At 62.9% G+C, this 112,529-nt stretch carries 110 protein-coding genes, 1 tRNA gene, 1 other RNA gene and 1 pseudogene (2 of these 113 cut by a window edge); 71 read left to right on the top strand and 42 right to left on the bottom strand.

What is annotated here, in order from left to right:
* The 4 genes from NA29_RS04450 to NA29_RS04465 form a co-directional block, all read left to right on the top strand.
* Positions 1-1,535, top strand: partial view of an acyl-CoA dehydrogenase C-terminal domain-containing protein gene (locus NA29_RS04450; protein WP_039396116.1) — the 3' portion only. Its footprint begins 253 nt before the window's first position; the window shows 1,535 of its 1,788 coding nt (coding positions 254-1,788); the start codon falls outside the window, past its left edge; its stop codon occupies positions 1,533-1,535.
* A gap of 77 nt (positions 1,536-1,612) precedes the next feature.
* Positions 1,613-3,997: a 3-hydroxyacyl-CoA dehydrogenase/enoyl-CoA hydratase family protein gene (locus NA29_RS04455; protein ID WP_052253190.1), complete on the top strand. Its 2,385-nt coding sequence runs from the start codon at positions 1,613-1,615 to the stop codon at positions 3,995-3,997.
* Positions 3,998-4,014: 17 nt separating this feature from the next.
* Positions 4,015-5,214, top strand: coding sequence for an acetyl-CoA C-acyltransferase (locus tag NA29_RS04460; protein ID WP_039396122.1), 1,200 nt, complete (start codon positions 4,015-4,017; stop codon positions 5,212-5,214).
* Between the two features lie 142 nt (positions 5,215-5,356).
* Positions 5,357-6,124, top strand: a complete 768-nt coding sequence (locus NA29_RS04465; protein WP_039396125.1) for an enoyl-CoA hydratase — start codon at positions 5,357-5,359, stop codon at positions 6,122-6,124.
* A gap of 141 nt (positions 6,125-6,265) precedes the next feature.
* Here the strand turns inward: NA29_RS04465 and NA29_RS04470 are convergent, their stop codons facing one another.
* Positions 6,266-6,685, bottom strand: coding sequence for an acyl-CoA thioesterase (locus tag NA29_RS04470; protein WP_039396128.1), 420 nt, complete (start codon positions 6,683-6,685; stop codon positions 6,266-6,268).
* 140 nt (positions 6,686-6,825) lie between these two features.
* Between NA29_RS04470 and NA29_RS04475 the strand changes: the two genes are divergently transcribed.
* The 7 genes from NA29_RS04475 to NA29_RS04505 all read left to right on the top strand — a co-directional run bounded on the left by NA29_RS04475 (position 6,826) and on the right by NA29_RS04505 (position 14,731).
* Entirely contained in the window at positions 6,826-8,739 is a 1,914-nt protein-coding gene (locus tag NA29_RS04475; RefSeq protein WP_039396131.1) for an ABCB family ABC transporter ATP-binding protein/permease, read from the top strand.
* A gap of 116 nt (positions 8,740-8,855) precedes the next feature.
* Positions 8,856-9,812, top strand: a complete 957-nt coding sequence (locus NA29_RS04480; RefSeq protein WP_039396134.1) for a LysR family transcriptional regulator — start codon at positions 8,856-8,858, stop codon at positions 9,810-9,812.
* Between the two features lie 311 nt (positions 9,813-10,123).
* Positions 10,124-11,410, top strand: coding sequence for a Glu/Leu/Phe/Val family dehydrogenase (locus NA29_RS04485; protein WP_039396137.1), 1,287 nt, complete (start codon positions 10,124-10,126; stop codon positions 11,408-11,410).
* A 165-nt stretch (positions 11,411-11,575) separates the two neighbouring features.
* Positions 11,576-12,484, top strand: coding sequence for a glutamate/aspartate ABC transporter substrate-binding protein (locus tag NA29_RS04490; protein WP_039396140.1), 909 nt, complete (start codon positions 11,576-11,578; stop codon positions 12,482-12,484).
* 104 nt (positions 12,485-12,588) lie between these two features.
* On the top strand, positions 12,589-13,329 hold the full coding sequence (locus tag NA29_RS04495) for an amino acid ABC transporter permease (RefSeq protein WP_039396143.1): 741 nt from the start codon (positions 12,589-12,591) through the stop codon (positions 13,327-13,329).
* Positions 13,329-14,009: a glutamate/aspartate ABC transporter permease GltK gene (gltK, locus tag NA29_RS04500; protein WP_039396146.1), complete on the top strand. Its 681-nt coding sequence runs from the start codon at positions 13,329-13,331 to the stop codon at positions 14,007-14,009. The genes NA29_RS04495 and gltK overlap by 1 nt, the downstream gene beginning before the upstream one ends.
* Positions 14,006-14,731 (top strand): amino acid ABC transporter ATP-binding protein, encoded by a 726-nt coding sequence (locus NA29_RS04505; protein ID WP_039396149.1) that lies wholly within the window; start codon positions 14,006-14,008, stop codon positions 14,729-14,731. The genes gltK and NA29_RS04505 overlap by 4 nt, the downstream gene beginning before the upstream one ends.
* A 106-nt stretch (positions 14,732-14,837) precedes the next feature.
* On the opposite strand, the gene NA29_RS04510 is transcribed toward NA29_RS04505, so the two are convergent.
* On the bottom strand, positions 14,838-15,668 hold the full coding sequence (locus NA29_RS04510; protein ID WP_039396153.1) for a class II glutamine amidotransferase: 831 nt from the start codon (positions 15,666-15,668) through the stop codon (positions 14,838-14,840).
* Positions 15,669-15,872: 204 nt separating this feature from the next.
* Between NA29_RS04510 and pyrC the strand changes: the two genes are divergently transcribed.
* The 3 genes from pyrC (at position 15,873) to rnpB (ending at position 18,290) form a co-directional block, all read left to right on the top strand.
* Positions 15,873-16,910 (top strand): dihydroorotase, encoded by a 1,038-nt coding sequence (gene pyrC / locus NA29_RS04515; protein WP_039396156.1) that lies wholly within the window; start codon positions 15,873-15,875, stop codon positions 16,908-16,910.
* Positions 16,911-17,028: 118 nt separating this feature from the next.
* On the top strand, positions 17,029-17,865 hold the full coding sequence (locus tag NA29_RS04520; protein WP_224786952.1) for a DUF3025 domain-containing protein: 837 nt from the start codon (positions 17,029-17,031) through the stop codon (positions 17,863-17,865).
* A gap of 15 nt (positions 17,866-17,880) precedes the next feature.
* Positions 17,881-18,290: RNase P RNA component class A (gene rnpB, locus NA29_RS04525), an RNA gene on the top strand.
* 92 nt (positions 18,291-18,382) lie between these two features.
* Here rnpB and NA29_RS04530 read toward each other — a convergent pair.
* Positions 18,383-18,805, bottom strand: a complete 423-nt coding sequence (locus tag NA29_RS04530) for an OsmC family protein (RefSeq protein ID WP_039396159.1) — start codon at positions 18,803-18,805, stop codon at positions 18,383-18,385.
* 638 nt (positions 18,806-19,443) lie between these two features.
* Between NA29_RS04530 and rplM the strand changes: the two genes are divergently transcribed.
* From rplM to erpA, 4 genes are all read left to right on the top strand, one after another.
* Positions 19,444-19,872 (top strand): 50S ribosomal protein L13, encoded by a 429-nt coding sequence (gene rplM, locus NA29_RS04535; protein WP_010805091.1) that lies wholly within the window; start codon positions 19,444-19,446, stop codon positions 19,870-19,872.
* A gap of 9 nt (positions 19,873-19,881) precedes the next feature.
* Positions 19,882-20,277, top strand: a complete 396-nt coding sequence (gene rpsI, locus NA29_RS04540; protein ID WP_039396162.1) for a 30S ribosomal protein S9 — start codon at positions 19,882-19,884, stop codon at positions 20,275-20,277.
* Between the two features lie 162 nt (positions 20,278-20,439).
* A complete protein-coding gene (gene argC / locus NA29_RS04545; protein ID WP_039396165.1) occupies positions 20,440-21,483 on the top strand; it encodes an N-acetyl-gamma-glutamyl-phosphate reductase in 1,044 nt (347 codons plus the stop codon).
* Positions 21,484-21,580: 97 nt separating this feature from the next.
* Positions 21,581-21,946, top strand: a complete 366-nt coding sequence (gene erpA / locus NA29_RS04550) for an iron-sulfur cluster insertion protein ErpA (RefSeq protein ID WP_039396169.1) — start codon at positions 21,581-21,583, stop codon at positions 21,944-21,946.
* 110 nt (positions 21,947-22,056) lie between these two features.
* Here erpA and NA29_RS04555 read toward each other — a convergent pair whose 3' ends face one another.
* Together NA29_RS04555 and NA29_RS04560 are read right to left on the bottom strand one after the other, a co-directional pair.
* Positions 22,057-23,229, bottom strand: a complete 1,173-nt coding sequence (locus NA29_RS04555) for an anhydro-N-acetylmuramic acid kinase (RefSeq protein ID WP_072633198.1) — start codon at positions 23,227-23,229, stop codon at positions 22,057-22,059.
* Positions 23,230-23,333: 104 nt separating this feature from the next.
* Positions 23,334-24,707, bottom strand: coding sequence for a M23 family metallopeptidase (locus NA29_RS04560; protein ID WP_039396172.1), 1,374 nt, complete (start codon positions 24,705-24,707; stop codon positions 23,334-23,336).
* Between the two features lie 202 nt (positions 24,708-24,909).
* On the opposite strand from NA29_RS04560, the gene tyrS reads away from it, so the two are divergent.
* From tyrS to NA29_RS04580, 4 genes are all read left to right on the top strand, one after another.
* Complete coding sequence (gene tyrS, locus NA29_RS04565) at positions 24,910-26,154, top strand: tyrosine--tRNA ligase (RefSeq protein ID WP_039396175.1); 1,245 nt, start codon at positions 24,910-24,912, stop codon at positions 26,152-26,154.
* A 31-nt stretch (positions 26,155-26,185) separates the two neighbouring features.
* Positions 26,186-26,665, top strand: coding sequence for a D-aminoacyl-tRNA deacylase (gene dtd / locus NA29_RS04570; RefSeq protein ID WP_039396179.1), 480 nt, complete (start codon positions 26,186-26,188; stop codon positions 26,663-26,665).
* A gap of 162 nt (positions 26,666-26,827) precedes the next feature.
* Positions 26,828-27,454 carry a YbhB/YbcL family Raf kinase inhibitor-like protein gene (locus NA29_RS04575; protein WP_039396182.1) on the top strand — a complete coding sequence of 209 codons (627 nt, stop codon included), beginning with the start codon at positions 26,828-26,830 and terminating at the stop codon, positions 27,452-27,454.
* 78 nt (positions 27,455-27,532) lie between these two features.
* A complete protein-coding gene (locus NA29_RS04580) occupies positions 27,533-28,240 on the top strand; it encodes a histidine phosphatase family protein (protein ID WP_039396185.1) in 708 nt (235 codons plus the stop codon).
* 12 nt (positions 28,241-28,252) lie between these two features.
* Here NA29_RS04580 and NA29_RS04585 read toward each other — a convergent pair whose 3' ends face one another.
* The 3 genes from NA29_RS04585 to ruvC all read right to left on the bottom strand — a co-directional run bounded on the left by NA29_RS04585 (position 28,253) and on the right by ruvC (position 30,988).
* Positions 28,253-29,239, bottom strand: a complete 987-nt coding sequence (locus tag NA29_RS04585; RefSeq protein ID WP_052252521.1) for an oxygenase MpaB family protein — start codon at positions 29,237-29,239, stop codon at positions 28,253-28,255.
* Positions 29,240-29,319: 80 nt separating this feature from the next.
* Entirely contained in the window at positions 29,320-30,390 is a 1,071-nt protein-coding gene (ruvB, locus tag NA29_RS04590; protein WP_039396188.1) for a Holliday junction branch migration DNA helicase RuvB, read from the bottom strand.
* A gap of 55 nt (positions 30,391-30,445) precedes the next feature.
* Positions 30,446-30,988, bottom strand: coding sequence for a crossover junction endodeoxyribonuclease RuvC (gene ruvC, locus NA29_RS04595; RefSeq protein WP_039396192.1), 543 nt, complete (start codon positions 30,986-30,988; stop codon positions 30,446-30,448).
* A gap of 210 nt (positions 30,989-31,198) precedes the next feature.
* Between ruvC and NA29_RS04600 the strand changes: the two genes are divergently transcribed.
* The 3 genes and pseudogenes from NA29_RS04600 to NA29_RS04610 all read left to right on the top strand — a co-directional run bounded on the left by NA29_RS04600 (position 31,199) and on the right by NA29_RS04610 (position 33,367).
* Positions 31,199-31,615 (top strand): CopD family protein, encoded by a 417-nt coding sequence (locus NA29_RS04600; RefSeq protein ID WP_039402354.1) that lies wholly within the window; start codon positions 31,199-31,201, stop codon positions 31,613-31,615.
* 101 nt (positions 31,616-31,716) lie between these two features.
* A pseudogene (locus tag NA29_RS04605) lies at positions 31,717-32,334 on the top strand (2-hydroxychromene-2-carboxylate isomerase).
* A gap of 67 nt (positions 32,335-32,401) precedes the next feature.
* Positions 32,402-33,367, top strand: a complete 966-nt coding sequence (locus NA29_RS04610) for a 2-hydroxyacid dehydrogenase (RefSeq protein WP_039396195.1) — start codon at positions 32,402-32,404, stop codon at positions 33,365-33,367.
* Between the two features lie 119 nt (positions 33,368-33,486).
* Here NA29_RS04610 and NA29_RS04615 read toward each other — a convergent pair whose 3' ends face one another.
* A complete protein-coding gene (locus NA29_RS04615) occupies positions 33,487-34,332 on the bottom strand; it encodes a MurR/RpiR family transcriptional regulator (protein WP_039402356.1) in 846 nt (281 codons plus the stop codon).
* A gap of 317 nt (positions 34,333-34,649) precedes the next feature.
* Between NA29_RS04615 and edd the strand changes: the two genes are divergently transcribed.
* From edd to NA29_RS04640, 5 genes are all read left to right on the top strand, one after another.
* Entirely contained in the window at positions 34,650-36,482 is a 1,833-nt protein-coding gene (edd, locus tag NA29_RS04620; protein WP_039402358.1) for a phosphogluconate dehydratase, read from the top strand.
* Between the two features lie 34 nt (positions 36,483-36,516).
* Positions 36,517-37,143, top strand: coding sequence for a bifunctional 4-hydroxy-2-oxoglutarate aldolase/2-dehydro-3-deoxy-phosphogluconate aldolase (gene eda / locus NA29_RS04625; protein ID WP_039396198.1), 627 nt, complete (start codon positions 36,517-36,519; stop codon positions 37,141-37,143).
* A 158-nt stretch (positions 37,144-37,301) separates the two neighbouring features.
* The gene (locus tag NA29_RS04630; RefSeq protein ID WP_039396202.1) at positions 37,302-38,657 is read left to right on the top strand and encodes a GntP family permease; all 1,356 of its coding nucleotides are present in this window, start codon (positions 37,302-37,304) and stop codon (positions 38,655-38,657) included.
* Positions 38,658-38,774: 117 nt separating this feature from the next.
* Entirely contained in the window at positions 38,775-39,308 is a 534-nt protein-coding gene (locus NA29_RS04635; protein ID WP_039396206.1) for a gluconokinase, read from the top strand.
* A 49-nt stretch (positions 39,309-39,357) separates the two neighbouring features.
* Complete coding sequence (locus NA29_RS04640; RefSeq protein ID WP_039396209.1) at positions 39,358-40,677, top strand: THUMP domain-containing class I SAM-dependent RNA methyltransferase; 1,320 nt, start codon at positions 39,358-39,360, stop codon at positions 40,675-40,677.
* 77 nt (positions 40,678-40,754) lie between these two features.
* Here NA29_RS04640 and NA29_RS04645 read toward each other — a convergent pair whose 3' ends face one another.
* The 5 genes from NA29_RS04645 to NA29_RS04665 all read right to left on the bottom strand — a co-directional run bounded on the left by NA29_RS04645 (position 40,755) and on the right by NA29_RS04665 (position 45,843).
* The gene (locus tag NA29_RS04645; RefSeq protein WP_150777675.1) at positions 40,755-41,918 is read right to left on the bottom strand and encodes a hypothetical protein; all 1,164 of its coding nucleotides are present in this window, start codon (positions 41,916-41,918) and stop codon (positions 40,755-40,757) included.
* 119 nt (positions 41,919-42,037) lie between these two features.
* Positions 42,038-42,808 carry a 5'-methylthioadenosine/adenosylhomocysteine nucleosidase gene (locus NA29_RS04650; RefSeq protein WP_039396215.1) on the bottom strand — a complete coding sequence of 257 codons (771 nt, stop codon included), beginning with the start codon at positions 42,806-42,808 and terminating at the stop codon, positions 42,038-42,040.
* A 122-nt stretch (positions 42,809-42,930) separates the two neighbouring features.
* Positions 42,931-44,373, bottom strand: a complete 1,443-nt coding sequence (locus NA29_RS04655) for an NAD(P)(+) transhydrogenase (Re/Si-specific) subunit beta (RefSeq protein ID WP_039396218.1) — start codon at positions 44,371-44,373, stop codon at positions 42,931-42,933.
* Positions 44,370-44,693, bottom strand: coding sequence for an NAD(P) transhydrogenase subunit alpha part 2 (locus tag NA29_RS04660; protein ID WP_039396221.1), 324 nt, complete (start codon positions 44,691-44,693; stop codon positions 44,370-44,372). The genes NA29_RS04655 and NA29_RS04660 overlap by 4 nt, the downstream gene beginning before the upstream one ends.
* Positions 44,694-44,712: 19 nt before the next feature.
* Complete coding sequence (locus NA29_RS04665) at positions 44,713-45,843, bottom strand: Re/Si-specific NAD(P)(+) transhydrogenase subunit alpha (RefSeq protein ID WP_039396225.1); 1,131 nt, start codon at positions 45,841-45,843, stop codon at positions 44,713-44,715.
* A 407-nt stretch (positions 45,844-46,250) separates the two neighbouring features.
* Here NA29_RS04665 and NA29_RS04670 point away from each other — a divergent pair, with 407 nt between their 5' ends.
* From NA29_RS04670 to NA29_RS04720, 11 genes are all read left to right on the top strand, one after another.
* Positions 46,251-46,727: an NUDIX hydrolase gene (locus NA29_RS04670; RefSeq protein ID WP_039396228.1), complete on the top strand. Its 477-nt coding sequence runs from the start codon at positions 46,251-46,253 to the stop codon at positions 46,725-46,727.
* The gene (gene mnmA / locus NA29_RS04675; protein WP_039396230.1) at positions 46,724-47,890 is read left to right on the top strand and encodes a tRNA 2-thiouridine(34) synthase MnmA; all 1,167 of its coding nucleotides are present in this window, start codon (positions 46,724-46,726) and stop codon (positions 47,888-47,890) included. The genes NA29_RS04670 and mnmA overlap by 4 nt, the downstream gene beginning before the upstream one ends.
* An 83-nt stretch (positions 47,891-47,973) precedes the next feature.
* On the top strand, positions 47,974-49,575 hold the full coding sequence (locus NA29_RS04680) for an FMN-binding glutamate synthase family protein (protein ID WP_039396233.1): 1,602 nt from the start codon (positions 47,974-47,976) through the stop codon (positions 49,573-49,575).
* Between the two features lie 229 nt (positions 49,576-49,804).
* Complete coding sequence (locus NA29_RS04685; protein WP_052252522.1) at positions 49,805-50,605, top strand: helix-turn-helix transcriptional regulator; 801 nt, start codon at positions 49,805-49,807, stop codon at positions 50,603-50,605.
* Complete coding sequence (gene sctF / locus NA29_RS25990) at positions 50,602-50,820, top strand: type III secretion system needle filament subunit SctF (protein ID WP_039396236.1); 219 nt, start codon at positions 50,602-50,604, stop codon at positions 50,818-50,820. The genes NA29_RS04685 and sctF overlap by 4 nt, the downstream gene beginning before the upstream one ends.
* The gene (locus NA29_RS04695; RefSeq protein WP_052252523.1) at positions 50,817-51,191 is read left to right on the top strand and encodes a DUF1039 domain-containing protein; all 375 of its coding nucleotides are present in this window, start codon (positions 50,817-50,819) and stop codon (positions 51,189-51,191) included. Before sctF ends, NA29_RS04695 begins: the two co-directional genes overlap by 4 nt.
* Positions 51,192-51,259: 68 nt before the next feature.
* Positions 51,260-51,571: a type III secretion system inner rod subunit SctI gene (gene sctI / locus NA29_RS04700; protein WP_157744757.1), complete on the top strand. Its 312-nt coding sequence runs from the start codon at positions 51,260-51,262 to the stop codon at positions 51,569-51,571.
* Between the two features lie 17 nt (positions 51,572-51,588).
* Positions 51,589-52,383: a type III secretion system inner membrane ring lipoprotein SctJ gene (sctJ, locus tag NA29_RS04705; protein WP_231965135.1), complete on the top strand. Its 795-nt coding sequence runs from the start codon at positions 51,589-51,591 to the stop codon at positions 52,381-52,383.
* Positions 52,341-53,054 carry a type III secretion system domain-containing protein gene (locus NA29_RS04710; RefSeq protein WP_052252525.1) on the top strand — a complete coding sequence of 238 codons (714 nt, stop codon included), beginning with the start codon at positions 52,341-52,343 and terminating at the stop codon, positions 53,052-53,054. The genes sctJ and NA29_RS04710 overlap by 43 nt, the downstream gene beginning before the upstream one ends.
* Complete coding sequence (locus tag NA29_RS25995; protein WP_039396242.1) at positions 53,030-53,719, top strand: hypothetical protein; 690 nt, start codon at positions 53,030-53,032, stop codon at positions 53,717-53,719. Before NA29_RS04710 ends, NA29_RS25995 begins: the two co-directional genes overlap by 25 nt.
* Positions 53,712-54,848: a TyeA family type III secretion system gatekeeper subunit gene (locus NA29_RS04720; RefSeq protein ID WP_039396245.1), complete on the top strand. Its 1,137-nt coding sequence runs from the start codon at positions 53,712-53,714 to the stop codon at positions 54,846-54,848. The genes NA29_RS25995 and NA29_RS04720 overlap by 8 nt, the downstream gene beginning before the upstream one ends.
* Positions 54,849-54,944: 96 nt before the next feature.
* Here NA29_RS04720 and NA29_RS04725 read toward each other — a convergent pair whose 3' ends face one another.
* From NA29_RS04725 to NA29_RS04745, 5 genes are all read right to left on the bottom strand, one after another.
* Complete coding sequence (locus tag NA29_RS04725) at positions 54,945-55,358, bottom strand: InvB/SpaK family type III secretion system chaperone (RefSeq protein ID WP_157744758.1); 414 nt, start codon at positions 55,356-55,358, stop codon at positions 54,945-54,947.
* A 249-nt stretch (positions 55,359-55,607) separates the two neighbouring features.
* A complete protein-coding gene (locus NA29_RS04730) occupies positions 55,608-55,889 on the bottom strand; it encodes an EscE/YscE/SsaE family type III secretion system needle protein co-chaperone (protein WP_039396250.1) in 282 nt (93 codons plus the stop codon).
* Positions 55,864-57,192 carry a type III secretion system inner membrane ring subunit SctD gene (gene sctD, locus NA29_RS04735; protein WP_072633199.1) on the bottom strand — a complete coding sequence of 443 codons (1,329 nt, stop codon included), beginning with the start codon at positions 57,190-57,192 and terminating at the stop codon, positions 55,864-55,866. Before sctD ends, NA29_RS04730 begins: the two co-directional genes overlap by 26 nt.
* 2 nt (positions 57,193-57,194) lie before the next feature.
* Positions 57,195-58,871: an EscC/YscC/HrcC family type III secretion system outer membrane ring protein gene (locus NA29_RS04740; protein ID WP_084103451.1), complete on the bottom strand. Its 1,677-nt coding sequence runs from the start codon at positions 58,869-58,871 to the stop codon at positions 57,195-57,197.
* A gap of 2 nt (positions 58,872-58,873) precedes the next feature.
* Positions 58,874-59,353, bottom strand: a complete 480-nt coding sequence (locus NA29_RS04745) for a hypothetical protein (protein WP_039396257.1) — start codon at positions 59,351-59,353, stop codon at positions 58,874-58,876.
* Between the two features lie 237 nt (positions 59,354-59,590).
* Here NA29_RS04745 and NA29_RS04750 point away from each other — a divergent pair, with 237 nt between their 5' ends.
* From NA29_RS04750 to NA29_RS26475, 12 genes are all read left to right on the top strand, one after another.
* Positions 59,591-60,250, top strand: a complete 660-nt coding sequence (locus NA29_RS04750) for a two component system response regulator (protein WP_039396260.1) — start codon at positions 59,591-59,593, stop codon at positions 60,248-60,250.
* 250 nt (positions 60,251-60,500) lie between these two features.
* On the top strand, positions 60,501-60,890 hold the full coding sequence (locus NA29_RS04755) for a hypothetical protein (RefSeq protein WP_150777678.1): 390 nt from the start codon (positions 60,501-60,503) through the stop codon (positions 60,888-60,890).
* On the top strand, positions 60,887-62,965 hold the full coding sequence (sctV, locus tag NA29_RS04760) for a type III secretion system export apparatus subunit SctV (RefSeq protein ID WP_039396263.1): 2,079 nt from the start codon (positions 60,887-60,889) through the stop codon (positions 62,963-62,965). Before NA29_RS04755 ends, sctV begins: the two co-directional genes overlap by 4 nt.
* Before the next feature lies 1 nt (position 62,966).
* Entirely contained in the window at positions 62,967-64,322 is a 1,356-nt protein-coding gene (locus NA29_RS04765; RefSeq protein WP_039396266.1) for a FliI/YscN family ATPase, read from the top strand.
* Positions 64,298-64,708 carry a hypothetical protein gene (locus NA29_RS04770; RefSeq protein ID WP_039396269.1) on the top strand — a complete coding sequence of 137 codons (411 nt, stop codon included), beginning with the start codon at positions 64,298-64,300 and terminating at the stop codon, positions 64,706-64,708. Before NA29_RS04765 ends, NA29_RS04770 begins: the two co-directional genes overlap by 25 nt.
* A 56-nt stretch (positions 64,709-64,764) precedes the next feature.
* Entirely contained in the window at positions 64,765-65,229 is a 465-nt protein-coding gene (locus NA29_RS04775) for a hypothetical protein (RefSeq protein WP_150777679.1), read from the top strand.
* A 117-nt stretch (positions 65,230-65,346) separates the two neighbouring features.
* Complete coding sequence (locus NA29_RS04780) at positions 65,347-66,300, top strand: type III secretion system protein SepQ (RefSeq protein ID WP_072633200.1); 954 nt, start codon at positions 65,347-65,349, stop codon at positions 66,298-66,300.
* A 248-nt stretch (positions 66,301-66,548) separates the two neighbouring features.
* The gene (gene sctR / locus NA29_RS04785; RefSeq protein ID WP_039396277.1) at positions 66,549-67,199 is read left to right on the top strand and encodes a type III secretion system export apparatus subunit SctR; all 651 of its coding nucleotides are present in this window, start codon (positions 66,549-66,551) and stop codon (positions 67,197-67,199) included.
* Between the two features lie 19 nt (positions 67,200-67,218).
* Entirely contained in the window at positions 67,219-67,485 is a 267-nt protein-coding gene (sctS, locus tag NA29_RS04790; protein WP_039396281.1) for a type III secretion system export apparatus subunit SctS, read from the top strand.
* 5 nt (positions 67,486-67,490) lie between these two features.
* The gene (sctT, locus tag NA29_RS04795) at positions 67,491-68,363 is read left to right on the top strand and encodes a type III secretion system export apparatus subunit SctT (protein WP_224786953.1); all 873 of its coding nucleotides are present in this window, start codon (positions 67,491-67,493) and stop codon (positions 68,361-68,363) included.
* Positions 68,364-68,370: 7 nt separating this feature from the next.
* The gene (locus NA29_RS04800; RefSeq protein ID WP_052252528.1) at positions 68,371-69,486 is read left to right on the top strand and encodes an EscU/YscU/HrcU family type III secretion system export apparatus switch protein; all 1,116 of its coding nucleotides are present in this window, start codon (positions 68,371-68,373) and stop codon (positions 69,484-69,486) included.
* Positions 69,483-70,763 (top strand): lytic transglycosylase domain-containing protein, encoded by a 1,281-nt coding sequence (locus NA29_RS26475; RefSeq protein WP_306592192.1) that lies wholly within the window; start codon positions 69,483-69,485, stop codon positions 70,761-70,763. Before NA29_RS04800 ends, NA29_RS26475 begins: the two co-directional genes overlap by 4 nt.
* A gap of 103 nt (positions 70,764-70,866) precedes the next feature.
* Here NA29_RS26475 and NA29_RS04810 read toward each other — a convergent pair whose 3' ends face one another.
* On the bottom strand, positions 70,867-71,493 hold the full coding sequence (locus tag NA29_RS04810) for a glutathione S-transferase family protein (RefSeq protein WP_039396284.1): 627 nt from the start codon (positions 71,491-71,493) through the stop codon (positions 70,867-70,869).
* Positions 71,494-71,633: 140 nt separating this feature from the next.
* Between NA29_RS04810 and purB the strand changes: the two genes are divergently transcribed.
* Together purB and NA29_RS04820 are read left to right on the top strand one after the other, a co-directional pair.
* Entirely contained in the window at positions 71,634-73,007 is a 1,374-nt protein-coding gene (gene purB / locus NA29_RS04815) for an adenylosuccinate lyase (protein ID WP_039396286.1), read from the top strand.
* A gap of 194 nt (positions 73,008-73,201) precedes the next feature.
* A complete protein-coding gene (locus tag NA29_RS04820; RefSeq protein WP_039396288.1) occupies positions 73,202-73,654 on the top strand; it encodes a c-type cytochrome in 453 nt (150 codons plus the stop codon).
* Between the two features lie 112 nt (positions 73,655-73,766).
* Here NA29_RS04820 and NA29_RS04825 read toward each other — a convergent pair whose 3' ends face one another.
* The gene (locus tag NA29_RS04825; RefSeq protein ID WP_039396291.1) at positions 73,767-74,462 is read right to left on the bottom strand and encodes a cytochrome b/b6 domain-containing protein; all 696 of its coding nucleotides are present in this window, start codon (positions 74,460-74,462) and stop codon (positions 73,767-73,769) included.
* A gap of 182 nt (positions 74,463-74,644) precedes the next feature.
* Here NA29_RS04825 and NA29_RS04830 point away from each other — a divergent pair, with 182 nt between their 5' ends.
* Entirely contained in the window at positions 74,645-76,780 is a 2,136-nt protein-coding gene (locus NA29_RS04830) for an LTA synthase family protein (protein ID WP_039396294.1), read from the top strand.
* Positions 76,781-76,847: 67 nt separating this feature from the next.
* Here the strand turns inward: NA29_RS04830 and secF are convergent, their stop codons facing one another.
* From secF to queA, 5 genes are all read right to left on the bottom strand, one after another.
* The gene (gene secF, locus NA29_RS04835; RefSeq protein ID WP_039396297.1) at positions 76,848-77,825 is read right to left on the bottom strand and encodes a protein translocase subunit SecF; all 978 of its coding nucleotides are present in this window, start codon (positions 77,823-77,825) and stop codon (positions 76,848-76,850) included.
* A gap of 24 nt (positions 77,826-77,849) precedes the next feature.
* Positions 77,850-79,742 carry a protein translocase subunit SecD gene (gene secD, locus NA29_RS04840; protein ID WP_039396300.1) on the bottom strand — a complete coding sequence of 631 codons (1,893 nt, stop codon included), beginning with the start codon at positions 79,740-79,742 and terminating at the stop codon, positions 77,850-77,852.
* Positions 79,743-79,877: 135 nt separating this feature from the next.
* Positions 79,878-80,144, bottom strand: coding sequence for a preprotein translocase subunit YajC (gene yajC / locus NA29_RS04845; protein ID WP_231965171.1), 267 nt, complete (start codon positions 80,142-80,144; stop codon positions 79,878-79,880).
* 234 nt (positions 80,145-80,378) lie between these two features.
* Complete coding sequence (tgt, locus tag NA29_RS04850) at positions 80,379-81,509, bottom strand: tRNA guanosine(34) transglycosylase Tgt (protein ID WP_039396307.1); 1,131 nt, start codon at positions 81,507-81,509, stop codon at positions 80,379-80,381.
* Positions 81,510-81,647: 138 nt separating this feature from the next.
* A complete protein-coding gene (queA, locus tag NA29_RS04855) occupies positions 81,648-82,730 on the bottom strand; it encodes a tRNA preQ1(34) S-adenosylmethionine ribosyltransferase-isomerase QueA (RefSeq protein ID WP_039396311.1) in 1,083 nt (360 codons plus the stop codon).
* Between the two features lie 76 nt (positions 82,731-82,806).
* Here queA and recG point away from each other — a divergent pair, with 76 nt between their 5' ends.
* From recG to NA29_RS04870, 3 genes are all read left to right on the top strand, one after another.
* Positions 82,807-85,134 carry an ATP-dependent DNA helicase RecG gene (recG, locus tag NA29_RS04860; RefSeq protein WP_039396314.1) on the top strand — a complete coding sequence of 776 codons (2,328 nt, stop codon included), beginning with the start codon at positions 82,807-82,809 and terminating at the stop codon, positions 85,132-85,134.
* Between the two features lie 158 nt (positions 85,135-85,292).
* On the top strand, positions 85,293-86,237 hold the full coding sequence (locus NA29_RS04865; protein WP_039396318.1) for a LysR substrate-binding domain-containing protein: 945 nt from the start codon (positions 85,293-85,295) through the stop codon (positions 86,235-86,237).
* A gap of 397 nt (positions 86,238-86,634) precedes the next feature.
* Positions 86,635-88,083 (top strand): catalase, encoded by a 1,449-nt coding sequence (locus tag NA29_RS04870; RefSeq protein WP_039396322.1) that lies wholly within the window; start codon positions 86,635-86,637, stop codon positions 88,081-88,083.
* Between the two features lie 101 nt (positions 88,084-88,184).
* Here NA29_RS04870 and NA29_RS04875 read toward each other — a convergent pair whose 3' ends face one another.
* Positions 88,185-88,772 carry a thiamine phosphate synthase gene (locus NA29_RS04875; protein WP_224786954.1) on the bottom strand — a complete coding sequence of 196 codons (588 nt, stop codon included), beginning with the start codon at positions 88,770-88,772 and terminating at the stop codon, positions 88,185-88,187.
* Between the two features lie 279 nt (positions 88,773-89,051).
* Between NA29_RS04875 and NA29_RS04880 the strand changes: the two genes are divergently transcribed.
* The 3 genes from NA29_RS04880 (at position 89,052) to NA29_RS04890 (ending at position 91,041) form a co-directional block, all read left to right on the top strand.
* The gene (locus NA29_RS04880; RefSeq protein ID WP_039396325.1) at positions 89,052-89,549 is read left to right on the top strand and encodes a Dps family protein; all 498 of its coding nucleotides are present in this window, start codon (positions 89,052-89,054) and stop codon (positions 89,547-89,549) included.
* Positions 89,550-89,711: 162 nt separating this feature from the next.
* Positions 89,712-90,536: a YdcF family protein gene (locus NA29_RS04885; protein WP_039396328.1), complete on the top strand. Its 825-nt coding sequence runs from the start codon at positions 89,712-89,714 to the stop codon at positions 90,534-90,536.
* A 97-nt stretch (positions 90,537-90,633) separates the two neighbouring features.
* Positions 90,634-91,041, top strand: a complete 408-nt coding sequence (locus tag NA29_RS04890) for a GlcG/HbpS family heme-binding protein (RefSeq protein ID WP_039396331.1) — start codon at positions 90,634-90,636, stop codon at positions 91,039-91,041.
* 464 nt (positions 91,042-91,505) lie between these two features.
* On the opposite strand, the gene hemP is transcribed toward NA29_RS04890, so the two are convergent.
* The 13 genes from hemP to NA29_RS04955 form a co-directional block, all read right to left on the bottom strand.
* Positions 91,506-91,751, bottom strand: coding sequence for a hemin uptake protein HemP (gene hemP, locus NA29_RS04895; RefSeq protein WP_371328956.1), 246 nt, complete (start codon positions 91,749-91,751; stop codon positions 91,506-91,508).
* 196 nt (positions 91,752-91,947) lie between these two features.
* Positions 91,948-92,418 carry an SRPBCC family protein gene (locus tag NA29_RS04900; protein ID WP_174555897.1) on the bottom strand — a complete coding sequence of 157 codons (471 nt, stop codon included), beginning with the start codon at positions 92,416-92,418 and terminating at the stop codon, positions 91,948-91,950.
* Between the two features lie 66 nt (positions 92,419-92,484).
* Positions 92,485-92,895: an OsmC family protein gene (locus NA29_RS04905; RefSeq protein ID WP_039396342.1), complete on the bottom strand. Its 411-nt coding sequence runs from the start codon at positions 92,893-92,895 to the stop codon at positions 92,485-92,487.
* Between the two features lie 263 nt (positions 92,896-93,158).
* On the bottom strand, positions 93,159-94,055 hold the full coding sequence (locus tag NA29_RS04910; protein ID WP_039396345.1) for a pirin family protein: 897 nt from the start codon (positions 94,053-94,055) through the stop codon (positions 93,159-93,161).
* 274 nt (positions 94,056-94,329) lie between these two features.
* On the bottom strand, positions 94,330-94,752 hold the full coding sequence (locus NA29_RS04915) for an ExbD/TolR family protein (RefSeq protein WP_039396348.1): 423 nt from the start codon (positions 94,750-94,752) through the stop codon (positions 94,330-94,332).
* A gap of 27 nt (positions 94,753-94,779) precedes the next feature.
* Positions 94,780-95,517, bottom strand: a complete 738-nt coding sequence (locus NA29_RS04920) for a MotA/TolQ/ExbB proton channel family protein (protein ID WP_039396352.1) — start codon at positions 95,515-95,517, stop codon at positions 94,780-94,782.
* A gap of 60 nt (positions 95,518-95,577) precedes the next feature.
* Positions 95,578-96,297 carry an energy transducer TonB gene (locus tag NA29_RS04925; protein WP_052252530.1) on the bottom strand — a complete coding sequence of 240 codons (720 nt, stop codon included), beginning with the start codon at positions 96,295-96,297 and terminating at the stop codon, positions 95,578-95,580.
* A gap of 358 nt (positions 96,298-96,655) precedes the next feature.
* Positions 96,656-96,919 carry a (2Fe-2S)-binding protein gene (locus tag NA29_RS04930; protein ID WP_039396355.1) on the bottom strand — a complete coding sequence of 88 codons (264 nt, stop codon included), beginning with the start codon at positions 96,917-96,919 and terminating at the stop codon, positions 96,656-96,658.
* 137 nt (positions 96,920-97,056) lie between these two features.
* The gene (murI, locus tag NA29_RS04935; RefSeq protein ID WP_039396357.1) at positions 97,057-97,995 is read right to left on the bottom strand and encodes a glutamate racemase; all 939 of its coding nucleotides are present in this window, start codon (positions 97,993-97,995) and stop codon (positions 97,057-97,059) included.
* A gap of 133 nt (positions 97,996-98,128) precedes the next feature.
* Positions 98,129-98,608, bottom strand: coding sequence for a bacterioferritin (bfr, locus tag NA29_RS04940; RefSeq protein ID WP_039396360.1), 480 nt, complete (start codon positions 98,606-98,608; stop codon positions 98,129-98,131).
* A gap of 231 nt (positions 98,609-98,839) precedes the next feature.
* Entirely contained in the window at positions 98,840-100,363 is a 1,524-nt protein-coding gene (locus tag NA29_RS04945) for a fumarate hydratase (RefSeq protein WP_039396362.1), read from the bottom strand.
* 63 nt (positions 100,364-100,426) lie between these two features.
* Positions 100,427-100,996 (bottom strand): TIGR00645 family protein, encoded by a 570-nt coding sequence (locus NA29_RS04950; protein WP_039396366.1) that lies wholly within the window; start codon positions 100,994-100,996, stop codon positions 100,427-100,429.
* A 156-nt stretch (positions 100,997-101,152) separates the two neighbouring features.
* Complete coding sequence (locus NA29_RS04955) at positions 101,153-102,040, bottom strand: DMT family transporter (protein WP_039402384.1); 888 nt, start codon at positions 102,038-102,040, stop codon at positions 101,153-101,155.
* Positions 102,041-102,404: 364 nt separating this feature from the next.
* On the opposite strand from NA29_RS04955, the gene acs reads away from it, so the two are divergent.
* The 4 genes from acs to NA29_RS04975 all read left to right on the top strand — a co-directional run bounded on the left by acs (position 102,405) and on the right by NA29_RS04975 (position 107,160).
* Positions 102,405-104,387, top strand: coding sequence for an acetate--CoA ligase (gene acs, locus NA29_RS04960; RefSeq protein ID WP_039396368.1), 1,983 nt, complete (start codon positions 102,405-102,407; stop codon positions 104,385-104,387).
* Positions 104,388-104,415: 28 nt separating this feature from the next.
* A complete protein-coding gene (locus tag NA29_RS04965) occupies positions 104,416-104,967 on the top strand; it encodes a DUF4212 domain-containing protein (protein WP_052252531.1) in 552 nt (183 codons plus the stop codon).
* The gene (locus NA29_RS04970; protein WP_039396371.1) at positions 104,964-106,982 is read left to right on the top strand and encodes a sodium:solute symporter family protein; all 2,019 of its coding nucleotides are present in this window, start codon (positions 104,964-104,966) and stop codon (positions 106,980-106,982) included. The genes NA29_RS04965 and NA29_RS04970 overlap by 4 nt, the downstream gene beginning before the upstream one ends.
* An 87-nt stretch (positions 106,983-107,069) precedes the next feature.
* Positions 107,070-107,160 (top strand) — tRNA-Ser (locus NA29_RS04975).
* Positions 107,161-107,601: 441 nt separating this feature from the next.
* On the opposite strand, the gene NA29_RS04985 is transcribed toward NA29_RS04975, so the two are convergent.
* On the bottom strand, positions 107,602-108,132 hold the full coding sequence (locus NA29_RS04985; RefSeq protein WP_052252532.1) for a fasciclin domain-containing protein: 531 nt from the start codon (positions 108,130-108,132) through the stop codon (positions 107,602-107,604).
* A 100-nt stretch (positions 108,133-108,232) separates the two neighbouring features.
* Positions 108,233-109,126, bottom strand: coding sequence for an alpha/beta hydrolase (locus tag NA29_RS04990; RefSeq protein ID WP_039396375.1), 894 nt, complete (start codon positions 109,124-109,126; stop codon positions 108,233-108,235).
* 382 nt (positions 109,127-109,508) lie between these two features.
* Between NA29_RS04990 and NA29_RS04995 the strand changes: the two genes are divergently transcribed.
* The 5 genes from NA29_RS04995 to NA29_RS05015 all read left to right on the top strand — a co-directional run.
* Positions 109,509-110,060 (top strand): chalcone isomerase family protein, encoded by a 552-nt coding sequence (locus NA29_RS04995; protein ID WP_084103455.1) that lies wholly within the window; start codon positions 109,509-109,511, stop codon positions 110,058-110,060.
* A 33-nt stretch (positions 110,061-110,093) separates the two neighbouring features.
* Positions 110,094-110,693 (top strand): DUF2878 domain-containing protein, encoded by a 600-nt coding sequence (locus tag NA29_RS05000; protein WP_072633203.1) that lies wholly within the window; start codon positions 110,094-110,096, stop codon positions 110,691-110,693.
* Positions 110,694-110,783: 90 nt separating this feature from the next.
* Positions 110,784-111,323 carry a DUF3455 domain-containing protein gene (locus NA29_RS05005; RefSeq protein WP_039396378.1) on the top strand — a complete coding sequence of 180 codons (540 nt, stop codon included), beginning with the start codon at positions 110,784-110,786 and terminating at the stop codon, positions 111,321-111,323.
* 53 nt (positions 111,324-111,376) lie between these two features.
* Positions 111,377-111,979, top strand: a complete 603-nt coding sequence (locus NA29_RS05010) for a sigma-70 family RNA polymerase sigma factor (RefSeq protein ID WP_052252533.1) — start codon at positions 111,377-111,379, stop codon at positions 111,977-111,979.
* Positions 111,976-112,529 carry the 5' portion of an anti-sigma factor gene (locus tag NA29_RS05015; RefSeq protein ID WP_052252534.1) on the top strand. The gene runs 142 nt beyond the window's last position, so only the first 554 of its 696 coding nucleotides appear in the window; it begins with the start codon at positions 111,976-111,978; its stop codon lies off the right edge, out of view. Before NA29_RS05010 ends, NA29_RS05015 begins: the two co-directional genes overlap by 4 nt.

The following is a 112,529-nucleotide window of genomic DNA, read 5'->3' on the forward strand; positions in this document are numbered from 1 at the left end:
AGCAATATGTCGAAGCCGGCTGGCCGTCACTCGCGTGCGATCCGGAATTCGGCGGTCAGGGACTGCCGCAGGTCGTGAACAACGCCCTGTACGAAATGCTCAACTCGGCCAACCAGGCGTGGACGATGTATCCCGGCCTGTCCCACGGCGCATACGAGTGTCTGCACGCCCACGGCACCCCCGAACAACAAGCGACCTATCTGCCGAAGATCGTGTCGGGCGAATGGACGGGTACGATGTGCCTGACCGAGCCGCACTGCGGCACCGACCTGGGCATGCTGCGCACGAAGGCCGAGCCGAACGGCGACGGTTCGTACGCCATCTCCGGCACCAAGATCTTTATCTCGGCGGGCGAGCACGACATGGCCGCCAACATCGTTCACCTCGTGCTGGCACGTCTGCCGGATGCGCCTCCGGGAACGAAGGGCATCTCGCTGTTCGTCGTGCCGAAGTTCATCCCCGATGCGAACGGCGCACCGGGTGAACGCAACGGCATCAAGTGCGGCTCCATCGAACACAAGATGGGCATTCACGGCAACGCCACGTGCGTGATGAACCTCGACGGCGCGAAGGGCTGGCTCGTCGGCGAACCGAACAAGGGCCTGAACGCCATGTTCGTGATGATGAACGCGGCGCGTCAGGGCGTTGGCATGCAGGGCATGGGTCTGACCGAAGTCGCGTATCAGAACTCGCTGGTGTACGCCAAGGAACGCATTCAGATGCGTTCGCTCACCGGCCCGAAGGCACCGGACAAGCCCGCCGATCCGATCATCGTGCACCCGGACGTGCGTCGCATGCTGCTCACGCAGAAGGCCTACGTGGAAGGCGGTCGCGCTTTCTCGTACTGGACCGCGCTGCACATCGACAAGGAACTGTCGCATGGCGACGAAGCCGAGCGTAAGGAAGCGGCCGACCTCGTCGCGCTGCTCACGCCGATCATCAAGGCGTTCCTGACGGACAACGCTTTCGAGTGCACGAACCACGCCATGCAGATTTACGGTGGCCACGGGTTCATCTCCGAGTGGGGCATGGAGCAATACGTGCGCGATGCGCGTATCAACATGATTTACGAAGGCACCAACTCGATTCAGGCGCTTGACCTGCTTGGCCGCAAGGTGCTTGGCGACATGGGTGCGAAGCTCAAGAAGTTCGGCAAGCTCGTGTCTGACTTCGTGGAAGCCGAAGGCACCAAGGAAGAGATGCAGGAGTTCATCAATCCGCTCGCGGATATCGGTGACAAGGTCCAGAAGCTGACGATGGAAATCGGCATGAAGGCGATGGCCAATCCGGATGAAGTCGGTGCGGCGTCCGTGCCGTACCAGCGCGTGGTCGGCCATCTGGTCTTCGCGTACTTCTGGGCGCGCATGGCGCGTATTGCACTGGACAAGCAAGGCAGCGGCGACAAGTTCTACGAATCGAAGCTCGCCACGGCGCGCTTCTACTTCGCCAAGTTGCTGCCGGAGACCGCGTCGCAAATTCGCATGGCCCGTGCCGGCGCGAAGACGCTGATGGAAATCGACGTCGACCTGTTCTGAGAGCGGAGGAGATCACCGTGAGCCAAACCAACAAAACCCTGGTCGTACGCAAGGTCGCCGTGCTCGGCGCCGGCGTGATGGGTGCGCAGATTGCCGCGCACCTCGTCAACGCGAAAGTGCCCGTCGTACTGTTCGATCTGCCGGCCAAGGAAGGCCCGAAGAATGGCGTCGTCACGCGCGCCATCGAGAGCCTGAAGAAGCTGAGCCCCGCGCCGTTCGCCGATAAGGCCGACGCGCAATACATCGAAGCCGCGAACTACGAGGACGATCTCGAAAAGCTCGCTGGCTGCGACGTGGTGATCGAAGCGATCGCCGAGCGTATGGACTGGAAGCACGACCTTTACAAGAAGGTCTCGCCGCATCTGGCCAAGCACGCGATTTTCGCGTCGAACACGTCGGGCCTGTCGATCACCGAACTCTCGGAAGGCTTCGACGCCGATCTGAAGGCGCGCTTCTGCGGCGTGCACTTCTTCAACCCGCCGCGTTACATGCATCTGGTCGAATTGATCCCGACCGCAACGACCGCGCCGGAAATCCTCGATCAGCTCGAAACGTTCCTCACGTCCACGCTTGGTAAGGGCGTCGTACGAGCGAAGGACACGCCGAACTTCATCGCAAACCGCGTCGGTGTCTTCTCGATTCTGGCGGTGTTCGCCGAAGCGCAGAAGTTCGGCATCCCGTTCGATGTCGTCGACGACCTGACGGGCAGCAAGCTCGGTCGCGCCAAGTCGGCCACCTTCCGTACCGCTGACGTCGTCGGTCTGGACACGATGGCGCACGTCATCAAGACGATGCAGGACGGTCTGAAGGACGACCCGTTTGCCCCGACGTACGCCACGCCGCCCGTGCTCAAAGCACTGGTGGAGAAGGGCGCGCTGGGTCAGAAGACGGGGGCGGGCTTCTACAAGAAGGAAGGCAAGGTCATCAAGGTGCTCGACCCGCAAACGGGTGAGTACGTCGAGTCGGGCAAGAAGGCCGACGAAATGGTCGCGCGCATTTTGAAGAAGGCACCGGCGGAGCGTCTGCGCCTGCTGCGCGAATCGACTAACCCGCAAGCGCAGTTCCTGTGGGCCGTGTTCCGCGACGTCTTCCATTACATCGGCGTGTATCTGGAGCAGATCGCCGACAACGCGCGTGAAGTCGACTTCGCGATTCGCTGGGGCTTTGGCTGGACCACGGGGCCGTTCGAAGACTGGCAGGCGGCGGGCTGGAAGGACATCGCCCAGTGGGTGCAGGAAGATATCGATGCGGGCAAGGCCCTGTCGAACGCCCCGCTGCCCAAGTGGGTGACGAGCGGTAAGGTGGCCGAAGCCGGTGGCGTTCACACCGCACAAGGCTCGTACAACCCGGCCAAGGACGCCTTCGTGCCGCGCAGCACGCTGCCGGTATATCAGCGTCAGGTGTTCCCGGCCTCGCTCGTGGGCGAAGCCAGCGCCGATCCGCGTAAGTTCGGCAAGACCATCGAAGAGACCGATGCCGTGCGTCTGTGGGTCGACGAGACCCCGGGCCAGGACGACGTGCTGATCGTCTCGTTCAAGACGAAGATGAACACGATCGGGCCGGACGTCATCGACGGTCTGACCCGTGCTATCGATCTGGCCGAGCAGCAGTATCGCGGCGTGGTCGTGTGGCAGCCGACGTCGCTCAAGCTCGGCGCGCCGGGCGGTCCGTTCTCGGCAGGCGCCGATCTGGAAGCCGCCATGCCCGCCTTCATGATGGGCGGCGCCAAGGGTATCGAGCCGTTCATCAAGAAGTTCCAGGACGGCATGATGCGCGTGAAGTATGCGCAGGTGCCGGTCGTCTCGGCCGTGTCCGGCATCGCGCTGGGCGGTGGCTGCGAACTGCTGCTGCATAGCGCCAAGCGCGTGGCGGCGCTCGAGAGCTACATCGGTCTCGTGGAAGTCGGCGTCGGCCTCGTGCCGGGCGGCGGCGGCCTGAAGGAAGCGGCGATCCGTGCGGCCGAAGCGGCCACCGCCGCCGGTAGCGTCCAGTATCTGCAATTCGTGACGAAGTCGTTCACCAACGCCGCGATGGCGAAGGTCTCGGCCTCTGCGATCGACGCCCGCGACATGGGCTATCTCAAGCCGTCGGACACCATCGTCTACAACGTGCACGAACTGCTGTCGGTCGCTCGCAACGAAGCGCGCGCGCTGTCGGTTGCCGGTTACCGTCCGCCGCTCAAGCCGGCAGGCATTCCGGTGGCAGGCCGTTCGGGCGTGTCGACGATCAAGGCGTCGCTCGTGAACATGCGCGATGGCAACTTCATCTCGGCACACGACTTCCTGATTGCCTCGCGCATTGCAGAAGCCGTGTGCGGGGGCGACGTCGAAGCGGGCAGCCTCGTGAACGAAGAATGGCTGCTGGCGCTTGAGCGTCGCGCATTCATCGAACTGCTGGGCACGTCGAAGACCCAGGAACGCATCATGGGCATGCTGCAGACCGGCAAGCCGGTGCGCAACTAAGCCGACCGGAGACTGACATGAGCAAACAACTGCAAGACGCCTATATCGTTGCCGCCACGCGTGCGCCGATCGGCAAGGCACCCAAGGGCAGCTACAAGAACACGCGTCCGGACGATCTGCTCGCGACCATCCTCAAAAGCACGCTGTCTCAGGTGCCGGATCTCGATCCGAAGGTCATCGAGGACGCGATCATCGGCTGCGCGATTCCCGAAGCTCAGCAGGGCCTGAACGTGGCGCGTATCGGTGCGCTGCTCTCGGGACTGCCGAACACGGTCGGCGGCGTTACCGTCAACCGTTTCTGCGCCTCGGGCCTGACCGCGCTGGCGATGGCCGCCGACCGCATTCGTGTGGGTGAAGCCGACGCCATGATCGCCGGCGGCATCGAAAGCATGAGCATGGTGCCGATGATGGGCAACACGCCGTCGCTCTCGCCGTCGATCTTCGAGCGCGACGAGAACGTGGGCATCGCCTACGGCATGGGTTTGACCGCCGAGAAGGTCGCGCAGCAGTGGGGCGTGACCCGCGAAGCGCAGGATGCCTTCGCGCTGGCTTCGCACCAGAAGGCGATCAAGGCACAACAGGCAGGCGAGTTCGCGAACGAGATCACGCCGATCGAGATCGTCGAGCGTTTCCCGAATCTGGCAACCGGCGAAGTGTCGGTGAAGACGCGCACGCTCTCGCTCGACGAAGGTCCGCGTCCAGACACGTCCATCGAAGGGCTGGGCAAACTGCGTCCCGTGTTCGCGAACAAGGGCTCGGTGACGGCCGGTAACAGCTCGCAGACGTCGGATGGCGCCGGTGCGTTGCTCGTCGTAAGCGAAAAGATCCTCAAGCAGTTCAACCTCACGCCGCTCGCGCGTTTCGTGTCGTTCGCCGTGCGCGGCGTGCCGCCCGAGATCATGGGTATCGGGCCGAAGGAAGCGATTCCGGCGGCGCTGCGTGCTGCAGGGCTGAGCCAGCAGGACATGGACTGGATCGAACTGAACGAAGCGTTCGCTGCGCAGGCGCTCGCCGTCATCAAGGATTTGGACCTCGACACCAGCAAGGTCAACCCGATGGGTGGTGCGATTGCGCTGGGTCACCCGCTGGGCGCGACCGGCGCGATCCGCGCCGCGACCGTGGTGCACGCGCTGCGCCGTCACAACCTGAAGTACGGCATGGTGACGATGTGCGTGGGCACGGGCATGGGTGCGGCGGGCATCATCGAGCGCATGTAAGGCAGACGCCGCTCGTGCATGGGCGGCGCGCCAGACACTACGATTGAAGACGGCTCAGGACGCCGGGGTGCGGTTTCGCGATTGCGTGGCTGCCCCCGGCGTCGTCATCTGTCGCTTTTGAGACACCGAGGAGACATACACGATGGAAGACGTATTGGTGCAGCGTCAGGGCGCGGTGCAGGTGCTCACGCTCAACCGCGTTCAGAAGAAAAATGCGATCACCGCCGACATGTATCAGGCGCTCGCGGACGGTATCAACGAAGCCGAAGACGACGCGTCGCTGCGCGTGATCCTGATTCAGGGCCAGCCCGAAGCCTTCTCGGCGGGCAACGACCTCGAAGACTTTCTGAAGAATCCGCCGAAGGACGAGAGCGCGCCCGTATTTCAGTTCCTGCGTGCGATCAGTCAGGCGACCAAGCCGATCGTAGCCGCCGTGGCAGGCAATGCCGTCGGCGTGGGTACGACGATGCTGCTGCACTGCGACGTGGTCTACGCGGCCGATTCGGCCCGTTTTGCGCTGCCGTTCTCGCAACTGGCGCTGTGCCCGGAAGCCGCGTCGAGCTGGCTGCTGCCACGTGTGTCGGGCTATCACCGCGCCGCTGAAAAGCTGCTCTTCGGTGAGCCGTTCGACGTGAACGAAGCGGTCGCGATGGGGTTCGTCAACCGGATCGTGCCTGCCGCCGAGCTGGCAGAGTTCGCGGCAAAGCGTGCTGCGCAACTGGCTGCCATGCCTGCGGGGTCGCTGCGCGTGACAAAACAACTGATGAAGGCCGACGGCGCAAGCGATGTACAGGCACGCATTGGCGAGGAGGGCGTCGAGTTCGCCAAGCGTTTGCTGTCGCCCGAGGCCCGTGAAGCGTTCACGGCTTTCTTCGAGAAGCGCAAGCCGGATTTCACGAAGATTTCGTGATTTCTGCCGCTTTCGGACCCTCTGTCCGTTCGTGGAAAAGACAAACGCCGCACGCCCCGATTCGCGAGGCGTGCGGCGTTTTTTCGTCTGACACCTGTCGGACGGTCGCGCAGGGCGACCGTCACCCAGCGTCGACTGACGTCAACTGACGGCCTCGAGCTTCGGCAGCGGGCGCGGACGGCGGTCTTCGTCTGTCGCGACATACGTCACCATGGCCTCGGTCACTTTGACGATCTCGTGCGACAGGCGCATGCGCTGGGCGTAAGCCTCGACGTAGACGGTAATCGACGTGTTGCCCGTCTTGACGATAGTGGCGTAGAAGCTGAGCAAGTCGCCGACGAAGACCGGCTCCTTGAACAGAAACGAATTGACGGCGATGGTCGCCACACGGCCGTTGGCGCGTTGCGCGGCGGGAATCGAGCCGGCGATGTCGACCTGCGACATGATCCAGCCGCCGAAGACGTCGCCATGGGCGTTGGCGTCGGCGGGCATCGGCATCACGCGCAACGCCAGTTCTTTTTCTTCGGGCAGGGCCGTGAGGGCAGGGGTCGGGGTACTCATGAGGTTCCTTGCTAGAGCGGGAAAGCCGGCCGGCGTCGATTTGGCGGGGTTCAGCGCACGTCGCCGGGTTCTGCGAAAATACGTCATCGACGATTCTAGCGGAAAGCCCTCTCCCGAGCCGGACGCCGCCCCACCCCATCATGAGACGTTTTACTCCGGCCGAGCCCGCGCCGGCGGCCTCCGGCAAGCCCAATGCCGCCAAACCGGCGCGCGGCGACTGGCAGGTCATCAAATCCCTGATTCCCTATCTGATGGAGTTTCGCGGGCGCGTCGCGCTCGCGCTGTCGTGCCTGATCCTCGCGAAGGTCGCCAACCTCGGCGTGCCGGTCATCATGAAGCACATCGTCGACGCCCTTGGCCCGGTGGCGTCGCTCTCGGCCACAGCCCGTGCCACGAACGATCCGAGCCTGATCGTCGTGGGCGGCCTTGGCATCCTGGTGATCGCCTACGGTGTGGTGCGCCTGTCGACGTCGCTCTTTACCGAACTGCGCGAAATCCTGTTCTCGAAGGTGACGGAAAGCGCCGTGCGTCAGATCGCGCTCAAGGTGTTCCGGCATCTGCACGCGCTGTCTCTGCGGTTCCATCTGGAGCGGCAGACGGGCGGCATGAGCCGCGACATCGAGCGGGGGACCCGAGGCATCCAGTCGATGATCTCGTACTCGCTCTACAGCATTCTGCCCACGCTCATCGAAGTCGCGCTGGTACTCGGCTTCTTCGTCGTGCGCTACGAAGCGTTCTACGCCATCGTCACGCTCGTGGCGCTCGTGTTCTACATCACCTTCACGGTGAAGGTGACTGAGTGGCGCACACACTTTCGTCGCACGATGAACGAACTCGACTCGAAGGCCAACGCCCGTGCCATCGACTCGCTCATCAACTACGAGACGGTGAAGTACTTCGGCAACGAAGCCTTCGAGACGCAGCGCTACGACGAGAACCTCAAGCGTTATCGGGCGGCCGCCATCCGTTCGCAAAACTCACTGTCGGTGCTCAATTTCGGCCAGCAGGTGATCATCGCCAGCGGCCTGATTCTGATTCTGTGGCACGCGACGCAGGGTGTCATGAGCGGACGCATGACGCTCGGCGATCTCGTGCTCGTCAACACGTTCATGTTGCAGCTCTACATTCCGCTGAATTTCCTCGGCGTGATCTATCGTGAGCTCAAGCAGGCGATGACCGACATGGACCGCATGTTCACGCTGCTCGACGTGAATCGCGAAGTGGCCGATCCGCCGGGCGCGCAACCGCTGGTGTGCAATGGCGGCACCGTGCGATTCGAACACGTGAACTTCGGCTACGAGCCGGCACGTCAGATTCTGCACGACGTCGATTTCACCATTGCGGCGGGCACGACCACCGCTGTCGTCGGCCACAGCGGCTCGGGCAAATCGACGCTCTCGCGTCTGCTGTTCCGCTTCTACGACGTAGGCTTCCCGGGACTCGACGGCGGACGCATTTCCATCGACGGACAGGACATTCGTAACGTTACTCAGGATTCGCTGCGCGCAGCCATCGGCATCGTGCCGCAGGATACGGTGCTGTTCAATGACACGATTTACTACAACATCGCGTACGGGAATCCGTCCGCGTCGCGCGAACAGGTGATTGCCGCCGCGCGCGCCGCACACATTCACGACTTCATCGAAAGTCTGCCAGCCGGTTATGAGTCGATGGTCGGCGAGCGCGGGCTGAAGCTCTCCGGCGGTGAAAAGCAGCGCGTGGCAATTGCGCGGACCATCCTCAAGAATCCGCATATTCTGATTTTCGATGAGGCGACGTCGGCGCTCGATTCGCGCTCGGAGCAGGCGATTCAGACGGAGTTGCGCAACATCGCACGCGAGCGCACGACGCTCGTCATCGCGCACCGCCTCTCGACGGTGGTGCACGCGGCGCAGATCATCGTGCTCGACAAGGGTCGCATCGTGGAGCGCGGCACGCACGATCAGTTGCTGCACGCTGAAGGCCTCTACGCACAGATGTGGGCGTTGCAGCAGCAGCGTCGCGGCGGGGAGGGGGATGCCGAGGCATCGCACTTCGCCACGGTGGTGTCCTGAGCGCGAATGAGCGTGAGAATGCGCAATTCTGCGGGGGGATGACGGCTACGGGTCTGTCATCCCGGCAGGCGATTGAGTAGACTGGCGCACTGACATCGCCTGCGCGGGAGCACCGCATGGAAATCAAGTGGCTCGAGGACTTTGTGTCCCTCGCCAAGACGAACAGTTTCAGCCGGTCGGCGGAATTGCGTCACGTGACGCAGCCCGCGTTCTCGCGGCGTATCCAGTCGCTCGAAGCGTGGCTGGGCAGCGAACTCATCGACCGTTCGAGCTATCCAACGCGCCTCACCCCTGCGGGCGAGGTCTTCTACGAGCAGGCGCTGACGTTGCTCGCGCAGGCTCAGGAAGCGCGTGCGTTGCTGCGCGAACAACGCTCCGCCGACCATTCGGTGATCGACTTCGCCGTCCCCCACACGCTCTCCATGACGTTCTTCCCGCGCTGGCTCAAGCAGCTTGAGAAGCGTCAGGGCTTGCTGCGCAGCCGCCTGCGTGCGCTCAATGTGCACGATGCGGCCATGTCGCTCACCGACGGCGGCTGCGATCTTCTGATGTGCTACTACCACCCGAGCCAGCCGCTGCAGCTCGACTCGGCGCGCTACGAGATGATCGTGCTTGGCAGCGAGCGCTTCAGTCCATACAGCGCCCCGGCCGCGCAAAAGCGCGCGCGTTTCAAGCTGCCCGGAACCCCTGAAGCGCCAGTGCCGTATCTGGCTTATACGTCCAACGCCTACCTTGGCCGGATGGCCGATCTGCTGGTGGGGGACGTGTCTGGCCGTCTGCATCTGGACAAGGTCTACGAGACGGATATGGCGGAAGCGCTCAAAGCGATGGTGCTCGCCGGACACGGCGTGGCGTTCCTGCCCGAGAGCGCGGTGGTCGATTCGGTAGCGCGCGGCGAACTGATCGACCTCGCACCGCCAGGCAAAGCCTCGACGCCCTGGCATCTGGACATGGAAATCCGTCTGTATCGCGACCGGCTCGCCCATACGGACGCGAGCAACCGCCGCGAGCGCGCCAAGCGCGACGTCGTCGAAGCCTTCTGGCAGGCCGTTCGGGATCAGGTCAAAGGCTAAGTTTCACGCCTCCCGGACGGCTGCGGGACCTCGTCGGATAGGCATCCTCAATAGACCGGATATGGAGTAGGGTTACGCCGCGAGAAGGGCTATTCGCGTCCGGTAAGGACGTCTCCTTTGACGCGTGATCACGGCGATTTGCCTGACGTACCTACAAAATGAGGGGGCTGCTCAAATCTATGCAGGAAATGCATAGATGCATGTTTATTCGGCATTGGATTGTTAATCGAGGTTCTTTGTAAAGTGCCAGCCATTCGTGTCGCTGGCGCGGTGTGTGCCGGCGGTGCAGATTGAAGCCGGAGAATCCAACGATGTCTCAAACGTCACATGCCTTGCCCTCTTACCTCGACGCCGAACACCTCGGTCCGTGGGGTAACTACCTCCAACAAGTCGACCGCGTTACCCCCTACCTCGGTTCGCTCTCGCGCTGGGTCGAAACCCTCAAGCGCCCGAAGCGTATTCTCGTGGTCGACTGCCCGATCGAACTCGACAACGGCACCATCGCCCACTTCGAGGGCTATCGCGTTCAGCACAACACCTCGCGCGGCCCCGGTAAGGGCGGCGTGCGTTTCCACCAGGACGTGACGCTGTCCGAAGTCATGGCTCTGTCGGCCTGGATGTCGGTCAAGAACGCGGCGGTGAACGTGCCTTACGGCGGCGCCAAGGGCGGTATCCGCGTCGACCCGCGCAAGCTTTCGCGCGGCGAGCTGGAGCGTCTCACGCGTCGCTACACCAGCGAAATCAACATCATCATCGGACCGACGAAGGACATTCCGGCACCGGACGTCAACACCAATGAGCAGATCATGGCGTGGATGATGGACACCTACTCGATGAACGAGGGTTCCACCGCCACGGGCGTCGTGACCGGCAAGCCGATTTCGCTCGGTGGCTCGCTGGGCCGCCGCGAAGCGACCGGCCGTGGCGTGTTCGTGGTGAGCTGCGAAGCGGCCCGCCGTCTGGGTATGGACGTGCGCGGTGCGCGCGTGATCGTGCAGGGCTTCGGCAACGTGGGCGGTATCGCTGCGCGTCTGTTCCATGAAGCTGGTGCGCATGTCATCGGCGTGCAAGATCACACCGGCACGATCTACAAGTCGGACGGCCTCGATGTGCCGAACCTGCTCAAGCACGTGGCAGAGACGGGCGGCGTGGGCGGTTTCCCGGCAGCGGAAACGATGAAGGATGAAGAGTTCTGGTCGCTCGACTGCGAATTCCTGATCCCGGCCGCGCTGGAAAACCAGATCACCGAGAAAAATGCCGACCAGATCCGCGCCAAGGTCGTGGTGGAAGGCGCCAATGGCCCGACCACGACGGCTGCGGACGACATTCTGCGTAGCAAGAACATCCTCGTCGTGCCGGACGTGGTCGCTAACGCCGGTGGTGTGACGGTGTCGTACTTCGAATGGGTGCAGGATTTCTCGAGCTTCTTCTGGACCGAGGAAGAGATCAACCAGCGTCTGGAGCGCATCATGCGCGAGGCATTCGACGGTGTGTGGCACGTGGCGCAGGAGCATCAGGTTTCGCTGCGTACAGCCGCATTCATCGTCGCGTGTAGCCGTATTCTGCAAGCGCGTGAAATGCGTGGTCTGTACCCCTGATCGATAGGGTATAGTCCGGCTAAGTAGTAGTACGCATTCGTGCGTAAAAAGGAACGTTCGGGGCGAGTTACGTCAAAAAATGACGCTCGTTCCGAACAATCGAGAATAAAAAAATCGGTAATTGCAGTGCTAAAATGCACTGGTTTTTGCCAAGGAGACCAAGGAATGACCCTCTCGAAAATTGCGTTGGCGATGTGCTGTGTTGGCCTGATGGCAGGTGCTGCTCAGGCTCAGGAAGCCGGTACCCTTAAGAAGATCAAGGACACGGGCATCATTTCGCTGGGAAACCGCGAATCGTCTATCCCGTTCTCGTTCTATGACAACAACCACAATGTTGTCGGTTACGCCAACGACGTCGCTCAGGCGATCGTTGCTGAAGTCAAGAAAGACCTGAAGCTCGCGAAGCTGGACGTCAAGCAGACGCCGATCACGTCGCAGAACCGCATTCCGCTGGTTCAGAACGGCACGATCGACATCGAGTGCGGTTCGACCACGAACAACGCCGACCGTCAGAAGCAGGCTGCCTTCTCGAACACGTTCTTCATCATCGGTACGCGTCTGCTGACGAAGACCTCGTCGGGCGTGAAGGATTTCGCTGACCTGAAGGGCAAGAACGTCGTCACGACGGCTGGCACGACGTCTGAGCGTCTGCTGCGCGAGATGAACCAGAAAGACAACATGGGCATGAACATCATCAGCGCGAAGGATCACGGCGAAGCTGCCATCACGCTGCATCAGGGTCGTGCCGTGGCGTTCATGATGGACGACGCACTGCTCGCAGGCGAACGTGCCAAGTTCAAGGATGCCAAGGACTACAGCATTGTCGGCAAGGCTGCTTCGTACGAAGCCTACGGCTGCATGATGCGCAAGGACGATCCGGCGTTCAAGAAGGTGGTGGACAAGGCTGTTGCCGACTACCAAAAGTCGGGTCAGGCACAGAAGGACTACGCCAAGTGGTTCCAACAGCCGATCCCGGCACTGGGTGGTGTGAACATGGACTTCGCACCCTCGGCTGAAATGGCTGCCCTGTGGAAGAATCCGAACGACAACGCAGACGTCAACTCTGCAAAGTAAGCCACAGGCTCACTGATTCGCCAGGCTTAAGCCGGTAATTCCGAAGCGGAAGGAGTCAATCCTTCCGCTTCTTTTTAAGCAAGACAAGTAGAAGAGGGGAGATCATGGCTTTCGGTCTCGATTTCAGTTTTTTCTTCCAGCCGGTCGCAACCGGTGAGGACAGCACCTATTTCGGGTGGGTTCTCTCGGGTCTCAAGCTCACGCTTGAGGTTGGCCTTGGCGGCTGGATTATCGCGCTCGTCATCGGCTCCGTGCTCGGGGTGATGCGCACCATCCCAAACAAATGGATTTCCGGATTCGCAGCGGCTTACGTCGAACTGTTCCGGAATATCCCGCTGCTCGTGCAGTTGTTCTTCTGGTATTACGTGGCCCCCGACTTCCTGCCGGAAGCGGTTCGCCAGTGGCTGTTCTCGCTCAACCCCGCTAACGTCTCGCTGCTCACCGGTGTGATCGGCCTGGGGCTGTTCACGGCGGCTCGGGTTTGCGAACAGGTGCGCTCCGGTATCAATTCGTTGCCGAAAGGCCAGAAGAATGCTGGTCTCGCGATGGGGCTCACGCTCCCGCAGACCTACCGCTTCGTGTTGCTGCCGGTCGCGTTCCGTGTGGTGATTCCGCCGATTACGTCGGAGTTCGTCAACATCTTCAAGAACTCGGCTGTGATTTCGACGGTGAACCTGCTCGAACTGACGGGCCAGGGCAAGCAGCTTATCGACTACACGGCGCATAGCTACGAGTCGTTCATCGTTATCACGGTGGCTTACATGATCATCAACATCGCGGTGCTGGTGCTCATGCGCTTCATCGAAGCCAAGACCCGCCTGCCGGGCTACATCGGGGGCAAATAATGTTCGAGATCTTCGCATGGGGCGGTGTCGTCGACGCTTGGCCTCTGCTCGTCAAGGGCATGATCACCACGCTGCAGGTCACGGCGCTCGCGGTGGTTGTCGGCATCATCTGGGGCACGCTGCTCGCGATGATGCGTCTGTCGGGCGTGGCACCGCTGAAGTGGTTCGCGGATCTGTACGTGAACGTGTTCCGCTCGATTCCGCTGCTGATGGTGCTGCTGTGGTTCTTCCTGATCGTGCCGCAGGTGCTGCGTTCGTTGCTCGACGTGCCGCCGACGTGGGATATCCGGATGGTCTCGGCGCTCGTGGCTTTCTCGCTTTTTGAAGCGGCGTATTATTCGGAAATTATCCGCGCCGGTATTCAGAGCGTGTCGCGTGGTCAGATGTCCGCCGCTTTCGCGCTGGGCATGTCGTACTGGCAAGCGATGGGTCTCGTGGTGCTGCCGCAGGCGTTCCGCAACATGGTGCCGCTGCTGCTCACGCAGGGCATTATCCTGTTCCAGGATACCTCGCTCGTGTACGCGATCGCCCTGTCCGACTTCTTCGGCATGGCGTACTCGGTCGGTCAGCGTGACGGCACGCTGCCTGCCATGATTGTGTTTGCCGGGGCGGTCTACTTTGTGATCTGCTTCACGGTTTCGATGTTGGTTAAACGTCTTCAAAAGAGGTTGGCGAAATGATTACCCTTAAAAACGTCTCCAAGTGGTACGGCCAGTTCCAGGTGCTCACGGACTGCTCCACTGAAGTCAAGAAGGGTGAAGTCGTGGTGGTGTGCGGCCCGTCGGGTTCGGGCAAGTCCACGCTCATCAAGACCGTCAACGGTCTGGAGCCGATCCAGCAAGGCGAGATCATCGTCGATGGCACCTCGGTTGCAGATCCGAAGACGAACCTGGCCAAGCTGCGTTCGCGCGTCGGCATGGTGTTCCAGCACTTCGAACTGTTCCCGCACCTGTCGATCACTGAAAACCTGACGCTCGCACAGGTCAAGGTGCTGGGTCGCAGCAAGGAAGCGGCGCGCGACAAGGGTCTCAAGCTGCTTGAGCGCGTGGGCCTGAAGGCGCACGCTCACAAGTTCCCGGGCCAGCTCTCGGGCGGTCAGCAGCAGCGTGTCGCTATCGCCCGTGCTCTGTGCATGGACCCGATCGCGATGCTGTTCGATGAGCCGACCTCGGCGCTCGACCCGGAAATGATTAACGAAGTGCTCGACGTGATGGTCGAACTGGCCCAGGAAGGCATGACCATGATGGTGGTCACGCACGAAATGGGCTTCGCCAAGAAGGTCGCCAACCGCGTGATCTTCATGGATCAGGGCATCATCGTGGAAGACGACCAGAAGGACGAGTTCTTCGCGAATCCGAAGTCGGACCGCGCCAAGGACTTCCTGGCCAAGATCCTTCACTGATCGCCGCCAGCGCAGGAATGAAAAAAGCGTGCCTTCGGGCACGCTTTTTTTATGGGCGACGACGCGAGAGACGCTTTGCGTCGCGGGGCCGCCCGCCGTCACACGATTACTGGCAGGCCGTGTTTTGCGCGTTGCGCAGACGCACCGCTTCCGGAATCGGCACCACGGTGCGCAGCGTCGGCGCGCCTTTCTCGAACAAAATGAGTTCGCCCGGCTCGAACGTCGTCCAGACTTCGTTGTCGGTAAGCGGTGCTGTCGCGATCACCGCGACGCGGTCGGCCGGGGTAGTGAACTTGGCGAAATCGATCTCCCAGTCGGCGTCGATCAGGTGCGCCTTCGTGAACGGCCACTGACGGGCGATGAAGTGCAGTCGGGTCGAGCAGTGCGCGATCAGGGCCTGACCGTTCGATAGCACGAAGTTGAATACACCGTGGCGCGTGATCGTGCGCGTGATGTCTTCCACCGCGTGGAACAACTCGTCGAGCGGCGGTTGCGAGCCGGGGAAGCGCTTGCGCAGGCCCTGCATGATGTCGCAGAAGGCACGCTCGCTGTCCGTCGTCCCCACCGGTTGATAGACGCCCGAGAGAAACGGGTCGTAATCATGCAGGTCGCCGTTGTGGGCAAAGATCCAGTGGCGTCCCCAAAGCTCGCGCTGGAACGGATGGCAATTCTCCAGTTCGACGATGCCTTGCGTGGCTTTACGGATGTGCGCGATGACGTTCTTGGACTTGATCGGGTACTTCTTGACCAATTCGGCGATGGGTGAGTTGGCCGCTGCCTGATGATCGATGAACAGGCGACAGGCCTTGTCCTCGAAGAATGCGATACCCCAGCCGTCGGCATGGTGATCCGTGCCGCCCCCACGCGCCGCGAAACCGGTAAATGAGAACGTGATGTCGGTCGGTTCCGCGCAATTCATTGCGAGCAGTTGGCACATGGGACGGGCAAATCGATGATTGGCTGCGCACGTCGTGTCTGAGCGCCGCAACCGTTACAATATGGGGTTACAGAAGCATAGCACCGGCCTCTGTGCACGTACATTCCCGCCCAGGCGGTCCGTCGCGTCGACGCGTCACTCGTTCGCACTTCGCAGCTACGGTCGCATTGGGCTAGACGTCCCTCCTGCCCCCGGAAAACGCCCATGAGCACCGAACTGACTATCACCCGTCCCGATGACTGGCACTTGCACGTACGCGATGGCGACGTGCTCAAGAGCGTGTTGCCCGACAGCGCCCGCCAGTTCGGCCGCGCGATCATCATGCCGAACCTGAAGCCGCCGGTCACCACGACCGAACACGCGGCGGCGTATCGCGAGCGCATTCTCGCGGCACGCCCGGATGGCAACACGTTCGAACCGCTCATGACGCTGTACCTCACCGACAACACGCCGGCCGAAGAGATCCGTCGCGCGAAGGCGTCGGGCTTCGTCCATGGCGTGAAGCTCTATCCGGCCGGTGCAACGACGAATTCGGATGCCGGTGTGACCGATCTGGCCAAGTGCCGCGGCGCGCTCGAAGCCATGCAGGACGTCGGCATGCCGTTGCTCGTGCACGGCGAAGTGACGCGTTCGGACATCGACATCTTCGATCGTGAAAAGGTGTTCATCGACAAGGTGATGTCGCCGCTGCGTCGCGATTTTCCGGGGCTGAAGGTCGTTTTCGAGCACATCACGACGCAAGACGCCGCCGAATACGTCGCGTCTGCCGAAGGCCCGATTGCCGCCACGATTACGCCGCACCACCTGCTGTACAACCGCAACGCCATCTTCACCGGCGGTATTCGTCCGCACTATTACTGCCTGCCGGTGCTCAAGCGAGAGACGCATCGCGAAGCCCTCGTGAAGGCCGCAACGTCGGGCAGCCCGCGCTTTTTCCTCGGCACCGATAGCGCGCCGCACGCCCGTGGCGTGAAGGAAGCCGCATGTGGCTGTGCCGGTTGCTACACGGCACTGCACGCCGTGGAACTGTACGCCGAGGCCTTCGACAAAGCGGGCGCCCTCGATAAGCTGGAAGCATTCGCGAGCTTCTACGGCCCGGATTTCTACGAACTGCCGCGTAACGCAGACAAGGTCACGCTGGTGCGCGAAGACTGGACACTGCCTGCGGAACTGCCGATGGGCGACCAAACGGTCGTGCCGCTGCGTGGTGGTGAAGTCATCGGCTGGAAGTTCAAGGGCTGAGGTCGGGCGTCGGTTGGCCGTCGTTTAGATGATGTCGAGACATGAGCGCGTGTCGTCGAGTTCGCCAACCCCGTTGAGTCCTTCGAGTCCTTTGAGTCCTTTGAGTCCTTTGAGTCCTTTGAGTCTGTTAATTTCGGCGGGCGCACCCGAACTGCCCGAGATCGACTGGCGTGCGCCATGGTTTAACGCCGTGGCGGCGCCAGGGCTGGCGGCGCTGGCCGCTGACGACTGGCGCGATGCGCTGTCGTTACTGGCCGCGAACGCCGGTCTGGTCAGTGGGCAGGGGCAGGCACTTCGCTTCGTCGCGCAGGACGATCTGCCTGCCGGTGTCGCCTATGAAGCATTCATTGCGTCCACCGGCGGCGTGCCGACCCGCCGAAATCTCCACGATTTCTTCAATGCGCTGATCTGGCTGACGTTTCCGCGCGGCAAGGCGGCGCTCAATGCGCGTCAGGCGTCGGCCATTGCGGCTGACGGTGTGCAATCCACCCGCGGCGCGACACGCGACGCCGCAACGCTGTTCGACGAGAACGCCGTCGTGTTTGCTTGCAGCGATGCCTCGCTCGGTGCGGTATTGCGAGCGTTCGACTGGCAGACGTTGTTCGTGGCGCGTCGTGCCGACTGGGGGCGTGCTTGCGAGGTACAGCCGTTCGGGCACGCTTTGCTGGAAAAGTTGGTCACGCCCTACAAGTCGGTGACCGCGCACGCGTGGATCGTCGACGTTCCTCGGATTTACTTCGAATGGCCGGACGCGCGACGGCGTGAGTGGCTCGACACGCAGATTGCGCCGGCGCTGGCATCCGTCTCCCTCACGACGCGTGATTTCTCGCCGCTGCCGGTCTTAGGTATCCCCGGGTGGTGGCCTGCGAACGACGATCCGGTGTTTTATCGGGACGTGTCCGTCTTCCGACCCGGACGCCGGGAGCGGGCGCAGCGTCGACATGACACCCCGTGATACACTTCGGCCCGCAGAGTCGGCCAGACAATCGCCGCCTCCTTTCGGGGAGGGGGAGGAAAGTCCGGACTCCATAGGGCAGGGTGATGGCTAACGGCCATCCGTCGCGAGACGCGGAACAGGGCAACAGAGAACAGACCGCCGATGGCCTCTGGCGCAAGTCAGGGGATCAGGTAAGGGTGAAACGGTGCGGTAAGAGCGCACCGCGGCGTGCGGCAACGCACACGGCACGGTAACCTCCACCCGGAGCAATTCCAAATAGGCAGGTGAGCGGCATGCGCCTCGTGCGTGTGCCGGCAACGGGGCCCCCGGGAGCCTGCGGGTAGGAAGCTTGAGCGGCGCAGTGATGCGTCGCCTAGAGGAATGATTGTCAGGCGCGGCGCGAGTCGCGTTCACAGAATCCGGCTTACCGGCTGGCTCTGCAACCCAACACAATGCAAAAGGCTCCCCTCGGGAGCCTTTTGTGTTTCAGCGCTTGCCGTCACCGCGTGTGTCACGCTGGCGCAGACCGTCGCTGTCAGCCTTCCACGATCTCGACGCTGTGCGTGAGCTCCGCCGTCTTCGCGAGCATGATCGACGCCGAGCAGTACTTGTCGTGCGAGAGCGTCACCGCACGCTCCACGGCGCTCGGGTTCAGATTGCGGCCCGTCACCGTGAAGTGGAAGTGGATCTTCGTGAAGACCTTGGGGTCTTCGCTGGCGCGCTCGGCCTTGAGCGTTACGCTGCAATCCTTGACGTCCGCGCGGCTCTTCTTGAGGATCATCACCACGTCGTACGCCGTGCAGCCGCCGGTGCCGACCAGCACCATCTCCATCGGACGCGGCGCGAGATTGTTGCCGCCGCCTTCCGGTGCGCCGTCCATCGCGACAATGTGTCCGCTACCCGTCTGTGCGACGAAGGACATGCCGCCCGGGCCCATCCAGCTAACCTTGCATTCCATATTTCGAAACCCCGATATCCCATTCAAGCAAAAATTGTAGCGGCTTCCGAGAACCTGCGTACGACGCCGCCTCAAACCTGAGTGACCGCGAATCGCGCCTCAGGTTGTTGCATCGCAATATTGGCGCTTTTTTGATCGGGTTTTGAGGGGGATAAACCCTAAATTTAGGTTTTGCCCTCTAGAGGTCGACGCTATGGAGGGTGACGATAAGTTTTATCTGGTTGATTTTTAATGAATTTTTGTGGTGATGCTTGTTTGTTGTGCATTTCGCATTATGGTGTTTCATTTCGCACTATAAATTTTCTTGCGTTGCACAATACCGTTTGCTACACTGCAGTCATTGGTTGTTGTGCTTCACAGCAACGCTGCAAGTGTCTCCTCCACCCTCCTCCTTTGGTGGATTTAACCCGGACCCAATGAGGTTCGGGTTTTTTTTTGTGCCGCCGGAAACGCCGTTTACCGGAGAGGTGTTTTTTCTGTATAATCAACGGCTTTTCCGGAAATGCCCACGGAAAAAGCATCAGGGAGAGCCTGCAAGCACAGGACTGCGCCATGCGACCTCGAGTCGCCAGGACGCGGCCGGCAGACAAGCAGGAAGTTGATGTTAATGGGGCAAACGCATTTTATTTGGATCGATCATGAAGACGTTTTCCGCTAAGCCGGCAGAGGTGACGCGCGAATGGTTTGTGATTGACGCGACGGACAAAGTCCTCGGCCGTGTCGCCAGCGAAGTGGCACGCCGTCTGCGCGGCAAACACAAACCTGAATTCACGCCGCACGTTGATACTGGTGACTACATCATCATCGTCAATGCTGCCAAGCTGAAAGTTACGGGCGCAAAGCAAACTGACAAGAAGTACTACCGTCACACCGGTTATCCGGGCGGTATCTACGAAACCACGTTCGGCAAGATGCAAGAGCGCTTCCCGGGCCGTGCGCTCGAGAAGGCCGTGAAGGGCATGCTGCCGAAGGGTCCGCTGGGCTACGCGATGATCAAGAAGCTGAAGGTGTACGCCGACGGCAACCATCCGCACGAAGCGCAGCAACCGAAGTCGCTCGAGATCTAAGGGCCAGCCATGTTCAAAAACGATTGGAATTACGGCACCGGCCGTCGCAAGAGCGCAGTTGCTCGTGTGTTCATCAAGGCTGGCAAGGGCGATATCATCGTCAATGGCAAGCCGATCAAAGAGTACTTTGCTCGTGAAACGTCGCTGATGATCGTTCGTCAGCCGCTCGAGCTGACCAACCACGGCGAAACGTTCGACATCAAAGTCAACGTTTCGGGCGGCGGTGAAACGGGTCAGGCTGGTGCGGTTCGTCACGGTATCACCCGCGCATTGATCGACTACGACGCGACGCTCAAGCCGACGCTGTCGACCGCAGGCTTCGTTACGCGCGATGCCCGTGAAGTCGAACGTAAGAAGGTTGGCTTCCACAAAGCCCGCCGTCGCAAGCAATTCTCGAAGCGTTAATCGCCACGAGTGCTTGTGGGCATCCGCTTCGGTGGATGCAAGGAAAGGCCGCCTCGCGCGGCCTTTTTTCTTTTGGCGATGCGCGGATGCCGGGGACGTTACCGTCCCACAAGTGTCGTCGAAGCTTGATAGAATCGCGGTTCCGATTGAAAGGGGTAGGACATGGTCAAGGTAGGCATCGTAGGCGGCACCGGCTATACCGGTGTGGAGCTGCTCCGTTTGCTGGCGCAGCACCCGGAAGTGAAGTTGACGGCGATTACCTCGCGCAAGGAAGCGGGTACGCCGGTCGCCGATATGTATCCGAACCTGCGAGGCCGTGTCGACCTGGCATTTTGCACGCCTGACGACGCTCGTCTGACGGATTGCGACGTGGTGTTCTTCGCGACGCCGCACGGCGTGGCGATGGCGCAGGCGCGCGAATTGCTGGCCGCAGGGGTGCGAGTGATCGACCTGGCAGCGGACTTCCGTCTGAAAGACACCGCCACGTTCGAAAAGTGGTACGGCATGCCGCATTCGTGCCCGGACATCCTCGAAGAGGCCGTCTACGGCCTGCCCGAGATCAACCGTGACAAGATCAAGAGCGCGCGCGTGATCGGCCTGCCGGGCTGCTATCCGACGTCCGTGCAACTGGGCTACGCACCGCTGTTCGCGGGTGGCCGCAAGCTGGTTGACCCGAAGCATCTGATCGCCGACGCCAAGTCGGGCGCAAGCGGCGCCGGCCGTAAGGGGGAAACGTCGCTCATCCTCGCGGAAACGGCTGACAACTTCAAGGCTTATGGCGTGAAGGGGCACCGTCACCATCCGGAAATCAAACAGGGTCTCGAAGCGATTGCCGGTTACGACGTGGGTCTGACGTTCGTGCCGCATCTGTTGCCGACGATTCGCGGCATCCACTCGACGCTGTACGCGACGATTCTGCCCGAAGCGCGCGACACCGACTTCCAGGCGCTGTTCGAAACGTACTATGCCGGGGAGCCGTTCGTGGATGTGCTGCCGGCCGGTTCGATGCCGGAAACGCGCTGGGTGCGTGCGTCGAACTATGTGCGCATGGCCGTGCACCGTCCGAACGATGGCGACACGCTGGTGATCCTCGTTGTCGAGGACAATCTGGTCAAGGGCGCGTCCGGTCAGGGCGTGCAATGTATGAACCTGATGTTCGGCCTGCCGGAGAACATGGGCCTGACCCATATTCCCGTACTGCCGTAACGGTATTTATCGTCACTAAGCGCTTGATTTTCCGGCGTTCGGCACGATTTGGGGAATAGGGCTAGAATGACACCAAACCGATTTATGGAGATTTGCGATGAGCGCACTGCTTGAGGACGCCGTCACGGAAATGCCCGCATTCCTGGTCTTTACCGACAGCGCTGCGGACAAGGTCAAGCAACTGATCGACGAAGAAGGCAACCCGGACCTGAAACTGCGCGTTTTCGTGCAAGGTGGCGGTTGCTCGGGCTTCCAGTATGGTTTCACCTTCGACGAAGACGTTAACGAAGACGATACCGTGCTCGACAAGAACGGCGTATCGCTGCTGATCGACTCGATGAGCTATCAATACCTCGTCGGCGCCGAGATTGACTACAAGGAAGACATCAACGGCGCGCAGTTCGTGATCAAGAACCCGAACGCATCCACGACGTGTGGCTGCGGTTCCTCGTTCTCGGTCTGAGCGACACGACAGTAGTCGTCCTGCCGTAGTAAGAGAAAGGGCCCGGAAGGGCCCTTTTCTCGTTTACGTCAGGATCAGGTCGCGAACGTTGCAGATATCGTGGATAAGTCTCAGCGCGGGTAGATTGCGCCCAGAATACGCAGGCCCTTCGCGCCTGTCACGGACGGTAGATTGCCTGGCTGACGTGTCACGCAACGCTCGGCCAGCCACGCGAACGCGCGGGCTTCGACCTGATGCGGCGGAACGCCAAGTGCGTCGGTCGTCGCTACCGTGACACCCGGCAGGCGATCGGCAATCGCCTGCATGAGTGCATGGTTGCGCGTGCCACCGCCGCAGGCATAGAACCCCCGGCAGTCCGGTGCGAAGCGCAGCACGTCGTCTGCAACGCATTGTGCGGTCAGTGCGACGAGCGTCGCCTGAACATCGACCGGCGACACCTTCGGGAACGCGGCAAGGTGGGCGTCGAGCCATTTCGCATGGAACAGGTCGCGTCCGGTGCTCTTCGGCGGCGTCTGGCGGAAGTAGGGCTCGCTGAGCAGTGCAGCGAGCAGGGCCGGGTCGACGTGTCCCGTCGCGCCCCAGGCGCCACCGTCGTCGTAGGACTTGCCGAGATGGCGTGCCGCCCAGCCGTCGAGCAACGCATTGCCCGGGCCGCAATCGAAACCGGAGACCGGCAGCGACTGCGCGGCGGCGGGCAGAATCGTCACATTGCTGATACCGCCGAGATTGCATACGACGCGTGTCTCGCCAACATCCGAAAACATCGCCTGATGATAGGCGGGCACGAGCGGTGCGCCCTGGCCACCTGCTGCCACGTCGCGACTGCGAATGTCGGCCACCACATCGATATGGGTCAACTCGGCGAGCAATGCCGGGGCGTTGAGCTGGCGTGTGTAGCCGACGCCGTCGAACTCGCCGGGGCGATGACGGATCGTCTGCCCGTGTGCACCGATGGCCGCAATCGCGGATGCAGGCAAGCCCGCCGCAGCGAGTAACTGCGTCACGCACTCGGCATACACGCGCACCAGCGCATTCGCGGCAAGCGCTTCGCGATGCAGTTCGTTGTCCGAGGGCGCTTGCAGCACCATCAGCGTCTCACGCAGGTCGTTCGGGAACGGCAGATAGGCTTCCGCGACGACTTGCCCGTCGGCAGACGAGACAAGCACGCCGTCGACACCATCCAGACTGGTGCCGGACATCAGGCCAATGTAGCAAGCGGGCTTGGCGGAGGCAGCGAGGGAGGCGGTGGCCGGATCGGCCAGGTGACGAGCGATGTCGTTCATGTGCGGGCGCGCGCGTGCGATGAGCTTAAGAAGGAAGTCCCGCACTGCGCGCGGCGCGTCGATGGATCAGACGTCACCCCGCACAGTGCGGACTCCAGCATACCTCAATCGCGTTCGGCGACTTGCACGGTGCGCATCAGGTCGATGCGCTTGAGCAGGTTCTCGGCGTACATGTCGAACAGCTTCAGGCGGTTGCCCGCGAGCGGGGCGACGGCGGCCACGTCCGTCGAGAACGGATTACGCGGCACACCCTTAAAGCGAAGTTCGTAATGCAGGTGCGGACCGGTCGCCCAGCCCGTCTGACCGACGAAGCCGATGACCTGACCCTGCGTCACACGCGTACCTGCTTTCATACCCTGACCGAAGCCGGAGAGATGGGCGTAGCGCGTCTGATAGTTGCCCGCGTGTTCGATTTCGACCAGATTGCCGTAACCGTTCTGCGTGCCGACGAACTTCACGACACCGTCACCCGCAGCGAACACGCGCGTGCCGACCGGAGCGGCCAGATCCACGCCTTCGTGCTTCTTCCACTTGTGCTGGAACGGATGCTCGCGACCGCCGAAAGCCGACGAAATCCGCGAGAACTCGACCGGCGTGCGCAGGAAAGCTTGCTTCAGGTTGCGACCGTCGAAGCCGTAGTACGCGCCGTCGGGCGAGTTACCCTGCGGATCGGCGTACCAGATGGCCTGGTGCGTCTTGCCCTGATTGATGAACTCGATGGCGAGCACGCGTCCGGTGCGAACGGTGCGGTCCTGCTGCTTGATCACCTCGTACACGAGGCGGAAACGGTCGCCACGGCGTACGTCGCGCTGAAAGTTGATCACGCCGGAGAAGATGTTCACCATCTGCGCGACAACGGCGTCGGGCACGCCCGCGTCGTCCATCGCGGTGAAGAAGTTGCCTGCGATCGCACCGGAGCGCATAGCCCACTCGGTGTCGTTCGCCAACTGCTCCATGCGTGCGCGCAAACGGCCTGCATCGTTGCGCTCGATCACCAGTTGCTGTGCGGCGGTGCTGCCGGTCGACAGGACGGTGGAGAGCGTGACGAGCTTGCCGTCGTCATCGGTTTCGGCCTGAACGACTTGCCCGGCGGGCACGCCGATCAGGCGACGGGCGACGGCATTCTCGCGAATGAACTTCTCGGCGGCGGGGTCCTGAATCGACAGCCGGGAGAGCATGTCGCCGAGGGTTTCGCCGCGCCGCAGCGCCACTTGATGGATAAAGGTCTGGGATTGCGCGTCGAGCTGCTGGATTTGTTTGGCCAGATCGGGGAAGGTGAGCGGCAGAGTCACGCTCGCACCGTTGCGTGCCGAATCCGGCACCATCGGTGCCACGCCGAAAGCGGTCACCATTCCCAACGTCAGGGCCGAACCGACCGTCGCCACGATTTGCACCTTTCTGCGACGGTGCTTCGGCTGCGTGGGATCGATCAGGGTCAGCAGTTCACGCGCAAAAAAATCACGGAGTTTTGGCCACATCACGTAAAATTCTGCGCAACTTACGAAAAAAGCCCGGGCGGAGCGACACGCTTCGAGATTGCCTGCCGGAATGTCCGGGGCAACCCGGCGTCGCTTCGGCCCGAGCCGAGAATTGAGCGGCGATTATAGCAGACCCGCCGCTGCCTCCGCCTTTACTGACTGGATAAGGGGAAACCCCCGACGCAGTCTGGACAATGATGTTATGACAAGTGAACACGCACTCACCTCGGAAAAGAAGTACCCCGTGACCGATGCCGCGCGCGCTGCGCTGGCCGTTGCCAAGCGCGGCTGCGACGAACTCCTCGTGGAAGAAGAGTTCCTGCAGAAGCTCGCGCGCAGCGAAGCCACCGGCAAGCCGCTGCGCATCAAGCTGGGTCTCGATCCGACCGCGCCCGACATTCACATCGGCCACACGGTGGTGCTCAACAAGATGCGTCAGTTGCAGGATCTGGGGCATACCGTCATCTTCCTGATCGGCGATTTCACCTCGCTGATCGGCGACCCGTCGGGCCGCAACAGCACGCGTCCGCCGCTCACGCGCGAACAGATCGAAACGAACGCGAAGACCTATTTCGAGCAGGCCGCACTCGTGCTCGACCGCGAAAAGACCGAAATCCGCTACAACAGCGAATGGTCGATGAAGCTGGGCGCCGATGGCATGATCAAGCTCGCGTCGCGCTACACGATGGCGCGCATGCTTGAGCGCGAAGACTTCACGAAGCGTTTCCAGGGCGGCGTGCCGATCGCCATCCACGAGTTCCTCTACCCGCTGATGCAGGGCTACGACTCGGTGGCGCTGGAGTCCGATCTGGAGCTCGGTGGCACGGACCAGAAGTTCAACCTGCTCGTGGGCCGCGAATTGCAGAAGCAATACGGTCAGGAGCCGCAGTGCATTCTCACGATGCCGTTGCTCGAAGGGCTGGATGGCGTCGAGAAGATGTCGAAGTCCAAGAACAACTACATCGGCATCAGCGAGAAGCCGAGCGACATGTTCGGCAAGTTGATGAGCATCTCCGACACGCTCATGTGGCGCTACTACGAGCTGCTGTCGTTCCGTACGCTCGAAGAGATTGCGCAACTGCGCCGCGAGGTCGAGGAAGGCCGTAACCCGCGCGACATCAAGGTGCTGCTCGCCCAGGAGATCGTGGCGCGCTTCCATTCGCAGGCCGACGCCGAGCGCGCGCTCGAAGAGTTCAACGCACGCGCCAAGGGCGCCGTGCCGGACGACATTCCGGAAGTTTCCCTCGATGGCGCCCCGCTGGGCATTGCGCAGCTTCTCAAGCAGGCCGCGCTCGTGCCGTCGACGTCGGAAGCCAACCGCAACATCGAGCAGGGCGGCGTGCGCATCGATGGCGAAGTGGTGTCCGACAAGGGCGCGAAGATCGATGCCGGGACTTACGTCGTGCAGGTCGGCAAGCGCCGCTTCGCACGCGTGACGCTCGCCTGAGCGTCGGCGTCCCTTTGCAGGGCAAACGACGATGATCGCGCTCATTCAGCGTGTGCTCGAAGCGGCGGTGACGGTCGACGGTCGCACCGTCGGCGCGATCGGTCCGGGGCTGCTCGCATTGGTATGCGCCGAGCGCGGCGACACCGAGGCGAGCGCCGACAAGTTACTCGCGAAGTTGCTCGGCTACCGTGTGTTCTCGGACGAGGCGGGCAAGATGAACCGCAGTGTCTCGAACCTCGACGGCAATCCTGACGGCAACGGGAAGGCGGGCGGCTTGCTGCTCGTCTCGCAGTTCACGCTCGCGGCCGATACGAACAGCGGCACGCGTCCGAGCTTCACGCCGGCGGCCAGCCCGGCGGACGGCAAGCGTCTGTTCGACTACTTCGTGACGCAGGCGCGTGCTCGCCATCCCATCGTGGAAACCGGCGAGTTCGGGGCGCACATGCGTGTCTCGCTCGTGAACGACGGTCCCGTCACGTTCTGGTTGCAGACGCGGCCGGAAGCGGCCTGACGCGCTCCGGCGCAATCTGCCGCCGCCCTTCCTGTTATCCCGAAAATTACTCGGAATTGTCTGGAATCGTCCGGAAGTGCCGGGGTGAGCGCACGCGATTCGCATCGGTGTGATACCGTCGTTGGGTTCCGAATTCACGAATTCACAGCTTGGGAGAATCTCATGAAAGTCTGGAGTGACTCGTTTGCCGACAATGCGGCGATGGATGCACAGTTCGCCTTTGGCAAACCGGACGCGGAGACGCACGTTGCGCTCTCGCAGAACAAGAACCCGCATCTCGCCTGGTCCGATGTCCCCGCCGGTACGCGCTCGTTTGTCGTGATCTGCACCGACAGCGATGTGCCGAGCCAGGGCGACGACGTGAACAAGGAAGGTCGTGAAGTACCGGCCGATCTGCCGCGCGTCGACTTCTTCCACTGGGTGCTTGTGGACGTGCCCGCGTCGATCAACGAAATCCCGGCGGCCAGCCACAGCAATCACGTCACGCCGCGTGGCAAGTTCGGCCCCGATGCGCTTGACGGCATGCGTCACGGGGTGAACGATTACACCGCGTGGTTCGCCGGTGACGACACCATGAAGGGCGACTACTACGGCTACGACGGCCCGTGCCCGCCGTGGAACGACACGATCGTCCACCACTATCACTTCACCGTGTATGCGCTCGACGTCGCCCGCGTGCCGCTCGATGGCCGCTTCGACGGCAACGACGTGCTCGCTGCGATCAAGCCGCATGTCCTGGGCAGCGCCAGCGTGACCGGCACCTACACGCTCAATTCGAAGGCGAAGTAAGCACGGCATTACGCGTGCCTCGCACCTGCTTCATAGCTTGCCCAGCACTCCGCTTAACCTGAATACGCAATTGCATCGATGACCGGCACGACCACGACCCTGACCCTGATTCGCCACGGCGAGACCGACTGGAACCGTGTCAAACGGATTCAGGGGCACACGGACATTCCGCTGTCGGCGCAAGGCGAGCGTCAGGCCGTGTTGTTGGGCGCGCGTATTGCACGCGAAATGACGGCGAGCGGGAGCGTGTTCGATCACGTGCTGACGAGCGATTTGCAGCGCGCGGTGCAGACGGCGGAGCCTGTTGCGCAGGCGTGTGGATTGCCGCTGGTGCGCACGGCGAGTCTTCGGGAGCGCCACTATGGCGCTTTCGAGGCGCGCGTGCCGGACGAAATTAAGGCGGACTTTCCGCAGGACTACGTGCGTTGGCAGAGCCGCGATCCGGACTTCGTGATCCCTGGCGGCGAGTCTACGCGTGGCTTCTATACGCGCATCACCGGTTTCATCGCACAGGTGCTGCGTGATTACGCGGGCCAGCGCGTGGTGCTCGTGGCGCATGGCGGCGTGCTCGATTGCTGCTATCGGCTAGCGACGGGCCTGGCACTGAACGAACCGCGGTCGTACCCATTGCTCAACGCCAGCGTGAACCGTCTGTCGTACGACGGGGCGCATTGGAAGGTGCTGAGCTGGGGCGACGTCACGCATCTCGACGACGCCGTGCGCGACGAAAGCAATGACAAGCCTGCGGATGTCACAGGCGACCGCGTCGATCCGCGTGTGGTGTAACAGGGCGCGCGTCTAGCGTTCCAGCGACGGCTCCGTCACCACCACGGCCGGTGTCGCCAGTGCCCGGCGACGTGCCCGATGGGCCACACTGTTGCGCATCGACCAGCGTGCGACTTGCGCCATGTGGCGCACAGCAGGGCGCACGGTGAGGCGGCGAATCGTTGCCTTTTCGTCGAAGCCGAGCATCGTTTGCGACCAGTCCGGCAGCAGATCGACCCCCGCCCGGAACAACAGTCCACTGAACACGCGCGCGCCAGCAAACGGCGCAGGCAGGTTGCGCAACACGCGCACGACTTCTTCCGTGCGGTCGCTGGCGCAGAGTGCGGGGCGCATCGCTGCGAGATAGTCGTCGATCTGCGCGACGCTCGTCGGCACGTCGCGTGCACCCAAGGCAATGGCAATGCGTGCGACTTCTGCGTAATAGCGGTCCTGATCGTCTCGCGAGAACGCGGGGTTCTTGTAGACGAGATAACTGCGCAGGAAGCTCGACGTCTCGGCGACGTGCACCCATGTCAGCAGATCGGGATCGTAGGCGGCGTACGCCCGACCGTCAGGGGCCGTGCCTTTGACCTGGAGATGGATGCGTCGCACGCGTTCGAGCAGCGCTTCGGCGTCGGCCGTGTTGCCGAAGGTCGTGCCGCCGATGAACGTCGCGGTGCGGCGCAGACGACCCATGACATCCTGCCGGAACGTCGAGTGGTCCCAGACACCGGCCATCGCCAGCGGATGCAGCGATTGCAGCAGCAGCGCGCTTACGCCGCCAATCATCATCGATGTGAAGTCGCCGTGGACGTGCCAGCAGGCGGCGTCCGGACCGAACAGGCCCGGGTCGCCATCCGGCGTGTCGTAATTCAGACGCGGGGCGCCGGGGCCGGATGTCAGGCTCACAAGCCGCATGGCGATGGCGTGCCGCAAACGCCCCGACACACCCACGACCGGTCCGGCGGGCCGCAAGGGCGTTGCCGGGGGCGGGGTGGGCAGATCGTCGTGGGAGGCCATGTTGTGCCTTGGGGGAGCGTGAACGTCGATTGTCCGACAGGGGGATTCGCCGGACCTGCGACCGATCGTCGCTGCCGTCGCTATTTGCCCGTCACGTCCGGCGACCAGAGCGAACCGCTTTCCGGCGCGCTGCCGGGCGCTGCCAGCCCGAAGTGGCGGTACGCGGCGAGTGTGGCGACGCGACCGCGCGGCGTGCGTTGCAGGAAGCCTTGCTGGATCAGGAACGGCTCTATCACGTCTTCGATGGTGTCGCGCTCCTCGCCGATGGCTGCGGCAAGGTTGTCGACGCCGACCGGGCCGCCATCGAACTTGTGGAGCACTGCTTCGAGCAGCTTGCGGTCCATCACGTCGAAGCCGACTGCATCGACGTCGAGCATCGACAGGGCGGCGTCGGCCACGGCGGCGGTGATGCGGCCGTCGGCCTTCACTTCGGCGTAGTCGCGCACACGGCGCAGCAAGCGGTTGGCGATACGCGGCGTGCCGCGCGCGCGGCGTGCGATCTCAAAGGCGCCGTCGTCGGCGATGACCGCGCCAAGCAGGCTCGCCGAGCGGCGCACGATGCCCGCCAGTTCGTCTGCCGTATAGAACTCCAGACGCGCTACGATCCCGAAGCGATCTCGCAGCGGGTTCGTCAGCATACCGGCACGGGTCGTCGCGCCCACCAGCGTGAACGGCTGAAGATCGAGCTTGACGCTACGCGCCGCCGGACCTTCGCCGATCATGATGTCGATCTGATAGTCCTCCAACGCCGGATACAGAATTTCCTCGACGACCGGCGAGAGCCGGTGAATTTCGTCGATGAACAGCACGTCGTTGGCTTCGAGATTGGTCAGCAGCGCGGCGAGATCGCCCGGACGTTCCAGCACCGGCCCCGATGTCTGGCGCAGATGCACGCCCATTTCACGGGCGATGATGTGGGCGAGCGTGGTTTTGCCCAGACCCGGCGGGCCGAAGAGCAGCACGTGGTCGAGCGGTTCCGAGCGCTTGCGGGCCGCCTCGATGAAGATTTCGAGCTGTTCGCGCACCTTGCGCTGGCCGACGTATTCGTCGAGCAGCTTGGGGCGCAGTGCGCGCTCAAAGGCTTCTTCGTTGGGCGAGGCCGGTGTGGGCGCAATGATGCGCTCGGCGGCGAGTTTGTCGGTTTCGATCATGGATGCATTGTAGCGCTTCGGACGCCCGCCTTTAGCCCACCATTTGGACCACCGCTCAGCCCACCAGTCGACCGCGTTTCACGCGCAGGCCCTTGGCGGCGAGCGCGGGCGCGACTTCGGTGAGCGCCGCGTAGGTTTCGCCGCTGTGCGCGTGGCAGATGGCGACGCCCAGTGCGTCGGAGGCGTCCTTGCCCGGCGTGCCGGTGAGGGTCAGCAAACGGGTGACCATCTCCTGCACCTGCTCCTTGCGCGCGCGTCCGTAGCCGACGACCGCCTGCTTCAGTTGCATCGGGGTGTATTCGAAGACTTCGAGCCCGCCGACGGACAATGCCGTGATGGCCGCACCACGTGCCTGACCGAGCAGCAGTGTGGATTGCGGGTTAACGTTGACGAACACTTTTTCGATGGCGGCCTGATCGGGCCGGTAGGTGTCGACCAGTTCGGCCACGCTCTCGAAGATGATGCGCAGCCGGGCGGGCAGGGTGCCGTCGCCGGTACGGATGACGCCGCTCGTCACATATTGCAGACGGTTGCCGTGCTTTTCGAGCACGCCGAAGCCGGTGACGCGCAAGCCGGGGTCGATACCAAGAATTCTCATGCGGGGGCCGATGACCGGCGTGCTGGGCCGATGTGGGGCAAAAAAGCCAATATGGTCCGTATTCTGGCACAGCCGGGCTGCGTCGCGTCGATTTGCCGCAGACCCGGCGGCCGTTGGCGGGCGGCGCTGCGCATCGCGATACGGCGGATTGTTGTACATTGCTTGCTGTTCAAAATATTCGACGGCTCGCTGGCGGGCCGCTTGTCCCCGATGCTCTGGATCAAAGCGCTTCACATCGTTTTCGTCGCCTCGTGGTTTGCCGGTCTGTTTTATCTGCCGCGCATTTTCGTCAACCTCGCGATGGAGAGCGATCCGGCCGCCACGCAACGTCTGCTGCTCATGGCGCGCAAGCTCTACCGCTTCATGACGATTCTCGCAGTCCCGGCGCTCGCTTTCGGACTGATCCTCTGGTTGTACTACGGCATCGGACGCTACGGCGGCTGGTTGCACGCCAAGCTGCTGATCGTGGTGCTGCTGCTCGGCTACCACCATGCGTGCGGCCGTCTGCTGCGCAAGTTCGAAACCGGCCGCAACACGCGCTCGCATCGCTGGTATCGCTACTTCAACGAGGTCCCGGTGCTGGGGCTGCTCGGTGCGGTGATTCTCGCGGTCGTCAAACCGTTCTGACAGCGCGGGCGACCGTCGCCTGAACAACACACATCGAACACGTCATGCATCAATAGCGCCAGTCATAGGCGCCCCTTACCGATAGCAAGAGGAGTTTTGCCGTGAGTCTGACTTGTGAGTATTTTCTCGCGACGCAGTCGCCCTATGTCTACCTGGGGCATGCCCGTTTCGTCGAGCTGGCGCGCCGCTACGGCGTACAGATCCAGCTCAAGCCGATGGATCTCGGGCGTGTGTTCAGCGGTTCGGGCGGTCTGCCGCTCGCCAAGCGCGCGCCGCAGCGTCAGGCGTATCGTCTGGTGGAACTGGCGCGCTGGTCGAAGTATCTTGGCCTGCCACTGAACCTCGAACCGAAGTTCTTCCCCGTCTCGGGCGATCCGGCGGCAAAGCTCGTGATCGCAACGCAGCTCGCGCACGGTACCGACAAGGCGCTGGAACTCGTCGGCACGGTGTCGAATGCGCTGTGGGTCGAAGAGCGCAACATTGCCGACGATGCCACGCTGTAAGACCTCGCCGATAGCCTGTCGCTCGATGGCAAGTCGCTGCTCGCCGCGTCGCAGGGCGCGAGCGTGCAGGCAGCGTATGACGCCAACACCGACGACGCGGCCGCTGCAGGCGTGTATGGTGCGCCGTGGTTCGTTTTCGAAGGCCAGCCGTATTGGGGCCAGGACCGCCTGGACTTCCTTGAACGCGCCTTCGCCGAGGCCAGCGCAAAGCGCTGAGCCTGTCGCAGAATCTCTCGCTCGCTGCCGGGGATGCCGGTGGCGGCAACCCCCAGGAGTGGATCGCATGAGTCGTCCGGAAGTTGTGTTGTACAAGAGCGTGCCGCCTGACGTGCGTGCACGATTGGCCGAGCATTTCTCGCTCACAGAATTCGACGGCGTGAACGACGGCAACCGCGCCGAGTTCGCGGCGGCGATTGGCCGTGCGGACGGTGCCATCGGCGTCGGTGTGAACGCGACGCCCGCGCTGCTCGACGGCGCATCGAAGCTCAAGGCGTGGGCCACGATCTCCGTGGGCTACGACCAGTTCGATGTGCCCGACCTCACGCGTCGTGGCATCAAGTTGATGAACACGCCCGACGTGCTGACGGAAACCACCGCCGATACCGTCTTCGCGCTGGTGTTGTCGAGTGCGCGTCGCGTGGTCGAACTTGCCGAACTGGTGAAGGCGGGCGGCTGGAAGGCGAGCCTCGGCGAGGAGTACTTCGGCACCGACGTGCAGGGCAAGACGTTGGGTATCGTCGGCATGGGACGCATCGGTGGCGCAGTGGCGCGTCGTGCCGCGCTCGGCTTCGGCATGAAGGTGTTGTACAGCAACCGCTCGCGCAACGAAGCGGCGGAGAAGGCCTACGGCGCGGAACATCGCACGTTGCCCGAACTGCTCGCGCAATCTGATTTCGTCGTGACGCTGGTGCCGTTGTCGCCCGCCACGGAGCGTCTGATCGGTGCGAAGGAGTTCGCGCAGATGAAGCGCGGTGCGATCTTCATCAACGCGGCGCGCGGCAAGGTGATCGACGAAGCCGCGCTGGTCGATGCGCTGGCCTCCGGGCATCTGCGTGCTGCCGGTCTCGATGTCTTCGAACGTGAGCCGGTCTCGGTCGATTCGCCGTTGCTGAAGATGAAGAACGTGGTGGCGTTGCCGCATATCGGCTCGGCCACGCATGAGACGCGGCACGCGATGGCGTCGTGCGCCGCAGACAATCTGATCGCCGCGCTGACGGGCAAGCCGCTGCAAAACGTAGTGAATCCGTAAGCAGGGCCTTCACGCGCAAAACGTTGCGTTGAGAAACGAGAAGGGGCGAAGCGCTGTCGTGGCGCTTCGCCCCTTTCTTGTTGACGGTGTACGGTGCGTCTGATTTGCACCGCATCCGGCTACTTGCCGTCGTTCGCCGTGCGTCGCCGGTTGATGACTTCCTTGGCCCGCGCCAGTTGCGATGGCAGCCGATCCCCGAGACGCAACGCCATGCCGACCGCGAGCACGTCGCCGATAGCGAGATGGGCGATGCGTGAGGTCAGCGGCGAATACACGTCGGTGTCTTCGTCGACGTCGGCGAACAGCGCCACACTGGCCTGCCGCGCCAGCGGTGAATTGCTGTGCGTGATGGCGATCACACTCGCGCCTGCCGTGCGCGCCAGTTGCGTGGCTTCGAGCAGATCCTGCGTGCGCCCCGTATTCGAGATCGCCACGACGACGTCCCCTTCCTTGAGGAGTGCCGCCGACATGCCATATACGTGCGGATCGCTGTAAGCGACTGCGGGCACACCGAGGCGGAAGAACTTGTGCTGCATGTCCTGCGCCGCGATGCCCGACGCGCCTGCGCCGTAGAACTCGATGCGTCGTGCCGAGGCGAGCAGTTCGATCGCCTGGCCGATGCTGTCGGGCGAGAGATTGTTGCGTACCTGCATAAGGCTGCCGATGGTGCGGTCGAGTACCTTGCTGGCGATGCCCGGCACGGGCTCGTCCGGACGCACGTCGCGGTGCACGAACGGCACGCCCTGCGCGATGCCTTGCGCCAGACGGATCTTGAATTCGCGGTAGCCGCTGCATCCCACCGCCTGACAGAAGCGGGCAATCGTCGGCTGGCTGACGTTGGCGCGCTCGGCGAGTTCGTTCATCGACAGATCGACGACTTCGCGCGGGGCGTCCAGCACGTAGGTCGCGAGCTTGCGCTCGGACGGGCGCAATTGGGTCAGCGTGGCTTCGATTCGGTTAAGCATGGCGGGCAGCGACAAAAGCAGACGTGCGGCAGGGGACGGCGCTCACTATAGCACCCGCACACCGCATGGCACCGCGCCGGGCGTGGGGGCGAAGATGCCGGAATCATGCGCAAAATGTACAAAAACTACAAAAATACGACATTTCACATTATGGTGTGAAGTTTCTCAATCCGGCAAAATCTAGCGTAAGTATCGGATATAACTGGGTAAAACCCTGACTGCCGACGGCTTTGGATTGATGGGATGTAGAATTTCTACTAAACTCCGCTCCCAATCGCACCTCCCGAGGTGCCTCGCAAGTTCAGTCCCACGACATGATGTCCGAGCAAAAGAAGCCTCTGCACCCGACCGTAATGGCCGTCACTGCGCGCATTGCCGCGCGTAGCCGCGACACGCGCGCAGCGTATCTGGCCCGCATCGACGCGAGCGCTGGCCGCTTTCCGCAGCGTGGCGCGCTCTCTTGCGCGAATCTGGCGCACGGATTCGCGGCCATGCCGGCCAACGACAAGCTGATCCTGCGCGAGCAGCGTCGCCCGAACGTGGGCATCGTCACGGCCTACAACGACATGCTCTCGGCGCATCAGCCGTACGAGCAGTACCCGGCGCGTCTGCGTGAAGCGGCCCGGAAGCTGGGTGCGACGGCGCAGGTCGCAGGCGGCGTGCCCGCCATGTGCGACGGCGTGACGCAAGGCAATGCGGGCATGGAGCTGTCGCTGTTTTCGCGCGAAATCATCGCGATGAGCACGGCCATCGCGCTGTCGCACAACATGTTCGACGCCGCGCTGATGCTCGGCGTGTGCGACAAGATCGTGCCGGGTCTCGTGATCGGGGCCTTGCAGTTCGGGCATCTGCCGACGATCTTCGTGCCCGCTGGCCCGATGGCGAGCGGCCTGTCGAACGACGAGAAGGCGAAGATCCGCCAGTTGTACGCCACCGGCAAAGTGGGCCGCGACGCGCTGCTCGAAGCCGAATCGCAGGCGTATCACGGTGCAGGCACGTGCACGTTCTACGGCACGGCCAACAGCAACCAGTTGCTCATGGAAATCATGGGCCTGCATCTGCCGGGCGCAGCGTTCGTGCACCCGCACACGCCCTTGCGCGATGCGCTCACCGACGCGGCGCTCGCGCGCGTACTGGCCATCGGCGCAGACACCCCCGAATACACCCCCGTTGGCCATGTGGTCGACGAGCGTGCCGTCGTCAACGGCATCGTCGGCTTGCTGGCCACGGGCGGCTCGACCAATCACACGCTGCACCTCGTGGCGATGGCGCGTGCGGCGGGCGTCATCATCGACTGGGACGATTTCGACGCGCTGTCGGCCATCGTGCCACTCATGGCGCGCGTCTATCCGAACGGCAAAGCCGACGTGAACCATTTCCACGCCGCGGGCGGCATGGGCTTCCTGATCGGCGAACTGCTCGACGCAGGTCTGCTGCACGATGACGTGAAGACCGTCGCCGGTCCGGGCCTCTCACGCTACCGCGCCGAGCCGTGGTTGTCACCCGAAGGGGTGGCGTGGCGCGCAGGGAGCGCCTACAGTGGTGATCGTGACGTCCTGCGCGGCCATGCCGAGCCGTTCGCCCCCGATGGCGGATTGCGGCTCATGCACGGCAATCTGGGGCGTGGCGTCATCAAGGTGTCGGCGGTCAAGCCGGAACATCGGCGCGTGGCCGCAACGGCACGCGTATTTACTTCGCAGGAAGCGGTCCAGGCCGCGTTCGACGCAGGCGAGCTGCGCCGCGACGTGGTCGTGGTGTTGCGTGGCCAGGGGCCGCGCGCCAATGGCATGCCCGAGTTGCATCGCCTCACGCCGCTGCTCGGTGTCTTGCAGGACGAGGGGTTTGCCGTGGCGCTGGTGACTGACGGTCGGATGTCCGGTGCGTCGGGCAAGGTGCCTGCGGTGATTCACGTGTCGCCCGAAGCGGCCGGTGGTGGTCCGCTGGCACGCGTGTGCGACGGCGATCTGATCGTGCTCGACGCCAACACCGGCATGCTGCACGCCGAAGTGTCGCCGCAAGTGTGGGCCGAGCGCGAGAACGCGCCGGTCGACACGTCGGGTGACGACACCGGACGCCTGCTCTTCGGACACATGCGTGCGTCCGTCGGCGCGGCGGAAACGGGCGCTTCCGTGTTCTTCGGTACCGAGTGACGAGCACTACGTCACTGCATTCAAGGAAAACGTAATGAACATCAATGACATCGTTCGTGCTGGCCCAGTGGTTCCGGTGCTCCAGTTCGATAACGTCGAGCAGGGCGAGCAGGTTTCGCGGGCATTGCTCGCAGGCGGCGTGCGCGTGCTCGAAATCACACTGCGGACGCCGGCGGCGATGGACGTCATCCGCCATGTGGCCGGACTGTCGGACGAACTGATCGTTGGCGTGGGCACGCTCACGCGTCCCGAAGAGATGGCGCAGGCCGTGGCCGCCGGTGCGCGCTTCGGCGTGTCGCCCGGTTACACGCCGGCGCTGGGCGCGGCCGCCAAGGCGGCCGGTCTGCCGCTGCTGCCGGGTGTCGTGACGCCCTCGGACATTCTGACGGCGCTCGCCGACGGTTACGAGACGGTGAAGTTCTTCCCGGCTGAACCCTCGGGCGGTGTGCCGATGCTCAAGGCGCTGTACGGCCCGTTCCGCGACGTGCGTTTCTGCCCGACGGGCGGTATCAGCGCGGAGTCGGCACCGTCGTATCTGGCGCAGCCGAACGTGGTGTGTGTGGGTGGCTCGTGGCTCACGCCCAAGGCGCTCGTCGACGCGAAGGACTGGGACGGCATCACGCGTCTGGCTCGCGCTGCGAGCGCGCTGCCGCGCGCCTGACGCGGCGCCAGTGCCGCAAAGCGCAACGTCGAATCTCGCAACTGTAGTCACTCGCATCGACGGCGGAACATCGCCGGTTTTACCGAATAACAGGATTTCAATAAACGGGCGCGAGCCCAACGGGCATCCGCCCATCTAGCCAAACGAGGAGACCCCCCATGGTCGCGGTGCAAGGCAACTTGCTGCTGGTATACGCGCTTATCGCGGTAATCGCGCTGATTCTGCTGATCGCGCGTTTCAAACTGAATCCGTTCATCACGCTGATCGTCGTCTCGCTCGTGCTCGGGCTGGCGGTGGGCATGCCGATGGGTGGCATCGTCAAGGCATTCGAGACGGGCGTGGGCAACACGCTGGGGCACATTGCGCTCGTGGTGGGGCTTGGCACGATGCTAGGCAAAATGATGGCCGAGTCGGGCGGCGCGGAGCGTATTGCGCGCACACTCATCGGCTTCTTCGGCGAGAAGAACGTGCATTGGGCGATGGTCGTGATCGCGTTTATCGTCGGTCTGCCGGTGTTCTTCGAAGTCGGTTTCGTGCTGCTGATTCCGATTGCGTTCAACGTCGCCAAGCGCACTGGCACGTCGATGGTGCTCGTGGGCATCCCGATGGTCGCGGGTCTGTCGGTCGTGCACGGCCTGATCCCGCCGCATCCGGCGGCGCTGCTGGCTGTGACCGCCTACAACGCGGACATCGGCCACACGATCATGTACGCGCTGATCGTCGGTATTCCGACGGCTGCGATTGCCGGTCCGCTCTTCGCCAAGCTGATGGCGCGTCACGTGGTGCCCAATCCGGATAACCCGCTGCTCGCCCAGTTCGTCGAAGCCGACCGTCCGATGGACAAGCTGCCGGGCTTCGGCATCACGCTGTTCACGATTCTGTTGCCGGTGATTCTGATGCTCGTCGGCAGCTGGGCCGACCTGTTCTTCGCACCGAAGACCTTTGCGAACGACTTCCTGCGCCTGATCGGCAATTCGGTGATGGCGCTGCTCATCGCCACGCTTGTGAGCTTCTTCACGTTCGGCAAGCAACGCGGCTTCAATCGCGATCAGATTCTGAAGTTCACCAACGAGTGTCTGGCCCCGATTGCCACGATCACGCTGGTGGTGGGTGCCGGTGGCGGTTTCGGGCGTATCCTGATGGACAGCGGCGTGTCGAAGGCGATTGTCGACGTCGCGAACAACGCCCATCTCTCGCCGCTGCTGCTCGGCTGGCTGGTGGCGGTGCTGATCCGTATTGCGACGGGCTCGGCCACGGTGGCCATGACGACCGCCTGCGGTATCGTCGCTCCGATCGCGATGGCTGCCGGCTCGACGGTCAAGCCGGAACTGATGGTGCTGGCCACGGGCGCAGGCTCGTTGATCCTGTCGCATGTGAACGACGGCGGTTTCTGGCTGGTCAAGGAGTACTTCAACATGACCGTGCCGCAGACCTTCAAGACGTGGACGGTGTGCGAGACGATCATTTCGGTCGTCGCGCTGCTGCTCACGCTGGGTCTGGCTGCGGTGGTGTAATCGGCAATATCGCTGTAACGGGTAAGCGCGCCGCTCAGGCAGTGAACACGCGCAGAGCGGCGCGAGCAATACGAGTAACACGCTGGCACAGGTCGGCACGGAACAAGGAGACGAGCCATGATCGTCGTGGTAATGGGCGTATCGGGCAGCGGCAAGAGCACGGTCGGGCAGATGCTTGCCGACCGGCTGGGCTGCGGGTTTTCCGACGCAGATTCGTTTCATAGCGCCGCGAACATCGAGAAGATGCGTCGCGGCGAAGCGCTTAACGACGCCGACCGTGCGCCGTGGCTTGCGGCGATTCGCGAGGCCATCGTCGCACGCCGGGTGGCGGGACGTCATCATGTGTTCGCGTGTTCGGCGCTGCGCGCACGGTATCGCGACGTGCTCGGCGAGCACGACGGCGACGTCGTGTTCGTCTACCTGAAGGGCGCGCCCGAGGTGATCGGGGAGCGTCTGGCCTCGCGCTCGGGGCATTTCTTCGATCCGGCGTTGCTGCAAAGCCAGTTCAATACGCTGGAAGAACCGCGCGATGCGCTGATCGTCGACATCTGCGATTCCCCCGACGCCATCGTCGAAACCTTGCTTCACAAGCTTGCCGCCTGCCCCGGCGGCGTGCCGCTGACGTCCGCCGGTTCGGCGCGCGTACAATAGCGGTTTATTCCCTCCGCCGGCGCTTCGCGCGCCGGTCGTACGCACCAACATGGCTTCCTTCGAATTCTTCGCGCCCTGTCCCCGTGGACTGGAAGAGGCGCTTGCCGCCGAACTGGCAGAACTGGGGCGTCTCGCCCCGATTTCGGTGGGCAAACAGGTGCCCGGTGGTGTGCACTTCGCCGGTCCGTGGGCCGCAGGCATGGCAGCCAACCTGCATTCGCGCATCGCGAGCCGCGTGCTGCTGCGCGTCGCGCAGCAGGGCTACCGCACCGAACAGGACATCTACGAATTCGCCCTGCGTCAGCGCTGGGAAGACTGGTTCGGCTATCAGCAGACCCTGCGCGTGGACGTCACCGGTATCAAGGCGCCGGTGCGCAGCCTCGAATTCGTCACGTTGCGTGTGAAGGACGCTGTGTGCGACCGTCTGCGCGAGAAGTCCGGTGCGCGTCCGAACATCGACACGATGCAGCCCGACGTGCGCGTGTTCGCCTTCCTGACGGCGACCGATGTCACGCTCTATCTCGATACCTCCGGCGAGCCGCTGTTCAAGCGCGGCTGGCGTCTGGACAAGGGCGCAGCGCCACTGCGCGAAAACCTCGCGGCGGGCATTCTGCGACTGGCCGGCTGGCGTACCGATACGGCTGCCGACATGGTGCTGTACGACCCGATGTGCGGCAGCGGTACGTTCCTCGCGGAAGCCGCGCAGATCGCGCTGGGTGTCCCGGCGGGCGCAGGACGCCGCTTCGGCTTCGAGAAGCTCAAGGGCTACGACATCACCGCCTGGCAGGCGCTCAAGGTGCAGGCGGACGAAGCGCAGCGCGACGCCCGCGTGCGTGGCGTGCCCGACAGTATCTTCGGTAGCGACATTTCCGGCGACATGCTGGTCAAGTCGCGCGCCAATCTGGAACGCGCCGGTGTGGGTGACATCGGTCTGAAGCAGGTGGATGCACGCGATATGTCGCCGCCGGTGGATCGTCCGGGGATCATCGTCGCCAATCCGCCGTACGGCGAACGTATCGAAGTGCGCGGCCGCCGTGCCCCGCGCGACGCCGACGACGGTTATTCGCCGGACGTGCAAGGCAATCGCGGTGGTTTCCAGCGTAATCAGCCGGACGGCGTCGATGCCGAGTTCTTCCGTGCCTTCGGCGACGTGCTCAAGCAACGCTTCACCGGCTGGAGCGCGTTTCTGCTCACGGCCGACATGAGCCTGCCGGGGCAGATGCGCCTGCGCGAATCGCGTCGTACGCCGTTGTACAACGGTGCGCTGGAATGCCGCCTGTTCCGATTCGATCTGATCGCTGGTTCTGTGCGCAAGCGCGGCGGCGAGGGTGAGGGCAAGACGGAAAGCGGGCGCGGCACGGCGGAGTAAGTGGCAGCGCCTTGGCGTTCTGCATCATGAAAAAGACCGGCCAGTGGCCGGTCTTTTGCTTTGTGCGAACGACGGCGTCAGTCCGGGTTGCCGTTGCGGCCGTCGTCCGCCTCGGCGCGACGGGCCGCAGGCGGCGCGGAGCGGGGGCGCTCGCCCGACGGTTGCAACGGAGGCGCCGGTGGTGGTGGCAAGGCGGCGCGCTGTGCGGCACGTCGCTGTGCGGCGACGGTCGTGAGCATTGCGCGACGTTCGCGAAGATCGCTCGGCGCGATACGTTGGCGCCGGGGATCGCATGCTACGTTTTCCGGATCGGACAGGTCACTCTCGTAATCGGGGCCGGTGCGTGGCGAATAGTCCCGCACATCCAGCACACCGACGACGGTGACGTCCCTGAGCCACCGCTCGGTGTCGCAAGTGATGGCGTTATGGCTCAGGATGTCGTCGACGATCCCGAGTTCGCGCGGGTCCGGATGAATCTGCCAGATGTCGTGCGTCGCCTCCCAGTGCGGCCAGATTTGCCCGCCCGCGCCGTAATGGCAGTACGCGATCGCCTGATAGGCTTTGCGGCAGACGTCGCGGGTCGCGTAGCACGGGGGACGATCCAGTGTCGCGATGTCGATCATCCGCGAGAGGGCGCTCGTCGGGTCGGCTCCGGCGCTGTAGAAATACACCCACTTGTTGGTCGTGTCGAACGACCAGGGCACGGCGATGTCGTGTCCGAAGGTTTGCAGAATGCGCAGCGTCAGGATGTCGTCTGCAACATGCGTTCCCGGTGCGCGCGAGATCACGGACTGTGCCCATGTTTCGAGGGTCGGGGTGTGGGCGATGCGCTCGAAGAGCGTCCAGCCGGTGGGGCGCACAAGCAACCGCCGCAGCAGATCGATGGCGATGTCCGTTGGCAGCCCGGTGTCTCTGAGCGCGTCCAGCGTGACCTCGTGATCTTCCAGGACAGCCAGCCGACGAAGCGCGATGACTTGCTCCGCTGTGCGTGCCGGTTCTCCGACGACCGTTTTGCCGATGCACGCCTCAATCTCGCGTCCGAACGTGCTGTCGGGGTGTTCGGCGGCGCGCATCACGGCGGCCTTCGTCGGATTGCATTTCGGGTTGAGTGACCGGGTGTTGACGACATCCGCCCAACTGAGCGCCCGATAGAGCGCTTCGAGGACGGAGGGGCTTGGATGCTCAGCCTGCGTTGAGGACGCAGATGGGGTGGCTGGCGCGCGATGACCGTCTACGTTCATCGGATGTCTCCTCCGGACAATGGACAAGGCGACATTGTCTGGAGGGAAGCCGGTACGCGATATCGAGATCGCCCGCTGGAATGTCCAAACGGGGACGGGGCAGTGACGGTTCGGTGCGCTTAGTTGGACGGTGCCGAACGCGCGCACAGGAAGCGACGAAGGATGCCGTGAGAATAGTGACTCGCGACCTCGCGCAGAAAGCGCGGGAAGTCGACGTGCGCCGTGTCGTCGGCCGCATCGGACAGCGTGCGCATGACGGCGAACGGAATGCCGTACTCATGGCAGACCTGCGCGACCGCTGCCCCTTCCATTTCGACGGCGAGGGCTTGCGGCAGCGTGCCGCGCAACAGGGTGACTTCGTGGGCGCTGGAAACGAAGCGGTCGCCGCTGGCGATTTGTCCGACGTGCACGCGCGGCGCGGACATCCGCAATTCGGTACGCAGCGCAGCGCTCACCTGCGCGGCCATCTCGTCGGCAAGCCACTCGCGTGCGGCCTGAGCGAGGGCATCGCGCAGTGAGGCTTCGGCATCGAACGCAGCGCGCCCGAGCAGCGGGATTTCGAAGCGGGGGAAGAGGGGACTGGCGTCCATGTCGTGCTGCGTTAGCGTGTCGGCGATGACGACGTCGCCCACCGACAAGCCGTGCGCGAGTCCGCCCGCCACGCCGGTGAAGACGATTTCCCGAACGTCGAAGCGATGGATCAGCGCAGCCGTCGTGGCGGCCGCCGCCACTTTGCCGATGCGGGCGAGCACGATGACGCAGTCATGGCCGTGCAGTTTGCCCACGTGATAGTCGCGCATGCCGATGTGTTCGACGTGTGCCCCGGGGGCCATCTCCGCGAGCAGATCGGCGATTTCTTCGTGAAGGGCAGCGACGATGCCTAGCGTCATGATGCGAGACTCTTTCGCGCGCGGTGGCGCGCTAATGCGTGGTTCGAGCGCGCATTGTAGCGCGGGGCTGCACCCGATGTTGGCGTGCAGCCCCGTGCAAAGATCCAGCGAAAGGGTCCGGCTTACTCGACCGCTTTCACCATCTCTTCGATCACCTTCTTGGCGTCGCCGAAGACCATCATGGTCTTGTCGAGATAGAAGAGTTCGTTATCGAGTCCGGCGTAACCGGCGGCCATCGAACGCTTGTTGACGATGATCGTCTTGGCTTTGTAAGCCTCGATGATCGGCATGCCTGCGATCGGCGAACCCGGATCGTTCTTCGCGGCGGGGTTCACCACGTCGTTCGCACCGAGCACCAGCACCACGTCCGTCTGACCGAATTCGCCGTTGATTTCGTCCATCTCCAGCACCTGATCGTACGGGACTTCGGCTTCGGCCAGCAGCACGTTCATGTGACCCGGCATACGGCCTGCGACCGGGTGAATCGCGTAGCGCACGTTCACGCCCTTTTCCGAGAGCTTGTCGGTCAGTTCCTTGAGCGCGTGCTGCGCGCGGGCGACTGCCAGACCGTAACCCGGCACGATCACCAGCGATTCGGCGTTGCTCATGAGGAACGCGGCGTCGTCGGGCGACCCCGATTTCACCGGACGCTGCTGCTGTTCGCCCCCCGCTGCGGCCGTTCCCGGCGTCGCACCGAAGCCGCCGAGAATCACGTTGAAGAACGAGCGGTTCATCGCCTTGCACATGATGTACGACAGAATCGCGCCGGACGAACCGACCAGCGAGCCCGCGATAATCAGCATCGGGTTGTTCAGCGAGAAGCCGATGCCTGCGGCCGCCCAGCCCGAGTACGAGTTCAGCATCGAGACCACGACCGGCATATCCGCACCGCCAATCGGGATGATGATGAGCACGCCGAGTACGAACGCGATGGCCGTCATCAGAATGAACGGCAGCCAGCTTTGCGACAGGAAGAAGATGACGCCGAAGCCGAGCATCGCGATGGCGAGCAGCAGATTGATCGTATGCTGTCCGGTGAACTGCACCGGCGCGCCCTGGAACAGACGGAACTTGTACTTGCCCGAGAGCTTGCCGAACGCAATAACCGACCCCGAGAAGGTGATCGCCCCGACGAACGTACCGATGAACAGTTCGATCCGGTTGCCCGGCGGCAGGAAGGTTTCGCCCGCAGGCACGATACCGAATGCCGCAGGCTCAGCGACGGCCGCAACAGCGATGCACACCGCGGCCAGACCGATCAGCGAGTGCATGGCGGCCACGAGTTCCGGCATCTTCGTCATCTCGACCTTACGGGCGACGAAGGCACCGATGCCGCCGCCGACCACCAGACCCGCGAGGATCAGCGCGAGACCCGAGTAGTTGCCCCCCATCAGACGACGCAACTCGTAAATCAGCGCAATCGTGGTAACGGCCGCAATCGCCATGCCGATCATGCCGAACGCGTTGCCGCGTCGCGCCATCTTCGGATTCGACAGGCCCTTGAGTGCCTGAATGAAACAGATCGACGCGACCAGATACAGCAGCGTGACGAGATTCATGCTCATTGCTTGTCCCCCTCGATGGCCTTTGCGGGCTTATCTTTCTTCTTGAACATCTCCAGCATTCGCTGGGTGACGAGGAAGCCCCCGAACACATTCACCGCTGCGAGCGCCACCGCCACAACACCCATCGTCTTGCCGAGGTTGCCTTCGGTGAGGCCTGCGGCCAGCATGGCCCCCACGATCACGATGGCCGAGATCGCGTTCGTCACCGCCATGAGCGGCGTATGCAGCGCAGGTGTGACGTTCCATACCACGTGATAGCCGACGTACACCGCCAGCACGAAGATGATCAGATTGATCACCGTGTGATTGATCATTTCCATAACGTTCCCCTTGTTTTTCTCAGGCGGCGCGCAGCACCTGACCGTCGCGGCACATCAGACAGGCGGCGACGATGTCGTCGTTCGTGTCGATGACGAGCTTGCCTTCCTTGTCGATCACCAGCTTGAGGAAGTCGAGCACGTTGCGTGCGTAGAGTGCGGAAGCGTCCGCAGCCACCATGCCTGCAAGGTTGGTGTAGCCCGCGATAGTGATGCCGTGGACTTTGACGACTTCGTCGGCGACCGACAGCGGGCAGTTGCCGCCGCCGTTGGCACCGCGTCCGGCGGCCAGATCGATGATCACCGAGCCGGGCTTCATGGCCTTGACGGTGTCTTCGCTGATGAGCGTCGGGGCAGCACGCCCCGGGATCAGGGCGGTGGAGATGACGATGTCGGCCTGCGTCAGACGCGTGTGCACCAGTTGTGCCTGACGAGCGAGCCATGCCGCGGGCATCGGACGCGCATAGCCGCCCACGCCCTTGGCGATCTCGCGTTCTTCGTCGGTCTCGAACGGCACGTCGATGAATTTCGCGCCGAGCGATTCGATCTGCTCACGCACGGCCGGACGCACGTCCGACGCTTCGATCACCGCGCCCAGACGCTTGGCCGTCGCGATGGCTTGCAAGCCCGCAACGCCAGCGCCGAGCACGACCAGACGCGCAGCCTTCACCGTACCGGCCGCCGTCATCAGCATCGGCATGAAGCGTTGATAGAGATTCGCGGCGAGCATCACGGCCTTGTAGCCCGCGATGTTGGCCTGCGAGGAGAGCACGTCCATGCTTTGCGCACGTGTGGTGCGCGGCGCGGCTTCGAGCGCGAAGGCGGTGACGCCTGCGGCGGCCATGCGTGCGTTGTTCTCGGCATCGAACGGATTGAGCATGCCGACGACCACACTGCCGCGCGACATCTGGGCGAGTTCTTCGGGAGAGGGGGCGCGAACCTTGAGGACGAGTTCTGCGCCGAGCGCGTCAGCCGCGCTGCCGAGGGTGGCCCCGGCCGCTTCGAAGGCGGCGTCGGGCACGCTGGCAGCGTCTCCTGCACCGCGGCCGATCACGATCTGATGTCCTGACGCGACCAGCTTCTTCACCGTCTCGGGCGTGGCCGCGACACGGGATTCGCCGGAAAGCGTTTCGGCGGGAATGCCGATTTTCATTGCGTATCTCCTTGGGTTTGTGAACTGATCTCATCAGCGGCCAAAAACCAAGGAGCCGCAGCGCGCGCGCTGCCGGGGCAGACGCGTTACCTGTTTCGCCGCTGATGACATTAGTCCTGCACAAACCACTGCGTTCGAACTACTGCAAAAACCGGTGATGCGGTACTGCAACTGCACATTGCACTTTGCTGGTGCTGGAAGCTTACATGAACATTACAAATGCGCCTATTGCATGGAATGACATATCAATATTAACTATCGGTAATGAATGTGACGGGATCTGCATGGGACTCGCCGACCGGCCGGTCGGTCTTGAAACCGCCCCGTCTTCTGCGCCAAACCCCGCCAGACGGTAAAATGTCGCTTTTATCGGGGTATCGTGTCCCCGCGTCCCGCAAGGATGTGCCATGAATGCACGCTGGAAGCCCAACGTGACGGTTGCTGCGGTCGTCGAACGTGACGGCCGTTTTCTGTTTGTCGAAGAGCAAAAGCGTGCCGGTCTGCTGATTAACCAACCGGCCGGTCATCTGGAGCCGGGCGAGTCGATCCTCGACGCCGTGCGCCGTGAGGTGCTGGAAGAGACCGCGCATACGTTCGAGCCGAAGCACCTGCTGGGCATCTATCTTGCGCCGGGGCCCGAGGACATCGCCTATCTGCGCTTCACCTTCAGCGGCACGCTGGGCGAGTTCGATGCGACGCGTACGCTCGACGACGGCATCGTCGGCACGCTCTGGCTCACGCCGGACGAGGTGCGCGCGCAGCGGGCACGGCACCGCTCGCCCATTCTCGAGCAGTGCATGGACGATTACCTGCGAGGCGTTCGGTACGACCTCGGCATACTTCAGACCCATCCGGCACTGACCGGCGGGCAAGGCAACACATGAGTCAAAAACGCGTAGTAGTGGGCATGTCGGGCGGCGTCGATTCGTCGGTCACGGCATGGCTGCTCAAACAACAAGGCTACGACGTCGTCGGTCTGTTCATGAAGAACTGGGAAGACGATGACGACAGCGAATACTGTTCGACCCGGCAAGACTGGATCGACGTGGTGTCGGTCGCCGATCTGATCGGCATCGACGTCGAAGCGGTGAACTTCGCCGCCGAGTACAAGGACCGCGTCTTTGCGGAATTCCTGCGCGAATACTCGGCCGGGCGCACGCCGAACCCGGACGTGCTGTGCAACGCCGAGATCAAGTTCAAGGCCTTCCTCGATCACGCCGTGGCGCTGGGCGGCGAGACCATCGCCACCGGCCACTACGCCCGTGTGCGCGAGCGCGACGGGCGCTTCGAACTGCTCAAGGCGTTCGATCACACCAAAGATCAGAGCTACTTTCTGCACCGGCTGAACCAGCAGCAGCTCTCGCGCACGATGTTCCCGCTCGGCGAAATGCCGAAGACGAAGGTGCGCGAGATCGCCGCGCAGATCGGCCTGCCGAACGCAAAGAAGAAGGATTCGACTGGGATCTGCTTCATCGGGGAGCGGCCGTTTCGCGACTTCCTTAATCGCTATCTGCCGACCAAGCCGGGGCCGATGAAGACACCGGACGGCACGATCGTCGGCGAGCACGTGGGGCTGGCGTTCTACACGCTGGGGCAGCGCAAGGGGATCGGTCTGGGCGGCAGCCGCGAAGGCTCGGGCGAGCCGTGGTTCGTCGCGCGCAAAGACATGGCCAGCAACACGCTGTATGTCGTTCAGGGTCACGATCATCCGTGGCTGCTCTCGGGCACGCTCGATGCCGAGGACCTCTCGTGGGTCGCCGGCGTAGCACCGGCCGAAGGCACGCGCTGCGGTGCGAAGACCCGCTACCGTCAGGCAGACGCCGCCTGCGAAGTCGTGCGTGCCGACGCCGGTGGCCTCTCGCTGTCGTTCTCGGACGCGCAATGGGCCGTGACGCCCGGTCAGTCCGCCGTGCTGTACGACGGCGAGGTGTGTCTGGGCGGTGGCATCATCGCGTCCACGACACCTGCTGTCGCAGCAACGGACGCGGCGGCTGACGCAGGCGTCAAGTCCGCAGCATCGAAACACATCATCCTCAATACGCATTGAAGCCACCGGCGCTCGCCGGGGGACACCCGGCAGCGTGCCGGTGACCGTCTTGCTGCTCCCCCCGCAAAAGCCTAGGAGGTTTCATGTTTTCGCGCCGATTTCTGGCTCTCTGGATCGCCGTGGCGTTGCTTGTTGCAACGCTCGTGCTGGTGCTCGTCGACGGATGGAATCCGCTCTGGCCCATACCGTTTGCCGCGTTGGTCGTCCTCGGGGTCTGGGACGTCGTTCAGCAGCGTCACGCCGTACTGCGCAACTACCCGCTGTGGGGACACTTCCGGTTTCTGTTCGAATTCATCCGCCCGGAAATCCGTCAGTACTTTGTGGAAGACGACACCTCCGAGACACCGTTCTCGCGCGCTCAGCGCAGCATCGTCTATCAGCGCGCCAAAGGGGACGTCGACAGCCGACCGTTCGGCACGGAGCTGGACGTCAAGGCGACCGGCTACGAGTGGATTGCTCACTCGCTTGCGCCGACCGTCCTGAAGGATCACGACTTTCGCATCACCATCGGCGCGGATCGCGCGCAGCCGTATTCGGCCTCAATCTTCAACGTCTCGGCGATGAGCTTCGGTGCGTTGTCGGCCAACGCCATCCGCGCGCTCAATCGCGGGGCCAAGCTCGGCAATTTCATCCACGACACCGGCGAAGGATCCATCTCGCCGCATCACCGTGAGCAGGGTGGTGATCTGATCTGGGAAGTGGCGTCGGGGTACTTCGGGTGCCGCAACGACGACGGCACGTTCAACGCCGAGAAGTTCACCGCGCAGGCCACCACGCCGCAGGTGAAGATGATCGAAGTCAAGCTCTCGCAAGGCGCGAAGCCGGGCCATGGGGGGGTGTTGCCAGCTGCGAAGATCACCCCGGAGATCTCCGCAACGCGCGGCGTGCCGATGGGGCAGGACTGCATCTCGCCGTCGCGCCACAGCGAGTTTTCGACGCCGCTGGGTCTGCTGCAATTCGTCGACCGGTTGCGCACGCTCTCAGGCGGCAAACCGACGGGTTTCAAGCTTTGCATCGGTCATCCGTGGGAATTCTTCGGCATCGTGAAGGCGATGCTCGAAAGTGGCATCCTCCCCGACTTCATCGTGGTGGACGGCTCCGAAGGCGGCACCGGCGCTGCACCGCTGGAGTTCACCGACCACGTGGGCGCGCCGTTGCAGGAGGGGTTGCTGCTGGTACACAACACACTCGTGGGCGCGGGATTGCGTGACAAGATTCGCATTGGCGCGTCGGGCAAGATCGTGACGGCGTTCGATATTGCACGCACGCTCGCCATTGGCGCCGACTGGTGTAATTCGGCGCGCGGCTTCATGTTCGCCATCGGGTGCATCCAGTCGCAGAAGTGCCACACGGACCGCTGTCCTACCGGTGTGGCCACGCAGGATACGTTGCGTCAACGGGCGCTCGTGGTGCCGGACAAGGCGCAGCGTGTGCATCAGTTCCACGCGCAGACGCTGCACGCGTTGCAGGAACTGATTCAGGCCGCAGGGTTGGCGCATCCGTCGGACCTGCGCGCGCATCACATCGTCAAGCGCGTGTCGTCCAATGAGATTCGTCTCATGTCCGAATCGCTGAAGTATCTGGAGCCGGGCGATTTGCTGCGCGGTCAGTTCCGCTATCAGCTCTACGAGAAGTACTGGCCGATGGCGCGAGCCGACAGTTTCTCGCCTGCGGCCGTCGCCTGACGATATCGCGCTAAAGCGATCCGAAGCACTCGCTGCAAAACAGACCCGACGCGTGGTGGCGTCGGGTTTTTTTATGCTTCCCGATAGTTTTATTCCCAAAAGCCAAAAGCGCCGGACGTGGTGACTCACATTAAGGTCTCCACCGGATGATGCTCGCGCGCGTACTCGCCTATCGTGTGGCCTTCGACTTTGTCATCCCGCCGACGGATTGTCGTCAGAGGAGGAGCCTATGAGTACGGTGCGATTTCTGATCAGCCGCCACGACGTCAAACTCATCGTGAACGGCCTGGTGCACACGTTGCCTGCGGGGAGCATGACCGCGACCAGTTCGGATGCGACGATCGATGCCCCAGGGCCAGTGGTGTCGCACGATTTTCATGCGTGCGATTTGCAGGCGCTGTATCCGGACGTCGTCGATCTGCTCGACCGTCGCCCGCTCGGCGTGTTCCACCGGCAGGCAGCGCGCACGCTGATCCTCGAACCCAGCATGGTCGATGTGGCGATGACGTTGCAGAACGTCGACCGCATGGCGATGCTGCGCTTCTTTTACGTCTACTGCCTGTGCCGCGATCAGCGCTACTTTTCCGCGATGTTGCGCCAGACGATTGCAGGCAGTCACTCACTGTTCGACTTCGTCGAAGCGAATTTCCATCGACCCTGGCCGGTGGCGCGTCTGGCTGAAGAGTTCGGGATGCCGCTGAGGAAGTTCCGGTATCTGTTTCAGCAGACATATGGCATGCCCGCCAAGCAATGGTTGCTCGAACGCCGACTGCGACTCGCGCGCGACCTGCTGCTCTCGACCCGTCACAAGGTGCTCGATATTGCACTGGAATGCGGCTTCACCAATCACGCTCACTTTACCGATACGTTTCGCAAGCGCTTCGATTGTGCGCCGACGGAGATTCGTCTGGGCACGCCACCACAGCGCGGTGGCCGACGTGTCGCGATGCCGCGCGCGGACGCCTATGCTGCCATGCGCGCCGATCTCGTCGCGGGACACGGCGCAGCGACCGATGCAGGCGTGCTATGAATGTCGAGGAAATCCATCGCAGCATGTCGGAAGGCGTGCGACGAATGTCCGACGATGCGACGCAGGCCGTGCGTACGCAGGAGGTCAACGATCCCCGTAAGATGCTCGACGTCCAGTTCAAGCTGCAGCAGTTCGCAACCGGCGTCGGCTTGCACAGTGCGGCCATCAAGCTCATCAAGGATACGGTGATGGGCATCATCGCCAAGATTGCATGATGACGACGTCGTCCGTAACCAATGATGTCACGGCGGCGTGGCTGGACGCGTCGGTCCGGCAGCAAATCGTCGAATTGGCGCTGGCCGGGGCGCAACATGGTTTGGAGACGGAAGCGCGGACGATTCTGCGAGCGTTGCCGTTGCTCGTGCCTCAGGTTCAGGCGCGTCAATGTCTGCATGCCGCATTGCTCATCGCGCTGGGCGACACGGCGCAAGCAAGCGCCTGCCTTGCGCGTTTGACGGCCGAAGGTGGGACGGACGAGGCAGACGTCAGCGCCGCGCGTGTGTTGCAGCACTGGCTCGATGCGACGGTTTCCTCATCGGCACCATCTCCTCCTCTTGCTTCTTCTTTTCCTGAAGTTCTCCCTTAGCCATGACGACATTCTCATCCCCTGCGCTTTCGGCGGCTGTTGCGCAAACGTCGGCCGTCGATGCGTCGATGAAACCGTCTTCTGCATTCCCTGCCGCATTCTCGACGGCTGAGAAGGCCGATGCGGTGCGATTCAATCTCGCGTTGGCGAACGCTGCGCCGTTGCCTGAGCATCATTTGCTGAGTGCTGCGAACAAGTTGGCGGGCGACACCGAATATCTGGCGCAGCGCGTGATGTTGGACGAGCGATCTCTGGACGATCCGGCGCGTCTGCTTGCCACGCAGCTCGACATGACCGAGCGAGTGCTGGCGCTGGAGTTTGTCGCGAAGGCGGCCGGTGCCACGACGCAGGGCGTCAACAAGCTGGTTCACATGCAATGACGCGTTGCGGCCGTGTTGTGAAAGGCGTCGTACCGATCGTTGCGGGTATCGCATCGGGGCGGATCCTGCTCGTCTTCTTGCTCTTGCTGACGCTCGGTGGCTGCAAAGTCGAGTTGCATCGCGCGCTGAGCGAGACCGAAGCGAATCAGATGCTCGCGCTGCTGCTGGTCTCCGGACTTCAGGCTGACAAGCGCGCGGACACGACAGGCATGACCGTCCGGATCGAACGCAGCGATTTCGTGCGTGGCGTCGAAGTGCTTCGTCAGCATGGGTTGCCACACCAGAAACGGGCATCGGTCGAGGACGTATTTCCGCCGGGACAACTCGTCAGTTCGCCGGTGCAGGAGCAGGCGAAACTCATCTATCTCAAGGAGCAACGGCTGGAGCGCATGCTGGCGGCGCTCGACGGCGTGATGGTGGCGGAGGTGTCCATTGCACAGGTGCCGACGGACTCGGCCGGACGTGCGACCTTGCCGCCGGGCGTGGCCGTCTTTGTGAAGTACAGCCCCGAAATCAACATGACGCAACGCATGACCGACATTCGCAGTCTGGTCCACGACAGCGTGCCGGGGGTATCGCCGGAGCGCATCAGCATCGTGCTGCAACCGGCGGACTATGGATTGCCTCGGGCGGCCATCGAGGCGGTCGCAGTGCCAGCGAACGGGGGAGGCGAGATGGCTTGGCGTCCGTGGCTGGGATGGGGAATGTTACTGACGGCAGCGATGGTGCTTGCCGCGGCCGGGGCGATGGCCTGGCGTCGACGGGGCGAATGGGTCGTCCGGTTACGGCAGCGCGTGGCGAGAGCGACGTGACGGCGTGTGCCCGACTCGCGCGCCTGATCTGGCAACCAGGATTGCATATGGATGCCGGATGGTGGACCACGTTCGAGATGTCGGGGTGGCGTGCCCCTTACCTCAGACATGCGGCATGTCGTCCACCTGTCGACCGGTTATTGGTCGAACGACGCGGATGGCCGCTGGCCGGACGAACGAACTGCACGCTTGCCCGGAGCGAGGCTGCGCTGGTCATGCTGCATCTGATACCGAATCTGCGCCGCGTCGCACTGGCTTACGGTTTGCGCGTGCTGGGCTGTCCCGACTATCTGCTGCTCGGCACATTTCGTCGCGCGCTCTCGCCGTGGCTGGACGCATGGCAATGTGACCGTTTGCTCCTCACGCGGCAGGAGTGGCCGTCGCACCGTGCGTTCGAAGCGGACGAGCTTGCGACGGCGGCGATGGCGACGACGGGTGAGCAGCTTGACGCAATCTGCACCGCTCGCACATCACCGGACACCTCGGGCGTGCCAGACGATCCCGTCGCGACAATCGACGACGTCGCCACCGTACACATGGCTATGCGGATCTTGCTCCCACCGCCTGGGCTGACGGCGGCGGCGGCAGGAGGCAATCCGGTCATGGACGATATCTGGCCGCGGCTCGCGGCGCTGGAGAAAATGCTATGTATGTCATCGACTACGCATTGACCCCCATCGAGACGATTGACGGCCCCGCTCCGGCGGGGCCGGTGATTTCCACCGAGGCCATCGTCAGGCTGCGTGACGACGCCAGTCGGCGGGAACGTTGGATGAACGAGGCGCGTGCCGAGCGCGACGCTGCGCAAGTGGAGCGCGAGCGGGCGAGAAAGGACGCGGAGGTGCAGCGCAATGCATGGGAGGAAGCGGCGCAGACGCGTGCCAGGCAAGAGGCCGCGACACAGGCGGAAGCCGCACGGCAAGCGGCCGTCGCGCAGACCGTGGACTGGCTTGTCGACGAGGCGTCGATGGAACGCGAGATTGTGCGCTCGCTGGAGCGCAGGGTCGCCGATGCGATGACGGGCGCGCTGTCCAACTTCGTGGGCAAACTCGATGTCGGCGAGCGCTTCGCGCATCGCGTCGGGCAGACGCTGCCGGGTCTCGTGCGCGAAGGTGTCCTCGTCCTGCGCGTGCCGACGGCGCACCACGCTGCCGTCGCGGGCGCATTGCGCGATGCCGACATTGTGCTCGCGTGTACGCCGGATGCGACGCTCTCAGGCCGTCAGGCGCGCATCGAAAGCGAGTGGGTCACCGTGTGTCTGGATCTCGATGCGGATCTGGCGGCAGTCATCAAACGTTTGCGCGCCGTGCCGAATCTGGAGGTCGCGTATGGTTGAGCGTCTCCCCACGTCTGCCAATCCGAGCGTTCGTACGCCGCAGGAAGCCAAGGCGCTTGAGCGCGTATCGACGGGCGAATGGCAGGCGCTTGAAGCCGACGGTCTGTCGTCTCGCGCAACGCTGACGGACGTGCCAGGTCATGTGGCGCTGATCGAAGCGACCATTGCACAGAACGAGGAGGCAGCTTTCTCCGAGTCGCAGGAAAATCTGAGCTTCGCGCTGGGCGTTCGTTTTAGGCGCACGGGCGAGCGAGATGTCCGAGACGACAAGCAACGCGCGCGTGCGTTGTTCGAACAGCAGATGCAACGATTCGCGCGCGTGAACGGTGCGCAGTTCGAGCGGCTGCGTAGTCAATTGCGCGATTTGCCGTTTGTCCCCGATCCTCATCAACTGATCCGGCAGGCGCAGATGTCTGGCGGGCACGCTGCACTGGTTGTTGCTGCGTGGTTGGCCGACAACGGGCTCGATGCGCAAACGCGCACGCGACTGCGGCGCGCGTTCGATGCCTTGACGGCCTCGGACACATGGGCCATCGAGGCATTTGCGGCACTCGAATGCAGCGACGGAAAGTCGCCTGACCTCGCGCTGATGCAACAGCTCAAATCACTGTTTCGTCAATCGCAAGGAACGCAACGCTCGCTGACACAATGGTTCGACGAGTGCCGTCGCTTCTCGCAACGGCGCGAGCGACTTCGCGCACTCATGCAGGCGCTCGGCCTGGAGTTGGGCGCGCAGCACGCCGACGCCGATACCCAGCGGTTGTCGGCCGTCGTAGACGATCTCCGTCGCGTAGTGTTGTTTCTCACAATGGAATCGATGTGCGAACGCGTGGCGAACGCGATGCGCGAGGCGGGAGGCCGTGCGTTTGCGACCGACACCATGATCGCGGAGACGCTGACGTTACTCGATCAGCCTTGGGCGGGCGCCGAATGGCTGACGCAACGCGCCGCGTATCTGGGCCTGACGACGGTCGATGTCCGATACGCCTTCGCGCGAGGGCTTTCTCAACTCATCAAGTCAGCGCATGACGGATGTTTTCGGGACGAGACGCAACGCGAAACGCTCGAAGAAGCACTGAGTGTCTGGCGAACGGAGATTGCGCACGAGGCCGATGCGACGAACCACTGACGTTTGAGCGGAGGTCCATCCGGCGGCACATGATACATGCGCCGAAGCGGGATGGAAGGTGACGAGCGGGGATGCCGGACGTATCGATGCCGTCTGTCAGGCGCGCAGATGCTCGCGGCAGAGCTTGATGCGGTCGTAGAAATCGGTGAGCGCCTGGGCGAACGGCTCCGCTTCTGCGGCGGCGTCGTCTTTGACTTGCGCGTGAAGAATCAGACGGTTGTCGCTTTCGCGTAGCTGAACATGCCCGGTGACGGCCCAATCGGCGGGTTCGATCAGAAACTGAAGCAACCGCTCGCTGTTGGCTCGATGCAGCCGGGCGGCTTCGTCCGTCGCCACGACGGCATGAATGCTGCACACCTGATTGTCCAGCGTTTCCACAATGATGCTCGGCGAAGCGTTGAACGTTAGCTCGATGGGCGAATGATTGTCGACGGCGTCGATCTTGCTGGGGTCGCAACCGATCAGCTTCAGGGCTTCGACGAGAGTTTGCGCTAAATCGTAACTGGGCATGGTGGGCGTGGAAGTGAACGTGGAGGGTGGGACGGCATTGATGACGCGCCCCATGTCGGCGTCAAACATCGTTCGACATGAATCGTTCGACATGATCGGAAGTGCGTGCCACGCGACCGGGGAGCGATAGCGAAGGTTCCCACGTTAGGTCGACGATAACTTTGGTGGTGCGAACCGCGTTGTCGCTTATGAGCATGTTGCTACCGCGACATCGTGCATCCCCCATCGCGACCTGCGTCATCGCGTTGACTACGCGTTTTGACTGCGCCGATCGCCACGGCCGTTACCGGCGGCGGTCGGTTTTCCATACGATGTGCTGTAGCGACGTGCGATGCTTTCGAGAATCGCCTCCGCAGCCTGAACCGCCTGCATCAGCGATTGCGTCTGTGCGTGTTGTGCGGGGGGGAGCGGCATGCGAAGCGATCCTTCGAGCGTTGCGCGCGCAGCAACGAGTGCCGCCCCGACATTGCGCGACACAGGGCCGGGGGAATCCGCGAGGGCGTCTTCAAGGCGGGTCAGACGGATCGTCATGTTGGGTCTCCGGGGTAGTGGGTGTCAGGGGAAGGTAAAAGAGGCGGTCGTAGGCACCGATCGACACGCCGTCGGCATGAATGGCAACGATGCGCGTGCCGCCAGGCAGGCGGACGCCCTGCGCAAGACGGGTGCCGTCGGCAAGCGTGAGCTGCGGTGCACCCGGCGAGCCGCCAATGCTGACGAGCGGCGCGGAGAAGCCCGTCTCGGCCAGTGTCGGAATGCGCGGCGGCAGGGGGTCGATGCGTAGCGGCATGGCGTCGGCCGAACGATTCCACGTGTTGGCGAGGCCCTTGAGCGACGCTTGCCGTCCGTCAGACAACGCACCGGTAATCCGCCACCCGTTACGGTCGCGCGAGATGTCGACTCCGTGCAGTTGACCTGCCTCGCGCAATGTTTTCACCAACTGGTCGAAGCTATGGGCGGTGCCGTTCGCCACGCGCCATCCATGAGGCAACGCGAGTGTGTCCAGCGCATCCGACGCAGCGCGCCAACGGGCATCGGCAACGAGCGGGCCACCGACGACCATCGCACCGTCTGCAGCCACGTTGACATGTGCATTGACGAAACCATGCAGCCGCAGCAGCGTGCTCACCGTCTGTATGGCATTCGCGGTGCACCAGGTGTCGTCGCTCAACGCTTTACCGAGCCAGCGTGCTTCGGCACGTAAGCGGGCGCGCGTGTCGTCGTCGATACAACCGCCCGACAGCCGCACGGCGTCACCTGCAGTATTGATCGAGACATTGGGCGCGATGCGGGCGGCCAGCGCCCGGAACGCATCGGGTTGCGGGGGACGGGAGATGACGTTGGCGGTGCCGGTGCGCCACATAGCGACACCCGCGCCAGCCATCAGCAGCGACAGACCCGAAATTGCCAGCCAGGCGGCAGGCGAGCGGCGTTGTCTGGGGGTGCCCCTTGAGGCGGCAACGTCCGGAACGTCTGCGGCTTCCACCGTTGTGGACGGAGGGAGGCAGCGCGCGGGACGCTTCGGCAGTGGCGTGGGTAACGGCTGGGTGTCGTCGCCGAGCCACACGCCGAGGCCCGCAAGATCGATCACGGTATGAAGGGGAAGTGGGCGGGCGTCGGACGCGTCGTCGGTCGCCGTGACCGGCATGCCGTCGACCCAGACGGGAGTGTGCGAGATCAAACTGACGCGATCTTCCTCGACATGCAGGGTGACGTCGACTTCGTCGTCGAGCGTCATCGCAATGTCGGCCTCGCCACTTCCGATGGTGAGCGGTCCGGCCGGAAGCGGCATGGGACGCCCGGCGAGTGGGCCGTCGAGGAGCGTTAGGGTTGGCATCGTCAGGCGTTCGGCAATACGGCCGCAGGCTCGGCCTTGATGAGAAACAAGCGCATGACGCTGTCGTTGCGATTGCTCGTGGAGCTGAACAGACGACCGACGAGCGGCAGGTCGCCGAGCAACGGGATCTTGCGTTCATGTTCGTGTTGCGCGTCTTGCACGAATCCGCCGAGTAGTAGCGACTGTCCGGCTTGAAGCGTCGCGTGTGTGGAGATCGACGAGTTGCGTATGGTCGGCACCTCGTTCCGCAAATTGCGGTCGCTGCGAACTTCACCGCCGTCTTCGATGTTCAGGGTGAGCATGACCTGTTCACTGCCGATGCCCCCATGTCCGGGACTTTCGTCGACCGCGCTGCCCGTCGGCTCGCTCGGCACGAGGCGCGGCGTGACGCGCAGAAGCGACCCCGACGTCACACTCTCCAGCTTCGCCACCTTCTCGCCAGAGACCTTCGTGTAAAAGGTCACGCTGCGATCCAGCACCGCCTGCATGTTGTCCAGCGTGACGATAGACGGCCGTGATAGCACGCGTGCTTTGGAGTTTCGCTCAAGGGCGCTCAGATTGAGCATGAACTTATTGGTATCGCCGACCAGCGTGGTGAACGTGCCCGCGTCGCCGTCGCTGGACGGCCCATTGAGCGAGACGGTTCCGAAGCCGCCGAGCCGGGCGCTGCCGGAGATGTCGACGCCAAGCTCGGCGATATCGCTGGCATTCACATCGATGATGGCGACCGATATGTCGACCAGACGAGGGCGCACGTCGAGTTGCGCGATGAGATCGCCGTAGATGGGAATGTTGCGGCGGCGCTCTCGCACGATGACGGCATTGCGACGTGGGTCGGCGGAAAAACGCGGTGTCCCGGTCGGCGATGGGGGGGCGATCCCGACATCGGTCGACGTTCGGGAACGGGTGATCGCACCGGTCGTGTCCGTAGTCGAGGACGTGGCGATCAGCGGCCCTGCCCCTTGAATCAGATCCTTTAGTACGCTGACTACGCCCGGCACGACCACTTCCTGCCCGCGATAAAAGTACCTTGTGTCGTCCGCCGTCGCGAATTTCAGGGGAAATATCTTGATGGTCTCCTCGCTCGCCTGTTGATCGCGCGCGTCTCGTTCGACGTAGTCGGCCAGCATGGAAACCGTTTCGAGGCATGCCGGAACGCCCGCGATTTCGAGTGCGTGTGTCGCCGGAATCGCCCGTGCCACGCAGTGTCGCGGGTGGAGGACGCCGACGTCGCGCAGATGCGAGAGGAGGTCGCGAGGCGACGCGTAACGCAGCGGCAACACACGGCGCGTGGCTTCGCTGGCCTTATAGATGTTGAGCGTCTGGCCGTTGAAGTACCACGAAAGCCGATAACGTTCAGCCAGTGTGTCGAGTGTCGTCTGTGCGGCACCTGGGGGGAGCATGCCGATGAAGCGGTCGTCGACCTGTGCGCTGACGACCGTCGGTATGCCGTGATGCGCACCGAAGTCGCGTAGCAACTCCGCAAGCGGCGTTCCGGCGCTTTGAAAAGCGAATGGCCCGCCGCGCCAGACGGGCGACGTCCCGTTGCCCGATTTGTCGCCTGTCGAGCCGTACGCGCTCAACAACGCAGCGCTCGCCGGGACTATCGTCAGCACGGCGACCAGCAAGGTCAGGGGTAGGAGATGTCGCAATGCGCGACACAGGAGACGGCAACGCATGATCACCTGTGGCGAACGACTTGCAATCGCCGGGCGACGCCGGCGGGCGTGTTCTGCGTGAGCGCGTATTGGGACGAGAGCATTTGAGAGGCAAGCATTTCGCCTGCAAGCAGTTGACGACGGAGTTGCGCCTCCACCTGCGCTGGTGAGGCGTGCGCGTCGAATCGATGTACCCACCAGACGACGTCGTTCGCCACGCACAGACTGTCGTCGCGCAACGCCGGCTGCCCGGCCAGCACGAGCGAACTGCGCGCCAGCCAGCGCGAGCGTGCCGAGTCGTCGATGTCGTCGATGTCGTCCGGGCGTCCGGGGGTGCGCAACGAATGGCGTGCTCGCGGATTCACTGCGGTTGCGACACAGTAGCCGCCGGCTGCGGGACAGGTCCAGCCTGGGTGGCCGTCGATATCGAGCACGATGCGCGCGCCTTGAACGTCGCATGGAGCAATCCAGTCGAGCGCGGAGAGCGCAAATGGCAAACGCATAGAAGTCTGTTGGGGTGAGTGCCCGACACTGCGAACAGGGACGGTCATTATCGAGCGCTGTGTTACGTACGCCATCCGGCGCAGACCTGAAGTCACCGCTTAACCTGGAGATTTGCGGCATCTTCCTATGCGTGCAGTCAGGCGAAGGCACAAGATTCGTGCCCGTTGGCCCGAAGTCGAAAGAGATGGAACAAAAATCCGCATGAATGCTAATGACTCACTGTTGAGGAGCTGCGAATGACGGGTCGTACCGGTGTCATCGTTGTGGAAGACCACGAATTGCTGGCCGACGGGCTTTGTCGCCTGATCGAGGACGAACTCGGGTGGCGCGTGCTGGCGAGGGTCGTCAATGGACTGGACGTTTACCGCGCCTGCGTGGTGCATCGTCCCGCGTTGATCGTGCTGGATCTGGGGCTACCCGGTATGGACGGCGTGGATGTCATCCGTCAATGCGTTCAGCGTTGGCCGGAGCTGCGGGTCGTCGTTCATTCGGCGAGCGACGACGGCGAACGCGCGCGGCAATCGCTGGAAGCTGGCGCGGGCGCCTTTGTGCTCAAAAGTAGTTCACGGGCCACGTTGATCAACGCAGTGAGCGCTGTTATGCGAGGTGATCGTTTCATCGATCCGGCGGTGTTCGGCATCGTTCACGACCCGACGGGCATGCCGCTGACGTCGAAGCCCGGTGTAGCGGAGTTGCCCGAACGGCTGCTGACGCTGCGCGAACGGCAGGTGCTCAAACTCGCAGCGGAAGGGCAACGCAATCGCGACATCGCCCAACTGCTGTCGATCAGCGTTAAGACGGTGGAGACGCACCGTCTTAACATGATGCGCAAGCTTGATGCGCACAACGTTGCCGATATCGTGAGGTGGGCACATCGCTTGCGCATGCTGCTTTGAACCGTGACGTTGGCATGGCGTGTCGACACGAGCGGCACGAACGATTTACGCGAGGTTCGTAACGTGAGTCTGTTGCGGGCGGTGTGGAGCGGAGAAATTCAGGTCCGCGCCGGATAGCCGCCGCCACCCTGATTGCGCGACCATCGTCGCTGCTCATTTTCGAATGCTCTACGAGTGTTGCGTACTGCGTGCCACTCACCGCAAGCGTTTTCCTTCATGCGCAAGCCTCCCGGTGTTCCCAATGCTCCAGATGGATACTCAGACTGAGCGCAAGCTCGAACACCTCTTCGAACTACTGGCGTTGCCGCCGCAACGCATTGAACCGCGCATGCGCGTAGCGCTCGTGCCGTGCGTGCTGATGACGGAGGTCGAAGCGCAGGGGGTGACGCTCGCCCTGACGTTACTCCATCGTGTCACATGCGCGGAGCGTTGGCTGCCGCGAATCATGCAAACGTGCGCGCCTGAGTGGAGTTTCGGCATTCCCGTGCGCGCCTGCGTTGCGCAGGGCCGTCCCATGCTCATTGCGACGCCGCCATCCAGCGCCAACTTACAGGCCGTCGACTGGTTTGCCTGTCTTGCGCGTATGCGCCGCCTGCTCGAACGGATCGACGCCGGGCAGCAACGGGAGGGCCGTCAATGACGCGTGTGTTGATCTGGTTGCGGGCGGCAGCGGGACGTCAGGACATCGTCCTGGCGGCGTTGTTGCTTGTGACCGTGCTGATGATCATCATCCCGATGCCCCCGTCGGTAATGGATCTGCTCATTGCACTCAATCTGGGCGTTTCGCTGTTGCTGCTGATGGTGGCGCTGTACATCAACGAGCCTCTGGACTTCTCTGCGTTTCCTTCCGTTCTTTTGATGACGACGCTGTTCCGGCTCGGACTGACCATCAGTACCAGCCGACTGATTCTGCTGCACGCCGACGCGGGCGACATCGTGTATACGTTCGGCGACTTTGCTGCAGGTGGGAACATTGTCGTCGGCATGATCGTGTTTCTCATCATCACCATCGTCAACTTCATCGTGATCACGAAAGGCTCGGAGCGGGTGGCCGAAGTCGGCGCGCGTTTTTCGCTCGACGGTATGCCCGGCAAGCAGATGAGCATCGACGGGGATCTTCGTGCGGGCACGATCGATGCGGCCGAAGCCAAGCGACTTCGCCGGATCGTACAGAAGGAAAGTCAGTTTTATGGCGCGATGGATGGCGCGATGAAATTCGTCAAGGGCGACGCGATTGCCGGATTGGTCATCATCGTGGTCAATTTGCTCGGCGGCATCGGCGTCGGCGTGTTCATGCGGGGAATGAGCGCGGGGGACGCGGCGGCGATCTACGCCATTCTCTCCATCGGCGATGGGCTCGTGTCGCAGATTCCCGCACTGCTGATCTCGGTCACCGCGGGCATTATCGTGACGCGCGTCCCCGGAGAGCAGCGACGCAATCTGGCGCGAGAACTCACTGACCAGCTCGCAGCACAACCGCGTTCGTTGACGCTGGCGGCCGTCGTCCTGGTGCTGTTCGGTCTGATTCCCGGCTTTCCTATGCACTACTTTCTGCTGCTCGCTGCGTTGGCGGGCGGCGCGGCGTGGTGGATAAAGCGGGGTGCAAAGCACGGCGCGCTCGCCACGGAAGCCGACACCGTAGCCGGTGCTGACGGCGCACCAGCGAAACCCGGACGCCCCGGCGCGCAGCCTTTGCTGGCAAGGGTCGGCGTGACGTTGGCCGAGTCGTGCGGGGGGATCGCGGCCGTGTCCGGACGCATCGATGCCCTGCGGCATCAGAAGTTCGAGCAATTCGGCGTGCCGATGCCGGAAGTGCAGGTGACGACCGATGCCACGTTGCCGGGCGACAGACTGGACATTCAGCTTTATCACGAGAGCGTGATGACGATCGACGTGGTGCCGGAGGCCGCGCTGGCGCGCTACGACGCCACACATCCTATCCCCGCGTTGCGTGCACTCGAAGGTGGTGCGCCGCGTGAGACGCCGCTGCCGTTCGGTGGACAGACGCTCTTCTGGCTTGACGATGCACAGCGCGTGGCGTGGCTCGCGAACGGTGGCACTGTGATCGATGGTGCTGAGCGCGTGGCGCATTGCGTCTCGCTGGTCATCGACGCGCATGCTGCCGATTTCCTGGGCGTGCAGGAGGCGCGCTTCCTGATGGACGCAATGGAGGATCGCTACGGTGAACTCGTCAAGGAGTTGCAGCGCCAATTACCGATCAGCCGAACGGCGGAGGTGCTGCAACGATTGGTTGCCGAAGGGGTGTCGATCCGCGACTTGCGGCGTGTGTTCGAAGCGCTGATCGAGTGGGCCCCTAAGGAGCGAGACCAGATCATGCTCACGGAGTATGTGCGGCTGAGTCTGCGCCGTCACATCACCCGTCGCTTTCGCCGGGGCACCGAACACATCACCGGTTGGAACGTCGGTCGCGGTATCGAAGACGTCGTGCGGGCGGCGGTTCGGCAAACGGCCTCCGGTTCGTATGCCGACCTGAATCCGGCTCAGACGGACGCGATTCTTGGCGCGATCGATGGGGCGGTGAATGCGCACGATGGAACTCCCGCCGTGCTGTTTACGGCGATGGACGTGCGGCGCTTTGTGCGCAAGCTGATCGAGCGGGAGCGTGCCGACTTACCGGTGCTGTCGTTCCAGGAAGTTGCCGACGAGCCGCATGTTCGCGTGCTTGGGACGATCGATGTGCGGGGAGCGTTCTGACATGCGCCGCCCCGATGCAGCACGAATCGCCAATGGACTGCGTCGCACGCTGGACGCGCAGCGCAAGGCATGCGAGGACTTGCGCAAGGGCGCGCCACGCGAAGTGCGCTACGGTCGTATCGACAAGATCACGTCGAACGCCATGCGAGCCCGGTTGCCCGGCGCTGCACTCGGAGAGCAGTGCCGGGTGATGTCTCCGGCGCTCGATGCGGAGGTTATTGCGGTGGAAGGGAGGCACGTCTGGCTGGCGCCCTATGCCGAGCCGACGGGGGTGGCTAATGGCGCGCTGGTGCAGGCGCTGGGGGCGTCGGCGCGTGTGGCGGTGGGCGAGCATCTGGTCGGTGAAGTGCTCGATGGCCTCGGACGGTCGCTGGCCACCGAGTCCGGTGCAAGCCGCGCCGATGTCGAGTGGCGCGCGCTGGACGCCGAACCACCGCCGCCTCTGCGACGCGCGCTCGTCTCCACGCATCTTCCCATTGGCATTCGAGCCATCGACGGCATGCTGACGTGCGGTCGTGGCCAGCGTCTGGGCATATTCGCGGCGGCGGGAGGCGGGAAGAGTACGTTGCTCGCGATGATGTGTCAGGGGGCAGCGGCGGATGTCATCGTGCTGGCGCTGATCGGCGAGCGTGGCCGGGAGGTGCGTGAATTCATTGAGCAGGGGCTGACACCTCAAGCGCGCGCACGAACGGTGTGCGTGGTGGCCACGTCCGACCGTCCCGCGTTGGAACGGATGAAGGCTGCGTATACCGCAACGGCGATCGCCGAAGCGTTTCGTGACGAAGGAAAGAACGTGCTGCTGCTCATGGATTCGCTCACCCGGTTCGGCCGCGCGGTGCGGGATATCGGCATGGCAGCAGGTGAGCCACTTGGGGCGACGAGCGGCTTGCCGCCGAGTTTCTATGCGCGGTTGCCGCGTCTTCTGGAGCGCGCCGGGACAGGTGAGCGCGGCAGCATCACAGCGTTCTATACGGTGCTGGTCGAGGGGGACAATCTGGACGAGCCGCTCGCCGACGAAGTTCGTTCGATTGTCGACGGTCACATCGTGTTGTCGCGGCGGTTGGCTCAGGAGAATCACTACCCCGCCATCGACGTGCCGAAGAGCCTGTCGCGCGTGATGACGCAAGTCGCAAGTGTGAAGCATAGAGAAAGCGCCGCTCGCGTGCGGCGCGCGATGGCGCTTGCGGCCGACGTCGAACTGCTCGTTCGCGTCGGCGAGTATCAGGCAGGCAACGATCCCGATACGGATGAAGCGCTGGCGCGCGCGCCGGACATCCGTGCTTTCCTTTGTCAGGCCCAGCACGAGGTGGCCACGTTCGACGACACCCTCGCATGGCTCGAGCATCTCGCGAACTGAAAGACCGCGACGGCATCGCCGCGTTGGCGATGCTGGCGCAACGCCGGGAAGCCGGCTTACGTGCTGCATTGGTACGCCTCATGTCGGCGGCAAGGGAGGCCGACGATAACGTCGTTATGTGTGAACGCGCTTGCGATGCTCAACGTGATGTATGGCAGAGGGCGTTGTCGCGCGGCGGCGTGTATGGGCCGCGCGAGGCGGCAGGCGCGGCGCGTCTCGTGGAGGAGGAGCGCACTTCGCTGGTCGACGCCAAAGCCCGGCACAGCAGGGCAATCGACATCGCACGGCAAGCGCAAGCCAATGTGCGTGAGCAGCGCGAACGCCTTCAGAGCAACGCCAGGAAACAGGAGAAATTGCGTGAGTTGTTGAAGTTCTGCCGGACTTGAGTCGACTCCCGGCGCTGATCAGTTTCCATTCCAACCGCCATTTCGAGGACTTCACAATGAATACCATCCGCCGCAGTGGCTTGTCCGCCGATGCGTTCGGCAGTCTGTCGGAACGATCGACTTCGTACCAGCGCGACACGGCAGCGGTTTCACAAGCAAGAAACAACGGCCGGGCCGACTGCGACGACCGAGACGAGCGAGCATTCGCGTTAGCGGGCGAACCAGCAGCCTGCGTGACCGGTCCCGCCGATGTCCTTCGCTGGTTGCGTGTCTGGCATACCCGTCAGGATGCGAACTGGGACAGCGCAAGCGCACTGCGCGTCGTCGTGCATGGCGGTGCGCTGGACACACTGGTTGTGGAAGCCCGTCGCGGACGGCAGGGGATTACCGTGAGTCTGCTGTGCGCGCGTCTGACGATGTATCGCCGACTGCTGGCACATCGCGGGCAACTCTCGCGGACGTTGACGTCACGCTTCGCGCTGCCCGTCACTGTCGAAGTCGAGGCGCGTTATGCGCCATGAGACCGGGGCGGTGTCGGATCATCCGCTGACGCGCGATGTCGGCGTTGCGTTGGAGGGGGTACTCGCGGGCACGGGCTGCGTGCGCTTCATCGAAGGCGGGACGGAGGTGCGCGTCGGATGGCTTCGCGCAGGGGGGACGGGCTCATTGCGACCGCACGGGTCGATGAAGGCGTCGTGGGCCAGACGCACTTCTGGTGCGACGCCGGACAATGGGCGGAGTGGCTCGGCGACCGACTTCCTGTTCCGTCGTGGGAGGCTTTGCCGCCGGACTGGCAGGCGAGCGCCGCGTCGCTGACCCTTGCAACGGAGGGCGCGGACTTCGAGGGCGACGAAGACCCGGAGCGCGAGGCGATGGCGGGGATCGCCCCGGACACTGAGCGGCCAGTTGCCGCGATGCGCCGGGCGCGCGAGGACACATTCGCTGCGCCGACTTCCTGGCCGCAGGTGACGGTGATCACACGCGAGTCCGTCGAGACGACATGGCGCATCGGCATCGTGTTGCAGCGCGGGGCGCGTCGGTTGGCGTTAATGCATCTCGATGGTGTGACGACGTGGCTCACGGACCGTTGCCAGCGCGCGATCCCGTGCGACGCGCCACTGGACCCGTCCGGCTTGCCGACGCGTCGGTGCCTCCTCGCGGTGGGCTGGGGCGATCTCCCAGCGTCGCTTTGTGAACGTCTGCGCGAGGGCGGCGCGGTACTGCTAGACGTGGCGGCCGACGTTGCGTCCGGCGAGTACTGGCTGCTCGACGGTGAGCGAGGCATTGCGATGTGCGACGGACAACCTACGGAGCGACACGTCGTGTTGCCCTTTCTCCCGACACCGGGCACCGTGGAAGGCGGCGCGGCGTCATGTACCCGTCTGGTCGCGGTCATTGCCGAAAGGGCGTTGCCCGTTCCGAGTCTGGCGGCGTGGCATCTCGGGCGCGCGACGTCACATGAGCGCGCGCCGCCAGACGTTTTGAGCGCCGCACGTATCTCGCTCTGGCGCGACGGTACGCCATGGGCCAACGGACGTCTTTTGCGCTTCGGCGATGGGCGTCTTGCGGTGCAAATCGATCCGGTGCCCTGATTTCGGGTCGTGACCCGATGGGCGTGCATTCGGTCACGTCCTACCATTTGCCGATCGACGACCTCTGCGTCGTGCCTCGTCAGCATGCGGCTGTGTCTTGGCTGTGTTTCGGCTGTGTTTCGGCCGTATCACGGCTATGTTCCGGCCGTGTCGCTGCCACGTTGTTTCGCCTCGTCCCGCTGTCTCTTCCTTCGTCTTCGCAGGCTGGCGTGCTTGTCCGGCGGACGAAGGCGTTCATTGGAGTTCGTATGTCCTTGCTCGACCATCCGGTGCAGCTTGTCGTTCTGCTATCGCTGCTCTCGATCATGCCGTTGCTGGTGGTGCTGGGGACTGCTTTCCTGAAACTGGCGGTCGTCTTCGCGCTTCTGCGCAATGCGCTGGGGACGCAGCAGATCCCGCCCAACATCGCGATCTACGGTCTGTCGCTCGTTCTCACGTGTTTCATCATGGCGCCGGTCGCCTTCGACATCGAAGCCAACGTCGGCGCCCGGCCGGTGTCGCTCTCATCGAAAAGCTTCGTAGCCGACGTAGACGCCACTGTGCTCTCGCCGTACCGCGCGTTTCTCACCCGTCACACCGACGCCAGACAACGCGACTTCTTCGCCGGGCTGGGAAGTGAGACGTGGCCGGAAGCGCATCGCGACCGGCTGGGTGCTGACTCGCTGCTCGTGCTGATGCCTGCCTTCGCGCTGAGTCAGTTGGCCGAGGCCTTCAAGATCGGTTTGCTGCTCTATCTTCCGTTCATCGTGATCGATCTGGTGATCTCGAACATCCTGCTCGCGATGGGGATGATGATGGTCTCGCCCATGACCATCGCCCTGCCGTTCAAGCTGCTCATCTTCGTGATGATGAACGGTTGGGAGCAACTGGTGCGGCAGTTGATGCTCTCGTACGCATGACGCCGCCGGGAGCCTGCTCATGAGCGAAGCCATCGTCGTCAATCTCACCAGTGAAATGCTCTGGCTCACGTTGCTGATGTCACTGCCGACGGTCGTCGTCGCGTCCGCCGTCGGCGTACTGGTGTCGCTGGTGCAGGCCCTCACGCAGGTGCAGGATCAGACGGTTCAGTTCCTCATCAAGCTCATTGCCGTGTCGGTCACGCTGGCCGCGACCTATGCATGGATGGGCCATGTGTTGCTCAACTACGCGGGCAGCGCGTTCGAGCAAATCAGCAGGATGGGGTGAGCGCGATGTTCGATATGGTCGAGATGGTCGAGATGGTCGATGTGCCGAAGATCGCCACCCTGAGCGCGTCGTCCGATATGGTGATTGCGCCACTGTGGGCCGACCTGTTCGGCTGGACGCAGGCGTGGGGCGTGGCGATGTTGCGCCCGCTAGGCATTGCGATGTTGCTGCCGGTACTGTCGGTCGGCATGCTCGGCGCAGGCATGTTGCGCAACGCGCTGGTGCTCGCGCTCGCGTTGCCGGTCGTCGCGCTCGTGCATCAGACGATAAATATGCCAACGCAGTGGAGCGCGTGGGGCATGTTGATCATGCGAGAGCTTTTCATCGGTGGTCTCGTTGGATTCGTGGCGACGCTACCGTTCTGGGCCGTCGACATGACGGGGTACGTGATCGACACCATGCGCGGTGCGTCGATGGCCAGCGTGCTCAATCCGCTCATGAGCGCGCAATCGTCGATCTTCGGCATTGCGTTGACGCAGATGCTCTGCGTGCTCTTCTTCGTCACACCGGCGGCACATGCGGTGCTGAGCGCGCTGTACGACTCGTACGTGGCGGTGCCGATAGGGCAGCCTTTGCGATGGGAGGACGCGTCCGTCGCCTGGCTGCTATCGCTCTGGCAGGCGATGCAGGTCATGTGCGTGGCGGTGGCGTTGCCTGCGATGGTCGTGATGGTGCTCGTCGATATGTCGATGGGCTTCGTGAACCGCGCGGCGCAGCAACTCAACGTGTTCTTCCTCGCCATGCCGGTCAAAAGCGCGATGGCGCTGCTCGTGACGGTCGCCAGTCTGCCGTTCGCCATTGCCGTGCCGCTCGCGCACTGGTATCGCCTGCCCGAGGTGCTTCGCACGTGGGTGGTCGTGACGCTTCCTGCTTCGTGAGGCGCGCGTGAGCGAGAAGAACCTTCCCCCTACCCCCAAGAAGATTCAGGACGAGCGCAAGAAGGGGCGTGTCGCCAAGAGCGCCGATCTTGCCGTGTGCATGCAACTTGGCGCGACGCTCGCGTGGCTGATGTTCGAGGGGCCAGCCCTCTACGACGCGCTGCAAGCGCTGATTGCCCGCATGCTCCTCGTGCTGAGAGATCCGGTGGCGGAAGCTGTGCAGGGCATGCTCGGCCCGTCGCTGTTGATCTTCGTGCGCTTCGCAGGCGGCCTCGCCGTGCTGCTGATCGTGACGACGTGGCTCGCGATGGTCCTGCAAGTGGGGGCGCTGGTCGCGCCTGAGGTGATTCGTCCGAAGTATGAGCGCATCGATCCCGTCGCCAAAGCCAAGCAACTGTTCTCGATGCAGTCGCTTTTCGAGTTTGGCAAGTCACTCGTCAAGGTCGTCGTGCTGGGACTGGTCTTTTTCTATCTGATCCGGCAGTACACGCCGTCGCTGGCCGTGCTTGCGCAGTGCGGCCCGTCCTGCGGGCTGGCGCTCACCGTGCGGTTGATGTTCTGGTTAATGGCGGTGCTGGTGATCGCTTATGTCGTGTTCGGTGGTCTGGACTTCGCGTACCAGAAGTATCAGTTGCGCAAGCAGCTCATGATGTCTCACGACGAAATCAAGCGTGAGTCCAAGGAGGTGGAGGGCAACCGCGAGATCAAGAACAAGCGGCGCGAGATCCACCGTGAGACGATCGAGAGCGGCAGCCTGTCGGACAACGTCAAGCGGTCGACGGCCGTGGTGCGCAACCCTACGCGCCTCGCCATTTGCCTGCGTTACGTGCCGGGCGAGACGGCTGTGCCGCTGGTGATCGAAAAAGGCCGCCACGCGCGTGCGCGCACCATTGTGCGAATTGCGGAGCGCGAGGGCGTTCCGGTCGTCGAGCACGTTCCCGTGGCGCGGCGGCTGATGGACGACGTCGAAATCGATGCACCGATCCCGCCGGACCTCTTTGACGCAGTGGCTGCGATTCTGCGGCTCGCACTGGATTTGCCTTATGAGGTGCAGACGTCCTCGGCCGAGGACGAAGCGCAGGCAGGCCCGGCGACGCGGACTCCCGATGGGGAGGGCGCATGAGCGGGCGACCGACGAATCGGGGGCGGCAGCGTTGGCGTCACGTGTTGCTGATGTCCGGCGCGCTGTGGCTGGGCGGCCTGCCGTCGTTGGCGGCGGATCGGGGGTTGCTGCCGCAGCATCCCAGGGTCACGGATGCGCAGATCGCGGTGCCGACGGCGGGACGTGTCGCCAATCGGTCGGGTGGGGCCGGTGGAAGCGGCGCCGGGTCGCGCGGGGCGCGTGAGACGTCGGACCCACCCGATGCGATCATTGCGACCGATGCGGTGAGCACGCGCGATGCCGCGAGACGCCTCGTCTCGTCGTTACGGGAGGCCCCGGCACCGGCGCCACCGTCCATCGCGTCGGCGAGGACGGCGAGAACGGAAACGCCGCCCGCGGGACGGAACCTGGAGGCTGACCCGAGCGTTGCGCCCGGTCTGGGCAACCATCCCGATCTCGCTGGTCCGGCAACGTTGGCGAGCCGCACACCCGCCAACCCCGGCGCTGTCGCCACTGCGGCGCCTGCAAATCTCCCCTTCGACGCGCTCGTGCGTCGCGCGGCCCAGGCGACCTCCGTCGATGCGGCCTTGTTGCACGCGATCATCGACACCGAGTCGGGATACGACCCGCAGGCGGTCTCGGAGCGCGGCGCCATCGGGCTGATGCAGATCCTGCCACGCACCGGGCAGCGTTTTGGTGTTCGCCGTCTGGAAGACCCTGCCGAGAACCTGCGCGCAGGCGCGTCGTATCTGCGCTGGCTGCTCTCGCGGTTCGATGACGATGTCAGTCTGGCGCTCGCGGCCTACAACGCCGGGGAGGGGGCGGTATTGCGGTATGGCCGTCAGGTGCCGCCGTTCCCCGAGACGCAGAACTACGTACGTAAGGTCATGGCGAGTTACTCGCGTCTGCGCGCCCCCGCAGGAGCAGACGCTGTTGTGCCGCCGCAGGCATCAAGGGGCGCTGCTTCGCCGTCTGCCGCGCAGGCACTCGTCCAGACGGATGACCTGGGGCGCAACGACATGCGGGACACGATCGCGAACGTGGGCAAGGTGGCGAGAGCCGGGAGTGCAGAAAGGGCCGACAGGGCCGATGTCCCGGACGACAAGAACGCCCGCGCGTGGCGTTTGCTGCAGGGGCTCGGAGAACTGATCACGCGCAGCCCATCGGCCGACGCCGCACGTCGTGCGGGCAACGCCGATGCCCGCAGGCGCGATCAACCAGCGGTTGTCATGCCGTCACGCGTGCGGGAGCGCACCGCCGGCGCGGCGCTTCGGCCTGCCGGGCACGGAGACGGGTGAGACTGAGGAAGATATCCCGAGGCGCAGAACGGCCCCGGAGCGGGACATTGGGGACATTGGGGGCGGTGCTGGCGCTGCGAAGCGTTACCCGCCCCGTGTCGCATCAAAGTGCCGGCACGACGTCCGTCGGCACCGTATCCGCGACCGACGGGCGGGCGGACATGCGCTCGAAGTGGCGCGCCAGGTTCGGATGGGCGGCGCGCCAATCGATTTCCTGATAGCGGAAGTCGAGATAGCCGAGCGCACAGACGACGGCCACGTCGGCCAGCGTGAGGCGGTTGCCCGCGCACCACTGGCGCTCGTCGAGCCCGCGTGCCATCGCCCGCAGGCTTTCCTCGATCTTGCCGACCTGACGCGCGATGAACACCTGCGAGCGCGAGGCCTCGTCGTGGAACATCTTTTCGACGCGAATCTGGACGGCGGCGTCCGTCACGCCATCGGCGAGGGCTTCCCAGCAACGCACTTCGGCGCGTTCACGACCCGATGGGGGAATGAGCTTGCCGACCGGGGACAGGGTGTCGAGGTACTCGCAGATCACCCGGGAATCGAACACGGCTTCGCCGTCTTCCATCACCAGACACGGCACTTTGCCGATCGGGTTCGACTGCTGGATACGGGTGTCGTCGGCCCAGACGTTCTCCAGCTCGAGCTTGTAATCGAGCTTTTTCTCAGCCAGCACGATGCGGACTTTACGAACGTAGGGACTGGCGAGGGCACCGATCAACTTCATGTGAATCCTTGATAAATCGCTGTAGCGCGGAGCAGAGTATAACGTGTGAGATGGCCGGGGCCGGGGAATGGTAAAATACTGGCCTTTCCGAGTTGGCACATCGCCGGCTCCCCCGATTTTCTTTTTCGGTGCCCAGTGCCATGTCCGACGAATTCTCCCCATTGACCGCGCTTTCCCCGCTCGACGGCCGTTACGCCAGCAAGACCGACGCCCTGCGCCCCTGGCTGTCCGAGGCGGCATTCATGCGCAACCGCGTGAAGGTCGAAATCCACTGGCTGATCGCCCTGTCCAAGGCCGGTTTCGCCGAGATCGCTCCGTTCTCGGGCGCGGCGGAGACGTTCTTGCTGAATCTGGCGGCCAACTTCTCGAACGCCGATGCCCAGCGCATCAAGGACATCGAGAAGGTCACGAACCACGACGTGAAGGCCGTAGAGTACTGGCTCAAGGAAAAGGTGCAGGGTCAGGCCGAACTGGAGAAGGCGAGTGAGTTCATCCACTTCGCCTGCACGTCGGAAGACATCAACAACACCTCGCACGGCATGATGCTCAAGGGCGCGCGCGACGAAGTCATCGTCCCGGCCCTCGAATCGCTCGTGACCAAGCTCGGCGAACTGGCGCGTGAACATGCCGCCCAGCCGATGCTCTCGCGCACGCACGGTCAACCCGCCTCGCCGACTACGCTCGGCAAGGAAATCGCCAACGTCGCAGTGCGTCTGGCGCGTGCGCTTGAGCGCGTGCGTCGCGTCGAACTGCTCGCGAAGATGAACGGTGCAGTGGGTAACTACAACGCCCACCTGTCGGCCTACCCGGAATACGACTGGGAGACGTTCTCGAAGACGGTCATCGAACAGCGTCTGGGCCTCACCTTCAACCCGTACACGATCCAGATCGAACCGCACGACTACATGGCCGAGCTGTTCGACGCCGTGGCCCGTGCCAACACGATCCTGCTCGACCTGAATCGCGACATCTGGGGTTACATCTCGGTCGGCTACTTCAAGCAGAAGACGAAGGCTGGCGAAATCGGCTCGTCGACCATGCCGCACAAGGTCAACCCGATCGACTTCGAAAACTCGGAAGGCAACCTCGGTCTGGCCAATGCCGTGCTGCGTCACCTGGCCGACAAGCTGCCGGTCTCGCGCTGGCAGCGTGACCTGACGGACTCGACCGTGCTGCGCAACATCGGCGTGGCCTTCGGTTACAGCCTGCTGGCGTACGACTCGTGCCTGCGCGGTCTGGGCAAGCTCGAAGTGAACCCGCAGCGTCTGGACGAAGACCTCGACAACACGTGGGAAGTGCTGGCCGAGCCGGTGCAGACCGTGATGCGTCGCTTCGGTGTGCCAAACCCGTACGAGCAGTTGAAGGAGCTCACGCGCGGCAAGGGCATCACCCGCGAAGCACTGCAAGCGTTCATCAAGCAACTGGCCATTCCGGAAGATGCCAAGGCGCGTCTGCTGGAAATGACGCCGGCGAACTACGTCGGTATCGCCGAGTCGCTCGCCAAGCGCGTATAAGCTCGCGACGCTTCATCTGCATCATCCGTATGACCGAAACGGGCCGCTTCTGCGGCCCGTTTTGCATGGTTCTTCGTTTTTCGTCTTTGTTCGTCGACCTTATGGCTGGCTTCTGTACATATGACCATCGTGTCATACGGGTACGCAGGTTGGTGTGTATCATAGCCGCACAAACCATAAGGAGAACCCCACAGATGAAGTTCACTCTCGCAGTGGCTGCGCTCGCCGCCGCCGTCCTCACGCCGACCCTCGCTCAAGCCCAGTTCGCCAAAGCCGACGACGCCGTCGAGTACCGTCAGTCGGCGCTGTTCCTGATGGGCAACCACTTCGGCCGCATTGGTGCCGTGGTCAAGGGAGACGCGCCGTTCAACAAGGACGAAGTGGCAAAGAACGCCGAACTCGTCGCCACGCTCTCGAAGCTGCCGTGGCCCGCCTTTGAAGGCGGCCAGACGAACGGCAAGAGCAAAGCCAAGCCGGAAGTCTTCTCCGACAAGGCGAAGTTCCAGCAAGCGGCCGAGAAGATGGAAACTGCTGTGGCCAAGCTCAACACGGTGGCCAAGGGTGGCGACCTCGCGTCGATCAAGACCGCTTTCGGCGACGCTGCGCAGACCTGCAAGAGCTGCCACGACAGTTTCCGCGCGAAGTAAGCTGTCTGGCATGTCTGGCGTGTTCTACGCGCCAACAAAAAAGCCGGTCGTTTTAAGCGACCGGCTTTTTTCATTGGGGCGACGCCGACATCGGTCGGCCCTTGGTGCGTCGTCAATATGACGGCAACGCCGCCACCGCCGGTGTGAGATGCACGATGCGGTACACGAGTGCCGACGCCAGCACGATCAGCACCAGCGCGCCCGCGCGCACCCGCCAGTCGTCACGTGCCGGATGCACGGGGCCGGGCAGCGTCTTGTCGCCGAGAATCATCGGCCGCACCAGATCCTTCTTGCGTGCGATGCGGTAATACACAATCGCCAGCACATGCAATGCCACCAGCGCGATCAGCACCCACTGATTACGCAGATGCCAGCCGGTGAGCATGTCGCTCGTATCCTTGTCGATGAACTTGACGAGCGGTCCGTCGTTGAAGATATCGTCGTTCGAGAACAGGCCCAGCGCGACCTGAATGCCGAAGAACAACAGCATGGCGATGACCGAGAGGCCGCCGAGCGGCGTGTGTCCCGCGAAGCGCGCCTGCATGTCCGACGCTTCCGACGTGCTGCGCAGCGAGCGGACGAACGTGCGCGGCCCGGTCATGAACGCAGAGAAACGCGCATAGCGCGGACCGGCGATGCCCCAGATCAAGCGGAAGATCAGCAACGCGAGCACGGCGTAGCCGCACCAGAAGTGATAGATCATCGCGTTGCCACCAGTCTTGGCGGTGACGTAGGCGGCGACGGCCAGTACCACGAACGACCAGTGGAACAAACGTGTCGGCAAGTCCCAGATGCGTATCGGCTTCATCGGCGTGAAAATTCGTAAATTGCGAATTCCGCGAGATTACCGCAAGCCCGTGGCGCGTGCACGTTCGGCAGGGGGCATCCACGTTGTGAAACCACCCGCATCGGGAGTCGGACATTCGCTGTCAGGCTGGCAGCCATTTCCACGCAGGTCTCGTTTGCGCCCGCGCAACGGGCCGTCCAGCCATGACTCGCACGTCTGCCGATATCCCGGCGGCGACGCTCGCCTCGCCAGCCGATCCCCGACTCCCTTGCTTGCTGCGCCTATGTGCGGTCGTCATGCTCGCGACGTGGCTTGGCAATCTGCTGATCCGTGGCTTCGGCGTCATGGCGCTTACGCCCGACGCGCACTACGTTGCTGTCACCACGAGTGCGCGTGAATGGATGCTCTGGCTCTGGTACGGCATGCGCTATGACGTCTTGCTAAGCAGTTGGGGAGTGTTGGCATGGCTGCTGCCGTTGGCGATCGGGCGGGCGATGTTCGCGTCGACACCTGCCATGCGGGCGACTTTCGTCGCGGGGGTCGTGCTCTGGTTTGTCACCGTGAACGCAGCGGGACTGGTCGAACACTTCTACCTGCGATACTTCGGTGTGCCGTTCGGCCCTCAGATCTTCAGCATTTTTGACGACGATGTCGGCGTCGCCATGGACGCCGCAGCCCATCTGCTCCCCGTAGGCACGGCGTTGCTGTGCGCGTTGGGGCTGGCGCTTATGCAGACGTGGTGCACGCTGCGCCTGACGCTGGTCCCGCAGCGACGGGCAACATGGCGCGACGCCATCGTGCAGATCGCGGTGATCACGATGCTTTGGATGGCTGCCTGTGGCGAGCCTGCGGCGCGGCTGACGGCGCAGGAGGGTGTCAGCGTGGCGCGGCGTCCGCTGCTCGACGAGTTGCTCGTCAACACGCCTGTGCGGCTTTACCTCGCGCTGCGGCAAAGCCGGGAAGCCCCCGGGCGGGCCGACAGCCCGAATCGTGCGCTGAAGTCGCATGGTTTCGAAAATGCCGCTGCGCTCGCCCAGGCCTTGCGTGTCGCTGGCCGGAGCAGCAAAGGAGACGAAGGAGACGATGGTGGCGAGGGGCATGCGTACGATCCGACAGCGGCGCTTCAGCGCGCGGCGTGGCATCGCACGCCGCCCAACGCCATGCTGGTGGCGCATCCGCCGCATGTCGTCTTCGGACTGATGGAAGGGTGGGGTGGTTACGGATTGTCGCTCGATGCCGACGGATTTCCCATCGCAGGCGCGATGCGCAGACATCTGGACGCCGGATGGTGGTTCCGGCATGCCGTCGCGGCGCGCTCCGATACGATCTCCACGCTCGAGCATCTGCTGATCAACAGCGGTAGCCAGTCGTTGATGCTGACGGACAGTGCGGTGCCGATGCCGTTCACGTGTGCCGCCGCCGGACCGTTCCGGCAAAAGGGATATCGAACGGTCTTCGTCTACGGCGGCGCACGTACGTGGCGGCATATCGACCGTGTCATGCGTCAGCAAGGGTTTGACGACGTGATCACGCAGGCCGATATCGTCGCGCGCTATCCGCGAGCCGACACCGGCACCTACGGCGTGTACGACGGCTATCTCTGGCGCTATGTGCACGACATGCTGGAGGAAGCCGACGCGCGCGGCCAACCGTTGTTCGTCTTCGCGCTGACGATGAGCAACCACTGGCCCTTCAACGTGCCTGACGATGCGGCGACCGGCCCGTTCGACCTGACGAAGGGATGGCGCACGTCACCCGCCAACGCGGCGGAGCGAGACGAACGTCAGCGCGGCATACGCGCCTATCGCTACGCTATGGATGCGCTTGGCGACTTCATCGACCGTCTCAAATATTCACCGATGAGTTCGCACACGATTCTGGTGGCGACGGGCGATCATCGTGCGCCGCAATGGCGCGATCTGGATAACGCGTCGCTCTCGCCGTTCGAGCGTTATCACGTGCCGATCTATTTGCGCGTGCCGCGTGCGTATGCGCCGATGGGGCCGGTGCGGCTGAACGACTTCGTCGGCCATCGCGACATCTTCCCCACGCTCTATCATCTCGCCCTTTCGGACGCGCCTTACGTGGGGTTCGGTGAACCGCTATTCGGTGTGGTGCCGATCGCACGTCGCTATGCGGTGGCGCAACAGCGCTATCTGTTCTCCACGCAAGGGGCACAGGATCTGCGCAGCGGCGTGCGCTATACCCACGTGGAAGGCGGCGACGCCGACGTGCTCGGGCAGCAAGCCGCAGACGCTAACGCATTGCTCGCGCTGTCGGAATGGTTTGGGGAGATGCAACGACTGACGAGGCCTGCGCCTGCCGCTTCGAAGGAATAGCGTCTGAACGACAGACGAAAAAAAACCGCCGGACATGCCGGCGGTTTTTCCGTGAGCGACACGTGAATCAGACACGTGCGCCGAAGTTCGGATCGTTGCGATCCAGCCCTTCTTCGTCATCCTTGCTGCCATGCTTGATGAGGTCTTCGCGCTTCACGCCGAACCACATCGCAAGCGCTGCGGCCACGAACACCGACGAGTAGATACCGAACAGAATACCCACGGTCAGGGCGAGTGCGAAGTAGTGCAGCGTCTGGCCGCCGAAGAAGAACATCGACAGCACCATCATTTCCGTACTCGCGTGCGTGATGATGGTCCGCGACATCGTCGTCGTAATGGCGTGGTCGATGACTTCCTGCACGGTCGCCTTGCGCATCTTGCGGAACGTCTCGCGAATCCGGTCGAAGATAACGACCGATTCGTTCACCGAGTAGCCCAGCACGGCCAGTACCCCCGCGAGCACGGCTAGCGAGAACTCCCACTGGAAGAACGCGAAGAAGCCGAGAATGATCACCACGTCGTGCAAGTTGGCGATCACGCCCGCTACGGCGAATTTCCATTCGAAGCGGAACGACAGGTAGATGATGATGCCGACGACCACGAAGGTCAGCGCCAGCAGACCGTCCGTGAACAACTCGTGCCCGATCTGCGGACCGACGAATTCCACGCGACGCAGCGACACGTCGGGGGCGTCGGCCTTGAGCGCGGTCATCACAGCATCGCTTTGCTGCGCGCTGGTGACCTGCTTGCCGTCCGGGCCGCTCTGAATCGGCAGGCGGATCATCACATCGCGCGAGGTGCCGAAGCTCTGCACCTGCACGTCGCGATAGCCGAGCTTGCCGACTTCGCCACGGATCTTCTCGAGATCGGCTGCCTGCGTATAAGCCACTTCCATGACCGTACCGCCGGTGAACTCGATGGACAGGTGCAAGCCCCGCGTGAGCAGGAAGAACACCGCCGCCACGAACGTGAGCGCCGAGACGATGTTGAAGATCAGGGCATGCCGCATGAACGGCACGTCTTTCTTGATGCGGAAAAATTCCATGACTGTTTCCTCTCGCGCCTGCGGTTATTGCTCGCCTGCGTCGGGTGCGTTCGTCGCACCATCCGGGCGCCAGACCTGACCGATCGCCAGCGACTTGAGCTTGCGACGGCCGCCGTACCACAGGTTGACCAGACCGCGCGAGAAGAACACGGCGGAGAACATCGAGGTCAGAATACCCAGGCAGTGCACCACAGCGAACGCGCGCACCGGACCCGAACCGAAGGCCAGCAGCGCCAGACCGGCGATGAGCGTGGTCACGTTCGAGTCCAGAATGGTCGCCCAGGCATGTTCGAAGCCCAGCGAAATCGCCTTCTGGGCCGACGCACCACCGCGCAACTCTTCACGGATACGTTCGTTGATCAGCACGTTCGCGTCGATGGCCATACCGAGCGTGAGCGCGATAGCGGCGATACCCGGCAGCGTGAGCGTGGCCTGCATCAGCGAGAGCGCAGCCACGAGCAGCAGCAGGTTGAACATCAGTGCGATGACCGAGAACACGCCGAACAGCATGTAGTACGCCATCATGAACACGGCGATGGCGAGGAAGCCATACATCACCGAGTCGACACCCTTATGGATGTTGTCGGCACCGAGGCTCGGGCCAATCGTACGTTCTTCGATGATTTCCATCGGCGCGGCGAGCGAGCCGGCGCGCAGCAGCAGCGCCAGATCGTTTGCGCCCTGTGCCGAGCCCATGCCGGTGATCTGGAAGCTCTGACCCAGTTCGCCGCGGATGGTCGCCACAGTGAGCACTTCGCCCTTGCCCTTCTCGAACAGCACGATGGCCATCGGCTTGCCGATGTTGTCGCGCGAGACGTCGCGCAGCACACGGCCACCGGCGGCGTCGAGCTTGATGTTCACCGACGGTTGCTGGTGATCGTCGAAGCCTGCCGAGGCGCTCGTGATGCGGTCGCCACTGAAGATCACCTGACGCTTGAGCAGGACCGGTGCACCGTTGCCGTGCAGGAACAGTTCGTCCTGCGGCGGCACCGGCGTGTCGGCCGACACGATGCGCGGGGCATCCGGATCGGCCAGACGTGCTTCAAGCGTTGCGGTACGTCCGATGATGTCCTTGGCCTTGGCGGTGTCCTGCACGCCGGGCAACTGCACGACGATGCGGTCCGGGCCTTCCTGCTGAATCACCGGTTCGGCCACGCCCAGTTCGTTCACCCGGTTATGCAGCGTGACGATGTTCTGCTTGACGGCGTTGTCCTGCACCGCGCGGCGGGCGGCTTCCGTGAACGCGCCCACGACCTTGAACGCGCCGTTCGCAGCGGGCTGCGTGGTGTAGGAGAGGTCGGGCAGGCCGTCGCTCAGCGCGTTGCGGGCGCGCTCGGCGTCTGCCTGCGAGCTGAACGCGGCTTCGATGCCGGTGTCCGTGCGTGTCACGCCGTTGTGGCGGATGTTCTTGTCACGCAGCAGCGTACGGGCGTCAGCGGCAGACGCATCCAGACGCTTGGTGATGGCGCCAGCCATGTCGACTTGCAGCAGGAAGTGCACACCGCCACGCAGGTCGAGGCCGAGGTACATCGGCAGCGCGTGGATTTTGGAGAGCCATTCCGGCGAGGCCGAGAGCAGGTTGAGCGCGACGACGAAAGTCGGATCGGTCGCGTCGGTGTTCAGCGACGTCTGGAGAAGATCCTTGGCGCGCAGCTGCGTGTCGGTATCGGCAAAGCGGATACGCACGCTCGGGTTGTTGCCCGTGCTGTCGAACACTGCGCCGGTATAGGCGATGTTCTGAGCCTTGAGCGCGTCTTCGGCGCGCGAGAGCGTCGAGGGATCGACCTTGACGGTCGCCTTGACGCTGGAAATCTGTACCGCCGGCGTTTCACCGAACAGGTTCGGCAGCGTGTAGAGCACCCCGATGGCGAGGGCCACCAGAATGACGATGTACTTCCAGAGAGGATAGCGATTCATAGCAGCGGGCTAGGGTGATGCCTCGTGGCAAACCGTGCTTCAGACCGTCTTGCATGGCAACGCAGGACGTGTAGACCGGCGTCGCCATGCACTGCGGCCGCCGGTAAGGGCGGCCGCGTGCGGTGGTGCAAACGATCAGAGCGCCTTGATGGTGCCCTTCGGCAGCAACGTGGTGATAGCGCCCTTCTGCACGTTGATCTCGACGTTGTCGGCGATTTCAACGGTCACGAAGGTTTCGCCGACCTTCGAGATACGACCGGCCAGGCCACCCGAGGTCACGACTTCGTCGCCCTTGGCGAGTGCGGCCAGCATGTTGCGGGTCTCTTTCTGACGCTTCATCTGCGGACGGATCATGATGAAGTACAGCACCACGAACATCAGCACGAGCGGCAAGAAGCTCATCAGGTTGCTGGTCGGGCTGGCGGCGCCTGCCGTCTGAGCGAAGGCTTCGGAAATCAGCACGTTCGGTTCTCCTTATGTAAGACGTGTAAAAGCCGCGTGTGGCCGGTCTCAGGACACGCGCGGCGTGTGTTTCGGTGCGAGGATGCAGCATCCAAGCCCGGCATTTTACCACTGCCCGACCCCGTTCCCGGGGGATTCGGTGGCCGAGCCAAACGCCTCGGCGCACCGGCCACGTTACTGCACACCGCGGGCGCGATCGGCCTTGAATTTGGCGACGAACGCGTCGAATTGGTGCGCTTCGATGGCATCCCGGATTTCCTGCATCAGCGTGAGATAGTAATGCAGGTTATGGATGGTGTTGAGCCGCGCGCCCAGAATCTCCCCGGCTCGCTGCAAGTGGTGCAGATAGGCGCGCGAGAAGTTTCGACAGGCGTAACAGCCGCAAGTTTCGTCCAGCGGGCGCGTATCGGTCTTGTGCGACGCATTGCGGATCTTCAGATCGCCGAAACGCGTGAACAGCCAGCCGTTACGCGCGTTGCGGGTGGGCATCACGCAGTCGAACATGTCGACGCCGGCGGCCACACCGGCCACCAGATCTTCCGGCGTGCCCACGCCCATCAGGTAATGAGGCTTGTTCGCGGGCAGACGCGGCGCCACGTGTTCCAGCACGCGCATCATGTCTTCCTTCGGCTCGCCGACCGACAGTCCGCCGATGGCGTAGCCGTGGAAGTCCAGTTCCGACAGCCCGGCGAGCGATTCGTCGCGCAAATGCTCGTACATGCCGCCCTGAACGATGCCGAACAGCGCGTTCGGGTTCTCAAGACGGTTGAATTCGTCGATGGAGCGCTTGGCCCAGCGCAGCGACATGCGCATGGACTGGCCGGCCTCGACTTCCGTGGCCGGACGGCCGTCGATCTCGTACGGCGTGCATTCGTCGAACTGCATGACGATGTCCGAATTGAGCACGTGCTGGATCTGCATCGAGATCTCGGGCGAGAGGAAGAGGCGGTCGCCGTTCACGGGCGACGCAAATTTCACGCCTTCTTCGCTGATCTTGCGCAGATCGCCGAGGCTGAACACCTGAAAACCGCCCGAATCCGTGAGAATCGGGCGATCCCAGCCCATGAAGCGGTGCAGACCGCCGTGCGCGGCAATCGTCTCCAGGCCCGGGCGCAGCCAGAGGTGGAAGGTATTGCCGAGGATGATCTGGGCGTTGTTCTCGACGAGTTCGACCGGCGACATCGCCTTGACCGAACCGTAAGTGCCGACCGGCATGAAGATGGGCGTCTCGACCACACCGTGGTTGAGTGTGACGCGCCCCCGGCGGGCTTGCCCGTCGGTGGTAATGAGTTCGAACTTGAGCATGTGTCGTGCGCCCCGGCACCACCGGCAAAACAAGCCGGCGCCCGCGCGGGACGTCAAAAAAGCGGCCAGCGCCCCATGCGCGGCCAAGGCGGTATTGTACTTGGTCGGACGGCCCTGGACGCCACGGCCGTCCGGGATTCAGGCGGCAGCCTTCGGGGTGTCCTGAATCTCTACGCGCGAGAGGATCATCGCGTCGCCATAGCTGAAGAAGCGATAACGCTGCTCGATGGCGTGACGATAGGCCGCGCGGATCGTCTCCATGCCCGAGAACGCCGACACGAGCATGAGCAGCGTGGACTTGGGCAGGTGGAAGTTGGTCACGAGCCGGTCGACCAGTTGGAAGCGGTAACCCGGTGTGATGAAGATGTCCGTCTCGGCGCTGCCGGCGCGCAGCGTGCCGGGTGCGCCCCCGGCGGCGAGCGCGGCTTGAGCGCCCGATTCCAGCGCGCGCATCGACGTCGTGCCAACGGCGATCACCCGGCCGCCGCGTGCACGGGTGGCGGCAATGGCGTCGACCAGCGCGGGCGTGATCTCGTACCACTCCGAGTGCATCTTGTGTTCGCCGATGTTGTCTACGCGCACGGGCTGGAACGTGCCCGCACCCACGTGCAGGGTCAACGTGGCGCGCTGGACGCCGAGGGCGTCGAGACGGGCGAAGAGGGCGTCGTCGAAGTGCAGGCCGGCCGTCGGTGCGGCCACGGCGCCCGGATTGCGGGCGTAGACGGTCTGGTAACGGGTCTCGTCGGCGGCGTCGGCATCGTGTTCGATGTACGGCGGCAGCGGCAGACGGCCGTAGGTTTCCAGCAGCGTGTAGCAGTCTTCGGGGAAGTGCAGCGTGTAGAACGGCTCGACGCGTTCTCCGACGGTGACGTCGAAAGCATCCGCCAAATGCAGTACGGTGCCGGGCGCGGGGCTCTTGCTGGCACGGATCTGTGCCAGCACGGTGCGGTTGTCGATCACGCGCTCGACGAGCACTTCGATCTTGCCGCCGCTGGCTTTCTGACCGAACAGGCGCGCTTTGATGACACGTGTGTCGTTGAACACGAGCAGGTCGCCGGGGGCGAGCAGGCCGGGCAGATCGGCAAAGCTGCGGTCGTACAGGTGCGGCGGCGTGACGCTGCCGTCGACCTCCAGCAAGCGGCTGGCGGTACGCTCGGTGAGCGCGGTCTGCGCGATCAGTTCGGGCGGCAGGTCGAAATCGAAATCGGAAAGGGTATACATCAGCGTTTACAATGCGTAGCAACCGACATTTTACTTGTTTCGTCCAAACGCTTCCCAAGCCCTGACTCGCGACTGCATGACCGAACGCAGAATGCCCGCCACCGCGCCTGACGACGCCACCGCCGACCTCGTGGATCTTGCCGATGCGGCAAGCGCGCGGGCCGACGCCCGTCCTGGAGCGAATGTAACGAAAGCAGCGAAGCGCGGCACGAAGGCCGCCGCCAAACACGTGACAAGCGGTGCAACAAGCGACGCAAGCGCAGACGCCACCGATCCCAAGGCGGCAAAATCCACAAAGGCCAGCAAGTCCGCCAAATCTGCGAAAGACGCCAAGCCCGCCGCAAAGAAAGCGGCCGGCAGCGCCGACAAGCTCGCCAAGCTGGGCCTCAAGCGCGACATCGATCTGATCCTGCATCTGCCGATGCGTTACGAGGACGAAACCACGTTGCGCAAGATCGGCGAAGTGCTGCCGAGCGAACTGGCGCAAGTCGAAGGCGTGGTCACGGCGAGCGACGTCGCTTACCGTCCGCGACGTCAGTGGGTCGTACGCATCGCCGACGAAGGCCATGAATTGGTGCTGCGTTTTCTGAATTTTTACGGCAGTCAGCAAAAACAGCTCGCCATCGGCACGCGAGTGCGCGTGCGGGGCGAGGTGCGCGGCGGATTCTTCGGTCTGGAGATGGTCCACCCCGCGTACCGCGTGGTACAGGACGCCGCCGCACCGCTGCCCGAATCGCTGACGCCGGTCTATCCGAGCGCAGCCGGCCTGTCGCAGGCCTATCTGCGCAAAGCGATCCATAACGCGATGGATCGAACGCCGCTGCCCGAACTGCTGCCGCCCGGCTTGCTGCAAGACGCCATCGGTCCCGACCATCCGCTGCCCGCATTGGCCGACGCCGTGCATTTGCTGCACGCGCCACCGCCGAACGTGTCGGAGACGGCGCTCATGGAGCGTTCGCATCCGGCGTGGTTACGGATCAAGTGTGAGGAATTGCTCGCGCAACAACTCTCGCTCAAACGGGCGCAGGCGGCACGTCGCCGTTTGCGTGCCCCGTCGCTGGGTGAGCACGTAAAAGGTGGTTTGCTCGAACGTTTCGAAGCGGCATTGCCGTTCAAGCTGACGGGCGCGCAACAGCGCGTCTGGGCTGAGATCCGCGCCGATCTGGCCGAAGCGCATCCGATGCAGCGTCTGCTGCAAGGCGACGTCGGCAGCGGCAAGACGATCATCGCCGCACTGGCCGCCGCGCAAGCCATCGACGCCGGCTTTCAGGCTGCGATCATGGCGCCGACCGAAATCCTCGCCGAGCAGCATCTGCGCAAGCTCTCGGCGTGGCTCACGCCGCTGGGCGTGGAAGTCGCGTGGCTCGCGGGCAGCATGAAGGCGAAGGAAAAGCGCGAAGCGCTGGCACGTGTGGCCAGCGGCGAAGCGCAGCTCGTCATCGGCACGCACGCCATCATTCAGGACACGGTCACGTTCGCGCGTCTCGGCATGGCGGTCGTGGATGAACAGCACCGCTTCGGCGTCGCGCAACGGCTTGCATTGCGCAGCAAGATGCAGACGGCGGGCATGGGCCCGAACGCCATGCCGCATCAGTTGATGATGAGCGCCACGCCGATTCCGCGCACGCTTGCCATGACGTACTACGCCGATCTCGACGTCTCCGTCATCGATGAACTGCCGCCGGGCCGTAGTCCCGTCGTGACGAAACTCATCAGCGACACGCGCCGCCCGGAAGTGATCGACCGGGTGCGCGCGGCGGCGCTGGCCGGGCGTCAGGTGTACTGGGTTTGTCCGCTGATCGAGGAGAGCGAGGCGCTTCAGCTGCAGACCGCTGTCGATACGCACGCGCAGCTTGTGGCGGCGTTGCCGGAGTTGCGGGTGGGGTTGGTGCATGGACGTCTGTCGCCCGCCGAGAAGGCCGCCGTGATGGAGGACTTCACGCGTGGCGACACACATTTACTGGTCGCGACGACCGTCATCGAAGTGGGCGTGGATGTCCCCAATGCGTCACTGATGGTGATCGAACACGCCGAGCGCTTCGGTCTTGCTCAGTTGCACCAGTTGCGTGGACGCGTCGGTCGCGGCTCGGCCGAATCTGTCTGTTTGCTGATGTATGCCTCGCCACTGTCGATGGGCGCAAAAGCCCGTTTGCAGACGATGCGCGAAACCACCGACGGCTTCATCATCGCCCGGCGCGATCTGGAAATCCGTGGCCCCGGAGAGTTTCTCGGCGCGCGTCAGTCGGGCGCGGCCATGCTGCGCTTCGTCGATCTCAATGAGGACGCCTGGATGATTCCGGGCGCGCAGGAAGCTGCCGATGCGCTGCTGAAGTCACATCCGGGCGCGGTTGCCGCGCATCTGGAGCGATGGCTCGGCGCGCGTGAAGATTATCTGAAAGCCTGACAGCCACGCGCGAGGCGTGGCAGCCGCTGCATGAGACGTTGACGGGAAGAACGTCTCACGCGCGCGGTCGTAAACGGGCAATTGCCGCCCGATTGTGCTATAAAAAACAAAATCTATCGATTTCATCGGTTCGATTAATTTACACAGGTTAGGACGACATGACCCTCACGGAACTCAAGTACATCGTGGCGGTGGCACGTGAACGCCATTTCGGTCGCGCGGCGGAAGCCTGTTTCGTCAGCCAGCCGACGCTCTCGGTGGCCATCAAGAAGCTCGAAGACGAGCTGAACGTTCAGATTTTCGAGCGCGGCGCGGCGGAAGTCAGCGTGACGCCGCTCGGCGAGCAGATCGTGGCGCAGGCGCAGCGCGTGCTCGAACAGACCATCGCTATCAAGGAAATCGCCAAGCAGGGACGCGACCCGCTCGCCGGACCGCTGCGCCTTGGCGTGATCTACACGATCGGACCGTATTTGCTGCCGGCGCTCGTCAAGCAAATGATCGAGACCACGCCGCAGATGCCGCTGATGCTCCAAGAGAACTACACGCTCAAGCTCATCGAGTTGCTCAAGCAAGGCGAAATCGACGCCGCCATCATGGCGCTGCCATTCCCGGAGAGTGGCCTGATGGTGCGCCCGCTCTATGACGAGCCGTTCGTCGTGGCGCTGCCGCGCTCGCACCCGTGGGCGGGCCGCGAGCGTATCGATGCCGGAGACCTCAAGCAAGAGACGATGTTGTTGCTCGGCAGCGGCCATTGCTTCCGCGATCACGTGTTGGGCGTGTGCCCGGAACTGATGCGCTTCTCGCAGAACGCCGACGGCATCCAGAAGACGTTCGAGGGGTCATCGCTCGAAACGATCCGCCATATGGTCGCGAGCGGCGTGGGCATCACGGTACTGCCGAAGACGTCCGTGCCTGAAAAGCAGGCGCCGGACAGTCTGCTGAGCTATGTGCCGTTTTCGGCACCGGTGCCGGACCGTCGCGTCGTGCTCGCGTGGCGCAAGAGCTTCACGCGTCTGCCAGCCATCGAAGCGGTGGCGCAGGCGATTGCCAAGTGCGATCTGCCGGGCATCATCCCTCTCGATCTGCCCGCGACGTCTAACTGAGCGCACCCAGGACCGGACGCTTACGCCCGGTTCCTATCCCCCGTTTCCCTGTCGTACACGCCCTACGCCGCTGCCTTGTGCCGCGGCGTATTGTTTTTGCCTATTGCATATATAAAAACGATTAATTCGACCGTTTTAATATAAATAATTAATCTAGACCCACGCGCTTGAAACCGGGCCACATAGAGAAGCCCAAGCCGCCAGGCGCGAATCCCTACCGCAGAAAGACGCATTCGAGGTGCCCGCAATGACCCAACTCAAGGCCTATTTGCACGACATCGAAACCACGCTGGAACACGTACTTGCCGACTTCGCCCTGATGGGGGCCTAAGCCGCTCAAGTTAAGCAAGTCGCAAACCATCGACCGATCAGGAACCAGGAAACAGGAGAGCGTCACATGTCCGACAAGATGAAACTCACGACCGCCGCAGGCGCGCCGGTCACCGACAATCAGAACACGCAAACGGCTGGCCCGCGTGGCCCGGCTTTGTTGCAAGACGTCTGGCTGATCGAAAAGCTCGCACACTTCGACCGAGAAGTGATTCCGGAGCGTCGCGTGCACGCGAAAGGCTCGGGCGCGTTCGGCAAGCTGACCATTACGCACGACATCACGAAGTACACCCGTGCCCGCGTGTTCGAAGCCGTGGGCAAGGAAACGCCGGTGTTCCTGCGCTTTTCCACCGTGGCAGGTGAGCGCGGTGCGGCCGATGCCGAGCGCGACGTGCGCGGATTCTCGCTGAAGTTCTATACCGACGAAGGCAATTGGGATCTCGTGGGCAACAACACGCCCGTGTTCTTCATTCGCGACGCGCTCAAGTTCCCCGACTTCATCCACACGCAAAAACGCGATCCGAAGACCAACATGCGTAGCCCTACGGCTGCCTGGGATTTCTGGTCGCGCTCGCCCGAGTCGCTGCATCAGGTCACCATCCTGATGAGCGATCGCGGTATTCCGAAGAACTACCGGCAGCAGCACGGCTTCGGCTCGCACACGTTCAGTTTCATTAATGCGGCGAACGAACGGTTCTGGGTGAAGTTCCACTTCAAGTCGATGCAGGGTGTGGAGAATCTGACGAACGCCGAAGCGGCGCAGGTCGTGGCAGACGATCGCGAAAGTCATCAGCGCGATCTGTTCGACGCCATCGAAGCTGGCAACTTCCCGCGCTGGCGCATGCAGGTGCAGGTGATGCCGGAGGCGGATGCCGCCACGTATCGCTATAACCCGTTCGACATCACGAAGGTGTGGCCGCACGCGGATTACCCGCTGATCGACGTCGGCGTGCTGGAGTTGAACCGGAATCCGGAGAACTACTTTGCCGACGTCGAACAGGCGGCGTTCAATCCGGGCAACGTGGTGCCGGGCATCAGCTTCTCGCCCGACCGCTTGTTGCAGGGACGTCTGTTCTCCTACGGCGACACGCAGCGCTATCGCCTCGGGGTGAACCACAGTGCGATTCCCGTGAACGCGCCGAAGTGCCCGTTCCATCACAGCTTCCATCGCGACGGTGCAATGCGCGTGGACGGCAATCTGGGCAGTACGCCGAACTACGAGCCGAATCGTTACGGTGCGTTTGCCGAACAGGCCGAGTATCGCGATCCGCAGCAGGCGGTGGGCGCCGTGGCCGATCGCTTCGATCATCGAGAAGACGACGATTACTACTCGCAGCCGCGCGCGTTGTTCCGTCTGTTCGACGATGCGCAGAAGGGGCGTCTGTTCGGCAACATTGCCGCATCGATGCAAGGGGTGCCGGACGACGTCGCCGAACGCCAGATTGCGCACTTCGACAAGATTGATCCGGCCTATGCGCAAGGCGTGATCGCCGCACGCAAGGCACTGGCGAAGTAAGGCATCACTGTTGAGAGTTCCGGCAGCGTGACTGCCGGAGCTTCATTCAGTCGGCGCAGTACGGTTGCGGGGACGGGCAGACCGTCTTCGCGACGTTTTTTTCAGGCTGCGGGCCAGAAGGCACGGATGGCGGCGATGCCATAAGCACCAGCGTTGCGGGCGGTATTGAGTGTCTCCGCGCGCATGCCGCCGAGCGCGAAGACGGGCAGCGTGGTTTGCGCGGCGAGTGCCGTGAAGGCTGGCCAGCCGAGGGGCGTTGCTTCCGGGTGAGTGGCGGTGGCGAGCACTGGTGACAGCGTCACGAAGTCCAGCCCCAGTTGCGAAGCCTGCGTCAGTTGTGCGGCATTGTGACAGGCGGCGCTCATCAGTTTCCAGCCTGCCGGACGCTTCTCGCAGGCCATGAGGCGTTCGCTCGTCAGATGCCAGCCGTCCGCTTGTGGCACCGTCCCGGCGTGCATGCCCTGGGGAGCGTCGAGCCAACGGTCGGCCACATCGTGCGGCGGATTCAGAATGAGTTGCGCCCCGGCTGCGTGAGTGAGCGCCAACGCGCTTTCCGCCAGCGCGCGGTAGCCGTCGGCATCGAGCGAACGGTTGCGCAACTGGACGAGGCGAGTGCCGCGCGCGAGCGCCTGCGCCAGTTGCGAGGCGAAGTCGGCGATGTGTGCGCGCGACGCGACATCGGGCGTCACCAGAAGCTGGCGGGGCAGAAGCGGCTGGGCGGGAGGCGCGGCGTCTTGAGCGACGGCGTTTGCGTGCGACGTTCCGGTAAGGCGTATGGGCATCGACGGGAGGTTGGCAGCAGGCTCGGCTGACTTGTTCGGATAGGGCGCAGTGTAACCGGAATGACGTGACGACCATCCTGAGGAAAATACGGAGACCGACGCCGGTCGCCGTCGAGTCTTTTTATTCAGCACGTTTTCCAACGTTTCGACGTTTTCGGAAGACGGCACAGCAAACGGAGTCAAATCATGGCAAAGAAAAGCAATGCATCCCGGGTGGCGAGCGTGAACATCGGTATCAGCGACAAGGATCGCAAGCGCATCGTCGAGGGATTGAGCCATCTGCTGGCAGACACTTACACTTTGTATCTGAAGACGCACAACTTCCACTGGAACGTGACGGGTCCGATGTTCAACACGCTGCATCTGATGTTCGAGGGGCAGTACAACGAACTCGCACTGGCGGTGGATCAGATCGCGGAGCGAATCCGTGCGCTCGGCTACCCGGCGCCGGGCACGTACAAGGAATTCGCAAAGCTGTCGTCGATTCCCGAGGCAGAGGGCGTGCCTGCGGCTGAAGAGATGATTCGCCAGTTGGTCGAAGGGCAGGAGGCCGTGACGCGCACTGCGCGCGGCATCTTCCCGATCGTCGACGCAGCCTCGGACGAGCCGACCGCCGACCTGCTCACGCAGCGCATGCAACTGCACGAAAAGAACGCGTGGATGCTGAGAAGTCTGCTGGCCTGACGTGCATCGCGCGATGCCAGTCCCGCGTAACTAATTGATGACGGATGACGCCCACGCGCTTGCGTGGGTTTTTTTCGTCACCCCGATGACGATCGTTCGGGACATGCGACGTGTCATAGAGAAAGGGGTGCACTCTGCTGTGCAGTCCAGTACACTCGCCGGATGCCCTTCGATTGGCTCGCCCGAAACCTCCTCGTCAGTCTCTTCCTGCCGCCTGCCAATGTGCTGGTGCTGGCAGGACTCGGGGTCATCTGCTGGCGGCGTTTTCCGAGAGTAGGTAAGGCGCTGGCCATCGCGGCGGCGCTTGCACTCTGGTTGCAGGCGACACCGTGGTTCAGCAACCAGCTGGCACGTTCGCTCGACGTCGGTCCCGCGCTCGATATCAAGGCCGTCGAGGTGGCACATCAGGCACAGGCGTCAGCGCCGCCCGATCTGTCTAATTCCTCGGACAACACGTCGACCCGTCCCCAGGCGGTCGTCATTTTGGGTAGCGGCATCAGCCTCGGCGCGACGGAGTATGGCCGGCGCGATGGCGTCGATCTGCCTCCGGGCGCGATCGCTCGCGTGCGCTACGGCGCATTCCTGGCCCGGCACGCACAATTGCCCGTACTCGTCTCCGGCGGTGCGCCGTCGGGCTATCCGGTGTCCGAAGGGCAACTGATGGCGAACGTCCTTCAGGAGGAGTTTGGCGTACCGGTACGCTGGATCGAAGGACAATCACTGAACACGGCGCAAAACGCCATTTTCAGCGCGCGCATGCTGACCAACGTCGGTGTGACGCGCGTCTACCTGGTCACGAACGCCTGGCATATGCGCCGCGCACGCGACCAGTTCGTGCGTGCTGGCCTCACGGTGGTACCCGCACCGTGCTGCGACGCCAACGCGTTGGAGCCCGACGCCGCATCCGGCTGGTGGCCAACGCTCGACGGCTTGCGCACTACGCGTGTGTCGCTGCGCGAGTGGATGGCGCTGAGTGTGGGACATTGAGCGGTCGTCGCTGGCGGAAACACAAAAGACGATGATGATTCGGAGCTTTGCCGTCATGCGGGCTCCATGACTTGCCAACCCTAAACGAGAGAGACGTATGAAGACGAAAGCTGTCCTGACCGTTGAAGACGTGCAGAAGATCAACGCGGCCGCCGTAGCGGAAGCCACTTCGAACGGCTGGAACGTGTGCATTACGATCGTCGACGACGGTGGCCATGCCCTGTCGCTGTATCGCATGGACGGTGCCGCTCCAAGCACGGCCATGATGTCGCTGGGCAAAGCGCAGACCTCGGCTGTCGGCCGTCGTGAGAGCGGTGCATTCGAAGAGATGATCAACGGTGGCCGCTTCGCGTTCCTGAGCGCACCGAACACGGCCATGCTCGAAGGCGGTGTGCCTATCGTTGTCGACGGCAACGTGATCGGCGCCGTGGGTGTGTCGGGTGTGAAGTCGAACCAGGACGCGCAAATCGCCCGCGCGGGCATCGCAGCCGTCACCGGCGCGTAATTCATCCGCCTGGCATCGCGCGTCACCATACGCTGGCCCGGCATCTGGTGCCGTGACAGCGCAGAAAGCAAAAAAGCATCGCCAATGAAAGTTGGCGATGCTTTTTTTTGTACGTCAAACCTTGCGCCGCAAAAAGAAAAACCCGTTCTCGCGAACGGGTTAAAGGCTTGTCAGGCCGTATGACAAACCTGAGGCTTGGCAGGTTCGTCACGAGGAGAACATCAATGAAACCCGAGTGGATGGACAAAAAAAGCGGCTTGGCTGGCGCGCAACGCAGGTAGAGAGGGGCTTGCCGTAACTACATGGGATCGCGTTGCGTTCGCTGGCTACTGCCAAACACCTCTTAGGCGAGGTGGTCCCCACAAAACTCGGTGAAGGTGACGGCAAGGTCGTGGTCTCGCCGCCACCAAAATTCGTTAAAAAAAGCCTGACTGCTTGACGTCTACTGCTTTGAACTCAATCGCTCACTTCGTCAGGATCAACTTTCCGTAACGCGTAGCGCGTAGTTGGTAAGTCTGGCCGTTGTGCAGGATGTTCACGCATTGCGTGCCCTGCAGCAGGTGATCGCTCGTCAGCACGCGACCGGTGGTTTGGCTGGTGGCCGGCTTTTCTGCCGCCGGGCTGGCCACTTGCGTGCGCGACACCGACAAGGTGCGGCGCGGTGCCGTGGCGGGCGTGGTCTGGCGGGCAGTGGTGTGGCTTGCGGTCATCTCGCTCATCCGTGTGGCTGACTGTGAGAAGAATCTTAAATGAGAATCATTCCCATTTATATTTGAATTTGGCTATTGCGTTTATTTCTTCAGTAGTTTTCGTCTAAATTGTGTTTGCTGGACGGTGGGATGCACCCCCCAGCAAACACGGCAGCCGAATCGACGGCATCCCCGGCCACAAGGCCCGCACGGTCGATCAGCCCAATGCGCCTTGCTCGGCAAGCTCGCGAATTCGACGGACGGTGTCGATGTCGGCTTCGCGGTAGGCCGATTTCACAAACTCGCTGTAGCGTGTGTCGGCGGTCACGGCGTCTTCTTGTAACGTCGTGCTATACGTAAATCGTACGAAAAGATGCGTCGGATTTGGCTCTTCGATACGCATCGTAAGGGTGCCACCTGCGTGCGCGTCGGTCGCTGCCGTCTCGTAGCGCACCGATTGCATGGACTCGAAGACGACCCGGTCCAGCACAACGGTCTCGCCGAAGCGCAGTTCGCGGCTCAACGTGTCTTCGGTGCGTTCGAGCATCGTGCACTCGTCCAGTCCCAGCACGAATGCCTCCGGCTGTTCGGCACGCAGCACGAGGCCACGCCACAGCTGATCGCGCGAGAGCGCGAAGGTCAGCGGATTCAGGAGGTCGTTGACCTCGATCAGGTGTTCGTACTGCAAGAATATTTCCCCTTCTGTCGATGAGGGCTGGCGTGTAACAACATCGCGCCAGCCGCGTGCCGGATATTACTCAACCAACGAACTGTCGATGGCGATGGTGCCGGACAACACCTTGTGAATTGGGCACGCATTGGCGATTTCCAAGAGGCGTTGACGCTGTTCCTCCGATAAATCCCCCGCCAGTTCGATCTTGCGCGTGATCTGCGTGGTGCCAGCGGGCGGCTTGCCATCCGGATTCATCGCCAGCGTCACTTTGACGTCCTTCAGCGGCCACTCCTTGCGGCGTGCATACATGTGCAGCGTAATCGACGTGCAGGCCCCCAGACTCGAGAGCAGCAGCGCCGACGGGGCCGGGCCGAGGTTGCCGCCGCCCAGCGATTCGGGCTCATCGGCAAGCCATTCGTGTTTGCCGTCCGACAGTTGGGTGGTGTATCCGGCGGCGCCCAAGTGGGCGGTGACAATCGCTTCTGCGGCCATGGCAGCTCCTGGAGGTCTGGATGAGTCCTGATCACTTCGATGAAAACGGCCCGTCACGATGATCCGCTGATCCGGCTTTCGGTGGAATCGGCGACATCAAAAGCATCGGGTCACAAAACACTCAACGCTTGCGGCGTACTCTGAGTGTCATTGTGACCCAATTTCGCCGGACCGTCGGCGTATGACGATGCATCCCCCACCCACTCACGACGTGAATGCGGTTTCGTGAGCGGGCAGGTGCGCTATGCGCTGGCGGTGTCCCGTCAGGTGCGCGACACGGACGCTGGAATGTGCCCCATACGTCCCGCCTGAAAGTCGAGAATCGCCTGACGAATCTCGCCTTCCGTGTTCATGACGAACGGGCCGTATCGCGCCACCGGCTCGCCCAGCGGCTTGCCGCCGATGAGCAGGAACGATAGCGGCTTGTCCCCATCGTTACGCACTGTCACGCCTTCGCCGTCCGTGCCGAACACGACCATCTGATGGGCTTTGGCTGGCGTAGACTCCGCACCGAAATGTCCTTCGCCATCGATGACGTATGCGAACACGTTGAAATCTGCGGGCACAGGATGATCGAGCAGCGCCTGGGGTTGCAGCGTGAAGTGCTGGTACAGAATCGGCGTACGTGTTTCGATGGCGGCGCGTGTGCCCAGCGCCTCGCCGGCGATCACGCGCACGGAGACCTTCCCGTCGTCGCTCGTCGCCGTGGGAATACCGGCGGCGGGCAGCTCCTGATAGCGCGGCGTCATCATCTTGTCGGTGCTCGGGAGATTCACCCACAGCTGGAAGCCGTGCATCTCGCCGCCGCGTTGCTGGAACGCATGCGACGGCTCTTCCGAGTGAATCACCCCGGCACCGGCCGTCATCCACTGCACATCACCCGGCGTGAGCTTGCCTGCGTGACCCTGCGAGTCACGGTGCTCCATCTCGCCAGCGAGCAGGTAAGTAACGGTTTCGAAGCCACGGTGCGGGTGATCTGGCGCGCCCTTGGCGTCGCCGGGGGCCACTTGCATCGGGCCCATTTCGTCGAGCAGAAGGAATGGATCGAAGTCCATCATCATGCGCGTCGGGAACGGGCGGTTGACGTGAAAACCAGCGCCTTCCTGCGTTTGCGCTGCGGTAAACACGCGGGCAACCGGGCGGGAGTAGGGGGTGCTCATGGGGGCGTTCTCCTGTTGGGGATGTGCGAGTCAAGCGTGCCTCACAGCCGCTTCGGTTGTCGCCGACATCCGTTGTCATGTCCCAACTATATGCGGACGTATGGCACCGGGAGTAGCCCGTAACACAGGAAGGATTGTTACCCGATTGGAACAATAGGTAATGAGTTCGTGAAATCTCAACGGATTTCGAACCATACGGACGAAAAAAAGCGCGGTGACTGGCACCGCGCCTTTTTCATCTGCGATTCGTGGATTTACCGGCTTACTTCACGAACTACTTCGCCGGTTCGGTCACGAAACCGAGTTTGGTCACGCCGGCCGTCTGTGCTTCTGAAAGCACCTTGGCGACGCTTTCGTAACGCACGCTCTTGTCTGCGAACAGGTGCAGTTCCGGTTGCGGCTGCGCTTCGGCGGCCTGCGCCAGACGTGCCTTGAGCGTGTCGTCGTCGATCTGCTGCTTGTCCCAGAAGACACTGCCGTCTGCCTGGATCGACAGGTCGACCTTGGCAGGCTTCGTGTCTTCCGGCTGGCTGCTCGCCTGCGGCAGGTCGAGCTTGACCGCGTGATTGAGCACCGGCAGCGTCACGATGAAGATGATCAGCAGCACCAGCATGACGTCGACGAGCGGCGTCATGTTGATTTCGCTCATCATCGCGTCATCGGCACCGTCGTCGCTGCTGTATGAACCCATAGCCATAGCGAACTCCTTGTCTTGCGCGGCGGCTTAGCTGGCGCTGGCCGACGTCGACTTGCGCACCGGCGTGACGTTGTTCGTGAACTGCGTCGAGTGCACGCTGGCGCCCGTCAGGAAGTAACCGTGCAGGCTGTGTGCAAAGCGGTTGAGCTTCGAGACGATACCCTTGTTGGCGCGCGTCAGGGCGTTAAAGCCGAGCACGGCCGGAATGGCGACGAACAGACCGAAGGCCGTCATGATCAGGGCTTCGCCCACCGGACCTGCGACCTTATCGATGGTGGTCTGACCCGATGCGCCGATGGCCAGCAGGGCGTGATAGATGCCCCACACCGTGCCGAACAGACCGACGAACGGCGAGGTCGAGCCGATCGAGGCCAGCATGGCCAGGCCGCTTTGCAGACGCGACACCGTATCGTCCACCGAGTTCTTCAGTGCGCGCGTGATCCAGTCGCTTACGTCCATCTTGTCGTGCAGATGCGGCTGGCTTTGACGGTGATGTTCGGCGGCGTCCTGACCGGCGAGGGCCAGCGCGAGGAACGGGTTGTTCTGACCCGATTCGCCCAGCTTTTGCAGACCGGCGGAGAAATTCTCCGAGTGCCAGAAGTCCGGCTCGGCGGTGCGCGTGAGGCGGCTCAGGCGGAAGACTTGCGTGCCCTTGATGATGATGACCGTCCACGACAGCACCGACATCACCAGCAATACGATCGCGATGGCGCGAGTGACGAAATCGCCCTGCGACCAGACGTGGCTCAAACCATACTCTTGCATTTTGCGTTCCTCGGAAGATCCAATTCGTTAATCGTTCGTTTAGCGTTCGTTTAGCGTTCGTTAGTCGTTCAGATTGAAATTGAACGGTTTGGTCGCGGCGGCTTCCACCGCACGGCCGTTTTGCATCGGGGGCGCACAACGCATCGCCAGCGCGGCGGTGCGGGCGGCCTGATCGAGGCGGGGGAAGCCGCTCGACTTGACGACGTTGGCGCTCGAGACCACCCCGCGGGTGTCGATCACGAGACGCAACGTGACGGTGCCTTCTTCGCCGACGCGACGCGATTGCGTCGGGTAGGCCACGCGAGGCTCATCGCACTTCACGGCGAGACCTTCGATCGGGCCTGACGGCGCAGGTGCCGGGGCCGGTGCGGGCGGTGCCGGCGGCGTGGGCGCTGCGTTCTGCACCGGCTCGACCTGCGCTTGTTGCGGCGGGGCGACCGGTTCGGTTTTTTGCGTGATGGCGTTCTTGGGCTGCTCGCGCGGCTTGGGCGGCGGCGGCGCGACCTTCGGCTTGGGCGGTTCCGGCTGCGGTTTGGGCGGCGCGGGTTGCGGAGGCGTCGGAGCGGGCGTGAGCGGAATGATCGTGGCGGTAAACGTCGTCGGCTCGATCGTCGCCTTTTCAGGATCGTTGCGCAGGTGCGACAACCCGATCAGGGCGGCAATGTGGACAACGACGATCGCTGCGGCAACGGCAAGGGTTCGCGGCGACGTCAATGGATCGCGGAATTGCTGGAGCGCAAGGCCGGATGAGGTCACGGCGGGGGGCACGGCGGTCGACATGATAACGGCTAGGGTACGCTAAATTGCGGCGATGAACGGTGAGTGAGACGCGGTGTGCGAAGCCTCGGGTTCGGGAACGGCCGGACGTACGATCAAAGGAAAACCGCGCCAAGGGGCGCGGTCGGCGAACACAGTGAGTTGGAAACCGTGCTGCAACTCACCTTCGAAACAGGAAAAACGATAAACACAGCGTCGAAACAAAGCCAATCAGGAGTTCCATCTGACACCTCCAGGGTGACAAGTCGCTGGCTGGCGCATGACGCCCTGAGACGCCTGGCTGGCTCCGTTGCCTCGTGATCTCAGTCGATGCCGGTCACGCAGGCGGATTTCCATGGGTCCGAAGACCCGTGCACGGCGCTTAAGCGGCCAATGCGAGTTCCTGACGCACCATCACGACTTCGACTTCCGTCGTCTCGACATGCGCGGACTGGCAGCAGCCACCGCACGAGCGGCCACAGCAAGGCGTGGCACCGGTCACCATCTCCTGGACATACGGACCGCACTTGCCGCAGCACAATGCAACGCCAAGGTCGATCTGAAGATCTTCCATGGTGGTGGCACCGGCGTCGAGGCAAGCCTTGATCTGACGGTCGGAAACGGATTTGCAGACGCAGACGATCATGATGAAAACGTCAAAATGTAACACTAATGAGAATAATTATTATTTAAGTCGGCGTCTTTTGCAAGCACCATAGACCTATCCCATATACCCCTCAGGGATATACGGACAGGACGTCAAGCGGGAATCATGGGAAGGTTTTACGGCAAAGCCAGACCGGCTGCGGCTTGCGGCGCGGTTTCGGCAATCTCGACGGTGGCTACGCGGGGTGCTGCGGGGTGATTGGAAACAGCGCCGGATGTGGCGGATATGTGCGACACGTCGGTTGCAGCAGTCGAACCGGCCGCGGCAGGGGCTTCGGGTATCAGTCGATCCGCCATGGTTTGCAGTGCCGCGGCGTTGGCGGTGGTGAACAACCGGATGCTGCCGCTGGCACACGCGCTGCCCGAAATTGCGGGGGCTGCCAGATCGGTCTCTTCAAGACGGCGTTGAAGCTGGCGGGCGATGGCTGCGCCCGTGTCGATCAACGTCAACGCAGTACCGAAATGTCGTTGGATGGCGGGAATCAGGAAGGGGTAATGCGTACAGCCGAGTACGAGCGTATCGGCCCCTTCGGCAATCATGGGTGCGATGTACTTGTCGAGCAGCGCCATCACCGCAGGCGAATCGACATCCCCGGCTTCGATGCGTTCGACCAGCCCATGCCCGGGCTGACACAGGAAGCGTTGGCCTTGCGCAGTATGACGAGCGAGCAAATCTGCGAAGCGGGCGCTGCGCAGCGTGGCGGCCGTGGCCAGCACGCCGATCACGCCGCTGCGCGACGTGGCCGCAGCAGGTTTGATCCCGGGTTCGACGCCGACGACCGGCCAGGCGTTATCGGCCCGCAGCGCCGCCACGCCATGCGCCGTCGCGGTGTTGCAGGCTACGACGAATGCCTTGGCACCGTGCTCGCGCAGCCATCGGCCGATGGCGAGGCTGCGTTGCTGGATGAAGGCGTCCGGGCGCTCCCCGTACGGCGCGTAGCGGGAGTCGGCGACATAGATGAGCGACTCGTGCGGAAGCAGAGCGCGTATGGCCTGAAGGACCGAGAGGCCACCGAGGCCGGAATCGAAGACGCCAATCGGCGCATTGGAGGGCATGGCAAATGAAAAAGGGCCGGCAAGTTGCCGGCCCCGAAATTCTAGCGCAAAGCCTGCGATCCGATATCGGAGGATACGGAGCCTGCAGGGCTGAGGCGCGCTTTTATTATCTGGGTTTTGCGGGTTGTCGGGCTTATTCTTCGAACGACGCCATGCCCGACTGCTGGTAATTCTGAATGCCGACCTTGCCGATGAGATCGATCTGCGTTTCGAGCCAGTCGATGTGTTCTTCGGTGTCGTGCAGGATCTCGTTGAAGATTTCGCGCGAGACGAAGTCCTTCACGCTTTCGCAGTGAGCGACGCCTTCCTTGCAAGTCTTCTGCGAGAGGTATTCGAGCTTCAGATCGCACTGCAGAATTTCTTCGGTGTTCTCACCGATGAGCAGCTTGTGCAGATCTTGCAGGTTCGGCAGGCCGTCGAGCATGAAGATGCGTTCGATCAGCTTGTCGGCGTGCTTCATCTCGCCGATGGATTCGTCGTACTCGTGCTTGCCCAGCTTGGTCAGGCCCCAATGGTTGTACATGCGGGCGTGCAGAAAGTACTGGTTGATCGCCGTCAGCTCGTTCGTGAGCTGGGCGTTGAGGAGTTCGAGGACTTTCTTGTCGCCTTTCATTTTGGATCCCTGTCTTAAGCAATTTGCGAGCGGTTGAAGAGTAGCTTGAAAAGCGTGGAAAGCCAAGCCCCACAAGGCTTTTCGTGAATGGTAATGCGAGTTATTCTCGCTCGCTTCCGAGGCATTTTTCACCGTCGAAACCGCAGTCGACCGCCAGGTGGAAGACGAAAAAAAGCCCGGACGAATCCGGGCTTTTTCAACTGACTGACGTGACGTCAGACTCAGTCGGGCTTACGCAGTCGCGACCGGAATCTTGCCGATCTTGGCTTGCCATTCCTTCGGGCCGGTCTGGTGCACGGAGACACCGGTCGAGTCGACGGCCACCGTCACCGGCATGTCCTTGACATCGAATTCGTAGATGGCTTCCATGCCAAGGTCTTCGAAGGCCAGCACGCGTGCGCCGCGAATCGCCTTCGACACGAGGTAGGCGGCACCACCGACGGCCATCAGATAAGCGGCCTTTTGCTTCTTGATGGCTTCGATCGCTGCCGGGCCGCGTTCCGACTTGCCGATCATCACCGACAGACCGAGCTTGCCGAGCATCAGGTCGGAGAACTTGTCCATGCGGGTCGACGTGGTCGGGCCTGCCGGTCCGACGACTTCATCGCGCACCGGATCGACCGGACCGACGTAATAAATCGCACGGCCCTTGAAGTCCACCGGCAGCGGCTCACCCTTGGCGACCATGTCGGCGATGCGCTTGTGTGCGGCGTCGCGGCCCGTGAGCATCTTGCCCGAGAGCAGCAGGGTCTGACCCGGCTTCCAACTGGTGATTTCTTCCGGCGTGAGCGTGTCCAGATCGACGCGCTTGCTCGTTTCCGTGTTCGGCGCCCAGTGCACATTCGGCCAGGCGTCGAGCGAGGGCGCTGCGAGGAACGAGGGGCCTGAGCCGTCCAGCGTGAAGTGCGCGTGACGCGTCGCGGCGCAGTTCGGAATCATGGCGACCGGCTTGGACGCGGCGTGCGTCGGGTAGTCGAGGATCTTGACGTCGAGCACGGTGGCCAGACCGCCGAGGCCCTGCGCGCCGATGCCCAGTGCGTTGACCTTCTCGAACAGCTCGATACGCAGCTCTTCGTTCCAGTTTTGCGGACCGCGCTTGATCACATCATGGATATCGATCGGGTCCATCAGCGATTCTTTCGCGAGGACCATGGCCTTCTCGGCCGTGCCGCCGATACCGATGCCGAGCATGCCCGGCGGGCACCAGCCGGCACCCATCGTCGGGACCGTTTTCACGACCCAGTCGACGATCGAGTCGGACGGGTTGAGCATCACGAACTTCGACTTGTTCTCCGAGCCGCCGCCCTTGGCTGCAACCGTGATGTCGACCTTGTCGCCTTCCACGATTTCGTAGTGGATGACGGCGGGCGTGTTGTCCTTGGTGTTCTTGCGACCGGCTTCCGGCGGCGCGACGATCGAGGCGCGCAGCACGTTGTCCGGGTGCATGTAAGCCTGACGCACGCCTTCGTTGATCATGTCGGTCAGGCTGCGCTTGGCGTCCCAGCGCACGTTCATGCCGACCTTCACGAACACGGTCACGATGCCGGTGTCCTGGCACAGCGGACGGCGGCCTTCGGCGCACATACGGCTGTTAGTCAGGATCTGCGCGATGGCGTCCTTGGCAGCGGGGCTTTCCTCGGCCTCGTAGGCGCGACCCAGTGCCTGGATGTAATCGTCCGGATGGTAGTAGCTGATGTACTGCAGGGCACCGGCGACGCTCTGAATGACGTCGTCTTCTTTAATGACGGTAGACATGAAACGGCTCTCGACTTAGTGGGGACTGGTTTTTTGTACTGACTTGCTACGGCTAAATTCTGTTCAGTGCTGCGCGGACGCATACGCGGGCGCATGGCTGTCGTTCGTCATCTTGTTGACGTAGGCCATGACAACGGCGGAAAGCAGGAACGCGCAGTGAATGATCACTTGCCACATGATCGTGTGCGGCGTTTGCTGAGCGGCATCGATGAACGTCTTGAGCAGATGAATCGACGAGATGCTGATAAGCGCCATCGACAGCTTCACCTTGAGCACACCGGCATTCACGTGATCGAGCCACTCGGGCTCGTCGGGGTGGCCTTCCACGCCGAGGCGCGAGACGAAGGTCTCATAGCCGCCGATGATCACCATGATGAGCAGATTCGAGATCATCACCACGTCGATCAGACCGAGCACGACGAGCATGATCTGCGTTTCGTCGAAGGTCGCGGCGTGCGTCACCAGATGGAACAGCTCGACGAGGAATTTGTAGACGTAGACGCCTTGCGCAGCGATCAGCCCGAGGTACAGCGGCAATTGCAACCAGCGGCTGAAGAAGATGACGCGGGGCAGGGGACGCATCGGACGAATGGTGCGCGGCGGCGCATCGGACGGGCGGCCGGGAGTCGACATGGCAATTTTGACGGGGTGTAAGCCTGCGCCTCGTGACGCGGGCTCAAGTTATCGGTTACGCAAATCGCAAGCAAAGTGCACGGGCACGGATAGCGCGGCGCGCTATCCGGCATGGCGGGCATTTTACAACGTCTTGGCGACGGTACCGCGTCCGATTCAGTCTCGGGCTGGCAATAGCGTCTTTCGCGAACCGGCGGACGGCAGCGCTGCGAGCACGATCCCCGCGACCGTCAGCGCCAGCGCACCGCCTTGGGCGACCGACAGCCGCTCACCCAGAAATATCACGCCATAGGCCGTGGCCGCGACCGGCACCATCGCCGTGAAGACCCCCGCAAGCTGAGCGCTGACGTGGCGAATGCCGCGCATCCACAGGAAGAACGAGAATACGCTCGCGGCGAGTCCGTACCAGACGATGAGCGCCCAGTGACCGGGTGTGAGGGCCGAATAATCCACCGCCATCAGCCCGACGATGCCCAGCGGCAGCATCAGCAAGCCGCCGATCAGATGCGTATAGGCGCAGATGTCGATGGCGGGGAGTTCGGCCGCGAGGCGTTTCGAGACGATCACGTAAATCGCTTCGCAGACCACGGCCCCCAGCACCAGCGCGTTACCCAGCCATGCGCCGCTGCTGGCGTCGGCCCCGCTCGCACCGTGGGCGTCACCGCGCGAGGCGTTGAGCAATGCCACCCCGGCAATCGCCAGCCCAATGCTCACGAGCGTGCGTCGCGACGGGTGTTCGCGCAGCACGGCCCATGACAGGAGCGCGACGCAGGCAGGCAGCGTCGCGGTGATGACCCCGGCAGCCGTGGCCGTCGTCATGCGCACGCCGTAGAGCATGAGTAACGTGAAGAGGAATGTGCCGAAGAACGTCTGCACGAAGAGGTGGCCCCATTGGCTGCGGGTGACGCGCCGCATGGCCGAGGGCCGGTAGCGCGGCGCAAGCGCAATGATGGCGATCACGAAGCGCCAGAGCGCGAAGGCGGCCACAGGCATGACGGCGACCATCGTCTTACCGATCCCGACGTTGGTGCCGACGAACGTCATCGCCAGTGCGAGCGCGAAACTCGGAAAGCGCGCAAACAGGCGGTCGGTGCCGGTCGGTGCGGCGTGCGTGGCCGCGGGGTTGTTGCTGGGCGTCTGAGGCGTAGATGTCGAATTCACGGGCGCTCCGGGCGATTCCGGGGTGGCGGGACGAGGGTGATAAGCGTAGGATTGTAGCGATTACGCCACACTTTGCTGCAGTGCGACAACGCGTTTCGCGTGAGTCCCGCACGCAAGGCACGGGAGTCGAATGCACCAGTGTAAGGCGTTAGTAAGTCGCTCGTCTTAATGTGACGTTAGGTGACGTTAGCGATTTGTTTTAGCTTGATTGCAATGGTATTTGCATATCCATAAGAGGGGACAACTCATGGCAGCAATTGAATCGGTATTGCAGGAGCAGCGCGTTTTCGCGCCGCCGCAGGCGCTGGTCGCCAAAGCGAACATTTCCGGCATGCCCGCCTATGAGGCGCTGTGCGCCGAGGCCGAGAAGGATTACGAGGGATTCTGGGCGCGTCAGGCGCGCGAGAATCTGGCCTGGCACAAGCCGTTCACCAAAGTCCTCGACGAGACCAACGCCCCGTTCTATACGTGGTTCGAAGATGGTCAGATCAACGCTTCCTACAACTGCCTGGACCGCCAGATCGAAGCGGGCCTGGGCGACAAACCCGCCATCCTTTTCGAAGCCGACGACGGCACGGTGACCCCCGTCACCTATCGCGACCTGCTTGCGCGCGTGAACCGCTTTGCGAACGCGCTCAAAGCCCGAGGCGTGAAAAAGGGTGACCGCGTGGTCATTTACATGCCGATGTCGATTGAAGGCGTTGTCGCGATGCAGGCGTGTGCCCGCATTGGCGCTACGCACTCGGTCGTGTTCGGCGGCTTCTCGGCCAAGTCCCTCAACGAGCGCGTGATCGACGCTGGCGCTGTCGCCATCGTCACTGCCGACGAACAGATGCGCGGCGGCAAGGCGCTGCCTCTGAAGGCCATCGTCGACGAAGCCCTCGCAATGGGCGGCTGCGAACACGTGAAGTCGGTGATCGTCTACCGTCGCACGGGCGGCAACGTGGCGATGCAAGCCGGTCGCGACGAAGTGCTGCAAGACCTCGTCGCCACGCAATCGGACCAGTGCGAGCCGGAGTGGGTGAGTGCCGAGCATCCGCTGTTCATCCTCTACACGTCGGGCTCCACGGGTAAGCCGAAGGGCGTTCAGCACAGCACCGGTGGCTATCTGCTGTGGGCGTCGCTCACGATGCAGTGGACGTTCGACATCAAGCCGGATGACGTCTTCTGGTGCACGGCCGACATCGGCTGGATCACCGGTCACACGTACATTGCGTACGGCCCGTTGGCGGTGGGCACGACGCAGGTCGTGTTCGAGGGCGTGCCGACGTATCCGAATGCAGGCCGTTTCTGGGAAATGATCGATCGTCACAAGGTGACGGTGTTCTACACCGCGCCGACGGCCATCCGTTCGCTGATCAAGGCAGCGGAGCAGACGCCGGAAGTGCATCCGAAGAAGTACGACCTGTCGTCGCTGCGCATTCTCGGGTCGGTCGGCGAGCCGATCAATCCGGAAGCGTGGATGTGGTACTACGAGAACGTTGGTCGCGGTCGTTGCCCCATCGTCGACACGTGGTGGCAGACAGAAACGGGGGGTCACGTGATTACGCCGCTGCCGGGTGCAACGCCGCTGGTGCCGGGCTCGTGCACGCTGGGTCTGCCGGGGGTGGCGGTGGCCATCGTCGACGAAACCGGTCAGGACGTGCCGAACGGTCAGGGCGGGATGCTGGTGATCAAGCGTGCGTGGCCGTCGATGATTCGTACGATCTGGGGCGACCCGGAGCGTTACAAGTCGAGCTACTTCCCTCAAGAGCTGGGCGGCAAGATTTATCTGGCGGGCGACGGTTCGATTCGCGATGCGAAGACCGGTTACTTTACGATCATGGGCCGTATCGATGACGTGCTGAACGTCTCGGGTCACCGCATGGGCACGATGGAAATCGAGTCGGCGCTGGTGGCGAACCCGATCGTGGCCGAGGCTGCGGTCGTGGGACGTCCGGACGATACGACGGGCGAGGCGATTGTCGCGTTCGTGGTGCTTAAACGTTCGCGCCCGACGGGTGACGAAGCGAAGCAACTGGCGTTGGAGCTGCGTAACTGGGTGGGCAAGGAGATCGGTCCGATCGCCAAGCCGAAAGACATCCGTTTCGGCGACAACCTCCCGAAGACGCGCTCGGGCAAGATCATGCGTCGTTTGCTGCGTGTGATTGCGAAGGGTGAAGAGATCACGCAGGACACGTCCACGCTCGAAAATCCGGCCATTCTGGACCAACTGAAGCAGGCGCAGTAAGCGCAGATTCGATTCCGTTGCGTCTGCAATGACGAAGCGCTCGCGGCCCGGCGCGCATGGCAATGCTGCTGCGTCGGAGATTCACGATGCCGATGGCCTGTCCTCTGACGTCATGTCGGAGGGCAGGCCGCGTACGCAAAATTCCGTTGGCTCGCTCCCTTTGTCCTCTGCTGAAATCGACATCGACTGGCATGGCGAGGCCGCTGCAATTGCGGCGCGTCATTGGCGTCGCACGTTGTGGCTCGTGGCGGTGCTGATGGCGATTGGTTTCGTTGTGACGTTCGTCCCTCAGTTCTGGGCTCGCGAGTGGGCGTCGGTACGAATCGCGGGATGGCCGTTGCCGTTCTACATGGGGGCGCAAGGCTCGATCCTGATCGACATTGGTCTTATCGCCATCTACGCACTGATGCAGCGACGTAACGATGCGCGTTATCGCGACGCGTTGATTCGATTGCGCCACGAGCGCCGCAAGCGCCTCGGGCTCGAGGACAACGCGCCGGACCCTGTGATGGCGCGCGCCACATCGCGTAGCGCAGGCAGTGATTCTTCTCGCGCCGCCTCGGCGCAAACCTACCGATGAGTTTCACGCGCAGGCTGCTGCGCTACTACCTGTATTACACGGCGGGATTTCTCGCGTTCGTGCTGATGATCGGCTTGCTTGAGCGCGTCAACGGCCCGGGCGTGTGGATCGGCTACGCCTTCCTTTTCGTGACGATTGCCGTGTACGCGGTGATCGGTCTTATCTCCCGCACGTCCGACGCAGCCGAGTATTACGTCGCAGGACGTCGCGTGCCGCCGATGTTCAACGGCATGGCGTGCGCAGCCGACTGGATGAGCGCCGCGTCGTTCATGGGCCTCGCGGGCTCGCTTTACGTCTCCGGATACGACGGCCTCGCTTACGTCATGGGATGGACGGGGGGGTACTGTCTGGTGGCGTTCTTGCTCGCGCCGTACTTGCGCAAGATGGGGCGCTACACGGTGCCCGACTTCCTGGGCACGCGATACGACAGCAATCTCGTGCGGGCGCTGGGCGTCTTTTCGACGATTTTGTGTTCGTTCGTGTATCTCGTCGCGCAGATTCAGGGCGTGGGGCTGATCGCGTCGCGCTTTATCGGTGTCGAGTTCACGATCGGGATTTTCTTCGGGCTGGCGGGCATTCTCGTCTGCTCGTTCCTGGGCGGCATGCGTGCTGTGACCTGGACGCAGGTGGCGCAGTACATCATCATGATTACTGCGTTTTTGGTGCCGACGGCGATGATCGGCCATCAGACCGGCAATGGCTGGTTCCCGCAGTTCAGCTATGGCGAGGCGCTGGCGAAGGTCGAGGTGCTGGAAAAGGCGTTGCGCAATTCTGTGCCGGAGCGAGAGGTGCGCGACTACTACCGGGAGCAGGCGGAGCAGATGCAGCGTCGGCTGGACGGGTTGCCGGATACGTTCTTCAGTGAGCGGGCGGAGTTAGAGCGGCAGTTGCTGGACACGAAGCGTCGCAATGGTCCGCTGCGGGATGTGAAGGTACTCGAAGCGAAGCTGGAGGCGTTTCCGCGGGACGTGGGTGAGGCGCAGAACCAGTGGCTGGAGATGCGCAACCAGTACGTTGAGCGCAGCGAGCCGCCGAGAGCGATGACGGAGCCGTTCCCGGCGCGAGACGACACAACGCGCAACTCGCAGCGTCTGAATTTCTTGCTGCTGATGGTGTGTCTGATGATCGGGACGGCGAGCCTGCCGCACATCCTGACGCGCTACGGCACGACCGCGACGGTGCAGGGTGCGCGTAGCTCGGTGGGCTGGACGTTGTTCTTCGTCGCATTGTTGTATGTGAGTGCGCCCGCGTTGGCGGTGATGCTCAAGTACGACGTGCTGCTGCATCTGGTTGGTGCGCGCTACGACAACCTGCCGGGGTGGGTGACGCAATGGCGTCACGCGACGCCCGTGCAACTGGATATCTCGGACGTCTACCGCGACGGTGTGGTGCAGTGGGGTGAGATCTGGATGCAGCCGGACATGCTGGTGCTGGCGGGACCGGAGATTGCGGGGCTGCCTTATGTGATATCGGGGTTGGTGGCGGCGGGCGCGTTGGCGGCGGTGTTATCGACGGCGGACGGTTTGTTGCTGACGATTGCGAACGCGTTGTCGCACGACGTCTACTTCCACATGGTGGACCGGAACGCGTCGAGTCAGAAGCGGGTGACGACGTCGAAGATATTGCTGTTGTGCGTGGCGATGTTTGCGTCGTATGTGACGTCGCTGAAGTTGGGGAATATTTTGTTTCTGGTGGGGGCGGCGTTTTCGTTGGCGGCGTCGTGCCTGTTCCCGGCGCTGGTGTTGGGGGTGTTCTGGAAACGGACGACGCGTTTGGGCGCGACGGCGGGGATGGTCAGCGGATTGTTGGTGTGCGTGTACTACATCATGACGACGTATCCGTTCTTCACCCGCCTGACGGGCTTCGCGGGCACCCGATGGTGGGGCGTTGACCCGATCTCGGCGGGGGCGTTCGGTGTGCCGGTGGGTTTCGCGGTGGCGATCGCGTTCAGCTTGCTGGGCGGACGCCCGAGCGAGCGCGACCGCCATCTCGTCGACCATCTCCGACGCCCGTAACGACGGGCATCCAAAGAAATTTAACGTCGCACTTCACGAAAGGGGGTGAGATGTTGTCGCCGACCTGCTATAATGCGCGACCATTCAGGAGAGATGGATGAGCGGTTTAAGTCGCACGCCTGGAAAGCGTGTATAGGTTAATAGCCTATCGGGGGTTCGAATCCCCCTCTCTCCGCCACGTATAAACAAAGGGCTTCCCAGTTGGGAGGCCCTTTGTGCGTTTACGTCGCTAAAAACTAAAGAGCGCTGGGCCGTCGATTACAGAGACAGCAACTACGCATCGAGAAAGTCGGCTTTCAACTTATGGCATTCGCAGGCCATTTCGACGGTCATTTCGCCGAGTTCTTCGAAGATCGCGAGCAGGAATCGATGAGGTATTTCTTTGCCGGTATCAGTGACCGTGCTCGTCGTGAGCGCGAGGATGCGTTCGGAAAGCGTGTCGGACCTATGTTGGCTTACGCGGTCAAGCCACCAAGAACCGCGCGAGCCACCCAACCCCGGTGTCAACCTACTTCTGCTCATTCTCTACTCTCGAGCTAAATGGAAGTGGCTTGGTGTTCTCGACTAAACATCGAACCGCATCTTCAAACTGTAACGGGAGGTACGCCACTTCTCGCAGTCATGGCAGCAAGACCTTATCCACGACGAAAATGACGCCGTTGGACTGAAATACGTCGCTGATAGTCACGTGTGCCACGCCACCCTTGTCGTCGGTCACAGTCAGTTGACTGCCTTGTTGACGAACCGTGAGCTTGTCGCCCTCGGCGGTTGTCAGAACTGCGGCACCGCCACTGTCTTTGATCGTTTTCATGAGGTCCTGCGACGACATACGTCCCGGCACAACGTGGTACGTCAACACTTTGACCAGCGTTCCCTTGTTCTCCGGCTTCAACAACGTGTCCACCGTCCCCGCAGGTAGCGCGGCGAAAGCCTCATTGGTCGGTGCAAACACCGTGAACGGGCCGGGACTGGAAAGCGTGTCCACCAAGCCACCGGCTTTCACTGCGGCGACTAACGTTGTATGGTCCTTCGAATTCACCGCATTCTGAACGATGTTCTTCGAGGGATACATGGCTGCCCCGCCCACCATGACAGTCTTCTCGTTGCTATCCATCGCGGCCGCCGTCGCACTGATCTGCCCGCCAAGCATGCACCCTGCCGCGACGAAAACACACAGAAATCCAGTTGAATACGCTGCTTTCATTTCTTCATCCGATTGATGGCACTTCGCAAAGTGGAAGCGCTCATGTTTACGAGCCACCGGGATCATCGGATGCACTTGCAGGAACGGAATCGACATAGGCCGCGATATCGTCCAACACTGTCGAGAATTTTCTGATCGGCAAACCGAGTGCGCCGAGCAGTAGTAAATGCCCAAGGTCGTAACGCTGGACGTGCACGTTATCGCCCATCTCGCTCAGACGATCTGCGAACCGCTCGGTATTGCCGGGGTCGACCAACGAATCGCTATTGCCAACCCCTAACCACATCGGCGGCTCGCGACCTGTCACAAATCGGATCGGCTGACTGTCGTCTCTTACAGTTATCGGAAATATCCGTTCGAGCACTTTGCTGCGCAGCGGGAGAAAATCGTAGGGTCCGGCAAGCGCCACAACGGCGGCAATCTCTTGTTGCCCGACGCGGTACGTATTCAGATAGCGCCTGTCGGTCGCCAGCAAAGCAACGATTTGCGCGCCAGCCGAGTGCCCCATGAGAATCAGGCGATGCTTATCCCCGCCGTACGCCTGCGCGTGGTCCCTCGCCCATCGCACGGCGCGCGCTGCGTCATCCATAAACGCGGGGAAGACGACTTCCGGATATTTTCGGTAATCGGGGATCACGACAATCATTCCCCGTGACGCCAGCGCTTCGCCGACGAAACGATATTCGTCGCGCTCACCGCTTTGCCAACTGCCGCCGTAGAAGAACACCACAACCGGCATCGGTTCGCTGCGTGGCGTGCGGGTCGTCGGGATATACACATCAAGCGCCTGGCGGGTCGAATGCCCGTAGGGAAGCCCTGTCGCCAGGTCATACGTGGAACTGGGTGCCAATACATTGAGAAGGGTTGCCGGGCTACATGCACTGAGCGCGGCACTGGCCGTCGTTATCAGCATCAGGCGGTTGAGTGCGGCAGTTGGCATAGGGTCTCCGTTCGCCATCCGGGTTGGCAGATAAGGGGGCTTGTATGGCGCTCCAGCGCCCGCCCGACGCCCCCACTTTGCCGTATACGGCGGATGACTCGGATCAGATGCACGGAAACCTCAAAGACAGCAATTTTTCTTAACGAAAATGCATCCGTTTGCTCGTTTCGACCGTATACGGAAGTTCGCAAGCCCCGGTAAGTCAGGCTCGTAAAGGGTTTCGACGTACCGGTATTGCATATCGATACGTCGCCTTGGGAGATCAAACGATGATGTCGCTTCGACTACGCGCCCGCCGCGCTAGCGCGCCATGACGCCCGGGCACATTTCGATGTCCCGACGGACTCGGCGTATTCGGACGTCGGTATCTGACCTGGCAGGCATGTTGCGCCGTACGTTGGCTTGTGGACACCGGGGACTCCTGCTTGCGGTTTGGCTCGGCGGGTGCAGTCTTGCGAACGCGCATGCTGGCTGCCTCGACGACGTTCGCAATGCGCAGCGCATCGGTGCCGGAAATTTTTGCGTGCTGGGCTTTTGCCTTTACCGGGCGGAGCTTTGGGCGACGCAAGCCCCCCGACCGTCCACACTGCACGATGCCCCCTTCGCGCTCTCTCTCACGTATGAACGAAGCGTGAGCGCAGAGCGAATCGTCTCGACGGGGCTCGACGAAATTCAACGCCTGTCGGCGCAGCCCATTGCCGATGCTACGCTAGCGCGATGGCAACACAACATGCGGCGCGCCTTTGGTGATGTCGTTCGTGGGGACGAACTCTGCGGCGTCTATTTGCCCGGGCATGGCGCGCGGTTCTACACCAATGGCAAATTGTCGGCCGACGTTCAGGATCCGGCTTTCGCCGAAGCATTTTTCGACATCTGGCTGGATCCCCGAACGCGTGCGCCATCGCTGCGTCAACAGTTGTTGGGCGGTCCCTGAGTGCTCGGCCCTCGCCACCGATACGAGCTCTGGATGCCGCCAGCGTATTGGCGGGCGCTCTATTTGGTGCTCGGCCAGATCGGATGGCTAATTTGTGTGCTCAGTGCCGCTCACGGACAGGCGTGGATCGGCGTGGTGTTTGTGAAGCTACTTGTCGCAGGACATTTGTCCGCCATGCGAGACGCGGCACGCGAAGCGATGTTTGTCGCGTTCGTGGCGCTTGCCGGCTGGGGATGGGAGTCGCTTGTGGTGCGATCCGGCTGGCTCGTTTATCCGGCCGGTAGCTGGCCGACGGGATACGCGCCCTACTGGATGTCGGGTCTTTGGGCGCTGTTTGCCATACAAATCAACCCGCTATTCTCATCGCTGCGCCCGCATTGGGTATTGGCCTCGCTACTCGGCGCAGTGGGCGGCCCGCTGTCGTTTCGCGCTGGGGCCGCGCTGGGCGCAGTGACTTTCATCCACCCGTGGGCCGCCGTTGCCGTGATGGCAGGCGGATGGGCCGTCCATTTTCCCGCACTGCTGTGGCTGGCAGGACGAACAGGATCCGCGCCATTGTGGCGGGATGCAGACCGCTCAGGAAGCGCGTCGGCGAACAAGTCCGAGTACCACGGAACAAATATTTCCGATTGACTGCATCCGAATCGGCATCTCGTGTGTAGAGAGAGTGATGCCCCCGAATCCGGGGCGTCTATCTTATCGAACCGACACAGGAGTTTTGCCATGAAGCGCGTCGTCTTTGTCAGCTTGGCCGCCCCCGTCCTTCTCGGCGCTTGCGCCGCAAACATGTCGATGCCCGGCGCATCGGCACCGGTTGCCGACGCGGTGAAGGTTCCCGACGGTCATCGCGTCGCTCTGCAAACCGTAGGCAAAGGCGACATTCTGTATGAGTGTCGGGAGAAGAAAGAGGCGATGGGCCAGTTCGAATGGACCTTCGTCGGACCCGACGCCGTGCTGACCGACCGCTCCGGAAACGCCGTCGGGAAGTATTACGGCCCACCCGCCACATGGGAGTCCAGCGACGGCTCGAAGGTGACGGCAACACAGGTAGCCGTCTCACCGGCCGGCTCCGGAAATATCCCGCTGCAATTGGTCAAGGCAAATCCGGCGACGGGAACCGGCGCGATGCAAGGCGTGGCGTATATCCAGCGGCTGGCAACCCAAGGTGGCACGGCACCGACCTCACAATGCAGTCTGGCCACCAAGGGCGCGAAACAGACCGTGAAATATCAAGCCGACTATATTTTCTGGAAAGCCTCTTGACAGGATTGGACGCCAACGGCATTTTCCGGGAAACGTAGTCGATCTTCGGCGGCATGCATCAACATGCCGCCGAGCGTTTCCGAGAGGTGCCTGTGCACGAAAAGACGGACGAGTTTGACTACGAATCGACGATTGCGGCATGCGCTCGGCAGGATGCCGAAGCATTGCGGCAACTCTATGCGCGGGATGCCGCCTATCTGCTTGGCGTCGCGCAACGAATCGTGCGTGACCGACAACTGGCTGAAGATGTGTTGCACGATGCGTTCGTCAGCGTATGGACGCAAGCGGCGACGTTCGATGCCGCACGCGGCGCGGGTCGCGGGTGGATCTTCAGTATCGTCCGTCATCAGGCACTCAACACCGTGCGACGCCGGAGTCAGGAAGTCGATATGGACGAGGACTCGCTCGACGCTCATATGAACGCCACCACAGCGCATCTTCCGAATACATTCTCTGCGCAAGCCGATCCACTGATGCATGGACGTCTGGCACAGTGTCTGGAACGGCTGGACGGCCCCCGACGCGCCAGTATCCTTTATGCCTATCTTGACGGCTGCTCGCATAGCGAAATCGCGGAGCGCCTCCGATCGCCATTGGGCAGCGTAAAGGCGTGGGTACGCCGCGGCCTGCAATCGCTTCGGGAGTGCATGGAATGACGCCGGAAGAGCTCAGCGTGCTTGACGACCTGGCAGGCGAATACGTCCTCGGCACCCTGACGTGGGAGCGCAGACGCGCCGTGGAGTCGCGTCTGCTGCAAGAGCCAGTCCTTGCCGCAAAGGTCGCCCAGTGGGAGTCTCGCCTGCAACCGTTGGCCGACACGGTCGCGCCGCTGACGCCCTCCGGAAAACTTTGGTCGCGCATTAGCCGCAGCGTGTCGGGCGCGCGGCATTCGATATGGCGTCGCTGGTGGGACGACATCCGCTTCTGGCGGCTGGCCTCCGGTGCCGTGACCTGCGCGGCGCTGCTCCTTGCCGTCACGTTAGGGGTGAAAGTCCGCACCCCAGCGCCACCGCCCCGATTCGTCGTCGTGCTGGCCTCTCCGCAGGATAAAAGCCCGGGCTGGCTGGTGCAGGTCGGGGCGGATCGGAAGTTGCGCCTCATCCCACTGAAGTCAGAGCCGACGCAGGCGGATAAGACTTTACAGCTATGGACGAAAGCCGACGGATGGTCCGGCCCTGTGTCGCTGGGATTGCTGCGCGCCGGGGA

Origin of the sequence: Pandoraea sputorum (genome assembly GCF_000814845.2) — a bacterium.
Classification (GTDB): domain Bacteria; phylum Pseudomonadota; class Gammaproteobacteria; order Burkholderiales; family Burkholderiaceae; genus Pandoraea; species Pandoraea sputorum.

Excerpts from the sequence above, each read along its gene's own strand:
- NA29_RS26475 (WP_306592192.1), top strand. The coding sequence starts at position 69,483 with ATGAGCGGGCGACCGACGAATCGGGGGCGGCAGCGTTGGCGTCACGTG.
- NA29_RS04970 (WP_039396371.1), top strand. The coding sequence starts at position 104,964 with ATGAGTTTCACGCGCAGGCTGCTGCGCTACTACCTGTATTACACGGCG.
- rpsI (WP_039396162.1), top strand. The coding sequence starts at position 19,882 with ATGTTCAAAAACGATTGGAATTACGGCACCGGCCGTCGCAAGAGCGCA.
- NA29_RS04765 (WP_039396266.1), top strand. The coding sequence starts at position 62,967 with ATGCGCCGCCCCGATGCAGCACGAATCGCCAATGGACTGCGTCGCACG.
- gltK (WP_039396146.1), top strand. The coding sequence starts at position 13,329 with ATGTTCGAGATCTTCGCATGGGGCGGTGTCGTCGACGCTTGGCCTCTG.
- NA29_RS04655 (WP_039396218.1), bottom strand. The coding sequence starts at position 44,373 with ATGAGCATGAATCTCGTCACGCTGCTGTATCTGGTCGCGTCGATCTGT.
- secD (WP_039396300.1), bottom strand. The coding sequence starts at position 79,742 with ATGAATCGCTATCCTCTCTGGAAGTACATCGTCATTCTGGTGGCCCTC.
- NA29_RS04770 (WP_039396269.1), top strand. The coding sequence starts at position 64,298 with ATGGCTCGAGCATCTCGCGAACTGAAAGACCGCGACGGCATCGCCGCG.
- NA29_RS04505 (WP_039396149.1), top strand. The coding sequence starts at position 14,006 with ATGATTACCCTTAAAAACGTCTCCAAGTGGTACGGCCAGTTCCAGGTG.
- NA29_RS04870 (WP_039396322.1), top strand. The coding sequence starts at position 86,635 with ATGTCCGACAAGATGAAACTCACGACCGCCGCAGGCGCGCCGGTCACC.
- NA29_RS04560 (WP_039396172.1), bottom strand. The coding sequence starts at position 24,707 with ATGTGGCCAAAACTCCGTGATTTTTTTGCGCGTGAACTGCTGACCCTG.
- NA29_RS04530 (WP_039396159.1), bottom strand. The coding sequence starts at position 18,805 with ATGGAATGCAAGGTTAGCTGGATGGGCCCGGGCGGCATGTCCTTCGTC.
- queA (WP_039396311.1), bottom strand. The coding sequence starts at position 82,730 with ATGTATACCCTTTCCGATTTCGATTTCGACCTGCCGCCCGAACTGATC.
- NA29_RS04645 (WP_150777675.1), bottom strand. The coding sequence starts at position 41,918 with ATGAACGTAGACGGTCATCGCGCGCCAGCCACCCCATCTGCGTCCTCA.
- mnmA (WP_039396230.1), top strand. The coding sequence starts at position 46,724 with ATGAGTCAAAAACGCGTAGTAGTGGGCATGTCGGGCGGCGTCGATTCG.
- NA29_RS04465 (WP_039396125.1), top strand. The coding sequence starts at position 5,357 with ATGGAAGACGTATTGGTGCAGCGTCAGGGCGCGGTGCAGGTGCTCACG.
- NA29_RS04830 (WP_039396294.1), top strand. The coding sequence starts at position 74,645 with ATGACTCGCACGTCTGCCGATATCCCGGCGGCGACGCTCGCCTCGCCA.
- NA29_RS04905 (WP_039396342.1), bottom strand. The coding sequence starts at position 92,895 with ATGGCCGCAGAAGCGATTGTCACCGCCCACTTGGGCGCCGCCGGATAC.
- NA29_RS04740 (WP_084103451.1), bottom strand. The coding sequence starts at position 58,871 with ATGCGTTGCCGTCTCCTGTGTCGCGCATTGCGACATCTCCTACCCCTG.
- sctT (WP_224786953.1), top strand. The coding sequence starts at position 67,491 with ATGTTCGATATGGTCGAGATGGTCGAGATGGTCGATGTGCCGAAGATC.
- NA29_RS04460 (WP_039396122.1), top strand. The coding sequence starts at position 4,015 with ATGAGCAAACAACTGCAAGACGCCTATATCGTTGCCGCCACGCGTGCG.
- rplM (WP_010805091.1), top strand. The coding sequence starts at position 19,444 with ATGAAGACGTTTTCCGCTAAGCCGGCAGAGGTGACGCGCGAATGGTTT.
- NA29_RS04985 (WP_052252532.1), bottom strand. The coding sequence starts at position 108,132 with ATGCTTGGCGGGCAGATCAGTGCGACGGCGGCCGCGATGGATAGCAAC.
- NA29_RS04920 (WP_039396352.1), bottom strand. The coding sequence starts at position 95,517 with ATGCAAGAGTATGGTTTGAGCCACGTCTGGTCGCAGGGCGATTTCGTC.
- NA29_RS04745 (WP_039396257.1), bottom strand. The coding sequence starts at position 59,353 with ATGCGTTTGCCATTTGCGCTCTCCGCGCTCGACTGGATTGCTCCATGC.
- secF (WP_039396297.1), bottom strand. The coding sequence starts at position 77,825 with ATGGAATTTTTCCGCATCAAGAAAGACGTGCCGTTCATGCGGCATGCC.
- NA29_RS04615 (WP_039402356.1), bottom strand. The coding sequence starts at position 34,332 with ATGCTTAACCGAATCGAAGCCACGCTGACCCAATTGCGCCCGTCCGAG.
- sctR (WP_039396277.1), top strand. The coding sequence starts at position 66,549 with ATGTCCTTGCTCGACCATCCGGTGCAGCTTGTCGTTCTGCTATCGCTG.
- purB (WP_039396286.1), top strand. The coding sequence starts at position 71,634 with ATGTCCGACGAATTCTCCCCATTGACCGCGCTTTCCCCGCTCGACGGC.
- tgt (WP_039396307.1), bottom strand. The coding sequence starts at position 81,509 with ATGCTCAAGTTCGAACTCATTACCACCGACGGGCAAGCCCGCCGGGGG.
- NA29_RS04585 (WP_052252521.1), bottom strand. The coding sequence starts at position 29,239 with ATGGCCTCCCACGACGATCTGCCCACCCCGCCCCCGGCAACGCCCTTG.
- recG (WP_039396314.1), top strand. The coding sequence starts at position 82,807 with ATGACCGAACGCAGAATGCCCGCCACCGCGCCTGACGACGCCACCGCC.
- NA29_RS04885 (WP_039396328.1), top strand. The coding sequence starts at position 89,712 with ATGCCCTTCGATTGGCTCGCCCGAAACCTCCTCGTCAGTCTCTTCCTG.
- NA29_RS25995 (WP_039396242.1), top strand. The coding sequence starts at position 53,030 with ATGTATGTCATCGACTACGCATTGACCCCCATCGAGACGATTGACGGC.
- NA29_RS04775 (WP_150777679.1), top strand. The coding sequence starts at position 64,765 with ATGAATACCATCCGCCGCAGTGGCTTGTCCGCCGATGCGTTCGGCAGT.
- dtd (WP_039396179.1), top strand. The coding sequence starts at position 26,186 with ATGATCGCGCTCATTCAGCGTGTGCTCGAAGCGGCGGTGACGGTCGAC.
- bfr (WP_039396360.1), bottom strand. The coding sequence starts at position 98,608 with ATGAAAGGCGACAAGAAAGTCCTCGAACTCCTCAACGCCCAGCTCACG.
- edd (WP_039402358.1), top strand. The coding sequence starts at position 34,650 with ATGTCCGAGCAAAAGAAGCCTCTGCACCCGACCGTAATGGCCGTCACT.
- NA29_RS04630 (WP_039396202.1), top strand. The coding sequence starts at position 37,302 with ATGGTCGCGGTGCAAGGCAACTTGCTGCTGGTATACGCGCTTATCGCG.
- NA29_RS04635 (WP_039396206.1), top strand. The coding sequence starts at position 38,775 with ATGATCGTCGTGGTAATGGGCGTATCGGGCAGCGGCAAGAGCACGGTC.
- NA29_RS05005 (WP_039396378.1), top strand. The coding sequence starts at position 110,784 with ATGAAGCGCGTCGTCTTTGTCAGCTTGGCCGCCCCCGTCCTTCTCGGC.
- NA29_RS04490 (WP_039396140.1), top strand. The coding sequence starts at position 11,576 with ATGACCCTCTCGAAAATTGCGTTGGCGATGTGCTGTGTTGGCCTGATG.
- NA29_RS04810 (WP_039396284.1), bottom strand. The coding sequence starts at position 71,493 with ATGAAGTTGATCGGTGCCCTCGCCAGTCCCTACGTTCGTAAAGTCCGC.
- NA29_RS04750 (WP_039396260.1), top strand. The coding sequence starts at position 59,591 with ATGACGGGTCGTACCGGTGTCATCGTTGTGGAAGACCACGAATTGCTG.
- sctS (WP_039396281.1), top strand. The coding sequence starts at position 67,219 with ATGAGCGAAGCCATCGTCGTCAATCTCACCAGTGAAATGCTCTGGCTC.
- NA29_RS04910 (WP_039396345.1), bottom strand. The coding sequence starts at position 94,055 with ATGAGCACCCCCTACTCCCGCCCGGTTGCCCGCGTGTTTACCGCAGCG.
- NA29_RS04950 (WP_039396366.1), bottom strand. The coding sequence starts at position 100,996 with ATGTCGACTCCCGGCCGCCCGTCCGATGCGCCGCCGCGCACCATTCGT.
- NA29_RS04685 (WP_052252522.1), top strand. The coding sequence starts at position 49,805 with ATGAGTACGGTGCGATTTCTGATCAGCCGCCACGACGTCAAACTCATC.
- NA29_RS04695 (WP_052252523.1), top strand. The coding sequence starts at position 50,817 with ATGATGACGACGTCGTCCGTAACCAATGATGTCACGGCGGCGTGGCTG.
- NA29_RS04780 (WP_072633200.1), top strand. The coding sequence starts at position 65,347 with ATGGCTTCGCGCAGGGGGGACGGGCTCATTGCGACCGCACGGGTCGAT.
- acs (WP_039396368.1), top strand. The coding sequence starts at position 102,405 with ATGGCAGCAATTGAATCGGTATTGCAGGAGCAGCGCGTTTTCGCGCCG.
- NA29_RS04710 (WP_052252525.1), top strand. The coding sequence starts at position 52,341 with ATGGGTCGTCCGGTTACGGCAGCGCGTGGCGAGAGCGACGTGACGGCG.
- NA29_RS04880 (WP_039396325.1), top strand. The coding sequence starts at position 89,052 with ATGGCAAAGAAAAGCAATGCATCCCGGGTGGCGAGCGTGAACATCGGT.
- NA29_RS04730 (WP_039396250.1), bottom strand. The coding sequence starts at position 55,889 with ATGACGATCCGTCTGACCCGCCTTGAAGACGCCCTCGCGGATTCCCCC.
- NA29_RS04470 (WP_039396128.1), bottom strand. The coding sequence starts at position 6,685 with ATGAGTACCCCGACCCCTGCCCTCACGGCCCTGCCCGAAGAAAAAGAA.
- sctI (WP_157744757.1), top strand. The coding sequence starts at position 51,260 with ATGAAACCGTCTTCTGCATTCCCTGCCGCATTCTCGACGGCTGAGAAG.
- pyrC (WP_039396156.1), top strand. The coding sequence starts at position 15,873 with ATGAGCACCGAACTGACTATCACCCGTCCCGATGACTGGCACTTGCAC.
- NA29_RS04650 (WP_039396215.1), bottom strand. The coding sequence starts at position 42,808 with ATGACGCTAGGCATCGTCGCTGCCCTTCACGAAGAAATCGCCGATCTG.
- murI (WP_039396357.1), bottom strand. The coding sequence starts at position 97,995 with ATGCCCTCCAATGCGCCGATTGGCGTCTTCGATTCCGGCCTCGGTGGC.
- NA29_RS05000 (WP_072633203.1), top strand. The coding sequence starts at position 110,094 with ATGCCGCCAGCGTATTGGCGGGCGCTCTATTTGGTGCTCGGCCAGATC.
- NA29_RS04640 (WP_039396209.1), top strand. The coding sequence starts at position 39,358 with ATGGCTTCCTTCGAATTCTTCGCGCCCTGTCCCCGTGGACTGGAAGAG.
- NA29_RS04720 (WP_039396245.1), top strand. The coding sequence starts at position 53,712 with ATGGTTGAGCGTCTCCCCACGTCTGCCAATCCGAGCGTTCGTACGCCG.
- yajC (WP_231965171.1), bottom strand. The coding sequence starts at position 80,144 with ATGAGCTTCTTGCCGCTCGTGCTGATGTTCGTGGTGCTGTACTTCATC.
- NA29_RS04510 (WP_039396153.1), bottom strand. The coding sequence starts at position 15,668 with ATGTGCCAACTGCTCGCAATGAATTGCGCGGAACCGACCGACATCACG.
- NA29_RS04575 (WP_039396182.1), top strand. The coding sequence starts at position 26,828 with ATGAAAGTCTGGAGTGACTCGTTTGCCGACAATGCGGCGATGGATGCA.
- sctD (WP_072633199.1), bottom strand. The coding sequence starts at position 57,192 with ATGCCAACCCTAACGCTCCTCGACGGCCCACTCGCCGGGCGTCCCATG.
- NA29_RS04945 (WP_039396362.1), bottom strand. The coding sequence starts at position 100,363 with ATGTCTACCGTCATTAAAGAAGACGACGTCATTCAGAGCGTCGCCGGT.
- NA29_RS04580 (WP_039396185.1), top strand. The coding sequence starts at position 27,533 with ATGACCGGCACGACCACGACCCTGACCCTGATTCGCCACGGCGAGACC.
- NA29_RS05010 (WP_052252533.1), top strand. The coding sequence starts at position 111,377 with ATGCATCAACATGCCGCCGAGCGTTTCCGAGAGGTGCCTGTGCACGAA.
- NA29_RS04665 (WP_039396225.1), bottom strand. The coding sequence starts at position 45,843 with ATGAAAATCGGCATTCCCGCCGAAACGCTTTCCGGCGAATCCCGTGTC.
- NA29_RS04670 (WP_039396228.1), top strand. The coding sequence starts at position 46,251 with ATGAATGCACGCTGGAAGCCCAACGTGACGGTTGCTGCGGTCGTCGAA.
- NA29_RS04600 (WP_039402354.1), top strand. The coding sequence starts at position 31,199 with ATGCTCTGGATCAAAGCGCTTCACATCGTTTTCGTCGCCTCGTGGTTT.
- erpA (WP_039396169.1), top strand. The coding sequence starts at position 21,581 with ATGAGCGCACTGCTTGAGGACGCCGTCACGGAAATGCCCGCATTCCTG.
- NA29_RS04725 (WP_157744758.1), bottom strand. The coding sequence starts at position 55,358 with ATGCCCAGTTACGATTTAGCGCAAACTCTCGTCGAAGCCCTGAAGCTG.
- NA29_RS04680 (WP_039396233.1), top strand. The coding sequence starts at position 47,974 with ATGTTTTCGCGCCGATTTCTGGCTCTCTGGATCGCCGTGGCGTTGCTT.
- sctF (WP_039396236.1), top strand. The coding sequence starts at position 50,602 with ATGAATGTCGAGGAAATCCATCGCAGCATGTCGGAAGGCGTGCGACGA.
- NA29_RS04475 (WP_039396131.1), top strand. The coding sequence starts at position 6,826 with ATGAGACGTTTTACTCCGGCCGAGCCCGCGCCGGCGGCCTCCGGCAAG.
- NA29_RS04925 (WP_052252530.1), bottom strand. The coding sequence starts at position 96,297 with ATGTCGACCGCCGTGCCCCCCGCCGTGACCTCATCCGGCCTTGCGCTC.
- NA29_RS04955 (WP_039402384.1), bottom strand. The coding sequence starts at position 102,040 with ATGACGTTCGTCGGCACCAACGTCGGGATCGGTAAGACGATGGTCGCC.
- argC (WP_039396165.1), top strand. The coding sequence starts at position 20,440 with ATGGTCAAGGTAGGCATCGTAGGCGGCACCGGCTATACCGGTGTGGAG.
- NA29_RS04660 (WP_039396221.1), bottom strand. The coding sequence starts at position 44,693 with ATGGAAATGATCAATCACACGGTGATCAATCTGATCATCTTCGTGCTG.
- NA29_RS04455 (WP_052253190.1), top strand. The coding sequence starts at position 1,613 with ATGGGTGCGCAGATTGCCGCGCACCTCGTCAACGCGAAAGTGCCCGTC.
- NA29_RS04820 (WP_039396288.1), top strand. The coding sequence starts at position 73,202 with ATGAAGTTCACTCTCGCAGTGGCTGCGCTCGCCGCCGCCGTCCTCACG.
- NA29_RS04755 (WP_150777678.1), top strand. The coding sequence starts at position 60,501 with ATGGATACTCAGACTGAGCGCAAGCTCGAACACCTCTTCGAACTACTG.
- ruvB (WP_039396188.1), bottom strand. The coding sequence starts at position 30,390 with ATGATCGAAACCGACAAACTCGCCGCCGAGCGCATCATTGCGCCCACA.
- NA29_RS04495 (WP_039396143.1), top strand. The coding sequence starts at position 12,589 with ATGGCTTTCGGTCTCGATTTCAGTTTTTTCTTCCAGCCGGTCGCAACC.
- NA29_RS04480 (WP_039396134.1), top strand. The coding sequence starts at position 8,856 with ATGGAAATCAAGTGGCTCGAGGACTTTGTGTCCCTCGCCAAGACGAAC.
- NA29_RS04990 (WP_039396375.1), bottom strand. The coding sequence starts at position 109,126 with ATGCCAACTGCCGCACTCAACCGCCTGATGCTGATAACGACGGCCAGT.
- NA29_RS04825 (WP_039396291.1), bottom strand. The coding sequence starts at position 74,462 with ATGAAGCCGATACGCATCTGGGACTTGCCGACACGTTTGTTCCACTGG.
- NA29_RS04915 (WP_039396348.1), bottom strand. The coding sequence starts at position 94,752 with ATGGCTATGGGTTCATACAGCAGCGACGACGGTGCCGATGACGCGATG.
- eda (WP_039396198.1), top strand. The coding sequence starts at position 36,517 with ATGAACATCAATGACATCGTTCGTGCTGGCCCAGTGGTTCCGGTGCTC.
- tyrS (WP_039396175.1), top strand. The coding sequence starts at position 24,910 with ATGACAAGTGAACACGCACTCACCTCGGAAAAGAAGTACCCCGTGACC.
- NA29_RS04890 (WP_039396331.1), top strand. The coding sequence starts at position 90,634 with ATGAAGACGAAAGCTGTCCTGACCGTTGAAGACGTGCAGAAGATCAAC.
- sctV (WP_039396263.1), top strand. The coding sequence starts at position 60,887 with ATGACGCGTGTGTTGATCTGGTTGCGGGCGGCAGCGGGACGTCAGGAC.
- NA29_RS04865 (WP_039396318.1), top strand. The coding sequence starts at position 85,293 with ATGACCCTCACGGAACTCAAGTACATCGTGGCGGTGGCACGTGAACGC.
- NA29_RS04995 (WP_084103455.1), top strand. The coding sequence starts at position 109,509 with ATGTTGCGCCGTACGTTGGCTTGTGGACACCGGGGACTCCTGCTTGCG.
- ruvC (WP_039396192.1), bottom strand. The coding sequence starts at position 30,988 with ATGAGAATTCTTGGTATCGACCCCGGCTTGCGCGTCACCGGCTTCGGC.
- NA29_RS04485 (WP_039396137.1), top strand. The coding sequence starts at position 10,124 with ATGTCTCAAACGTCACATGCCTTGCCCTCTTACCTCGACGCCGAACAC.
- hemP (WP_371328956.1), bottom strand. The coding sequence starts at position 91,751 with ATGACCGCAAGCCACACCACTGCCCGCCAGACCACGCCCGCCACGGCA.
- NA29_RS04930 (WP_039396355.1), bottom strand. The coding sequence starts at position 96,919 with ATGATCGTCTGCGTCTGCAAATCCGTTTCCGACCGTCAGATCAAGGCT.
- NA29_RS04555 (WP_072633198.1), bottom strand. The coding sequence starts at position 23,229 with ATGAACGACATCGCTCGTCACCTGGCCGATCCGGCCACCGCCTCCCTC.
- NA29_RS04965 (WP_052252531.1), top strand. The coding sequence starts at position 104,416 with ATGACGAAGCGCTCGCGGCCCGGCGCGCATGGCAATGCTGCTGCGTCG.
- NA29_RS04610 (WP_039396195.1), top strand. The coding sequence starts at position 32,402 with ATGAGTCGTCCGGAAGTTGTGTTGTACAAGAGCGTGCCGCCTGACGTG.